The organism is Sporolactobacillus putidus (genome assembly GCF_014647035.1).
Lineage (GTDB): Bacteria > Bacillota > Bacilli > Bacillales > Sporolactobacillaceae > Sporolactobacillus > Sporolactobacillus putidus.
In genome coordinates this window covers 115,343-230,685 of sequence record NZ_BMOK01000004.1, presented here as the reverse complement: position 1 = coordinate 230,685, position 115,343 = coordinate 115,343, and the positions used below count along the sequence as shown (strand labels likewise).

The 115,343-nt window shown below is 49.7% G+C and carries 105 protein-coding genes, 1 pseudogene and 1 riboswitch (2 of these 107 running past the window's edge); of the genes and pseudogenes, 30 read left to right on the top strand and 76 right to left on the bottom strand.

The features are described 5' to 3' along the window. The 9 genes from IEX81_RS06655 to IEX81_RS06615 all read right to left on the bottom strand — a co-directional run. On the bottom strand, positions 1-257 hold the 5' end (the start) of the coding sequence (locus IEX81_RS06655) for a F0F1 ATP synthase subunit delta (RefSeq protein WP_188802294.1). The gene continues 283 nt to the left of window position 1, outside the view; 257 of the gene's 540 nt are visible here — the first part of the coding sequence; it begins with the start codon at positions 255-257; its stop codon lies off the left edge, out of view. Then, positions 254-742: a F0F1 ATP synthase subunit B gene (atpF, locus tag IEX81_RS06650; protein WP_188802293.1), complete on the bottom strand. Its 489-nt coding sequence runs from the start codon at positions 740-742 to the stop codon at positions 254-256. Before atpF ends, IEX81_RS06655 begins: the two co-directional genes overlap by 4 nt. A 101-nt stretch (positions 743-843) precedes the next feature. After that, positions 844-1,071, bottom strand: coding sequence for a F0F1 ATP synthase subunit C (gene atpE / locus IEX81_RS06645; RefSeq protein ID WP_188802292.1), 228 nt, complete (start codon positions 1,069-1,071; stop codon positions 844-846). Between the two features lie 75 nt (positions 1,072-1,146). Beyond that, entirely contained in the window at positions 1,147-1,887 is a 741-nt protein-coding gene (gene atpB, locus IEX81_RS06640) for a F0F1 ATP synthase subunit A (protein WP_188802291.1), read from the bottom strand. Next, entirely contained in the window at positions 1,844-2,290 is a 447-nt protein-coding gene (locus IEX81_RS06635; protein WP_188802290.1) for an ATP synthase subunit I, read from the bottom strand. Before IEX81_RS06635 ends, atpB begins: the two co-directional genes overlap by 44 nt. Before the next feature lie 6 nt (positions 2,291-2,296). After that, complete coding sequence (locus IEX81_RS06630; protein WP_188802289.1) at positions 2,297-2,518, bottom strand: AtpZ/AtpI family protein; 222 nt, start codon at positions 2,516-2,518, stop codon at positions 2,297-2,299. Between the two features lie 494 nt (positions 2,519-3,012). Beyond that, entirely contained in the window at positions 3,013-3,642 is a 630-nt protein-coding gene (upp, locus tag IEX81_RS06625; protein WP_188802288.1) for a uracil phosphoribosyltransferase, read from the bottom strand. Positions 3,643-3,882: 240 nt separating this feature from the next. Further along, positions 3,883-5,139 carry a serine hydroxymethyltransferase gene (glyA, locus tag IEX81_RS06620; protein WP_188802287.1) on the bottom strand — a complete coding sequence of 419 codons (1,257 nt, stop codon included), beginning with the start codon at positions 5,137-5,139 and terminating at the stop codon, positions 3,883-3,885. 150 nt (positions 5,140-5,289) lie between these two features. Then, positions 5,290-5,862 carry a TIGR01440 family protein gene (locus IEX81_RS06615; protein ID WP_188802286.1) on the bottom strand — a complete coding sequence of 191 codons (573 nt, stop codon included), beginning with the start codon at positions 5,860-5,862 and terminating at the stop codon, positions 5,290-5,292. Between the two features lie 192 nt (positions 5,863-6,054). Between IEX81_RS06615 and IEX81_RS06610 the strand changes: the two genes are divergently transcribed. Beyond that, a complete protein-coding gene (locus IEX81_RS06610) occupies positions 6,055-6,693 on the top strand; it encodes a class I SAM-dependent methyltransferase (protein ID WP_188802285.1) in 639 nt (212 codons plus the stop codon). Between the two features lie 554 nt (positions 6,694-7,247). Here IEX81_RS06610 and IEX81_RS06605 read toward each other — a convergent pair. The 13 genes from IEX81_RS06605 to rpoE all read right to left on the bottom strand — a co-directional run bounded on the left by IEX81_RS06605 (position 7,248) and on the right by rpoE (position 21,330). Beyond that, positions 7,248-7,820: a manganese efflux pump MntP gene (locus IEX81_RS06605; protein WP_188802284.1), complete on the bottom strand. Its 573-nt coding sequence runs from the start codon at positions 7,818-7,820 to the stop codon at positions 7,248-7,250. A 257-nt stretch (positions 7,821-8,077) separates the two neighbouring features. Then, entirely contained in the window at positions 8,078-9,121 is a 1,044-nt protein-coding gene (locus tag IEX81_RS06600; RefSeq protein WP_188802283.1) for an L-threonylcarbamoyladenylate synthase, read from the bottom strand. 177 nt (positions 9,122-9,298) lie between these two features. Continuing rightward, positions 9,299-9,955, bottom strand: a complete 657-nt coding sequence (gene spoIIR, locus IEX81_RS06595) for a stage II sporulation protein R (protein WP_188802282.1) — start codon at positions 9,953-9,955, stop codon at positions 9,299-9,301. A 65-nt stretch (positions 9,956-10,020) separates the two neighbouring features. Further along, positions 10,021-10,896 carry a peptide chain release factor N(5)-glutamine methyltransferase gene (prmC, locus tag IEX81_RS06590; protein ID WP_188802281.1) on the bottom strand — a complete coding sequence of 292 codons (876 nt, stop codon included), beginning with the start codon at positions 10,894-10,896 and terminating at the stop codon, positions 10,021-10,023. Further along, on the bottom strand, positions 10,893-11,966 hold the full coding sequence (gene prfA / locus IEX81_RS06585; RefSeq protein ID WP_188802280.1) for a peptide chain release factor 1: 1,074 nt from the start codon (positions 11,964-11,966) through the stop codon (positions 10,893-10,895). The genes prmC and prfA overlap by 4 nt, the downstream gene beginning before the upstream one ends. A 107-nt stretch (positions 11,967-12,073) precedes the next feature. Further along, the gene (locus IEX81_RS06580) at positions 12,074-12,646 is read right to left on the bottom strand and encodes a thymidine kinase (protein WP_188802279.1); all 573 of its coding nucleotides are present in this window, start codon (positions 12,644-12,646) and stop codon (positions 12,074-12,076) included. Between the two features lie 422 nt (positions 12,647-13,068). Further along, the gene (locus IEX81_RS06575; RefSeq protein ID WP_188802355.1) at positions 13,069-13,314 is read right to left on the bottom strand and encodes a type B 50S ribosomal protein L31; all 246 of its coding nucleotides are present in this window, start codon (positions 13,312-13,314) and stop codon (positions 13,069-13,071) included. A gap of 175 nt (positions 13,315-13,489) precedes the next feature. Continuing rightward, entirely contained in the window at positions 13,490-14,764 is a 1,275-nt protein-coding gene (gene rho / locus IEX81_RS06570) for a transcription termination factor Rho (protein WP_188802278.1), read from the bottom strand. Positions 14,765-15,249: 485 nt separating this feature from the next. After that, positions 15,250-16,233, bottom strand: coding sequence for a class II fructose-bisphosphatase (gene glpX / locus IEX81_RS06565; protein WP_188802277.1), 984 nt, complete (start codon positions 16,231-16,233; stop codon positions 15,250-15,252). 252 nt (positions 16,234-16,485) lie between these two features. Beyond that, positions 16,486-17,781, bottom strand: coding sequence for a UDP-N-acetylglucosamine 1-carboxyvinyltransferase (gene murA, locus IEX81_RS06560; protein ID WP_188802276.1), 1,296 nt, complete (start codon positions 17,779-17,781; stop codon positions 16,486-16,488). Between the two features lie 348 nt (positions 17,782-18,129). After that, positions 18,130-18,540: a response regulator gene (locus IEX81_RS06555; RefSeq protein ID WP_188802275.1), complete on the bottom strand. Its 411-nt coding sequence runs from the start codon at positions 18,538-18,540 to the stop codon at positions 18,130-18,132. A 280-nt stretch (positions 18,541-18,820) separates the two neighbouring features. Then, positions 18,821-20,422: a CTP synthase gene (gene pyrG, locus IEX81_RS06550; protein ID WP_188802274.1), complete on the bottom strand. Its 1,602-nt coding sequence runs from the start codon at positions 20,420-20,422 to the stop codon at positions 18,821-18,823. Between the two features lie 407 nt (positions 20,423-20,829). Beyond that, positions 20,830-21,330, bottom strand: a complete 501-nt coding sequence (rpoE, locus tag IEX81_RS06545; RefSeq protein ID WP_188802273.1) for a DNA-directed RNA polymerase subunit delta — start codon at positions 21,328-21,330, stop codon at positions 20,830-20,832. A gap of 421 nt (positions 21,331-21,751) precedes the next feature. On the opposite strand from rpoE, the gene IEX81_RS06540 reads away from it, so the two are divergent. Next, positions 21,752-22,963 carry a phospholipase D-like domain-containing protein gene (locus tag IEX81_RS06540; protein WP_188802272.1) on the top strand — a complete coding sequence of 404 codons (1,212 nt, stop codon included), beginning with the start codon at positions 21,752-21,754 and terminating at the stop codon, positions 22,961-22,963. 185 nt (positions 22,964-23,148) lie between these two features. Here the strand turns inward: IEX81_RS06540 and argS are convergent, their stop codons facing one another. Both argS and IEX81_RS06530 read right to left on the bottom strand, forming a co-directional pair. Further along, a complete protein-coding gene (gene argS / locus IEX81_RS06535) occupies positions 23,149-24,819 on the bottom strand; it encodes an arginine--tRNA ligase (RefSeq protein ID WP_188802271.1) in 1,671 nt (556 codons plus the stop codon). Between the two features lie 269 nt (positions 24,820-25,088). Continuing rightward, positions 25,089-25,532, bottom strand: coding sequence for a YwiB family protein (locus IEX81_RS06530; RefSeq protein ID WP_188802270.1), 444 nt, complete (start codon positions 25,530-25,532; stop codon positions 25,089-25,091). A gap of 363 nt (positions 25,533-25,895) precedes the next feature. On the opposite strand from IEX81_RS06530, the gene IEX81_RS06525 reads away from it, so the two are divergent. Beyond that, positions 25,896-27,935 carry a transglycosylase domain-containing protein gene (locus IEX81_RS06525; protein WP_188802269.1) on the top strand — a complete coding sequence of 680 codons (2,040 nt, stop codon included), beginning with the start codon at positions 25,896-25,898 and terminating at the stop codon, positions 27,933-27,935. Between the two features lie 945 nt (positions 27,936-28,880). Here the strand turns inward: IEX81_RS06525 and IEX81_RS06520 are convergent. Next, complete coding sequence (locus IEX81_RS06520; protein WP_188802268.1) at positions 28,881-29,411, bottom strand: YwhD family protein; 531 nt, start codon at positions 29,409-29,411, stop codon at positions 28,881-28,883. Between the two features lie 369 nt (positions 29,412-29,780). Between IEX81_RS06520 and IEX81_RS06515 the strand changes: the two genes are divergently transcribed. The 3 genes from IEX81_RS06515 to IEX81_RS06505 all read left to right on the top strand — a co-directional run bounded on the left by IEX81_RS06515 (position 29,781) and on the right by IEX81_RS06505 (position 31,942). Further along, entirely contained in the window at positions 29,781-30,011 is a 231-nt protein-coding gene (locus tag IEX81_RS06515; protein ID WP_188802267.1) for a hypothetical protein, read from the top strand. A 56-nt stretch (positions 30,012-30,067) separates the two neighbouring features. After that, positions 30,068-30,298, top strand: a complete 231-nt coding sequence (locus IEX81_RS06510; protein WP_188802266.1) for a YdbC family protein — start codon at positions 30,068-30,070, stop codon at positions 30,296-30,298. Positions 30,299-30,745: 447 nt separating this feature from the next. Continuing rightward, positions 30,746-31,942, top strand: a complete 1,197-nt coding sequence (locus IEX81_RS06505) for a glutathione synthase (RefSeq protein WP_188802265.1) — start codon at positions 30,746-30,748, stop codon at positions 31,940-31,942. Between the two features lie 125 nt (positions 31,943-32,067). Here the strand turns inward: IEX81_RS06505 and IEX81_RS06500 are convergent, their stop codons facing one another. The 4 genes from IEX81_RS06500 to IEX81_RS06485 all read right to left on the bottom strand — a co-directional run bounded on the left by IEX81_RS06500 (position 32,068) and on the right by IEX81_RS06485 (position 34,964). Continuing rightward, complete coding sequence (locus tag IEX81_RS06500; protein WP_229727500.1) at positions 32,068-32,310, bottom strand: MFS transporter; 243 nt, start codon at positions 32,308-32,310, stop codon at positions 32,068-32,070. A gap of 199 nt (positions 32,311-32,509) precedes the next feature. After that, positions 32,510-33,061, bottom strand: coding sequence for a GNAT family N-acetyltransferase (locus tag IEX81_RS06495; protein WP_188802264.1), 552 nt, complete (start codon positions 33,059-33,061; stop codon positions 32,510-32,512). 17 nt (positions 33,062-33,078) lie between these two features. Then, the gene (locus IEX81_RS06490) at positions 33,079-33,588 is read right to left on the bottom strand and encodes a YwgA family protein (RefSeq protein ID WP_188802263.1); all 510 of its coding nucleotides are present in this window, start codon (positions 33,586-33,588) and stop codon (positions 33,079-33,081) included. Positions 33,589-33,668: 80 nt separating this feature from the next. Next, positions 33,669-34,964: an HD domain-containing protein gene (locus tag IEX81_RS06485; protein WP_188802262.1), complete on the bottom strand. Its 1,296-nt coding sequence runs from the start codon at positions 34,962-34,964 to the stop codon at positions 33,669-33,671. A 1,147-nt stretch (positions 34,965-36,111) separates the two neighbouring features. Here IEX81_RS06485 and IEX81_RS06480 point away from each other — a divergent pair. Beyond that, complete coding sequence (locus IEX81_RS06480; protein WP_188802261.1) at positions 36,112-37,023, top strand: DMT family transporter; 912 nt, start codon at positions 36,112-36,114, stop codon at positions 37,021-37,023. Between the two features lie 6 nt (positions 37,024-37,029). On the opposite strand, the gene IEX81_RS06475 is transcribed toward IEX81_RS06480, so the two are convergent. Beyond that, a complete protein-coding gene (locus IEX81_RS06475; RefSeq protein ID WP_188802260.1) occupies positions 37,030-37,326 on the bottom strand; it encodes an alpha/beta fold hydrolase in 297 nt (98 codons plus the stop codon). Between the two features lie 280 nt (positions 37,327-37,606). Here IEX81_RS06475 and murI point away from each other — a divergent pair, with 280 nt between their 5' ends. After that, positions 37,607-38,386 (top strand): glutamate racemase, encoded by a 780-nt coding sequence (gene murI, locus IEX81_RS06470; protein WP_188802259.1) that lies wholly within the window; start codon positions 37,607-37,609, stop codon positions 38,384-38,386. A 198-nt stretch (positions 38,387-38,584) separates the two neighbouring features. Here murI and leuD read toward each other — a convergent pair whose 3' ends face one another. From leuD to ilvB, 9 genes and pseudogenes are all read right to left on the bottom strand, one after another. Continuing rightward, positions 38,585-39,175, bottom strand: a complete 591-nt coding sequence (gene leuD, locus IEX81_RS06465) for a 3-isopropylmalate dehydratase small subunit (RefSeq protein ID WP_188802258.1) — start codon at positions 39,173-39,175, stop codon at positions 38,585-38,587. 18 nt (positions 39,176-39,193) lie between these two features. Beyond that, on the bottom strand, positions 39,194-40,603 hold the full coding sequence (leuC, locus tag IEX81_RS06460; protein WP_188802257.1) for a 3-isopropylmalate dehydratase large subunit: 1,410 nt from the start codon (positions 40,601-40,603) through the stop codon (positions 39,194-39,196). 219 nt (positions 40,604-40,822) lie between these two features. Then, the gene (gene leuB, locus IEX81_RS06455; protein ID WP_188802256.1) at positions 40,823-41,929 is read right to left on the bottom strand and encodes a 3-isopropylmalate dehydrogenase; all 1,107 of its coding nucleotides are present in this window, start codon (positions 41,927-41,929) and stop codon (positions 40,823-40,825) included. A 69-nt stretch (positions 41,930-41,998) separates the two neighbouring features. Continuing rightward, positions 41,999-43,141 (bottom strand): annotated as a pseudogene (locus IEX81_RS06450) (2-isopropylmalate synthase); the annotation flags it as partial. Between the two features lie 484 nt (positions 43,142-43,625). Beyond that, positions 43,626-44,402 (bottom strand): ABC transporter ATP-binding protein, encoded by a 777-nt coding sequence (locus tag IEX81_RS06445; protein WP_188802254.1) that lies wholly within the window; start codon positions 44,400-44,402, stop codon positions 43,626-43,628. A gap of 159 nt (positions 44,403-44,561) precedes the next feature. Continuing rightward, the gene (gene ilvA / locus IEX81_RS06440) at positions 44,562-45,518 is read right to left on the bottom strand and encodes a threonine ammonia-lyase (RefSeq protein WP_188802354.1); all 957 of its coding nucleotides are present in this window, start codon (positions 45,516-45,518) and stop codon (positions 44,562-44,564) included. A 244-nt stretch (positions 45,519-45,762) separates the two neighbouring features. Next, on the bottom strand, positions 45,763-46,797 hold the full coding sequence (gene ilvC, locus IEX81_RS06435; protein ID WP_188802253.1) for a ketol-acid reductoisomerase: 1,035 nt from the start codon (positions 46,795-46,797) through the stop codon (positions 45,763-45,765). Between the two features lie 97 nt (positions 46,798-46,894). Beyond that, entirely contained in the window at positions 46,895-47,194 is a 300-nt protein-coding gene (locus tag IEX81_RS06430; RefSeq protein WP_188802252.1) for an ACT domain-containing protein, read from the bottom strand. 3 nt (positions 47,195-47,197) lie between these two features. Beyond that, positions 47,198-48,916 carry a biosynthetic-type acetolactate synthase large subunit gene (gene ilvB, locus IEX81_RS06425; protein ID WP_229727499.1) on the bottom strand — a complete coding sequence of 573 codons (1,719 nt, stop codon included), beginning with the start codon at positions 48,914-48,916 and terminating at the stop codon, positions 47,198-47,200. 857 nt (positions 48,917-49,773) lie between these two features. On the opposite strand from ilvB, the gene ilvD reads away from it, so the two are divergent. Both ilvD and IEX81_RS06415 read left to right on the top strand, forming a co-directional pair. After that, positions 49,774-51,501 (top strand): dihydroxy-acid dehydratase, encoded by a 1,728-nt coding sequence (ilvD, locus tag IEX81_RS06420; protein ID WP_188802251.1) that lies wholly within the window; start codon positions 49,774-49,776, stop codon positions 51,499-51,501. A 49-nt stretch (positions 51,502-51,550) separates the two neighbouring features. Continuing rightward, positions 51,551-52,525, top strand: a complete 975-nt coding sequence (locus IEX81_RS06415; RefSeq protein ID WP_188802250.1) for a bile acid:sodium symporter family protein — start codon at positions 51,551-51,553, stop codon at positions 52,523-52,525. 437 nt (positions 52,526-52,962) lie between these two features. On the opposite strand, the gene IEX81_RS06410 is transcribed toward IEX81_RS06415, so the two are convergent. The 5 genes from IEX81_RS06410 to IEX81_RS16825 form a co-directional block, all read right to left on the bottom strand. Further along, entirely contained in the window at positions 52,963-54,954 is a 1,992-nt protein-coding gene (locus tag IEX81_RS06410; protein WP_188802249.1) for a beta-glucoside-specific PTS transporter subunit IIABC, read from the bottom strand. A gap of 1,051 nt (positions 54,955-56,005) precedes the next feature. Further along, complete coding sequence (gene queC, locus IEX81_RS06405) at positions 56,006-56,698, bottom strand: 7-cyano-7-deazaguanine synthase QueC (protein WP_188802248.1); 693 nt, start codon at positions 56,696-56,698, stop codon at positions 56,006-56,008. A 356-nt stretch (positions 56,699-57,054) separates the two neighbouring features. Beyond that, the gene (locus tag IEX81_RS06400; RefSeq protein WP_188802247.1) at positions 57,055-57,864 is read right to left on the bottom strand and encodes a GNAT family N-acetyltransferase; all 810 of its coding nucleotides are present in this window, start codon (positions 57,862-57,864) and stop codon (positions 57,055-57,057) included. A gap of 434 nt (positions 57,865-58,298) precedes the next feature. After that, positions 58,299-58,958, bottom strand: a complete 660-nt coding sequence (locus tag IEX81_RS06395; protein WP_188802246.1) for a GyrI-like domain-containing protein — start codon at positions 58,956-58,958, stop codon at positions 58,299-58,301. A 50-nt stretch (positions 58,959-59,008) separates the two neighbouring features. Beyond that, the gene (locus IEX81_RS16825) at positions 59,009-59,122 is read right to left on the bottom strand and encodes a MerR family DNA-binding transcriptional regulator (RefSeq protein WP_188802245.1); all 114 of its coding nucleotides are present in this window, start codon (positions 59,120-59,122) and stop codon (positions 59,009-59,011) included. Between the two features lie 473 nt (positions 59,123-59,595). Here IEX81_RS16825 and IEX81_RS06385 point away from each other — a divergent pair, with 473 nt between their 5' ends. After that, entirely contained in the window at positions 59,596-60,459 is an 864-nt protein-coding gene (locus IEX81_RS06385) for a CHAD domain-containing protein (protein ID WP_188802244.1), read from the top strand. Between the two features lie 299 nt (positions 60,460-60,758). Here IEX81_RS06385 and queF read toward each other — a convergent pair whose 3' ends face one another. Beyond that, complete coding sequence (gene queF, locus IEX81_RS06380; RefSeq protein ID WP_188802243.1) at positions 60,759-61,247, bottom strand: preQ(1) synthase; 489 nt, start codon at positions 61,245-61,247, stop codon at positions 60,759-60,761. 38 nt (positions 61,248-61,285) lie between these two features. After that, entirely contained in the window at positions 61,286-61,954 is a 669-nt protein-coding gene (locus tag IEX81_RS06375; protein WP_188802242.1) for a queuosine precursor transporter, read from the bottom strand. Positions 61,955-62,394: 440 nt separating this feature from the next. Between IEX81_RS06375 and IEX81_RS06370 the strand changes: the two genes are divergently transcribed. Beyond that, entirely contained in the window at positions 62,395-63,897 is a 1,503-nt protein-coding gene (locus IEX81_RS06370; protein ID WP_188802241.1) for an alpha/beta fold hydrolase, read from the top strand. Positions 63,898-64,057: 160 nt separating this feature from the next. Here IEX81_RS06370 and IEX81_RS06365 read toward each other — a convergent pair whose 3' ends face one another. The 3 genes from IEX81_RS06365 to IEX81_RS06355 form a co-directional block, all read right to left on the bottom strand. After that, complete coding sequence (locus tag IEX81_RS06365) at positions 64,058-64,897, bottom strand: aldo/keto reductase (protein WP_188802240.1); 840 nt, start codon at positions 64,895-64,897, stop codon at positions 64,058-64,060. Positions 64,898-65,449: 552 nt separating this feature from the next. Next, positions 65,450-66,388: an NADP-dependent oxidoreductase gene (locus tag IEX81_RS06360; RefSeq protein WP_188802239.1), complete on the bottom strand. Its 939-nt coding sequence runs from the start codon at positions 66,386-66,388 to the stop codon at positions 65,450-65,452. Positions 66,389-66,496: 108 nt separating this feature from the next. Beyond that, positions 66,497-66,727: a hypothetical protein gene (locus tag IEX81_RS06355; RefSeq protein ID WP_188802238.1), complete on the bottom strand. Its 231-nt coding sequence runs from the start codon at positions 66,725-66,727 to the stop codon at positions 66,497-66,499. 280 nt (positions 66,728-67,007) lie between these two features. On the opposite strand from IEX81_RS06355, the gene IEX81_RS06350 reads away from it, so the two are divergent. Both IEX81_RS06350 and IEX81_RS06345 read left to right on the top strand, forming a co-directional pair. Then, on the top strand, positions 67,008-67,859 hold the full coding sequence (locus IEX81_RS06350; protein WP_188802237.1) for a lipoate--protein ligase family protein: 852 nt from the start codon (positions 67,008-67,010) through the stop codon (positions 67,857-67,859). Between the two features lie 86 nt (positions 67,860-67,945). After that, the gene (locus tag IEX81_RS06345; RefSeq protein ID WP_188802236.1) at positions 67,946-68,575 is read left to right on the top strand and encodes a L,D-transpeptidase; all 630 of its coding nucleotides are present in this window, start codon (positions 67,946-67,948) and stop codon (positions 68,573-68,575) included. A gap of 227 nt (positions 68,576-68,802) precedes the next feature. On the opposite strand, the gene IEX81_RS06340 is transcribed toward IEX81_RS06345, so the two are convergent. The 6 genes from IEX81_RS06340 to IEX81_RS06315 form a co-directional block, all read right to left on the bottom strand. Beyond that, positions 68,803-69,084: a hypothetical protein gene (locus IEX81_RS06340; RefSeq protein WP_188802235.1), complete on the bottom strand. Its 282-nt coding sequence runs from the start codon at positions 69,082-69,084 to the stop codon at positions 68,803-68,805. A gap of 448 nt (positions 69,085-69,532) precedes the next feature. Next, positions 69,533-70,489: an ABC transporter permease gene (locus IEX81_RS06335; RefSeq protein WP_188802234.1), complete on the bottom strand. Its 957-nt coding sequence runs from the start codon at positions 70,487-70,489 to the stop codon at positions 69,533-69,535. Then, a complete protein-coding gene (locus IEX81_RS06330; RefSeq protein WP_188802233.1) occupies positions 70,482-71,423 on the bottom strand; it encodes an ABC transporter ATP-binding protein in 942 nt (313 codons plus the stop codon). The genes IEX81_RS06335 and IEX81_RS06330 overlap by 8 nt, the downstream gene beginning before the upstream one ends. Continuing rightward, complete coding sequence (locus tag IEX81_RS06325) at positions 71,413-72,105, bottom strand: ABC transporter ATP-binding protein (RefSeq protein ID WP_188802232.1); 693 nt, start codon at positions 72,103-72,105, stop codon at positions 71,413-71,415. Before IEX81_RS06325 ends, IEX81_RS06330 begins: the two co-directional genes overlap by 11 nt. Continuing rightward, complete coding sequence (locus IEX81_RS06320) at positions 72,102-72,488, bottom strand: GntR family transcriptional regulator (RefSeq protein WP_188802231.1); 387 nt, start codon at positions 72,486-72,488, stop codon at positions 72,102-72,104. Before IEX81_RS06320 ends, IEX81_RS06325 begins: the two co-directional genes overlap by 4 nt. A gap of 40 nt (positions 72,489-72,528) precedes the next feature. Next, complete coding sequence (locus IEX81_RS06315) at positions 72,529-73,296, bottom strand: hypothetical protein (protein ID WP_188802230.1); 768 nt, start codon at positions 73,294-73,296, stop codon at positions 72,529-72,531. 558 nt (positions 73,297-73,854) lie between these two features. On the opposite strand from IEX81_RS06315, the gene IEX81_RS06310 reads away from it, so the two are divergent. From IEX81_RS06310 to IEX81_RS06300, 3 genes are all read left to right on the top strand, one after another. Continuing rightward, positions 73,855-74,418 carry a helix-turn-helix domain-containing protein gene (locus IEX81_RS06310; RefSeq protein WP_188802229.1) on the top strand — a complete coding sequence of 188 codons (564 nt, stop codon included), beginning with the start codon at positions 73,855-73,857 and terminating at the stop codon, positions 74,416-74,418. Positions 74,419-75,321: 903 nt separating this feature from the next. After that, positions 75,322-75,807, top strand: a complete 486-nt coding sequence (locus IEX81_RS06305; protein WP_188802228.1) for a hypothetical protein — start codon at positions 75,322-75,324, stop codon at positions 75,805-75,807. A 337-nt stretch (positions 75,808-76,144) separates the two neighbouring features. Then, a complete protein-coding gene (locus tag IEX81_RS06300; RefSeq protein ID WP_188802227.1) occupies positions 76,145-77,086 on the top strand; it encodes a DMT family transporter in 942 nt (313 codons plus the stop codon). Positions 77,087-77,481: 395 nt separating this feature from the next. Here IEX81_RS06300 and IEX81_RS06295 read toward each other — a convergent pair whose 3' ends face one another. Both IEX81_RS06295 and pta read right to left on the bottom strand, forming a co-directional pair. Then, positions 77,482-78,303, bottom strand: a complete 822-nt coding sequence (locus tag IEX81_RS06295; protein ID WP_188802226.1) for a hypothetical protein — start codon at positions 78,301-78,303, stop codon at positions 77,482-77,484. 64 nt (positions 78,304-78,367) lie between these two features. Then, entirely contained in the window at positions 78,368-79,360 is a 993-nt protein-coding gene (gene pta / locus IEX81_RS06290) for a phosphate acetyltransferase (RefSeq protein WP_188802225.1), read from the bottom strand. Positions 79,361-79,642: 282 nt separating this feature from the next. On the opposite strand from pta, the gene hemQ reads away from it, so the two are divergent. From hemQ to gerQ, 3 genes are all read left to right on the top strand, one after another. Then, positions 79,643-80,389 (top strand): hydrogen peroxide-dependent heme synthase, encoded by a 747-nt coding sequence (hemQ, locus tag IEX81_RS06285; protein ID WP_188802224.1) that lies wholly within the window; start codon positions 79,643-79,645, stop codon positions 80,387-80,389. 218 nt (positions 80,390-80,607) lie between these two features. Then, a complete protein-coding gene (locus IEX81_RS06280; protein WP_188802223.1) occupies positions 80,608-81,030 on the top strand; it encodes a cell wall hydrolase in 423 nt (140 codons plus the stop codon). An 88-nt stretch (positions 81,031-81,118) separates the two neighbouring features. Continuing rightward, positions 81,119-81,658, top strand: coding sequence for a spore coat protein GerQ (gerQ, locus tag IEX81_RS06275; protein ID WP_188802222.1), 540 nt, complete (start codon positions 81,119-81,121; stop codon positions 81,656-81,658). A gap of 103 nt (positions 81,659-81,761) precedes the next feature. On the opposite strand, the gene IEX81_RS06270 is transcribed toward gerQ, so the two are convergent. From IEX81_RS06270 to IEX81_RS06255, 4 genes are all read right to left on the bottom strand, one after another. Continuing rightward, entirely contained in the window at positions 81,762-82,136 is a 375-nt protein-coding gene (locus tag IEX81_RS06270; RefSeq protein ID WP_188802221.1) for a DUF423 domain-containing protein, read from the bottom strand. Further along, positions 82,133-82,573: a DUF1499 domain-containing protein gene (locus tag IEX81_RS06265; RefSeq protein WP_188802220.1), complete on the bottom strand. Its 441-nt coding sequence runs from the start codon at positions 82,571-82,573 to the stop codon at positions 82,133-82,135. The genes IEX81_RS06270 and IEX81_RS06265 overlap by 4 nt, the downstream gene beginning before the upstream one ends. Before the next feature lie 248 nt (positions 82,574-82,821). Next, the gene (locus tag IEX81_RS06260) at positions 82,822-83,742 is read right to left on the bottom strand and encodes an NAD(P)-dependent oxidoreductase (protein WP_268239321.1); all 921 of its coding nucleotides are present in this window, start codon (positions 83,740-83,742) and stop codon (positions 82,822-82,824) included. A gap of 51 nt (positions 83,743-83,793) precedes the next feature. Beyond that, entirely contained in the window at positions 83,794-85,053 is a 1,260-nt protein-coding gene (locus IEX81_RS06255; RefSeq protein ID WP_188802219.1) for a glycosyl hydrolase family 18 protein, read from the bottom strand. Positions 85,054-85,406: 353 nt separating this feature from the next. On the opposite strand from IEX81_RS06255, the gene IEX81_RS06250 reads away from it, so the two are divergent. After that, positions 85,407-86,594, top strand: coding sequence for an aminotransferase class I/II-fold pyridoxal phosphate-dependent enzyme (locus tag IEX81_RS06250; protein WP_188802218.1), 1,188 nt, complete (start codon positions 85,407-85,409; stop codon positions 86,592-86,594). An 85-nt stretch (positions 86,595-86,679) separates the two neighbouring features. On the opposite strand, the gene IEX81_RS06245 is transcribed toward IEX81_RS06250, so the two are convergent. The 3 genes from IEX81_RS06245 to recQ all read right to left on the bottom strand — a co-directional run bounded on the left by IEX81_RS06245 (position 86,680) and on the right by recQ (position 91,306). After that, positions 86,680-87,009 carry a DUF1516 family protein gene (locus tag IEX81_RS06245; RefSeq protein WP_188802217.1) on the bottom strand — a complete coding sequence of 110 codons (330 nt, stop codon included), beginning with the start codon at positions 87,007-87,009 and terminating at the stop codon, positions 86,680-86,682. A 408-nt stretch (positions 87,010-87,417) separates the two neighbouring features. Continuing rightward, positions 87,418-88,893, bottom strand: coding sequence for an amino acid permease (locus IEX81_RS06240; protein WP_188802216.1), 1,476 nt, complete (start codon positions 88,891-88,893; stop codon positions 87,418-87,420). A gap of 327 nt (positions 88,894-89,220) precedes the next feature. Continuing rightward, positions 89,221-89,400, bottom strand: a riboswitch (Lysine riboswitch). An 88-nt stretch (positions 89,401-89,488) separates the two neighbouring features. Next, on the bottom strand, positions 89,489-91,306 hold the full coding sequence (recQ, locus tag IEX81_RS06230) for a DNA helicase RecQ (RefSeq protein WP_188802214.1): 1,818 nt from the start codon (positions 91,304-91,306) through the stop codon (positions 89,489-89,491). An 850-nt stretch (positions 91,307-92,156) separates the two neighbouring features. Here recQ and IEX81_RS06225 point away from each other — a divergent pair. Further along, positions 92,157-92,624 (top strand): Hsp20/alpha crystallin family protein, encoded by a 468-nt coding sequence (locus tag IEX81_RS06225; protein ID WP_188802213.1) that lies wholly within the window; start codon positions 92,157-92,159, stop codon positions 92,622-92,624. Positions 92,625-92,687: 63 nt separating this feature from the next. Here the strand turns inward: IEX81_RS06225 and IEX81_RS06220 are convergent, their stop codons facing one another. The 3 genes from IEX81_RS06220 to IEX81_RS06210 all read right to left on the bottom strand — a co-directional run bounded on the left by IEX81_RS06220 (position 92,688) and on the right by IEX81_RS06210 (position 96,162). Further along, the gene (locus IEX81_RS06220) at positions 92,688-93,848 is read right to left on the bottom strand and encodes an aminotransferase A (protein ID WP_188802212.1); all 1,161 of its coding nucleotides are present in this window, start codon (positions 93,846-93,848) and stop codon (positions 92,688-92,690) included. A gap of 157 nt (positions 93,849-94,005) precedes the next feature. After that, positions 94,006-95,100: a branched-chain amino acid aminotransferase gene (locus IEX81_RS06215; RefSeq protein ID WP_188802211.1), complete on the bottom strand. Its 1,095-nt coding sequence runs from the start codon at positions 95,098-95,100 to the stop codon at positions 94,006-94,008. Positions 95,101-95,388: 288 nt separating this feature from the next. After that, the gene (locus tag IEX81_RS06210) at positions 95,389-96,162 is read right to left on the bottom strand and encodes an N-acetylmuramoyl-L-alanine amidase (RefSeq protein ID WP_188802210.1); all 774 of its coding nucleotides are present in this window, start codon (positions 96,160-96,162) and stop codon (positions 95,389-95,391) included. Positions 96,163-96,518: 356 nt separating this feature from the next. Here IEX81_RS06210 and IEX81_RS06205 point away from each other — a divergent pair, with 356 nt between their 5' ends. From IEX81_RS06205 to IEX81_RS06175, 7 genes are all read left to right on the top strand, one after another. Continuing rightward, positions 96,519-97,766 (top strand): MFS transporter, encoded by a 1,248-nt coding sequence (locus IEX81_RS06205; RefSeq protein WP_188802209.1) that lies wholly within the window; start codon positions 96,519-96,521, stop codon positions 97,764-97,766. Positions 97,767-98,485: 719 nt separating this feature from the next. Next, complete coding sequence (locus tag IEX81_RS06200; protein WP_188802208.1) at positions 98,486-98,884, top strand: GntR family transcriptional regulator; 399 nt, start codon at positions 98,486-98,488, stop codon at positions 98,882-98,884. A 1-nt stretch (position 98,885) separates the two neighbouring features. Further along, positions 98,886-99,596, top strand: coding sequence for an ABC transporter ATP-binding protein (locus IEX81_RS06195; protein WP_188802207.1), 711 nt, complete (start codon positions 98,886-98,888; stop codon positions 99,594-99,596). 1 nt (position 99,597) lies between these two features. After that, a complete protein-coding gene (locus tag IEX81_RS06190; protein WP_188802206.1) occupies positions 99,598-100,335 on the top strand; it encodes an ABC transporter permease in 738 nt (245 codons plus the stop codon). A 12-nt stretch (positions 100,336-100,347) separates the two neighbouring features. Further along, positions 100,348-100,890, top strand: coding sequence for a CcdC protein domain-containing protein (locus tag IEX81_RS06185; RefSeq protein ID WP_188802205.1), 543 nt, complete (start codon positions 100,348-100,350; stop codon positions 100,888-100,890). Between the two features lie 401 nt (positions 100,891-101,291). Continuing rightward, positions 101,292-102,215, top strand: coding sequence for an ABC transporter ATP-binding protein (locus IEX81_RS06180; RefSeq protein ID WP_188802204.1), 924 nt, complete (start codon positions 101,292-101,294; stop codon positions 102,213-102,215). A gap of 15 nt (positions 102,216-102,230) precedes the next feature. Next, positions 102,231-103,373: an ABC transporter permease gene (locus IEX81_RS06175; RefSeq protein WP_188802203.1), complete on the top strand. Its 1,143-nt coding sequence runs from the start codon at positions 102,231-102,233 to the stop codon at positions 103,371-103,373. A gap of 47 nt (positions 103,374-103,420) precedes the next feature. On the opposite strand, the gene IEX81_RS06170 is transcribed toward IEX81_RS06175, so the two are convergent. From IEX81_RS06170 to IEX81_RS06160, 3 genes are all read right to left on the bottom strand, one after another. Continuing rightward, positions 103,421-104,128: a uracil-DNA glycosylase gene (locus tag IEX81_RS06170; protein WP_188802352.1), complete on the bottom strand. Its 708-nt coding sequence runs from the start codon at positions 104,126-104,128 to the stop codon at positions 103,421-103,423. A 301-nt stretch (positions 104,129-104,429) separates the two neighbouring features. Then, entirely contained in the window at positions 104,430-106,004 is a 1,575-nt protein-coding gene (locus IEX81_RS06165; RefSeq protein ID WP_188802202.1) for a bifunctional metallophosphatase/5'-nucleotidase, read from the bottom strand. A gap of 26 nt (positions 106,005-106,030) precedes the next feature. Beyond that, entirely contained in the window at positions 106,031-106,210 is a 180-nt protein-coding gene (locus tag IEX81_RS06160; protein WP_188802201.1) for a hypothetical protein, read from the bottom strand. Positions 106,211-106,289: 79 nt separating this feature from the next. Between IEX81_RS06160 and IEX81_RS06155 the strand changes: the two genes are divergently transcribed. Then, positions 106,290-108,311, top strand: coding sequence for a penicillin-binding transpeptidase domain-containing protein (locus tag IEX81_RS06155; RefSeq protein ID WP_188802200.1), 2,022 nt, complete (start codon positions 106,290-106,292; stop codon positions 108,309-108,311). A 198-nt stretch (positions 108,312-108,509) separates the two neighbouring features. Here IEX81_RS06155 and ptsP read toward each other — a convergent pair whose 3' ends face one another. The 6 genes from ptsP to qoxB all read right to left on the bottom strand — a co-directional run. Then, positions 108,510-110,228, bottom strand: coding sequence for a phosphoenolpyruvate--protein phosphotransferase (gene ptsP / locus IEX81_RS06150; RefSeq protein ID WP_188802199.1), 1,719 nt, complete (start codon positions 110,226-110,228; stop codon positions 108,510-108,512). Between the two features lie 414 nt (positions 110,229-110,642). Then, positions 110,643-112,568, bottom strand: coding sequence for a PTS fructose transporter subunit IIABC (locus tag IEX81_RS06145; RefSeq protein WP_188802198.1), 1,926 nt, complete (start codon positions 112,566-112,568; stop codon positions 110,643-110,645). A gap of 127 nt (positions 112,569-112,695) precedes the next feature. Beyond that, positions 112,696-113,607, bottom strand: a complete 912-nt coding sequence (pfkB, locus tag IEX81_RS06140) for a 1-phosphofructokinase (RefSeq protein WP_188802197.1) — start codon at positions 113,605-113,607, stop codon at positions 112,696-112,698. A 449-nt stretch (positions 113,608-114,056) separates the two neighbouring features. Continuing rightward, the gene (qoxD, locus tag IEX81_RS06135) at positions 114,057-114,374 is read right to left on the bottom strand and encodes a cytochrome aa3 quinol oxidase subunit IV (RefSeq protein WP_188802196.1); all 318 of its coding nucleotides are present in this window, start codon (positions 114,372-114,374) and stop codon (positions 114,057-114,059) included. Between the two features lies 1 nt (position 114,375). Then, positions 114,376-115,005 carry a cytochrome aa3 quinol oxidase subunit III gene (gene qoxC / locus IEX81_RS06130; RefSeq protein ID WP_188802195.1) on the bottom strand — a complete coding sequence of 210 codons (630 nt, stop codon included), beginning with the start codon at positions 115,003-115,005 and terminating at the stop codon, positions 114,376-114,378. Beyond that, positions 115,005-115,343, bottom strand: the final stretch of a protein-coding gene (qoxB, locus tag IEX81_RS06125) for a cytochrome aa3 quinol oxidase subunit I (protein WP_188802194.1). Its footprint extends 1,626 nt past the window's final position; 339 of the gene's 1,965 nt are visible here — the last part of the coding sequence; its start codon lies beyond the right edge, outside the window; it ends in the stop codon at positions 115,005-115,007. The genes qoxC and qoxB overlap by 1 nt, the downstream gene beginning before the upstream one ends.

Sequence of the window (115,343 nt, the reverse complement as noted above, 5' to 3'; positions counted from 1 at the left end):
TCGCGCTTGCGATCAATGAGCAGTCTCAAAAGATTCATGACTTCCAGTCCTACTTCTTTATCAAACAGCTTGTCGACCAGCGCTTTCTTTTCAGCACTGTTTATCTGCGGATGCAGCAGGACCCGGCGAAGCTCTTCATTTTCTGAAATGGCATGCGCGACGGAAATCAGCTGGGTCTCAATCGCATCAACGCTATTGCGTTCTTCAGCGACTTCAAAGAGTGCCTTTGCATAACGGTTCGCTACAATTTCGCTCATCGCTGATTTCCCACCTGCTTCATCAACTGGTCAATTTCTTTCGAATAGTCTTTCGCATTGATCTCTTTTTCAAGCAATTTGGATGTGAGCAGGACAGAGAGATCAGCTACTTCATCACGTATAGAGGCAACGGCTTTTTCTTTCTCCCGATTGATTTCTTCATGCGCATCTTTAATCAGCAGATCCGACCGGTTTTTGGCCGCATCGACAATGCTTTGCGCCTCGGCGGATGCCTGTTTTTTCGCCTGTTCAATCATCGCGCGCGATTCCTCGCGCACTTTATCCAGTTCGTCCTTCTGTCTGGCCAGGTATTCTTCGGCAGACTTGCGGTTTTTTTCGGCTTCATCAATTTCGTTGTTGATGTATTTATTCCGCTTGTCCATGATCGCGAGTACTGGTTTGACGCCAATCCAGGAAACGAAGGCCATGAGCAGAAGCATGATGACCAATTGGAATATGATGTTTCCAATAGAAAAAGATAGCACGGCTCTTGCCACTCCTTTCAATCTAAAGATTTACTTGCTTCCCCTGTTCCCGGAAAACGGGAACGATCAGAACTTCTCCCGCTCTCCGGCAGACTTGCGGCTCAGCCGATAACGCCAAAGAGTACAAGGATACCGAATGCTATTGAAATGACTGGCAGTGCTTCAACAAGACCAAGTGCGATCATCGACTGTCCGAACAGAGTACCCTGGGCTTCAGGCTGACGGGCGATACCTTCCAAGTAACGGCTGAATAAAACACCGTTGCCAATACCTGCTGCAAGAGCACCGAATGCGATCATAATACCACCAGCTAGAACTGTAAGACTCATAAAAAGATTCCTCCTAGTTTGTCTATGTTTTTGACAAAAGTATGCAAAACCGGGAAAAGCCTGATCATTGAGGGATCATTCTTCTCCCACTTTCTGAGAAATGTAGACCATTGCCAGCACGGTGAAAATATAGGCTTGGATACAGCCGACAAAAACTGAAAAACCCATCCAGGCAAAGAGCGGAACCGCGGTGAAATAAAATGCGCCTCCGCGCAGAATCAGGATCAGCACTTCACCGGCGAATATATTCGCCCAAAGTCGCAAAGCATGCGTTGCCGGCTTCGACACTTCATCAATCAGATGAATCGGAAGCATCCACCAGAAAGGCTTGACATAATGGCCAAGATAGCCGGTCGGGCTTTTTTTGATGCCAGCAAAGTGCGAATAGATAAAGATCGCTCCGGCCATAGCAACGGTAACGTTAATATCGGAAGTCGGCGATTTAAACCAGCTGACCGAATCGGTCGTTTTCAGCAGTGCCGACGTGATACCAAGAGATGGTATCGGACCATGAGCCGTTGCCGTTACCATGACAACGACGCCAAGCAAGTTGGCCACGAGGACAAACAGAAAAGTCGTCAGCGCAAAACTTAAATACCTTGCCGACTCCTTTTTTTCCAGCATCATCCCGGTTATACCGCTGATAAAGTCAATAATGTATTCCATAAGATTTTGCCGTCCCGACGGTCTCATGCTCAGGCGACGTGTCAGCAGAAACATAATCAGCATAACAATTAGAGCGGAAGCAACCGTCCCGATCATCAATGTCACATCAAACGTCATCCCGAGAAATGTTACTTTCGGAGTCAGATCCAAGAGTCTCCCCCCCTTCATCCGAAGAAGTTGTTTTTCTTAAATAATAAAAACTCATCACCGTCACAAGCAAAATGTAGCCGAACAATAAGGACAGCACAAAAGATCGGAAGTCAATCAGGGCCGGAAAGCGGTAAACGAGCAGTGTACCGAAAATGACGGTCAGAATTCTGACGGTCATGTGCAGCCCTGCAGGCATACGAGAACCGGACAAAACCCGGAGACCTGCTATCCTCAGTCGAAAAGACAGGTGAAATATATTATATAAACTGATTAATCCGCCGAGGAGAAAACCGCTTGCGAGAGCTCTCATCGGTCTGATAAACCAGATTACCCCAAAAACACCGGCGTATACCGCCGCGGCAACCAGAATCACGCGTGAAGACCATGCCATTATCTGCTTCACAACGGCTCAGTCCTTCATAAAAGATTTCAGAGTATAATAACAGCTGAACAAACCGAACAAAAAACCGGCAACGGCACAAATCGGCAGCCACAGATGGGAAAAACCGAAATGTCCGTCAAGATACTTCCCGACGAATGCACCAATGATAATAAATGCAAAAATCTCAAAGCCCATGGCACTGACCATCGCGGCCATCTGTAATGGTTTGACGGGTTTTTTCCCAGCCAAAGCCAGACCCCCTTCAGGACTTCTCAGCCTCGTTCGGACCGGTTGGCCGGCTTCTTACGGAAGCGGACCGGGCGGTCGGCCTGTCGAAACATCATTATGTGAGTCCAGTCACTTATTACTCTTCGCCGGCAGACCTCGGGATACGAGACATGACACAATTCTGTACAGATCATAAATTTATGGAATAAAACGGCCTGATGCCGTCATTCGGTCGGCACTCATCCAAAAATAACATTACTGTTACAGTTTAGCGAAAGCGCTATCTTCATGTCAACATCATTTCAGTTATTTTGTGATGTTTATCACACCAGTGTGAAGAAATATGCCCCGTTCTGTCGGTTAATCTGCTCAACCTTATAACTAGAATTCTAAACACTTTTGCGAACCTGGAACACTTAATTTGTGACAAATCACCAACAAAGAAAATAACCCTCACAAATGCTGTATCCTTATGAAATATTTTTTCATCGGACCGTTCCGGGCGCTTTACCGGCTTATTTTGTGCCAAAAAGCCTGTCGCCCGCGTCGCCGAGCCCCGGAACAATGTAGCCGTGCTCATTCAGTTTCTCATCAAGCGCCGCGAGATAAATGTCGACATCCGGGTGCGTTTCCTGCACTTCCCGGACGCCCTCAGGTGCTCCGATCAGGCACATCAATTTAATATTAACGCCGCCGTGCTGTTTAAGAAAAGTGATGGCAGCCGCTGCCGATCCGCCGGTCGCCAGCATCGGATCGACGACAATCAGGTCGCGTTCGGAAATATCCTGCGGCAGCTTCACATAGTATTCTACAGGTTTCAGCGTCTCGGGATCACGATATAGGCCGATGTGGCCGACTTTTGCCGCCGGAATCAGCTGAAGCATGCCATTGACCATCCCAAGCCCTGCCCGGAGAATCGGCACGATGCCCAGCTTCTTTCCGGCTATTCTGTAAGCCTTCGCTTTGGCTACCGGGGTCTGGACTTCCACCTCTTCAAGAGTCAGATCCCGGGTGATTTCAAAAGCCATCAGTGTGGCAACTTCATCCACCAGTTCTCGGAACGCTTTCGTGCCTGTCCTGTAGTCCCGGATCATCGTCAGTTTGTGCTGAATCAGCGGATGATTCAAAACAACCAGTTTACCCATTTTATTGCCCCCCATTTTTGAACGGCGCGGTGTTCCGCCTTGCTTCATCCCGTTCATGAAATAAAGGGGGAATCCCCCCTCCAAGTGAATCGGCCGGACAACCCATGATAAGAAGGCCGCAGCGGACAAGCCGGCTGCCCGAAACCTCCTAAAGTCATGCCCGCTTCCGGCCAAACTTTTCTCTATTGTCCGGTCCGTTTGTTATTTTTGCGCGGCCTCTCATGCGTCTCGGGCCGACTGTCAGATCCTTGTACCCGTTCCTTCGGCGTAAAGCGGATGTTTCTCTGTCAGCGTCCTGACGCGTGCCATAGATCCGGCAAGAACGGTTCCGTCGTCCGGATTTTTCAGCGCCTCGGCAATAATAGAAGCGACTTCACGCATATCATCTTCCTTGAATCCACGTGTCGTCACAGCCGGCGTTCCCATGCGGATGCCGCTTGTCACAAAAGGCTTCTCCGGATCGAACGGAATGGCGTTCTTGTTTGTCGTGATGCCGATGCTGTCAAGCACGGCTTCCGCTTTCTTGCCTGTGATCCCGAGATTGCGCAGATCAACAAGCACGAGATGATTGTCCGTACCGCCGGAAACAAGGGTCAGTCCGTGCTCTTGCAGCGCCTCGGCAAAAGCCTTCGCGTTGGAAACAATCTGGCTCGCGTACTCTTTAAACGACGGCTGAAGCGCTTCGCCGAAAGCGACGGCCTTTGCAGCAATAATGTGCATCAGAGGTCCGCCCTGGATGCCCGGAAAAATCGCCTTATCCAATTTCTTGGCAAACTCTTCTTTGCAGAAAATCATACCCCCGCGGGGACCGCGCAAGGTCTTGTGTGTCGTCGTAGTAACAAAATCGCAATAAGGAATTGGACTGGGATGAAGGCCCGTTGCAATGAGTCCGGCGATGTGCGCCATGTCGACCATCAGATAGGCGCCGACCTCATCTGCGATTTCACGGAATTTCTTGAAATCGATGATGCGCGGGTATGCGCTCGCACCGGCGACAATCAGCTTCGGTTTATATTTAAGCGCCTGGTCCCTCACCTCGTCGAAATCAATCAACTGCGTGTCTTTGGTCACTCCGTAATCAACGAAATGATAGAGATGTCCGCTGAAATTCACCGGGCTGCCGTGCGTCAGATGGCCGCCGTGCGCCAGTCTCATGCCCAGCACCGTATCACCCGGCTCAAGTATCGTTTCATAGACAGCCATGTTCGCCTGAGCCCCCGAGTGAGGCTGAACGTTCACGTGGTCAGCGCCGAACAGCTTCAAGGCCCGGTCTCTTGCCAGATTTTCGACAATATCGACAAATTCGCAGCCGCCATAGTAGCGATGACCCGGATAACCTTCCGCATACTTGTTGGTCAGAACGGAACCGGCCGCCTCAAGTACCGCCGGGCTGACAAAATTCTCAGAAGCAATCAGTTCGATCTTGCTTCTTTGTCTACCTAATTCCTTTTCAATTGCCTGGAACACATCGGGATCATGCGCTTCAATTGCCTTCATGAATGGTGTGCAACTCCTCTCAAAACTTTATCATGTAAAGTTTATCATATTTTATCATTAAATAGCTTTATAAAATTCATCCGATTGTCAAATTCAGTTTTTTTCCTGTCGCAAATTTTGGCGGTATGCTTTCCCTTTTTCTATCTGATGCTATATCTCCCATACCTTTGCTTTTTCCGGATAGACGGCACGTTCTCCGCCGATCAGCTTCGGCCGCGTCCGTGCCATGGTGACATGGGCGTGCCCGATTTCCCTGACTTCGCTTCGGACCGGAACCGCGACGTGCCTGAGGTGCATGCCGATCAGTGTGTCACCGATGTCGATGCCGCCGTCCGCCTTGATAAATTCGACGACGACCGGATCCTGCAAATGTTCATAGGCATAGGCCGCCATCGCCCCGCCCGCATGCCGTACAGGCCGAACGGTAACCTGTTCATAGCCGCGCTGTTCCGCAATTTTACGATCAATGACGAGTGCACGGTTCAGATGCTCACAGCACTGAAAAGCAAAATGCACACCCGTCCGGTCATGACAATTTCTCAAAGCCTGGTAGATCGATGCCGCTATGTTCATCGAGCCCGACGTCCCGATGCGTTTTCCGCCTACTTCGCTCGTGCTGCACCCCAAAACAAGCAGATGGTGGGAGTCGAAATCCATCGTTTTTCCAAGATCATCAAGTGCCCGGCTGACTTCTTCTATAATATTTTGATTAAGTTCTTCCATTTTAGTTTCCCTTCTTGTTCGAGAGTGCTTCTCATTTCACTACTTATTATAGCAGGTTACATATGAATTGATGTTTGAATCGACTGGAAACCGGTATTTAAAATGGATCGTAAAAATTGAACGTGCACGGGCGCACTCAGAGGATTTCTGATATAATTCAAGTAATTTTAGATTGGGGAGATGTTTCAGACGATGATCGCTCAGAAAGATTATTGGAACGAAGCGGCCGACAAAAAGGAATTCACAACACCCTTTCAGTTCGACCGATTTTTCAGTCATGTCCGCCATGATGCGAGAATTCTGGACTATGGGTGCGGATATGGCAGAACATTGTTTGAGTTAAAAAAAAGGGCGTGTCCGAACTTATACGGTGTGGATTTTTCTGAAAAAATGATAAAACGTGCCTTGTCCAATGACCCGGATATTCATTTTAGCATTGTTAACAGCGGGGAAATTCCTTTTCCTGACGACTCGTTCGATTCCGTTTTACTGCTCGCCGTCCTGACTTGTGTTTACCGGGGTCAGGAACAGGATTCCATTTTGCAGGAAATAAGGAGAGTGATGAAGCCGGACGGCGTGATTTATATTAACGACTTTCTGCTGAATGATGACGACAGGAACGTGGCACGGTATGAAAAGTATAACGAAAAGTATTCTACATACGGCGTTTTCGAACTGCCCGATGGCGCAGTTCTGCGCCACCACAGCGAAGAACGTGTCGATGAATGGATTCGTCCGTTTGAGACGCTCGCTTATGAAAAGACAAACTATGTAACCATGAACGGGCATCGGTCGAATGGTGTAATGTATCTCGGCAGATTGAAAAAATAAAAATTTGGCCGCATCCTCCGCCATGATTTAATTCCGATTCGACACTCATCCAGGAAACTTAAACGTGATCTCGACAATTCCCCGGGAAATTCTGTGCTGAAAAAGCGTAAATCAGCACAAAAAAAGAGGAGTGAACGGGACAGATGAGGGGAATAGGCACAGTTTGTTTTAGTCTGTTTCCTTTTATCGCAGGAGGATGAGCAGATTAAGGAGGCTAGCCTCGGATTAGAGTCAGTGTCAAAAATTCTGAGGAAAGTGCGTAACAACGTATCAACAGTGAGTGAGGTGGCGATGCGCCGCCCCGGACATTCTCGGCTATGACGAGAACGATTCTTCCCATGTCTCCTCTTTCAGCGCAGTTTATCGGTCGTTATGCTCGGTTTATCGGTCGTTGATACAAGTTTATCAGTCGTTTGGTTCGATTTATCGGTCATAGGCTAAGATTTATCAGTCGTCAACTCAAATTTATCGGTCTTCGCCAATTTATCGCTGTATCTGCTTGGCCGCATTCAGAAGACCGGACAAATCTTGAGCCACATGAGTCTTTAGCGTTCTCAGAGATGGAGGTGAAAGAGCAGTTTTAAACCGAACGCGAACATGATCATACCGCCAAGCGCCTCTCCATAACGTCCAAAAAAACGGTGGGTTCGTCTGCCGACAAAAAAACCCGCCCAGGCCATGACCATGCTCAGCAGACCGAAAAGAAGAATCGTAGCCATCACTCTCGCTCCGAATATGCCCATGCTGAGTCCTACCGAAAAACTGTCGATACTGACGCTGATTGCAAAAAGCATCAGCCCTACGTCTGTCGCATACATTAATTCTTTCTGTCCGCGCTTGTGACTGACTACGGAAAAGATCATCTGGACACCGATCAGTATCAGAAGAATGCCGCCTGCTCTGCCGGCAATGTCACCAAAACGATGGGATAGAATATGTCCGAGAGCCATACCGGCAAGGGGCATGAGCGAATGAAAAAAGCCGATCATTGTTCCTATTTTTGCAGCCTGTCTCATCCGAAAATCGCTCATGCCCATCCCCATGCACACAGAAAAGGCATCCATGCCGAGAGCCAGCGCCATCATACATAATGTCAGACCTTCACCGATCAGATCCGCTGCCGTCATGCCCGCTCCCCCTTCCTGTCCCGTAAAATCACTTTATGCATGTCCATGGGACAATAGAAGGAGAAATCGAAACTTTAAATGCGCTGCCGGCCGCTTTAGGTTCAGGAACATGAATTGCGGATATAAAACGCAAAAAGCCCTGATTCCTCTTCCAGGAAAAATCAGGGCTTACAGAAACTGAATGTATAAAATAAACGTTTGATCAAGTCACGAGTCTTTTCTATTCAGCACTTTCCCGTGAAGAGCGGGCCTGCTGCTTAATCAATGAGCCTGCCGGCCGCCGCTTTGGAAAGCCGGTTCATGATGGCCTTGCCGATCCCTTTTTCCGGGAAAGTCTCGCTATAGATAACGTCGACTTTTTTGCTGTCAAAATCCCGGAGCACGGCAAACAAGCTGTGCGCAACGCTTTCCAGTTCGCCTCGCCTGCCGCAGGTGAGCACAACGTCGGCAAGCGGATAACCGTTTTCGTTTTCTTCCGTGGTCAGAACTCCGACCCGCCTGCCATTGTTTTTCTCATGGGCAACGAGGCCCTGGATACGTTCCCCGCCGCCCGGCACTAGATACATGACGGCCTCTGGAGCATAATGTTTGTACTTCATTCCGGGCGCTTTTGGCGTCTGATCCGGACGTGTCATAGCCGGATCATCGGCGACCGGGCCGATTGCATCAATCAGCTGTTCACGGGAGATGCCTCCGGGACGGAGAATCGTGACGGGCGTTGTCGTGCAGTCAACAACGGTAGATTCGACACCCACGCCTGTCTCGCCGCCGTCAATTATGCCGGCGATGCGGCCGTCCAGGTCATGCAGCACATGTTCTGCTTTTGTCGGGCTCGGATGTCCGGAGCGGTTTGCCGACGGCGCCGCAATCGGCAAATTTGCCGTGCGGATCAGCGCGCGCGCCACCGGATGGCTCGGCATCCTGACTGCTACCGTCGACAGTCCGGCCGTGACCGCGTCGGACACTTCGCCGCGCGACGGCAGAACGAGAGTCAGCGGCCCCGGCCAAAAGGTATCCATCAGCTTCTTAGCGATCGGATTGATTTCGGTGCAGATTTCTCTGACCTGCTCAGGCGTCGCAATATGGACAATCAGCGGATTGTCACTTGGCCTTCCTTTTGCTTCATATATTTTTCTGATCGGGTCTCTCGATTTCGCGTTTCCCCCCAGGCCATACACCGTTTCTGTCGGGAACGCGATGACCTCACCCTCGATCAGGCATTGTGCCGCAGCTTTGATCTGCGGATCATTTTCCAGCCCGGCGGTCAGAGGATCTGCCCGCCACTGCTTTGTCTCAACCATGACGATTTCTCCTTTTACTCTATAATTATCTGCCCGCTTTTTCTCCCATCCATATTTCCTGCACCACATAAAACCGGCTTTTCGGCCGGTCCGTTTGTTTTATATTTGCTCTCAGTATACACCATTTCGCCCTTTCAGGCGCTCTCTTTCAATGAACTTCAGGAATCTGTTATCCTGTTATCCCATGATCGAATCCCAAAGTTTCACAATAAAGTCAAAGACGAACGAGTGAACTTCAACCTGCTTTGCCTGAGTTCCCGCCTGATCAGCCGGTACGGTTTTCACTGAACCATTCTGCGCAGATCTGGAGGCGTTGCCCGTGTAATTGTTTCTGACTGCCTCGCTGTTGGAGAAGTCGAGAAAGCAGAGCGGCGGGAAAAGGACACACCACCAGTTGGCTCCTTTTCCAGCGCCGAGCGAGATGACCAGAGCCTGATATTTTCCCGCAGGATAGACATAATTTCCGTACATTTTCGTTGGAAAGTCCGCCTGTCCGAGCTTCATATCAAATGCTTCGCTTGCATGAACCTTGCGCAGAGTTTGTTTGACAATTTCCCGGAGTTCGGCCATATGAGAACGTATAACCGTTTCGGCCTGTCCCGGCGACTTCAGATTTCGGACCCAGCCGGTGATGTCGCTGTTGACCGCATCACGTACCTGGCGTTTCACGGTCTGATCGGCGGGCGTGTCGCTGTTTGCGAGAATACGAAGCCGGATCGCGTCCTGCGGAATCGGTCCCTGGCCGGTCGCTTGGGACGGGCCGTTTTGCCAGAAGAAAAAAACAGATGCTAGACTGATAGATAATAGAATGAGTACTGATAAAGACTTTTTCATGGTGTCCGCCTCCTTACCCGACATTGTGGTCAGGAAGGCGGAAAACTAAACGTACCCGGAAAAGATTAATTTATTCGAATGACAGCCATCACGTTGCGGTCGCGTCCCGACAGATCTTTTTCAACAGCAAGATCCTCAATCCGGTCGGGAAATACCTGCTTCACCAATGATTCCACAGCCCGGCCCTGCGAGGCACCGATCTCGAACGCAAGCAGAAAATAAGGCTTGTGTCCGAAAACCGACGGCAGCGCCTGCAGAATCCGGCGATAAAAGTCAAGACCATCTTCACCACCGAACAGGGCCAGATGCGGTTCATAATCTTTCACGGTGTCGCTCAGTTCCCTCATTTCCGGGCGGGATACATAGGGGGGGTTGGAAACAAGCACATCGAATGGCCTGCCTTCAAGCGGTTCGAGCAGGCTGCCCAGGCGGAACGTCACGGGCGCGCCGAGCGCCGCCGCGTTCTCTTCGGCGACCGAAAGCGCCTTCGCAGAAACATCGACGGCGGTCATCTGCCACCCGTCATGTTCCAAAGCAAGCGTTACGGCAATTGCTCCGCTGCCGGTCCCGATATCGCAGACGGATAATCGGGATCCGGTTCCGAAAAAACGGCCCGCCCATACCCCGACACGGTAAACGAGTTCTTCCGTTTCGGGGCGCGGAATCAGCACATCCGGAGTCACCTTGAACCTGCGTCCGTAAAATGGCGCCTGTCCGATCATGTACTGCACAGGCGTCCCCTTCAGCGCATGCTCCGTGACGCGCTCTTTCAGCCAGACGGCATCCGCGTCAGGGAGCGGCTCCCGGATATTGGCCAGAAGATCCGTACGTGTCAGGCCAAGCCTGTCGCACAGAAGAATTTCGCCGATATTATCATCGCGCTTATAACTTTTCAAAAAAGAAGACGCCCATTTGAGCGCTTCATATCGTTTCCATATCACCGGGCATCCGCCTGTTCCATTTTTTTCGTCTGATCGTTTAAAATCAGCGCATTGATGATTTCGTCAAGCTTTCCGTTCAGGACCTGGTCGAGCTGGTGGATGGTCAGCCCGATCCGGTGATCGGTCACACGATTCTGCGAAAAATTGTAGGTACGGATCCGTTCGGAGCGGTCTCCGCTGCCGACCGCGGATTTTCTTGTCGAATCATATTTCGCCTGTGCTTCTTTCTGGTACTTGTCGTAAACCCGGGCGCGCAGCACTTTCATTGCCTTTTCTTTATTCTTGATCTGCGATCGTTCTTCCTGGCAGGACACGACAATGCCTGTCGGGATGTGCGTCAGCCGAATCGCCGACATCGTCGTGTTGACGCTCTGCCCACCGGGACCGCTGGATGCGAAACGGTCGACGCGGATATCCTTGTCGTTCAGCTCGACCTCGACTTCCTCTGCTTCCGGAAGAACGGCCACCGTCGCTGTCGACGTGTGGATCCGCCCCCCCGATTCCGTCTCCGGAACACGCTGCACGCGGTGCGCCCCGTTTTCGTACTTCAGTTTGGAATATGCGCCCTTCCCGGTAACCATAAAGACAATTTCTTTGTAGCCCCCGATTTCATTCGGACTGGCATCAACAATCTCCGTCTTCCAGTTCTGCTGTTCAGCATAACGAGAATACATCTTGAACAAGTCGCCGGCAAACAGCGCCGCCTCATCGCCGCCAGCCGCACCGCGGATCTCGACGATAACGTTGCGGTCGTCATTCGGATCCTTTGGGATGAGAAGCCGCTTGAGCTGCTCTTCAAACGAGGCTTTCTGAACCTCAAGACGGCCGATCTCATCGTGGACCATTTCTTTCATGCCGGCGTCCATCCGGTCGTCAAGCATCGTTCTCGCATCATTAAGCTCATCTATCGTTTTTTTGTAATTCCGATAGACGGCGACTGTCTCTTGAAGATCCGATTGCTCTTTTGAATAATCCCGCAGCTTTTTAGGATTGCCGATGACATCGGGATCGGCCAGAAGCTGGTTCAGTTTTTCATAGCGCTCCTCCAGCGTCTGTAATCGTTCAAACATTTTTTCACCTCATCTATTGCAGAAACGCGTCCGTCATCCGTACATGATTCTTCATTCATTATATTATACGTTTCTTTGAAGCGTCAAAAAACGTCCTGCGGGATGCGTCAGATTGGCGGGTGCAGGTAGCAGCGTCTGCAGACCGGATAGTAACTCTCATTGCCGCCGATCTGAATCTGATCACCGGTATAGACTGGTTTTCCGTTGCTGTCGATCCGCAGATTCATCGTCGCTTTTCGCTCGCAGAACCAGCAGATCGTCTTCATTTCTTCGACTTTGTCGGCATAGAGCAGCAGATACTTGCTTCCTTCAAACAGTTCATTGCGAAAATCATTTTTCAGTCCGAAGCCCATCACGGGAATATTGCATTCATCCACAATTTTCGCCAGCTGAAGCACATGCGTCTTTGTCAGGAACTGCGCTTCGTCGACCAGAACGCAATGCGGCCGCGGATGATAATTGCGGACCATGTTAAAAATATCCGTTTCGGCAAAAATTGGAATCGCCGTCCTTTTGAATCCGATACGGCTGGAAATCGATCCGACTTCGTCCCGGTCGTCAAGACCGGATGTAAACAGCAGGACGGGCTTCCCCTGTTCCTCGTAATTATGGGCCACTTTAATAATTTCAATCGACTTGCCGCTGTTCATCGCTCCATACTTAAAAAAGAGCTGTGCCATTTTTTTCTTCCTTCCTGCGTCTTAAAAATATTGTTTCGGTATATATCTGCTGGCCCGGATTCGGTTTAACTTTTCATCGGTTCGGTTCGACTTTCCCGTGTTTCGGCTCAACTTTCCATCGGTTCGGTTCAACTTTCCGAATTCCGGTTCGACCGAACAGATCGCCGCGTCCTGCGGCATGTTCGGCATTAGGCCGTCCTGGCCCCCGCAAATAAGGCTCAGGCTACGCCAGGGCTTGGATTTGCCAAGTTTTCTAATGTACAAAAAACAGACAGGGTGACCTGCCTGCAGCTTTCTGCTTATCCTCGGGTTCATAAAAAGATGAAAACGGCCGATTCCGCATGGCACGCGCAAAAAAGCAAAAACTGGCTGTGCCGGCTGAAAAAGCCGTTTCAATTTCTTGTTGAAATCCGGAATCCGAATTACTTGATGTTATATTTCTTCTTAAACCGATCGACGCGGCCGCCCTTGTCTGCGAATTTCTGGCGGCCCGTATAGAACGGATGCGAATCGGAACTGATTTCGACCGTTACTAATGGGTATTCTTTGCCGTCTTCCCATTTGATCGTTTGATTCGATGTTTTTGTAGAACCGCTCAAAAACTTAAAACCGGTGCTTGCGTCCATAAATACGACGGGATGGTAGTCAGGATGGATGCCTGCTTTCATCTCATTCATCTCCTTTTCGCCCTGGCTATTCTCTCAAACCAGAGTCTGATAGCGTAATGCACAACGTGTATTATAGCAAGCCGGCCGGCGATTTGCAAGCGCACCTCGCCATACCGGCCGGTTTTCCCAATTGCTGAAAAAAATGAATGAGCCGACAAACAGCCTGCCCTTCCAATCAGTTCTGGGCATGAATCAAGCCGCTTTTTTCCTTGTCAAACAGATCGAAAAATTCCTGATTTGATTTGGTTTCCTTAATACGTTTATAAAAATGTTCCACAAACTCCTGTGATTCATCCATCGTCTTGCGCATTGTCCACAGTTTATCGAGATGATCCTGATTGATCAGCAGCTCCTCTTTTCTCGTTCCCGAACGGCGGATATTGATCGCCGGGAAAATACGCCGTTCCGCGAGGCGGCGGTCGAGGTGCAGTTCCATGTTGCCTGTGGCTTTGAATTCCTCGTAAATGACATCATCCATGCGCGACCCGGTGTCGATCAGCGCAGTAGCCAGTATCGTCAGGCTGCCGCCGTCCTCGATGTTCCGCGCCGCGCCGAAGAATTTCTTCGGTTTGTGGAAGGCTGCGGGATCAATCCCGCCGGAAAGCGTGCGTCCGCTTGGCGGAATGACGAGATTGTAGGCGCGGGCCAGCCGGTTCAGACTGTCCATCAGGATCACGACATCCCGCTTATGTTCAACAAGACGCATGGCCCGTTCAAGCACGAGTTCCGATACTTTTACATGGTTCTCCGGCACTTCGTCAAAGGTCGAGCTGACGACATCTCCTTTGACCGAGCGTTCAATATCGGTGACTTCCTCAGGCCGCTCATCGACAAGCAGAACCATCAGTTCCACGTCCGGATAGTTAATGCTGATGCTGTTCGCAATCTCCTTCAGAAGCGTTGTTTTTCCGGCCTTCGGGGGCGCGACGATCAGCCCGCGCTGTCCAAACCCGACCGGTGAAATCATATCAATAATCCGTGTCGAGAAATTTTCACTCGTTGTTTCCAGAACCATCTGCCGGTTTGGATAGATTGGAGTAAGGGCCGGAAAATGGACACGTTCTTTAGCTGTATCCGGGTTTTCTCCGTTAATCGCCTCAACCCGGAGCAGACCGAAATAACGCTCGTTTTCTTTCGGCGGCCTTACCTTGCCCGTCACCTTATCGCCATTGCGCAGGTCGAACCTGCGGATCTGCGAAGCAGAAATATAGATATCCTCCGAACTCGGCGAATAGTTGATCGGACGCAGGAACCCGAAGCCTTCCGTCGGAATAATTTCCAGAATGCCCTCCATCAAAGACAGCCCGTCCTGTTCCGCCTGTTTCTTTAATATCGAAAAGATAAGTTCACGCTTGGTCAGTTTGCTGTAATAGGATACCTTAAATTCCTTGGCATGCTCATATAATTCTTTCAGTTTCATATTTTCCAATTCTGCTAATGTTATCGTCATTATCGCACCACGCTTCTTTAGAGTTGTATTGCCTAGTCTATATTTTGTCAGTTATCTTTTATTATGAAAGGTGTTTAATTAGAAGGTCTCATTCTGATGTTTGCCATCGCATAGTATGGTTCATGTCCGAAATGTAAGAAGTCCGCACATTGCTGTACGCCGGAGAGAAAACTGGAGCTCGTTTGAAAGAGTATCACTTGTGCGAACACAAGCTGATGAGGTGATCGGAAAACGGAATACCCGTCTTCGCGATCAAATCATAGACTGAGTCACAGATCCAATTGCCTAATCCACCCGATTTTAAATTAATTCTACCTCTTTTTTATCACATTATACCCATTTAAGCAACTATTACAACATAAAGAAAATTTTGCAAAGCAGAATCTGTGAACGTTTTCCACTCATTGTTCTGTCCCGATTACGTTCTTCAGGCAAACAAAAAAACACGGAACTGATTTTCGTCCGTGTTTTTCTAATATGTTTCCTCAAATCACTTGTATTTCAGGCAGCACGAGACCCGGTTTTTGACTCAGGATATGCGATCCGTTAATAAAGCGGAGTGTGCCCGACTTTGCGCGCATGACGAGTGAATGGGTCACGCCCCTGTCCGCTTTAGGATAGCGGACGCCCCGCAGCAATTCTCCGTCCGTTACACCCGTCGCAGCAAAAATCGCGTCATCGCCACTGACCAAATCTTCCATGCGCAGCACCCGGTTCGGATCCTCGATCCCCATGCGATGGCAGCGTTCCTCTTCATGGAAAGACTGCGGCAGCAGCCGGCCCTGGAAATCGCCGCCGAGGCATTTCATCGCCACCGCTGAGATAACACCTTCAGGAGCGCCTCCCGACCCCAGCAGCATATCCACGCCTGTCTCGTCAAATGCCGCATTCAAGGCACCGGCAATATCCCCCGCAGGAATCAGTTTGATTCTTGCCCCTGTCTTTCGGATCTCGGCAATCAGCCGCTCATGCCTTTTCCGATCGAGAATCGTAATAACCAGATCGCAGATGTCCTTCCCCTTAGCCTTTGCTACCGCTTTCAAATTGTCGGCGATCGGAGCATCGATGTCGACTTTTCCCGCCGCATCGGGCCCGACGGCCAGTTTGTCCATATACATGTCCGGCGCATGCAACAGCTGCCCGTGATCAGCGACAGCCAGCACGGCCATCGCATTCCACGATCCCGTCGCAACGATATTGGTTCCTTCGAGCGGATCGACTGCGACATCGACTTCGGGTCCGCAGTCCATGCCGAGCGTCTCGCCGATATACAGCATCGGCGCGTTGTCCATCTCTCCCTCGCCGATCACGACGGTCCCGCGCATAGGAATCGTATCGAAAACGTGGCGCATCGCTGAAGTTGCCGCATCGTCTGCCTCATCTTTTTTCCCAAGTCCCATCCATCTTGCGGACCCCAGAGCGGCCGCTTCCGTCACCCGGACAAGTTCCATTGACAAACTTCTTTCCACTTCATTAGCCCCTTTTCAAAGAGATTGGTATCATTTATGAGTTACATTTTATTGATTATGATACACTATTTATTTTCTTTTGGAAAGCGTTTTAATCGAAGTAGTAAAAAGGCGTACATCATCCGGGCAGAAAAGCCCGGCCTGTACGCCACCTGTTTATGTATTTCGGGGCCGTCAATGCATCTCCGGCGAGCCCTCTATCATTCAAATCCTTTCACTTCCAGCAGTTCCAGCGAGTACACAGGCTGAAGTTTACTCCTGCTCCTTCAGGCTTTCGCGAACCTCATCATCCAGCAGCGGTTCACGCCAGATATGAGCGCCGATTCCCCGCAGCTTTTCCATAAGGTGATCGTAACCCCGGTCGATATGTTCTACGCCGACGATTTCCGTGATGCCGCTTGCGATCAGTCCGGCGATCACAAGCGATGCGCCCGCGCGCAGATCCGTCGCTCTGACCCGCGCTCCCTCCAGCCCTGCGGGACCGCTCAGAATCGCCGACCGTCCTTCCACTTTAACGTTTGCACCCATGCGTCGCAGTTCATCAATATGTTTGAAGCGCGCTCCGTAAATTGTATCGGTAATAATGCTCGTTCCGCCGGCTTGCGTCAGCAGACTGGTCAGCGGCTGCTGCAGGTCGGTTGGAAATCCCGGGTAGACAAGCGTCTTCACATCGGCGCTTTTCAGATGTCCCCTGCTTTTCGAAACGAGGATCTGGTCTTCACCGACCTGAATATCCGCGCCCATTTCAAGCAGTTTCGCCGTCAGAGATTCAACATGCTGGGGGATGACATTATCAATCAGAAGTTCCCGGCCTTCCGCTGCGCCGATAATCATGAACGTTCCCGCCTCAATCCTGTCCGGGATAATCATATGGCGGCAGCCGTGAAGCGTATCGACACCTTCGATACGGATAACGTCGGTGCCTGCCCCCTTGATTTTTGCACCCATGCTGGTCAGGAGCGTCGCCACATCAATGATCTCAGGTTCCTTGGCCGCATTTTCAATAATTGTCTGGCCCTTGGCTCTGACCGCGGCAAGCATGATATTGATCGTCGCCCCGACGCTGACTACATCCAGATAGATCCGTGCTCCGTTCAGTTCTTCTGCACGCAGATAAATCGCACCGCGTTCATTCGTCACTCTGGCTCCCAGTGCTTCAAAACCTTTAATGTGCTGATCGATCGGACGCGGTCCCAGGTTGCATCCGCCCGGGAGGCCGATCACGGCTTTGTGGAAGCGGCCCAGCATCGCCCCCATCAAATAATACGAGGCGCGAAGCTTCTTAACCGATCCGTTCGGAAGCGGCATGTCCACCATTTCCCTCGGGTCGACAATCAGCGTATTCTCTTGAAAAGTGATTTTGCCACCGATTTCACGAAGCAGCCGACAAAGCGTGCGTACATCCGAAATATCGGGAAGCTGGTCGATGGTTACAGGTGAGTCGGCAAGAATAGTCGCCGGAATCAGTGCGACCGCACTGTTCTTCGCCCCGCTCACCTGAACGGAGCCGCTCAGACTGTGGCCGCCTTCAATCAGTAATTTTTCCATGGTCAAAATTCTTCCTTTTCATTTCAATCGCTTTGTAAGCCGTTCTCAGTGTCACCGAATCAAAAACCGGCAAGTCTCCGAGTGGAAAATGGGCCGGTCGGCTAAATCATTCTATGTAAGGAAACGAGTATCTTTACCCTCTTCAAAAGAGTTTTTTCAGATCAGAAAACCGGGCTGACCGCATTCCACGTCTTCTTACGAGAATCCACCCGTTATTCCAACCTCAATAGCGGATCACTTGCCTGCGATACAACTCTTCTAATTACCAAAAGTATACCACAAAAAAGAAGATCGTGCTGTTGGCATTTCGGAGTCACCGCATACACGCCCGGTTGAACGCCCGCATTCTTAATTTTTTTTCTTATCTAACTTTATTTCAGGCGGCACTTCCCTTTTTACCAAAGCAGTCAGTTCCTGAAGATCAAACGGTTTTGAAAAATGGGCGATCGCACCGCCGGCGATCACGTTTCGGATAATGTCCTGATCACCATATGCGGTCATAATGATCACCTTAACTTCCGGTTTAGCCTGTTTGATTCTTCTCAAAGTCTCGAGACCGTTCATTCCGGGTATCTTCATATCCAGCAAGACAAGTTTCGGATCCCGCTCATTGACCATCTCCAGCGCTTGCAGGCCACTCGAAGCGAGCAGCGTCCTGTACCCTTCTTTTTGAAAAACCTCATTGAGAAGGATTCTGATGCCATACTGGTCATCCACGATCAATATTTCCACATCATGATCCGCCGCGGTATTTTCCATTCCTGCACCTCTTTTCCTGTCCGATGATACCTGACCTTCCGGGTCAGCTGCAAACATCTGGCATTTAGAAATACTTTCTGAATATTCTAGGTGACAGAATGAATGTCCTTCTTTTTCATGTAATTAAAAAAATGGACGAACCGGTCATCTAACAAGCAGGCTTTTTTTCAAATAAAAACCCGGCAGGCGGAGACTGTTCATCCGCTTGCCGGGGTCAGTTTTCTATCAATAAAAATCAGAATAAAATCAATAAGGACACAAATAAACTAAGATGCCGGCCTTATCGTTCATTTTCAAGCGATGCATGAACAAAATCGCGGAATAAAGGTTCGGGCCGTGTCGGTCTCGACTTGAATTCAGGATGGAACTGACAGGCAACAAACCACGGGTGATCATTAAGCTCGATCATTTCAACGAGTCTGTTGTCCGGGCTCAGCCCTGAGAAAACAATTCCGTTCTCGGCCATCTGTTCACGGTACTGGTTGTTAAATTCATAACGGTGGCGATGACGCTGGTAGATAATTTCTTTACCGTAAGCCGCATAGGCCTTTGTTTCCTTGCGTATCTTGCACGGATAAAGACCGAGGCGCTGCGTTCCGCCCAGATCCTCGACGTCCTTCTGTTCCGGGAGAAGATCGATGATCGGTTCTGCCGTCGAATCGTCGAACTCCGCGGAGTCCGCTCCGGTCAGGCCGAGCACATGACGGGCGAACTCAATTGAAGCAAGCTGCATGCCGAGGCAGACGCCGAAGAACGGCACCTTATGTTCGCGTGCATACTGAATGGCCAGAATTTTTCCTTCGATGCCGCGTTCGCCGAAACCGCCGGGAACGATGATGCCCTGGACGTCTTTCAGAGCATCGGCAATGTTATCCGGATGAAGATCTTCTGAATTGATGTATTCGACATGTACCTCCGCGTCAAAGGTGTATCCGCCGTGTTTCAGCGCTTCGACAACGGAGATGTAAGCATCCTGAAGTTCGACGTATTTTCCGACCAGCCCGATTTTAACCTGCCTTTTCGGATTCAGGACCTTGTCCACAAGATCATGCCACTGGCTCATGTCGGCTTCTCCGGCCGGCAGCTGCAGCTTTTCACAGACAATGTCGTCAAGGTGCTGAGCCTGAAGCTGCAGCGGAACTTGATACAGTGTCTCCGCGTCGCGCGCTTCAATCACCGCTTTTTTATCAATATCGCAGAACAAAGCGATCTTATCTTTCATTTCCTGCGAAATCGGCAGTTCCGTGCGCACGACAATGACATTCGGCTGAATACCCAGGCTGCGCAATTCTTTTACGCTGTGCTGTGTCGGTTTCGTCTTCATTTCGCCGGCTGCCCGCAGATAAGGAATCAGCGTGCAGTGGATGTACAGCACATTATCCAGTCCGACGTTACTCTTGATCTGGCGAATCGCTTCAAGAAACGGCAGGCTCTCGATATCGCCGACCGTTCCGCCGATTTCCGTAATGACAACATCGGCGCCCGTCGTTTTGCCCGCGCGGAAAACACGATCCTTAATTTCATTCGTTATATGGGGGATAACTTGTACTGTTCTTCCCAAATAGTCGCCCCGGCGCTCCTTCTTCAGCACCGTCGAATAAATCTTTCCCGTAGTCACGTTGCTGTTCTTATTAAGATTAATGTCGATAAACCGCTCGTAATGCCCGAGGTCGAGATCGGTTTCCGCTCCGTCGTCGGTCACAAAAACTTCTCCATGCTGATACGGGCTCATCGTCCCGGGATCCACATTAATGTATGGATCGAATTTCTGGATCGTGACTTTCAGTCCGCGGTTTTTCAGCAGCCTTCCAAGGGAAGCGGCGGTGATGCCCTTCCCGAGTGACGACACAACGCCGCCTGTTACAAAAATATACTTCGTCATCCTTTTCGTTTCCCCCTTATCACAATATTACGGTTGCACGCCGCAGCTCCCCAGCTGGACTGCTTTCTTTTTTATTAGAAAACTTGGCGAAGCCAAACCCTGGCGCAGGCTGAGCCTTAGTTGCGGGGGCCAGGACAGCCTAATGCCGAACATGCCGCAGGACGCGGCGATCTGGTCGGTCGCTTACACTATAATCCTTAAAATTTTTATACTTTTCTATAGTGTAAAAAAAAGCAAAAGCGAAACCACTCCCCTTGAGGAGGGCTCGCTTTTGCCTCATTAAACCGGTACTATAATAGCCCTTTGCAATTCTAACAGACTTGCCGCCGTGAATCAAGAGCCCATATTTGGAAAAAACGCAATCAACTCGTCGCCGGGATTGCCCGCAGAAAGACATCCCGTCAGAGTCATTCTTCGTCATCATCGATGCTGACGTTTCTTTTGATGCGCTGAACATCATCATCGTTGTCATGATCATCGTAATCATCGTCATCCGAATCATCTTCGATCAAATCCTGATCGTCATCATCATACTCGTCCGAATCGTCAGTTCCTTCCTCATCATAAGATTCGTCATAATCATCGAACCCGTCTTCGGCAAGTTTGCTTTTCCTTTTATGTGTTTCGGCCTCCCCGAGTGTCTTGGCAACATCGTCTTCGCGCTGATCCAGCGCATACCAGTTGCGCAGTGCCCAAAGATTATTGCCGATGCTCAGAAATCGTCCGTCAAGCGACAGCGTCGTGTAAAGACGTGCGATCGTCTCTCCGTTGTCCGCCTCGATTTCGCCTTTTTCAAAGACCTGATCCGTCATTTCATAAAATGACTTCGGTTCTTTGCTCTCCGCCAATATATCGTACAATTGATCCACTTTTGATTTTTCGACTGCGTGTTCTGCCAATGGAAACATCCTTTCCTTTCGTCGATGTCCCTTTTCAATGGGACAATGCTCCCGCCGAAGTCCTGTGTTCCGGCATTTTCAGTTCCTCACTTCAGCCCGCAAACACTTACGGATCAAGTACCCGAAACTTTATAAACGTCCGAGGTTTCAATGACCGATCAGCAATGAGGATGAGCATGATTCATTGTAAGGTTACACATTCTATACAATAATCCGTTTCCATATTAAAATCAAGTCTGGGTTCCGGAAATCTTTTCGACAGACTCTTTGCGCCTCGTTTAGGCTTCCCATGGTTCGATCCCGTTTCGCCGGAATTCCCTTTATCGATACATGACCGAAATTGGGATATATTAAGATTACAACGTTTTACGCCGCTTCCGTGTTTGGAACGAGAAATCAGCGACTATCAGATTGGGGGAATAATGCATCCATGAACGCCCTGCTCGCTGCCATTTTGATCATTCTTGCGCTGGCCGTTCTTTTCATAGTCGGCGTCCTGCTGGATATCTATGCAGGCATTAAAGTGAAGCACCCGATGCTTCCGGAGGGTCTGTTAAAAACAGGACTGAGCCGTCTCCACTACTTTACAAACGGACGGGATCTATTTAGCGATATGAAGAGGACCATTGAAAACGCCCACAGCCATATCCATTTATCCTTTTTTATTTTTAAAGCCGACGATGTCGGAAACGACTGGCTTGATCTTCTGAAAAAAAAGGCCGGCGAAGGTGTCGACGTCCGTCTGATTGTCGATTATCTGAATGGCGGAAGCGTCAGGAAGAAAAGGGCCGAACTCACCCGGACGGGTGTACAAGTTGCTTTTTCCGGGAAGCCGAAATTTCCATTCACTTTCTATTATCTGAACCGGCGCAACCATAGAAAAATTGCTGTGATCGACGGACAGACCGGTTTTTTCGGCGGATTCAACGTCGGCCGGGAATACATCGGCAATAAACCCGAGACTGGGTCCTGGCAAGATAATCACCTGAGAGTAGAAGGCGAAAGTGTTGCCGATCTTCAGCGTCTGTTTCTGGAGGACTGGCGGCTTGCAACCGGTCAAACGGCGGACGGCCCTGGTTTTTTCCCGCCGCTGAAAAAAGGGCCGTCACCTCTTGCTTTAATTGCAACGAGCGGCAAACAGCTTGAGAACATTTTTGCCGAGAAATTCGCAGCTGCCCGGTCTTCCATCTTCATCGGCTCACCTTATTTCATTCCAAGTCCCAAACTGATGAACGTGCTGCTTGACTGTCTCGACCGCGGCGTTGAGCTGACGATTTTATTGCCGATAAAAAAAGACCATCCGATCGTCAAGCCGGCTTCTTATCTCTATCTCCTCCCGCTCGTTGAAAAAGGCGCACGTGTGTATCATTTTTACCAAGGCTTTTACCATTCCAAAGTATTTGTGGTTGATCGGCGATTCTGTTACACCGGTACTGCAAACTTTGACCGGCGCAGTTTTTTCTGGAATGATGAACTCTTGGGCTTTACCGAGGATCCCGCACTGGTTCGTGCTATTATCGATCAGTCCGAGAAAGAGATTCGTGAAAGATCGGTGGCCGTCACGCTGGAAACAATCCAAAAGCGGTCCCCGCTCGATAAGTTAAAGACGGTTTGTTCCGGATGGCTCAGTCCCTTTTTGTAATCTATTTTGGTTGAAAAAATAGCCGGACAATGAAGTGGTTAAGCAACTTTCCGTGGTTTCGCAGCATCTTTCACAATTTGGGTCTCCGGATGTTCGGCCGAATTGCAAAGCCCTGAACGAGATGCCCCGGCTCTTCTGAAAAAAACACGGCCTCCGGAGCGGGGGCCGTGCGATCGTTCTTGTTTTTACATTTTTTCCGGAGCAGCAACACCAATCAGATCCATACCGTTTTTCAATGTGATGCGAACGGCTTTCATCAGGGCCACACGGGCTGCACTGAGCGGCACGTTGTCTTCGTCCAGAACTTTTTCCGCATTATAGAAACTATGCAGACTGGATGCAAGCTCAAACAGGTAGGACGGGATATGCTGAATGGCAAGTTTTGCGGCACTGTCCGCGACAACGGCCGGAAATTCGCCCAGTTTTTTCAACAGATCAATTTCTTTCTCACCGGAAAGCAGATTCAGATCGAGACCTGCGGAACCTGTTTGTTCAAATTCTTCGGCCTTCTTCAGCATGCTGCTGATCCGGGCGTAGGCATATTGAACATAGTAAACCGGATTCTCATTCGAGTGAGAAATCGCCAGATCAAGGTCAAAATCAAGATGGCTGTCCGAACTGCGCATAGCGAAGAAATAACGCGCTGCGTCGACACCGACGTCTTCCATCAGTTCGCGCAGGGTGACCGCTTTGCCGGTCCGTTTGCTCATTTTGACCTTTTCTCCGTTTTTGAACAGATTGACAAGCTGGATGATCTGAGCGGTCAGGTGATCGGGATCGTAGCCAAGCGCCTGCATCGACGCTTTAATCCGGGGCACATAGCCGTGATGGTCGGCTCCGAGAACGTCGATCAGCCGTTCAAAACCGCGGTCAAACTTATCTTTATGATAGGCAATATCCGGCATGAAATAAGTGTACGAGCCGTCCGATTTGACGAGCACTCTGTCCTTGTCGTCACCGTACTCAGAGGTTTTGAGCCATACGGCACCGTCTTTTTCGTACGTTTCGCCCTTGCTTTTCAGAAGGTCGAGGGCATCCGTCACTTTTTTCGTTTCATAGAGCGACCGCTCCGAATACCAGCAGTCGAACGCGACACGGAAATCGGCCAGATCTTTCTTGATGCCGCGCATCAAATGTTCCACCCCGAAATTACGGAAAAAGCGGATCCGCTCCTCTTCCGGTTTTTCGAACAGCTTGTCGCCGTATTCATCCACAAGCCGCTTGGCAAGCCCAATGATGTCCTTGCCGTGGTAGCCGTTTTCCGGGATCTCCGCGTCTCTGCCGAGTTCCTGAAGATAGCGCGCTTCAAGAGATACAGCCAGATTGGTGATCTGATTGCCGCCGTCATTAATATAATATTCCGCACTCGCCTCGTAACCCGCTTTACTCAGCAGCTTGCAGAGCGTATCGCCGACCGCCGCTCCGCGCGCGTGGCCAAGGTGAAGGCTTCCGGTCGGGTTGGCCGAGACAAATTCGACCAGCACTTTCCTGCCGGCGCCGCTTTCAGTCGCGCCATACGCGCTGCCCGCCTCGATAATCGAGGGGATCAGATCCGTCAAGTACCGGTTATCAAGAAAAAAGTTGATAAACCCCGGACCGGCGATTTCAATCTTGCGGATGTGCCCTTTTTCCTTATCAAAATGGGCGACCAGTTCTTCCGCGATTTTACGCGGCGACATCTTCGCGATCCGCGCCAGCTGCATCGCCATGTTGGCTGCAAAGTCACCGTGCGCCTTATCCTTTGGCGCTTCGAGAATGACATCCGGAATCTGATCCGGCTGCGCAAGTTCCGCTTTAACCACGGCTTGCTTAATTTCTTCCTTTAACTGCTGCTTGACTTGCTCGACAATCGTCATGTTATACCCTCCAAAATTGCGTTCAAACCCGGTAAGGCTTCTCAAAAGTCCGAAAAAACAGCTGTCACTTTCAGTGGGGCATATTCCCGTGTACCATCGAAACCGCCGCATTCTGCAGAAAAACGTTCTTGATGCGTGTCGGCCACCACATTTTTTGAAAGCCCGGTGTCCCGGGCCCATCATCCCATATCGTCCTTTTGAACATCCCTTACGGACTGTTTTCTAAGTTGATCACCGTACCTGGACTCCATCTCAATAACTCGGCGCCTTCACTTCATCCCTGTAAACCGGAAATCAAGCCGGAATCTTCCGACATACTCTCCCTGCAGCATCATCTCGTAAACGAGGCCGGCCGTTCCGGAACGGGTTTCCCGGTCCCAGGATGAATTTATCTTCAGCGCCGTCGCCTCCGTCTCCAGTTTTCCGAAAGGGGCCTCAAATGTTCCCCGCATGGGTTCGCCGACGAACAGCGGTTGCCTGAGCGGAACGGCGCCCTTGCGCCGGATCAGCGCCTCCCTGCCATCGCCGCTTAGTTTAATCGTGTAGTCGACCAGCCCGGCTTCAGGGACCGTGGCACTGAAAATCAGGTACAGACTTCCCGCGCCTTCAGCGATGCGTCCCCGCAGTACAGACTTTGTTATTTGATTGGCGTCAGGCTGCTGCCTGCTCACAATCCGGCTCGTGAAGACAATTTCAGCGTCATGTGTCTCCATCCGCTCACCTCCGCTTCGGCTGCAGTCCGTCTTTCAAACAATCGCGCCTGTATCCATACTTCTATTACTATAAAATAATGATCCTGCTCGAGCAAGACTCAGTCTGTTTTTTTTCGCATGCCGCGACATTTTTCCACCCAATCCGCAGGGACGTCGCCGCGCCCTGCGGATGATGGTTTTATACCGGATCATTCTTCGGCCGCCCGCTCTGTTTTACTCCCAAGCATTGCCTGAAAAATGAAAAATTAAGCCGGACCCAGGCGTTTAGAAACGCTTTTCTTAAACCATAATGTAGAAAAAAGCGAAGAAAAGCAAGATACGAAGCAAAAGCACTAATAAATACCGATTGAAGGAGGTTCTGATATGCGTTTCAGCTGGCGGCCACTAAAAGCAAATAAAGGCTATTTGAAATGGACAGTCCGTCTGGGCGTGCTGCTGGCGGTTATGGCGATCGCATCTTTCAGCATCCTCCTGGCGGCGGCGAAACTGGCCGGTCCGATGGAGATCCCTGCATCAAAGCCTGCCGTTTTTTTTGATAACCGGCAGCAGCAGATGGGCAAGTGGCAGGACAGCAACACCCAATGGGTGTCGATTAAAAATATATCTCCTTTCATAAAAATGGCGACACTGTCCGTCGAAGACCGCCGTTTTTTTCAGCATCACGGCTTTGATCTCAGGCGGATTGCCGGATCGGCGCTCATCGATCTGCGCAGTTTTTCAAAAGCCGAGGGTGCCAGTACCATCACCATGCAGTATGCCAAAAATCTCTTTTTGACCAATGACAGAACGTGGCAGCGCAAAGCGGCCGAGATGTTCTATACCCTCCGTCTGGAAATGAATGAATCAAAGAAAGATATTCTGGAAGGCTACCTGAACACAATCTATTATGGTGAAGGCGCCTACGGTATTGAGGCGGCGGCAAAGACCTATTTTAATAAAAACGCGGGCGATCTGACGCTTGCAGAATCGAGCATGCTGGCCGGTATTCCGAACGCCCCGAGTCTTTATTCGCCCTTCCTTCATAATGATGAGGCAAAGAGGCGGCAGAAGACCGTTCTTGACACGATGGTTGAAAGCGGGTTCCTGACAAAAAAACAGGAAAAGGCGGTTTATTCCGCCCCGGTCCGCCTGGTCCGGGGCCAGGAAAAAACGCCGCAGGAAGCGCCCTATTTTCAGGATGCGGTCCGGCAGGAGCTGACCGAAAAGCTGCATTTCAACCAGAAAGAACTGGCCTCAGGCGGGCTCAAGGTGTACACAACGCTTAATTCAAACGCCCAGCAGGCCGCCGAATACTGGGTACGGAAAACGATTCCGGCAAGCTCTGATCTGCAGACCGCGCTCATCGCCCTCGATCCGAAAACGGGAGGCATCGCGGCGATGGTCGGCGGGCGCGACTATCAGAAAAGCCCGTATAACCGGGCAGTCTCAGCGGAACGCGCGCCGGGTTCGGCGTTCAAACCTTTTCTTTATTACGCGGCGCTCCAGAATGGTTTCACCCCGGCCACCCTGCTCAAAAGCACGCCCACGATGTTCACGTTCGATAACGGAAGGGCGACTTACACGCCAAATAATTTCGGCGGGTATTATGCCAACGGTGCCATTACGATGGCCCAGGCTCTTGCGCTCTCCGACAATATATTTGCGGTGAAAACCCATCTGGCGATCGGCATGGGGAAGCTCGTTGAGGCGGCAAAACTCGCTGGAATCACAAGCCCGCTCGAGGCGGTTCCTTCTCTCGCTCTCGGGTCCGAACCGGTCAGTGTTCTGGAAATGGCCAGAGGATATGCCACTTTTGCAAATGAAGGCGCCAGGATTGATCCCGAGTTCATAACAAAAGTCACCGACAGCAGGGGCCGTGTGCTCTATGAATGGCACCCTGAAAAAAAACAGGTACTAAACAAACAGGCTTCTTTTGTTCTCTCGCAGATGATGACCGGTATTTTCGACAACAGGCTGAATGGCTATACGAAAGTAACCGGCGGAACAGTCGCAAACATGCTGACCCACACAATGGCAGCCAAAACCGGTTCGACACCGACCGACAGCTGGATGGCCGGATTCACGCCTAATCTCGTTTCCGTGGTCTGGGTTGGCTACGATAAAGGTGAAACGATCAACACCTACCCAGACGGCAGCTACGCAAAAGAAATTTGGACCCACTTCATGGAATCCCTACTAGACGGCACCCCGGGAAACAGTTTCACACCGCCAGAAGGTGTGGTCAGTGTCAGCATCGATCCAAAATCGGGACTGCTTGCTTCCGCACGATGCCCCGGCCGGCCAACTTATTTTGTAAAAGGGACTGAACCGACCACCTATTGCAGCGGAACACGGAATAATCCGGATGCAAAACCGACCCCACAGAAAAAAGGCCTCCTTTATCGATTATTCCACTGGTGGTAACGGTTAGGTATACGGCGAATGAATCACCATCAATGAACCGGCTTCCAGGTTATGGTGACGCCAATGTCGGATTCAAGGGAACTGACTACAACTTATCAAATGTGAAACGGAGCATTTTTTGCCTACCCGGGGAAAAGTTTTCCCAGGTTGTACATGAGGATCTATCAAAGCAAATTAGGATGAACTTTCTGCAGTTTCAGTTGAACTTTGCCTTGTTTGGGATAAGCTTTTTACGGTTTAGGATGAACCTTGGTCAGATTACGATGAAGTGCCTGATTTTGGATGAACTTTGCCTCGTTTGGGATGAACGGTTTTCAGTTATGTTGAGCCGGCTCAGTTTAATTTGAATTTTGGTTCGACTTACGCTGGATTCGGTTTAACTTTTCATGATTTCGGTTCGACTTACGCTGGATTCGGTTCGACTTTTGTCCACTTCGGTTCCACTTTTCATTTTCGGTTCGACTTACACTGGGTTCGGTTTAACTTTTCATGATTTCGGTTCGACTTTTGCCGGATTCGGTTCTACTTCTCATTTTCGGTTCGACTTACGCTGGATTCGGTTTAACTTTTCATGATTTCGGTTCGACTTTTGCCGGATTCGGTTCAACTTCTCATTTTCGGTTCGACTTTCACCGATTTCGGTTCTACTCCTGTTTTTCGGTTCGACTTTCACCGATTTCGGTTCTACTCCTGTTTTTCGGTTCGACTTTCACCGATTTCGGTTCTACTCCTGTTTTTCGGTTCGACTTTTCCGCTTTTCTTAAGTTAGTCTTAACAGTGGACACGTCAAAATGGGCCAGTATAATTTAATTATCTGAAAAAAGGACGTGTTCATCATGGTCAAACATTATGATCATGAGTTTCGGGAGTATATCGCAAAACTAATTCAGCAAGCGCCAAAGGCCCCGCAACTAAGGCTTAGCCAGCGCAAAGTTTTCTTTATCGTTACTCCTCCTCCAGCTTTTCTTTCAGTTCAGGATTCGCCCTCTCCCATTGGCCCGGATCGGCTTCGGCAAGAAAATCGCGCAGCACTTTTTTCGACGGCGCGTCCATCTCGTCAATCGCGACTTTGCCTTTCAGCGCTTTATCCATCTTATTGACATGATCGGCGAGAATTTTATAGCCGCGGCGGCTCTCCCGGTTGATGATCATTTCAGCGGCGCCTGCTCCTGAAAAGTACGGGCCCTCTTTTGTGACTTCCGTATTCACCCAGACGAGCCAGTACTTTTTACCGCCGCCCTGGAGATCTGCTTTATCTTTGGAAAAACGGATACGCCGCTCGATATCGCTGCGGGCGTGGAGCGCGCCGATATCCACTTCGGCCGTTCCCGCTTCCACATCAATGATCACAGGCGACATGTTGTCGAGATTGACCAGCCCTGCTCCGAAACCGCCGTGCCCTTTTGTCGCGTCGCCTTTTACAATATTGAAACCTGATTTTTTCCCGTCCTGATGAAAAATATCCAAATCGTTCATCCTCTCATTTAAGTGACCGAACTCACATTTTTAGATAGTGCTATTTTATCACAGGATTAGGCTTTCCGTCTCCGGACAGAAAGGCGGCTTCCTTAATTGATAAAAAGAACCGCCCGTCAGGAAGCGGAAAATCATTTTCGGGAAAAGCCCGTTCTCTGTAAAAAGAATGGCGATCTACCGTACCATTATTGACAAAAAGAAACAAAAGGAACAATAAGCAGCGGCTGCTTTCCTTATCCAAAAACGAAAACCCTTAGACATTATGGAGCATTTTATCTATTCATTCCCTAATCCTTGCAACCATTGCCAAATTTGTGCACAACCCTTATTCTGATAATAGTATTCTTTCGATCTGGGGGATTCGCTGACATGATTCTGGTCCGATGCATTAAGAATGTGTACGGGGAGACGGCCGATATTGCTCTTGACTTGCTCGAGGACCGGCTGCTTTTCAAGTTGAACAATTTTTATATGGCCGAGCAGGACGAAGAGGGCCACCTGGTAACTCAGGATGAGGAGGGGGAACCGCACATCATCGCGGACGGTCGCGAGGTGCTGAACAGCGATTCGTGGTTTCGTGAACATTTTATTCTTATCTGACCCGGGACAATCAGACGCCGGACAGGCATCCATTCTACAATCGGAGGTGTACAATGATGAGCAGCATTCAATATGAGATTGTCAATCGTGTCGGGATCCTTTCCGAATCGCCGAAAGGATGGCAGAAACAGCTGAACATCATCAGCTGGAATGGAAGAGAGCCAAAATACGACCTCAGGGACTGGGCGCCGGACGGTGAAAAAATGGGCAAGGGCATCACGCTGTCCCTCGATGATCTCAAAGCACTTAAAAAAATGCTGAGCCATATGGAGGAGCTGCAGGAGTAAGGGTTCGAAACCTGCAGCCATGAAAATGCGACATTTAATTCAATAAGTATAAAAAAAGAGAGATGAATATTTCTACACGTATTTGGTACACATTCATCCCTCTTTTTCATATTTTCAGGATTTTTCAGAATTCCCGTCTTGTCCGGGAATTCTAGTGTTCTCCCTGAATGGGTGGGCTGATCAGACATACGGTTTCCTTGATACTTGCAAGTTTTACCCGAAAGGGCTTTAATTTACCAAAACCCCTGGTTTATCATACCGCTCAAAAATACACGACTGTGTGTCACCTTGGTGCGTGGTTCCAATTCATTGAAATCCGTTCATGAATCCAGTACACTCAGAAGTAGCTTATTTGTCGGTCACACAGAGCTTTCTGTTCTTGCTCTCTAAAGCCGGGGCTGAGAAATGAACTGCCTTTTTCAAGCGAAGAATGCGAGGGATAAAGGTATGCCGGATAAAGATAAGCTTTTCTTTTTTCATCTGACAACAAAAGGCCGTTTCGGACTGGAACGGGAAAATTTAAGGATTAATCCGGACGGATCGCTGGCACTGACGCCTCATCCCGCCGCATTCGGAGACAAACTGACCAATCCCGAGATCACAACGGATTTTTCCGAGAGCCAGATTGAAATGATCACACCCGTGTCGGATTCCATTCCCGATCTGCTGTTTCACGAAGAGTGCCTGACGAAAAAAGTGTATAAAGGGATCGGTTCTGAACTTCTCTGGCCACTCAGCAGTCCTCCTGACTCCCTGCCTCCGGAAGATCAGATTCCGATTGCGGACTTTGGTCCGGCGGGAAAAGATAAGAACGATTACCGAACTTATCTTTCGAAAAAATATGGGCGGCACAAGCAGCTGTATTGCGGCATTCATTTCAATTTCTCTTTCGCCGGAGAAGATTTTAAAGATGCGGAGGCGCGCAATCAATTTTATCTGAATCTCGCAGCTCAGGCGATGCGCTATCGTTTTTTTCTCGTTCATTTATTGTCGGCAAGCCCGGAAGAACAGGGCGGCATTTATTACCGGTCCGCCCGTCTCAGCGCGTGCGGCTATCAAAATACCCAACCGGTTTATCTCGATTATTCAAGTCCTTCAGACTATCTCGGTTCGCTGTCGTCTGCAGTGAAGGCAGGGCTGATTGAGGGTCCGCGTGAGTTGTATCAGCTTGTCAGGATCAAGGGGAAAGGGTTTGAAGATCTCACCCAGCAGCCGGAAGCCAGCCGGATCGAGCTGCGCATTCCGGATCTGAACCCGCTGTTTACCTGGAGTATCAATCCCGATGATCTTTACTTAATGCATCTTTATTTGATGTGGGCTGCTCAGAAGGAAGATGAGCCGTTTGACCGCGAGAGCCAGAAAAGCGCAAACCAATTGTCCGATGAAGCAGCATTGATGGCCGTATCCGATCCGTTCGCCGATCAAATGAATCGGATTTTTAATCAGTTAGGCGCTTTTACTCAGCAAAAGAGTCTACCTGATGCCTATGTTCAGGCACTGAACCATGCGGAGGAAAGATGGCTGAATGCCGCATCCGGATACGCCGAACGGATTGCAGGGAGGCTGCAGAAGTCGGGAAACGAGGGCTTGAACTGGTCCAGACAAATGAAAGAAACCTATCTTAAGACTGTTCGATGTTGGTAGTTTTCCAAAGCTGGATATCTTTAGAAATAAAAAAGAAACCGTGTTTGGCTAGCGCTCCCCATATGAGAGAGACTTTGAACACGGCTTCACTGTATGGTGCTTTCTTTTAAAAAGGCCTCTGACCCTTACTTAAGAATTTGCTTCTTGGTTTCCGGGCCCCACAGAACAGTAAGAATGGCCACAACGGCAAGAAAAATGCCCATCACGATAAAGATGCTGATGATGCCTTGGTTGCTGAGCAGCCAGGCGACGGCGTAAGGCGTGACGATGGTAAAGAAACGGCCGACTGCCTGCGCCGTTCCGTTTCCGCGCATGCGCAGCCGGGTCGGAAACAGTTCAGGAACATAGATGGCGAGACCGACTTTCAAGCTAACATGTTTTTTGAAATATGGCTAGTTTACAACGCCTAATAAGGGCTGTCAACCCTATTTTAAACAAAATAGGAAACTTTTAAAAAATTCGTGGGAAAATCATTGCACTGCGGTTTAAACAAATGTTTCATTAACTGTTATATCCGCCTCCGTGTTGAAAACATACGGGCGGCACAATCGCGTTTTTCGCCAGCAATTATTGACGCGCTTTTTCCCACTCCGATCGCAGCAGACTGTAAATTTCGTGATCGACAAAGTGATCATAAATCCACTCGGCTTCCCGGATACAGCCTTCATGGGTAAATCCGAGCCGTTCAGGGATTGCACGGCTCTTCATATTTTGTGTGGCCGCCCCGATCTCGATCCGGTTCAGAGACGTTGTCTCAAAGGCTTCCGCAATAATCGCCCGACAGCACCGTGTCATGATACCCTTTCCCTGTTTGTCTTCAGAGAGCCAGTACCCAATGCTCGTTTTCCTGTTCCGCAGGTCATGAAGATGAAAACCAACCATGCCCGAAAGTTCTCCGCGAAAGAGAATTCCTGCCTGAAAGCCCAGCCCCTGCCGGAATTGTTCGGCCCAGCCGGCAATTGATGCATAATAATGGCCCGCGGATATCACACTGTCCACCCAAGGGAGAAATTCGCGCAGATAGCCGCGCTGTCTGTCAATCAGCGCAAACAGAGCGTTTGCATCGCTTTGTTCAAACAATTTCAACTGAATCTCTTCATCCACCTTAAATGTGAACATCGTTTCATTCCCCCTGATCAGAGCGACAGCCCGACCGGTTTATTCGCGTAGAGCGCCGCTATAAAAGTGTATGCCCGCTGCATATCCGTTTGATTATAATCTTTCCCGATCACTTGCGCTTTTTCAATGGCCGACTTGCGGGGCAGCCGATCGAAATAAAGAAGAATAGATACGAGTTCGAGAAATGCGGCCGTTTCGGCATTCAGTTTTTCCGCTATACTTTTTATGTATGGAAGCTGTTTCGTGTGCGCCAGAAAAGTTTCCCCTTCTTCGGTCAGCCGGTAGCAGTAATAGTGTTCACCGCTTGTTTCTGTCTGCTTTTCAAGGATAAAACCAAAATCGCACAGTTCTTCCAGCTGCATCGTGAGTTCTTCCGAGTAAGGTCCATAAAAATGAAAGCGATAGGTTTCATGAAACGGAAAACCTATCTTCTGCAATATATATACCATTTTCTGCAGCTTCTTCCTGCCGGCGATTTCCCCCGCCTGATGGATCAAAGCCGCAATTTTTGCGTGGTCTTCCAGCATTTTTGGCTAATCCCCCCGATTGATAAATAACTATAAGAACGCTAAGTCATCACACCCGGTTGCAGTGCACCGCACTGTCTCTATATGTGCAAGAGCTCGCATATTTCCTTCTTTGCTATCGAATGTTCCGGCAGGGCAAGCACCTTGTCCTTCGGATAATACAGTTTGTGATCGGTCCGTCTTTTTCCTGTAATCGCGCCTACAACATCCGATTCCAGCGAAAGCTCATGCAGCGTCTTGCCGTCCGGCATCAGCAGCTGAATCGGCAGGCGCTCTTCTTCTTCTCCGGGCCGGTAGAAATCATAAGGGCAGTCCGAAGAAGAATCCACTTCAAGGTAATAATCCGGATCGATTCCCGCCTTAATGAACGCCTCTTTTAATTTATCGTCGACATTCAGCTGATCTTTTGAGATCTGTACGTACTTAAAGAGGCGCCGGTTCATGAACCGGCTGCACAAGTCGCTGAGAATCGGATCGTCCTCCTCCTGCCAAACCTGAAAGAAATACATGATGACCGCTTCGTCCAGCCTGAGGTAATCCTGAAGCGTCATCTTCCCTTCAAAAAGTGTCCGCAGCGGAACCGGCTGATGTCTGAACCTGAATCCGGACTGATACAGTACCTTTGCCCGGTGAAGAATCTTTGTCAGGACAACTTCCGCACTCCGCGTCACCGGATGAAAATAGACTTGCCAGTACATCTGGTAACGGCTCATAATATAGTCTTCCACCGCGTGCATCCCCGAGAGTTTGAATACAATCTGATCATTGCAGGGCCTCATCACGCGCCAGATCCGCTCCATGTCGAAATGACCGTAGCTGACGCCTGTGAAATAGGCATCACGCAGCAGGTAATCCATCCGGTCTGCGTCAATCTGGCTGGAAATCAGGCTGACAACCAGCCTGTTCTTATAGGTTTTCCCAATCACATCCGCCACTTTTTGCGGAAAATCGCCGCCCGCTTGTTCCAAAAGGCGGTGAATCTCCGTATCGCCGAGAATGATCGCCTGTGTATACTGTTCGTGATCGGTGCCGAAAACCTTTTCGAAAGAATGCGAGAACGGACCGTGCCCGACATCATGCAACAGCGCCGCGCAGAGTGAGAGCAGCGTTTCCGAGTCGTCCCAATCGTTTCTGTTTTTAAAAATATTAATCACCTGGCGTGCAATCTCGTAGACGCCCAGCGAATGCCCGAAACGGCTGTGTTCCGCCCCATGAAAGGTCAGAAAAGTTGTCCCCAGCTGACGGATGCGCCTCAGCCTTTGAAATTCCGCTGTGCCGATCAAGTCCCAGATCAGCCGGTCGCGGACATGAATATAGCGATGCACCGGATCCTTGAAAACTTTCTCTTCATTCAGCCTTTCAAATCGTTGGGTCACGACGACCACGCCCCTGTTGTTTTCCTCCGTTCAATAGCTGAATCACAGCCTTTCCGGAGGGCTCTGTGACCCATTATAACTTTTTTGCATAGAAAAGGGAACGGCCGGCGGGCTCTGCTTGTCTAAACAGAAGCCCTCCCTATGTTTCTCTTTTTTTGCCATTCATCTCGTCCTGTTTTTGTCTTTCCGTTCGGCCCTCCTCCGAAACCTACACGGAACGCAGCGGTTTCTGCGCCATGACGGAAAGCGTTTGCTTCGGACAGGAGATTCTTTTTTCTATGTTATCGCCCGGCCGGTTGATTTTATGAAGTCCGTATAGTACATTGATAAACGATGTCAACAACTCTCACTCTCTTTATATTAAAAATGAAATGAGTATTCCCTCAACTCATGTATCCAGCAGAGCCACGGCGTGAAGTCGTTTTCTAATTTACCGAAAAGCGATCTGCTCGTACAAGCGGTGGTCTTTCACCGAAACTGAAAAGGGGAATACCCTATGCGGACGGGCGTTAAATGGCGGAAACGCCCGATCTTTTCTTCGGTCGGCCGCGTATTCCTGTAAATCGCGGCAAGAATCGCCGAAAAACGCCGGCTTATCATCAGTAAAGTGCAAAATATCGACAATAACGTGCAAAACCGACAGGAACATCCAAAGAATCGACAGTAAACGAACCGGAATCAATAAGTGCAAATAATCAGAACAGCAAGCTCCGCGGCCGGAGTTTAATCAACCGGTGTACCCGATTTATCGATCATGACCGGGAGTTTGTCGGTCGGCGCGCACAGTTTACCGATCGTTGCCGGGAGTTTGTCGGTCCTGGACGATGGTATCGGTCGTTCCGTGCATTTTATCGGTCGACCTAGGCCCAGTATCGGTCGTCACAAGCGATTTTTCGGTCGTTACGCCCGGTCTATCGGTCGTTGCCGGGAGTTTGTCGGTCCTGGACAATGGGCTAAAAAGATGCCCGTTAAAAATAATATAAAATCAGTTGATTTAGGCAATCCCAAAAGGCTGGATCAAAGGCTGCCGGAAAAGGAATTTCATTTCTCATATCACCGCTGGTAAAAAAAGAACAGGAGAAAACTTATCCTGTCTCTTTTCAAAGCCGGAATTTTTTTATGATAATAGAAAGGGGGGCTACACGGAATGACGAAACCGATGGCAAACGGACTGCTGTTATTAACTTCTGTGCTTTGGGGTTCCGGATTTGTTGCTATAAAAATAGCACTCGATGCCAATGTGTCTTCCGGGTTTATTAATTTTTTCCGGGGCATTCTCTTTGCCGCACTGGCATTCATACTCTTTCACAAAAATATTTTAAAAATGACGCATAAGGAATTCAAAGTGGGGCTGATTGCCGGACTGCTTAATTTTGGCGGATTTATCACACAGACCATTGGCATCCTGTATACGACTCCGTCGAATAACGCCTTTATTTCGTCAACCTATGTAGTGATGATACCCATCATAGCCTGGATTGTCTTTCAAAAAAAGATCCCTATCAAAAGTATTATTTCTATTATTCTCTGTCTGCTGGGTATGACGATATTAACCGGAGTATTAAATAAAGCTTTCACTTTCAATACCGGAGACATCTACTCACTGATCTGCGCCCTGTTTTACGCTGGGTCTATCGTGTATCTTGGCTATGGAGCAAGAATAGCTGATGTCAGTGTTGTCGCTTTTATGCTTGCAGTCATACAAGCAGCAGGCGGGTTCATTTTTTTCCTGTGGGATGGGGCCGGACAGCTTGCAGCCGTCAATTGGTCTGCTGCACTCGTCCCCTTGCTTTATGTGGGCATTATCTGTTCATTTGTCGGTCAGACCATTCAGATTTTGGCACAAAAACATACTTCCGCAACATCTGCCGGACTTATTATGATGCTCGAAGGCGTTTTTGGAAGCATTTTTTCAATCGCTTTTGGTTATGATCGTTTAACGGTCAATTTATTTTTGGGAGGAACGGTTATAACATTCTCCCTTATTCTTATGGAAGTTGATTTACAGCATCTGCTGGACAGATTTCGCCGTCATCTTCATTCCAAGAGCAGTATGTGAATCGTTCTAAGTCCTATATTTGCAGAGAACGAGCGCAGGAAACTGCACGCCGGTTTCAAATGAAATAATGTGGCGGTCCTTTTCTCCATTAAAAATGGAAGAATTCTCTCCGTGACCGTGCAAATCGATGACGACCGTCCTTAATCCCGTCTCGGCAATACGAAAAGCCAGACCCAGCTGCTCCTCGTTTGATCCGCCGTAGCCGTGCATGATCAGCGCCGTTCCCCTCATATCATCCGGTGAAAAGATGACACAGGGCGTTTGAGCGGTCCCCTTTAATAGAGTGTCTCGTTTGATTTGCATAGAAAGCCCCCAAAAATTAGTTTGGCATCAAATTATATAGGTAAAAAAATTTAGAAATTCTCATGTACCTATTGAGGAGACGGCGGAATTGACGGATCTCTTCATCGGTCATGCCCTGGATACTCCATTTTGCATAAATCCTCAGATAGCCATGGGCAAATTTCCAGATTGGAAAAAGGCGGGAAAAACGTAATAAACGATCAGACTTATGATATGTCCGCAAAAAGGTGATATACTGAAACAAACTGAACGACAAAATAAACAAAAGAAAGTGAACTTGATGAAAATAGCCGTTTTTGATTCCGGTATCGGCGGAATGACCGTATTACATCAAATTATTAAATTACTGCCGGATGAAGATTATATTTACTATGCGGATACGGCGCATCTGCCATATGGGGAGAAGCCTAAAGAAGTTATAAAAGAATATGTTTTCCAGGCAGCGGATTTTCTGATGACGCATGATTTAAAGGCACTGGTCATCGCATGCAACACGGCGACCAGTGCAGCGATCGAAGACTTGCGGAAACGTTGTTCCTTTCCGGTTCTCGGCATTGAGCCTGCGGTGAAACCGGCTGTTCTTGAAAGTGAGAAAGAGAAAAAGAAGGTGCTGGTTCTGGCGACAAGGCTAACACTCAGGGAAGACAAATTCCACCGTTTGGTCGAACGTGTTGACAAACACGATATCGTTGACGGCCTCCCGCTTCCGGGCCTTGTCACTTCTGCTGAAGCTTTTCATTTTCAGGAAGATCAGATTGTGCCTTACTTAAAAGAACAGCTGGAACCGTTTGACTTGAATCAGTATGGTACTGTGGTTCTCGGGTGTACTCATTTCCCGTTTTTTAAGGACAGCATTAAGAAATTGTTCCCAAGTAACACGGAAATCATTGACGGAAGCGTGGGAACGGCGAAGAATCTGAAACGGATTCTGGAAGAACGTCATCAGGTCGGCGGCGGGACAGGCGCCATTTCATTTTTCCAGTCAGGCAGGGAAGTGGACAACAGGGAGACACTGGATCGTTATCATAAACTTCTGAGAAGACTGGATCAATTACAATGAATTCGGGTTGTTCGTTCATACCAGCGCCATAGCACCAATCGAATGAAAACCAGTCGTACCGGTCAAACCAATCTGCAGCATGATGCTGGAAATACGAAAACACCTTCCCGGTGTATCCTGCTTGGGGAGGTGTTTTCCTTAATATCTGTTTATCTTTTCAAAGCAGCAGCATGGCATATCCGGAACGGACGGCTTTCTTCAAGCACTTACCGTGTGTTTCTGTTCGTAAGCGGCAATTTCGTCTTCATGCCTCATCGTCACGGCGATTTCGTCGAGGCCTTCGAGCAGCATTTCTTTCTGGTAAGGATCGATGTCGAACGTGTAGCTGAAACCGTCTCCCGTGATCGTTTGATCTTCCAAATTAATGGTTAGATGCAAGGATGTTTTTGTAGCGTAGGCGATCAGCACGTCTGTTTTTTCCTTGTCCAGCCGTATGGCGAGAATGCCGTTTTTTTGGCAGTTGTTATAAAAGATGTCGGCGAAACTCGGGGCGATGATGACCTTGAATCCATAATCCTGCAAAGCCCAGGGCGCATGTTCCCGTGAAGAGCCGCAGCCGAAGTTATCGCCGGCGACAAGGATTGAGGCGCCTGCGTATTTGGGTTGATTGAGCACAAAATCCGGGTTTTTGGCACCTTTTTCGTTGAAGCGCCAGTTGAAGAAGAGGCACTCGCCGAATCCTTTCCGTTCAACCCGTTTCAGAAATTGCTTGGGAATAATCTGATCCGTATCGACATTTGTCCGGTCCATCGGGCAGACAAGCCCTTTAAAAGTTTGAAATGGTTCCATCATTTTTACCTCCTGCAATCAGTGCACTTTCTCAAATTCCCTGACATCGACAAAATGGCCGCTGATCGCGGCGGCCGCGGCCATCGCCGGGCTGACGAGGTGTGTCCGCGAACCGGTTCCCTGGCGTCCTTCAAAATTTCGGTTGGATGTTGACGCACAGCGTTTTCCGGCCGGAACACTATCGTCATTCATCGCAAGACACATGCTGCATCCGGACTGGCGCCATTCGAATCCGGCTTCTGTGAAGATCTTGTCCAGCCCTTCCTCTTCCGCCTGTTTCCGAATCTGCTGCGATCCGGGAACAATGAGCGCGCGGACACCTTCATGGACACGCCGCCCGCGCACGATGCGCGCTGCCTGCTGAAGATCGCTTAACCGGGAATTGGTGCACGATCCGATAAAAACGACATCAACGGGAATATCGCGTATCGGCGTTCCCGGCTTCAGATCCATATAGGCCAGCGCTTTTGAATACGCCTGGCGCTTCTCTTCAGACTCGATGGCTTCCGGATCCGGGACCGTGCCGTTAATGGAAGACCCCATGGACGGATTCGTCCCCCAGGTAACCTGCGGCTCAATCTCGCCGGCATCGATTTCAATCGTCCGGTCATAAACCGCCCCTTCATCGGTTGCCAGCGCCAGCCATTCTTTCGCCGCCGCCTCGAAAGCCTCGCCCTTCGGCGCGAATCGTCTTCCGCGGATGTAGCCAACCGTCGTTTCGTCCGGGCTGATCAGACCGGCCCTGGCCCCTGCCTCGATCGACATGTTGCAGACGGTCATCCGCTCTTCCATCGACAGATTGCGAATGGCTTCACCCGTATATTCGACGATGTAGCCCATGCCGACCGAAATCCCGTATTTTGCGATAATAGCCAGTATCAGGTCTTTCGCTGCCACACCCATGCCGAGTCTGCCGTTCACTTTGATCTGCATCGTTTTCGGCCGTTTCTGCCACAGCGTCTGTGTCGCCAGCACGTGCTCCACTTCGCTCGTGCCAATGCCAAAAGCGATCGCCCCGAACGCGCCGTGCGTCGAGGTATGGCTGTCGCCGCAGACGATCGTCTTGCCGGGCTGAGTCAGGCCGAGTTCGGGACCAATGACATGAACAATTCCCTGGCTTGGACGATAGATGTCCGCCAGTTCAATACCGAAGTCCGCGCAGTTTTTTTCCAGTGTGGAAATCTGGATTTTGGAAACCGGATCTTTCGTCTCGCGGTTTTCCGTCGTCGGCACATTATGATCGACGGTCGCGAACGTCCGGTCCGGCCGCCTGACTTTCCGGTGATTCATGCGCAGCCCCTCAAACGCCTGGGGAGAAGTCACTTCGTGAACGAGATGCAGATCGATATAGAGCAGGTCGGGTTTTCCTACTTCGCAGTGAATCAGGTGATTTTCCCAAATTTTATCGACTATTGTCCGTGGTTTCATTCCATTTCCTTCCTTTCTTGAATAGCTTTAACTGATTATCCCGTTAGATCAAGATAACCGCGGTTCGTATGAATACGCAGCAGATCAAAGAAAAATATCGGGCCTTTCAGAAGAATGTATCGCCCGTCCGCAAATTTTATCGCCCTTCAGAAGAGTTGATGACGTATTCACACCACGGCTCGGCTATATACATGAGTTAAAGGGATACTCATTTTAACTTTAATGCGTGTTTTCCGCCGCGGTAAAAATTTCGTCCAGTATGGCGATAACCCGATCGGTCATTTCCGTTGTGTTCACCAGTTTCGTTTGTTCCCCTGCAACTTTAAGATCCGCCGTATGGTATCCGCGTTCGAGAACTTGAAGGACCGCTTTTTCAATAAACCCGGCTTCATGGTCCATATCCAGCGAATAACGAAGAAGAAACGCCGCGGACAGAATCGCCGCAAGCGGGTTGGCCTTACCCTGTCCGGCAATGTCTGGAGCCGATCCGTGCACCGGTTCATACAAACCGACTTTGTCCTTCCGCAGGCTCGCCGACGGAAGCATCCCAAGCGATCCGGTCATGACGGAGGCCTCGTCGCTTAATATGTCGCCAAACATATTCTCTGTGACAATCACATCAAACTGGCCGGGGTTGACGATCAGCTGCATCGCCGCCGAATCAACCAGCAAGTGGCTGACCGCAACCTCCGGATGGCGGTGGGACACCTCGTTCACCACTTCCCGCCATACACGGCTCGATTCCAGTACATTGGCTTTGTCAACGGAAGTCAGTTTCTTTTTCCTTCGTTCAGCCAGGCGGAAGGCTTTTTCGACCACCCGTTCAATTTCGCCGACGCTGTAGGCCAGCGTATCGACAACTTTCTCGCCGTGATCTCCGCGTCGTTCGCTTGGCTTTCCAAAGTAAAGGCCGCCGGTCAGTTCGCGGACAATCACAAAATCCACATTTTCCACATACTGACTTTTCAGTGGCGATGCACCGATCAGAGGTGCGAAGGCTTTGACCGGACGCAGATTGGCGAAAAGGCCGAGCGCCTTGCGGATGCCGAGCAGCCCTTGTTCAGGGCGGACACGCATCGACTGATTATCCCATTTCGGACCGCCGACCGCCCCGAGCAATACCGCGTCGCTCGCCGCACATTGTTCGACCGTGTCCCGGGGAAGCGGCGTGCCGTCCGTATCGATGGCAGCTCCTCCGATGCGTTTTTCCACAAATTGCACATCGCACGCATTTTTTTCAAAAACTCTTTTCAGCACACGGACAGCGGATCCCGTCACTTCAGGGCCGATCCCGTCACCAGGCAGCACAGTAATCGTCTTTGTCATTCCCATTCCCCCGTTTCTTTCAGCTTTGTCCCTCTACTCACTTTATGACTGACTAGCGGTCGTTTTTCCTTCTTTTGCAAACAGGGATAAAAGATCGTTGTCTGTGATCTCTTTTTTTTCATCCGCCATCTTCTTGAACGCTTTAAAAGACTGATCGACCTGCTCATCCGACAGATGCACGCCTAGGTCCGCCGCCCTCATCCTGAATGCGTGGCGGCCGGAATGTTTTCCAAGCACCAGCCTGCCGGTATCCAGCCCGATAAGCGAAGGCGACATGATCTCGTAGGTTTCCCGATTCTTCAGCACCCCGTCCTGATGAATACCCGCTTCATGGGCGAAGGCGTTGGCTCCGACGATCGCTTTGTTCTTCGGAACCGGACTGTTCATCAACCTGCTGACAAGATCACTCGTCTGCTTGATTTCATCCAGCTTCAGCCTGGTGGTCACCTTGTACGTATCCCTGCGGACGTGCAACGCGACACCTATTTCTTCCAGAGCGACATTGCCCGCCCGTTCTCCGACGCCGTTCATCGTACATTCGACCTGGCGGACTCCGGCCTGAACGGAAGCGAGCGTGTTCGCCGTCGCCATCCCAAGATCGTTGTGGCAATGACAGGAAAGGCGCGCTCGATCAATATTCGGGACATGCTCCCTGATATAGGTGAACATATCCGCGTATTCCCATGGCGTATCGTAGCCGACCGTATCCGGCAGATTAATCACCGTCGCCCCGGCTTTAATCGCCGACGTCACGACCTTTGCCAGAAACGCCGGATCACTGCGCGTGGCGTCTTCCGCCGAAAATTCAACCTGCGGAAAAAACTTTTTCGCATAGCCAACCGATTGGACGGCGCGTTCGAGAACCTCTTCAGGCTTCATGCGCAGCTTATAGGCCATGTGAATCGGAGACGTGGCAATAAACACATGCACGCGCGGATTCTCAGTATTTTTCAGCGCCTGCCAGGCCGTATCGATATCGCCTTTCACGCATCTGGCAAGACCGGTTACCGTACTCCCCTTCACCGCGCGGGCGATCGCAGTCACCGCCTTGAAATCATCCGGCGAAGAAGCGGGAAATCCCGCTTCAATCACATCCACGCAGAGACGTTCCAACTGCAGGGCCACCTTCATTTTTTCATCATCGTTCAGACTGCATCCCGGCGACTGTTCTCCGTCACGAAGTGTCGTGTCGTAAATTTCAACCTTCTCCATTTCCGCATGCTCCTTTCTCATATTTTCATCACATTCGCAAATCCCGGTTATCTCTCTGTTTTATGAAATAAAAAAGCCTTTCCGCGCCCTGCAGCAACTGCAGGGGCGAAAAGACTTCTTTTCACGGTACCACCCGGCTTTTTGATATTCCTTGCGAAATACCAACTCGGCGGCAGGCTCAGATTGTGCTGAGCCGCCTTTGTTCAACAGGTGTCTTGGAACACCCGGCCCGCCCTACTCATTCCTTTTCAGGCGGACACTCAGAGGTGAGTTCACCATCGGGGGCGCTGCCGGATTTTCACCCGCATCCGGCTCTCTGGAAGCTGCCCATCCGTGATTTTTTCCTCGTCATCGATTTATCATGCGGCTGAACGGTAAAAAATTATCAGCCGTTTATTAACTAAAAGGTTGTGAAGTTCATAATACACGTTTTTAAAAATTTGTCAATCATTTAAAAAATTTGATTTCCTATATTTTTCTCTTTTTATGATCGGATGGCCATTGAAAGCCGGCCGCCGTGCCGTTCGACAACAACCCCTCCGCCGTAAAAAGCGGTCATGTTCTCCGGCGTCATGATATCGGCAGTTAATCCGGACTGGTAGACCGCACCCTCTTTGAGCAGCAGAGTATGCGAGAAGCACGGCAGGATTTCGTCAACGTGATGGGTGACGAAAATCAGCGTCGGAGCATTTTCCGATTCGGTAAATCTTTCAATCAGCGCCAGCAGCCGTTCACGGGCAAAGATGTCGAGTCCATTGCACGGTTCGTCCAGAATCAGCAGCTCCGGGGAAGCCATCATGGCGCGCGCGATCAATACACGCTGCTTTTCTCCCTGGGAAAGGGTGCCGTACGGCCTGGAAGCAAACGGCAAACAATGCATCATCTCCAGCAGTTCTTTCGCCCTCTCGACGTCTTCCGGCTGAACAGCCTCATAAAGCCCGATGGATGCGAACTTGCCGCTCAACACGATTTCTTCCGGAAGCTCATGTGCACGCAGCTGGCTCTCAAGAGCGGAACTGACCCAGCCGATTTTCTTGCGCAGCTCCCGCAAATCCCCTTCGCCGAACGGCATTTCAAGGACCGACATCGTGCCGCTCGACGGCCAGATATAGCCGTTAATCATTTTCAGCAGTGTCGTCTTTCCCGAACCGTTGAGCCCGACGAGGGACCAATGTTCCCCGCTTCTCACGCGCCAAGTCACGTCTTTAAGCACCACTTTATTTATTCGCCGCCAGCTGACATGGTCTGCATCAATGATCATCGCGCCACCTCCTTTTTCCCCTTTATGAAAACGGGCCGTGCATTCGACAACCATTTTTACCCTGTTGCCCCGGACAGAACTTTTTGAACGGGCGGCTTGCGGCATCCGGCCGCCGTTTCTGATGTCCTTTTTTAGATGCGGGGCCTGTTGCTCTCCGTATCACTCTGCCAAACCTGCCCGCTCGCATCCCTCAGCCATTTTTTTGATTTCAGGCAAATTCTCCAGATCGGCGTTTCCGCCGCTGACCATCACGCCGACATGCCTTCCGCGAATATCAATACGCCCGGATAACGCCGCAGCGAACGCAGCGGCTCCCGCTCCTTCGACAAACAGTTTCCCCCGCTCGAGCATCAGGACAATGGCGCGTGCGATCTCACTGTCGGATACGGTCACTACTTCATCCAGAAAACGCGCGATCAGCGGGAAGGTCTTTCGTCCGGCTTCTTTCACAAGAATGCCTTCAGCAATCCCGCCGACATGTTCCAGTTTTGCAGGACCTGTATGATAAAAGAGATTGAACATCGAAGGTGCCCGTTCGGACTGCACGCCAATCACCCGAATGTCCGGCCTGATATTTTTCAAGTACGTTGCCGTTCCGGCCGCCAGACCGCCGCCGCCGATAGGCACGAGCACTGTCTCAAGATCCGGACATTGCTGCAGCATTTCCAAGGCGACCGTTCCTTGTCCGGCCATCACTTCAAAATCGTCAAAGGCGTGCACAAATACCGCGCCGCTTGCCAGACGGTCCGCTGCCGCCGCCTCGTACGATTCCTGATAGGAATCGCCGACGAGTACGACGTCCGCGCCATAGGCTTCCGTCGCCTGAACTTTTGCCTTTGGCGTTGCGGCAGGCATAAAAATCTTTGCCTTGATCCCTCTTTTTGAAGCAGACAGAGCCACACCCTGAGCGTGATTGCCCGCCGATGCGGCGACAATCCCTCTGGCTGCCTGTTCCACCGGCAAATGCATCATTTTGTTCAGCGCCCCGCGCAGCTTGAATGAACCGGTTCTCTGAAAATTTTCCAGTTTGAAATGCAGGTGCGCACCAGTTAAACGATCGAACGTCGTCGACTCTATCATCGGTGTCTCATGGATAAACGGGCCGAGACAGCGCATCGCCTCCAAAACGTCGACTAATTGCAAGGAATCCCCAAAATCTTCACACTCCCTATAATTCTGTTTTCAAACCTGCCTGCTCGATTTCAATCGACCGGCATCGGCTTATAAAGCCTTTGATCAAAAAGTCCCTTGATTCATCAAAAAATGCGGCGCGGGAAACCAGAATGGCAGCCTTTCCGCGCCGATTAGTCAATCCGTGCGAAACCGCTCATTGCCTCAGCGGTTTTCACAGGCTCATTGTTTATTGAGCCACATTTTCTGTGATATCTTCACTATCCTGCTTTCCTTCTTTGACGAACGGCATGAGCTTGCGCAGTTTTCTGCCGACCCGCTCCAGCTCCGAGTTGCTCTCTTTTTCCATGAGTGCGTTGAACATCGGTCTGCCGACCTTATTTTCAAGCAGCCAGTTTCGGGCAAATTTACCGGCTTGTATATCCTCCAGTACCTTTTTCATGCGGGCTTTCGTATCTTTATCGATGATATAGGGTCCCACTGTGAAATCGCCGAATTTTGCGGTGTCGGAGCACGAATAGCGCATGCCGGTCAGTCCGTTTTCATAGATCAGATCGGTGAGCATTTTCATTTCGTGACAGGTTTCAAAATAGGCATTTTCCGGCTGATAGCCTGCCTCGACCAGTGTCTCAAAACCGGCCTGGATCAGATGAGTCAGCCCGCCCATCAGGACTGCCTGTTCGCCGAACAGATCGGTCTCCGTCTCTTCTTTGAACGTGGTCTTCAGGACGCCGGCACGAGCCGCTCCTAAACCCTTTGCGTAGGCAAAAACAAGGGCTTCAGCCTGGCCGGTCGCATCCTGCTGAACGCCGACAAAAGCCGGAACGCCGCCGCCATTGAGATATTCGCGGCGGCAGAAGTGCCCCGGTCCTTTAGGTGCAACTAAAAAGACATCGACGAAGTCCGGAGGAACGATCTGACTGAAATGGATGTTAAAACCGTGTGAAAATCCGATAGCATTGCCGGGTTTCAGTCCGGATTCAACATCCTGATAATAAACTTGCGTCTGTCTTTCATCCGGCAGCAGCATCATAACAACATCCGCTTCTTCAGCTGCCTCTCTTACGGACTTGACATCAAATCCATCACGAGCCGCTTTGTCCCATGATTTGCCGGGCCTGACACCGATGATTACCTGGAATCCGCTGTCGCGAAGATTCTGTGCCTGTGAATGGCCCTGTGAGCCGTAGCCGAGAATAGCTATCTTTTTGCCGCGCAGAACGCTTTCGTCGATATCTTTGTCATAGTAAACATTTGCTGCCATTTTGTATATCCCCTTTGCTTTTTCTGATTTTTTTTCATTTTGCGCGTGCCAAAGCCGGGCGTGCCGGCGAATCTTTCCTGCAGTCAGCAGTCATTCTTCAGCAACCGGGATTTATTTCCGGTGCCACACATTCTTTTTCTTTGTCACAGTCCGGCAACTCCGAGATGTCGGCTGCTGAAATCACATCAACCAGCTTGTTCAACTGGCCGATCAGCTGCCGGGCCTGCCGTTCATTCTCAACATCCGTCACGATTTTCATGTCGGACGTTCCGTTTGTGCCGCCGGACCTTTTGAATGTCAGGCTGGCGATATTCAGTTTTTGTCTCGAAAAGACGGCGGTAACACGGAACAGAGCGCTGTCCTCACCGGAAACCAGTGCGTGAACTGTCCTTTTCATGGCTTACACCCCAATCATTTCATTGAGCCCTTTTCCCGGAGCGACCATCGGAAGAACGTTCGCCATTTGTTTGACCCGGCAATCGATCACCCAGGGCTGCGGATCGCGGAGTACCTCGGGAAACACGCGACGCGCTTCCTCTTCCGTTGCCACGCGGACGCCGCGAATGCCGTAACTTTCCGCAAGCCGGATAAAGTCGGGCTGCATGGAGGGAATGGAGTGGGCGTACCTTTTGCTGTAAAAGGCCTCCTGCCATTGTCTGACCATGCCCAGCGCATGATTGTTCATGATGACAATCTTGACCGGCAGGTTCAGTTCAGCGATCACGGCAAGCTCCTGAAGCGTCATCTGAAAACCTCCGTCACCGACAATCGATACAACTGTTTTTTCCGGTTCGGCGATTTGCGCGCCGATCGCAGCCGGGAAGCCGAAGCCCATCGTGCCGAGTCCCCCCGATGTCACCCAACGATTGGGCCGGTTAAAGGGATAATACTGAGCGGTCCACATCTGATGCTGGCCAACGTCCGTGGTCACAATCGCATCTTCACCGGCATGGCGGAAAACGTGCCTGATCACGCTCTGCGGAGCCAGCTCCTCGTTATCCTTCCCAGCGCTGAATGAAAGTGGATGCGTCCTGGCGTACAGACCCAGATGATCCAGCCACTCACGCTTCTCTCCCGATTTGCCCGTTCTCTGCAGCAGTTTTTCAAGTACGGACCGGGCATCGCCGACAACCGGAATCGCCGGTCGGACGTTCTTCCCTATTTCGGATGGATCAATATCCACATGGGCGACGGCCGCATTCGGTGCGAATTTGGCAAGATTTCCGGTCAGCCGGTCGTCGAAGCGCGACCCGATGTTAATGAGCAGGTCGCATTCCGATATCGCCATATTGGCTGCGTACGTTCCGTGCATGCCGCCCATCCCGAGAAAAAGTGGATGGGAAGCAGGGAAACTGCCGAGACCAAGCAATGTGCTGACGACTGGGAGATGATGCTTCTCCGCAAAGACGCGAACCAGATCGGCCGCTTTTGCGTGAAGGATACCCGCTCCCGCCAGAAGAACAGGTTTTTCGGCTGTTTCAATGGCACGCGCCAGTTTTTCGACTTGCTCCGAGCTCGGCTCCTTTGAAAAACGATAGCCCGGGAGCCGTATTTCAGTGTCAGCCTGCTCCTGCTTTACTGCCGCCGCGCAAATATCTTTTGGCAGATCGACCAGTACAGGACCCGGGCGCCCGGTCGTTGCAATATAAAAGGCTTCCCTGACTTTTCTTGGCAGATCCGCTGCATTTTCGACTTGAAAATTGTATTTTGTTACCGGAACGGTAATTCCGATGACATCCGCTTCCTGAAAAGCATCCGTTCCGATGACATGGGTCGCAACCTGACCGGTAAAAACGACGAGCGGCAGAGAATCGATACAGGCATCCATGAGTCCGGTCACCAGATTGGTTGCCCCCGGCCCGCTTGTCGCAATGACCACACCCGGTCTTCCCGAAACACGCGCATAACCTTCCGCCGCGTGAATCGCGCCTTGCTCGTGTCTGGTCAGAACATGCCTGACTTTTTGTCTGTAAAGCGCGTCATAGATCGGCAGGACGGCACCGCCAGGATAGCCGAAAATCACGTCTGTTCCTTCACGAAGGATCGACTGAATCAGTACATCGGCACCGGTTTTTAAGCGTGATTCAGGTTCAGCCGCGGTTTTTGTTTTGACTTCCACGCGCGTTCCCCCTCCCTTCTCAGATTTTTGTTTCAGGATTCTCAGTCCGGCCTCTTTACATCCCGTGCCTGACCTGTTTAAATTTATGCTCGTTGAAGTAACAAAACTTACAATCCGTGTATTTAAGCATTCCGTGTCTCCCCATCTCTTTCTCGATTCTGAACAACCGGCTCCGGAGCAAGTTTCTGAAAACGATTTTTCGAGAGGATTGTCACACATACTAATCCAGATAAAAAAAACAGTCAACCCCCTTTTTGAAACTTTTAAAAAATTTTAACTTCACAAAATCAGGCTAATAGTTGGAAGAAAAATGGACAAAAAATTGGATAAAAATAATTTTTTGTTTCTCGTCCTGCATACGCAATGAGCCGATAATCGATCCCTATTTTGTCAATGTCTGATTTTTTCAAAGAGCGCACTTAATTTGCAAATTCGGGTTGACTTTCTTTTGTGCGAATGCTATATTTGACCATACCAAAACGACAATTTATCCAAGCAAGGAGTTAACCATGATGGTCTTCTCATTCGATAACCGAGTCTTGTTGAGCATTATTCTTATTAGCTAGGACCTTGACATTCGTTGAAAAATTTAACGACTGTCCGGGTCCTATTGGCATCGAATGGGACCCAGGCACGAAGCTCCCATTCCGAACCGCGAATGGGAGCTTTTTTCTTTGTCGTTTATTTAACGGCATAGACATGGATCTTCTGCTAAGAAAAAGGACTTCGTTTAAGAAAGCATCTTCCGCGAGGAGGAACTTCGGTGATGAAGGAACTTCTGCAAAAAAAGGAACTGCTGGTTAAAGTCAAAGCCACCTGTCCTGCGGAAGAACAAAAACAGAGAGGATGAAGAAGAATTGAGAAGCGACGAGATCAAGAAAGGCGTCGACCGTGCACCGGCGCGAAGTTTGCTGAGGGCTACCGGAGTGGTGAAGAACGAGGAGGATATGCACAAACCGTTCATTGCCGTATGCAATTCTTATGTTGATATTGTTCCCGGGCATGTCCATCTCAGGGAACTTGCCGACGTTGCTAAACAGGCGATCCGCGAAGCCGGCGGCGTTCCTTTCGAGTTTAATACGATCGGCGTCGATGACGGCATCGCCATGGGACACATCGGCATGCGCTATTCCCTGCCAAGCCGCGAATTGATCGCCGATGCCGCCGAAACGATGATTAATGCCCACTGGTTTGACGGGGTTTTCTATATCCCGAACTGTGATAAAATCACGCCTGGCATGCTTCTGGCTGCTGTCCGCACCAATGTTCCCGCCATTTTCTGTTCAGGCGGTCCGATGAAGGCTGGCCTCTCCGCCACCGGAAAGGCACTGACCCTGTCTTCGGTTTTTGAAGGTGTCGGCGCGTTTAAAGAAGGACGGATTTCGAAAGAGCAATTCCTTGATATCGAAGCCTCCGCCTGTCCGACCTGCGGGTCCTGTGCGGGCATGTTCACCGCCAACTCGATGAACTGTCTGATGGAAATGCTCGGAGTCGCGCTTCCGGGAAACGGCACCGCTCTTGCTGTTTCCGAAGAAAGACGTGAATTAATCCGAAGGTCGGCATTTAAGCTGATGGACCTTGTGAAAAATCAGGTCAGGCCGCGTGATCTGATCACGCCGGAAGCTGTTGACGATGCCTTCGCTCTTGATATGGCGATGGGCGGATCAACAAATACTGTGCTCCACATGCTGGCCGTTGCTTCGGAAGCCGGCATCGATTACGACCTCGAACGCATCAACCGCGTTGCGGAAAAAGTTCCTTACCTCGCTAAAATCGCTCCGAGTTCTGCCTTTTCCATGCTGGATGTACACGAAGCCGGCGGCATATCGGCCATCATCAAAGTGCTGGCCGATATGGGCGGCGTGATTCATCCCGACCGTATTACCGTTTCCGGAAAGACAATCCGTGACAATGTCGCTGATGCGGAAATCAAAAATCCGAAAGTGATCCATCCGCTGGATCAGGCATACAGCCAGACCGGCGGTTTATCCGTACTCTTTGGAAATATCGCGCCAAAAGGTGCAGTCATCAAAGTCGGCGGTGCCGACCCATCCGTCAAAACATTCACCGGAAAGGCGATCTGCTTTAATTCACACGATGAAGCCGTTGAAGCAATCGATAATCATACAGTTAAAAAAGGACACGTTGTTGTGATCCGTTACGAAGGCCCGAAAGGCGGGCCGGGCATGCCGGAAATGCTGGCGCCGACGTCATCCATAGTAGGACGCGGTCTCGGCAAAGATGTGGCCTTGATCACAGACGGACGGTTCTCCGGTGCAACGCGCGGTATTTCAGTCGGGCACGTTTCCCCGGAAGCGGCGGCGGGCGGGCCGATCGCCCTCGTTGAGGACGGCGACACGATTACCATTGATCTGATTCACCGCACCGTCCATCTGGATGTATCAGACTCGGAACTGGCCGACCGCCGGGCTCGTTTGAGGCCATTTGTGCCTAAAGTCAGAACCGGCTATCTTGCCCGTTACGCCGCATTGGTCACATCCGCTCATACGGGCGGCGTCATGCGGCTACCCGAAGCCTGGTCCGGTGAGACGGAAGAGAAAAAACCGGCCGATCCCGTAAAATAAATTTTTGAAAAAACAGGATGTTTCGAAAACAGAAGGGATGAAGAGAGTTATGAAAGTCGTTGTTTCCGTGGGACAGTTTTTAGGTAAATATTTTGCTTTATTTGTACTTGGCGGTGCAGTCATCAGTTATTTTCAGCCCCATCTGATTCTTTGGGTCTTACCTTATGTTTCCTACTTGCTCGGGGTGATCATGTTCGGCATGGGCGTATCTTTGAAGCGGTCCGATTTTGTGGCTGTATTTAAGCGGCCCAAAGATGTTATTGTCGGCGTTTGCGCACATTATTTGATTATGCCTTTGGTTGCTTACGGGCTTTGTCTTGCTTTTCACCTGCCAAACGCTGTTGCTGTCGGTGTTATATTAGTAGGCTGCTGCCCGAGCGGCACCGCGTCCAACGTTATGTGTTTTCTTGCCAAGGGTGACGTCGCACTCGGTGTTTCAATCGGCGCCGTCTCTACGCTGATCGCTCCGGTCATGCTTCCGCTGATCTTGTGGCTGCTCGCAGGGCGCTGGGTTCACATTCCGGCGGGATCACTTTTTCTCAGCGTTATTGAAATTGTTATCTTACCCATTGTTTTGGGCGTACTGGTGCACACCTTTTTGGGCGACAAAGTCGAAAAGGGCACGGAGGTTCTGCCGCTCGTCTCAACAATCGCCATTATTTTGATCGCCAGTGGTGTCGTTGCCGCTAACCATGCCACACTATTTACCGCAAGCACCTTAGTACTGATTCCGGTTGTTATGTTGCACAACCTGTTAGGCTTTACTCTCGGCTTCTTCTTCAGCCGACTGCTTGGCATGAATCATCCGAAGAGCCGTTCGATTACCTTTGAAGTCGGCATGCAGAATTCTGCACTCGGCGTGTCATTGGCAATGGCTTTCTTCTCACCCATTGCGGCCATTCCAGGCACCTTGTTCAGCGTCTGGCACAACATGTCCGGTTCGGTCCTCGCTTCGTACTGGGCCGCCAAAAATAAGGAAGGAAACACTCCGGTCGCCGATGCGGTTCAAAATGCAGCCAACTGATTCGATGAAGTGCTGTTGTTAACAAGAGCATTATATAGGAAGAAAAAGTACGGTTGCGCCTGCATGTTGGGTAACCGTACTTTTTTTACATTTGTTCTGATTCCTGCTTGGTAACAGATCTGAGAACGTGATTTGGCCGATAGAACGCAGATTCCGGCCGATAGAGGCCCTGATTTGGCCGGTAAAACGCCGGTTCCGGCCGGTAGAGCAACCGTTTCGGCCGATAGACCACGGATTCTGGCCGATAGAGCAACTGTTTTGGCCGGTAGAGGCCCAGATTTGGCCGGTAGAGCAACCGTTTTGGCCAGTAGAGCACAGATTCCGGCCGGTAGAGACCCAGATTCGGCCTATTCGGCCAGAGCTCTAACAGCAAAATGCCCGCGACCTTTTACAGTCAGCGGGCTCCTTCTTTTTTCTATCAATTGATCAAGAAACATTTATTTCTTATATGTCTTAATGAGCACTTCGCCGGATCCTGTTTCTCCTGCCTCCGGTACAACGGCTTCATAGTCGTTCGTATTGGTGACGATCACCATCGTCGTTGTATCATATCCGGCCTCTTTGATTTTATCCACGTCAAAAGTCATCAGCAGATCGCCGGTTTGAACTTTATCGCCTGCTTGAACTTTGGGATCAAAGTACTGCCCTTTTAATTCAACCGTATTGATTCCGACATGAATCAGGATTTCCGAGCCGTTGTCGGATTTAATTCCATAGGCGTGGCCGGTCGGAAAAGCGACCGTGATTTCTCCGTCTACCGGAGAGACGAGACTGCCTGTCGCCGGCTGAACGCCGACACCTTTCCCCATCGCTTCAGAGCTGAAGACGGGATCATCAACCGTTTTCAGCGAAACAGCCTGTCCTTTTAACGGGCTGTAGATTGTGTCGCTTAATGCCAGGTTTGCTGTATCGACAGCCGGTTCAAGAGCAGCGGCAGCAGCGTCGCTGTCTTTCGTCTGATTTTTTTCTTCTAAGGCAGCCGTTTTCTTCGCTGTCAGGCTCTTCTTGCCTGAGGTGACCTTGGCAAATATTTTTTCGGTGTTGCTTTCGTTGAATCCAAGCAGAACAACCAGCAGAAAGGCGCTCAGCCAGGCTACGGCGCCAGCCACTCCTGCCCATACGATACTCGAATTTTTGCCGATAAAAAGCGGCATTTCAAATATGTTCATAATCGGCGTGTATTGAAAACACTTGACACCGGCCGCACCGATAATCGCGCCACCGAGGGCTCCGCCGGCCAGACCGAAAATAAAGCCTTTCTTATACTTTAAGTTGATGCCGTAGATGGCCGGTTCGGTAATCCCGAAGAATCCGCTGATCGCGGCTGATCCGGCGATTTCTTTATTTTTTACTTTTTTCGCCTTGAAAAAAGCTCCGGTAACAGCGCCGAATTGTCCGGCAACCGCGCAGAACATGACGGCCAGAAGGGTGTCGTAGCCGTACGTCTGAATATTGATCAGAGAAATCGGCAGGATACCCCAGTGCAATCCGAAGATAACAAAGATCTGGAATGTTCCGCCCAAAATGGCTCCGGCTACAAGCGGGCTCAATCCGTACAAGAATTTATAGCCGTATGCCAATCCTGTTCCAAAGGCCGAACCGAGCGGCCCGATAATAAAGAAGGTTAAAAGACCGGCAACAATTAGGGTTAAAAAGGGAACAAAAACCAATTGTGTCACAGCCGGCAAACGCTTCTTAAACCATTTTTCGATGTAGCTCTCGATCCATATGGCAAGAATCGTCGGAATAACTGCGCCGCCGTAAGTTTTAAAGTTGACAGCGTAGCTTCCCAGATGGGCCAGTTTCGGAATCGTAGCGTCGGTCAGCGGGTAAATCATCGCAGCCGCCAGCGCCACGGCGATGAATCGGTTGGTGTTGAATTTATCGGCCGCCGTGATGGCGATAAAAATCGGCAGGAGGGTAAACACACCGCTCGCCAGCGCATTCAGCGTAATATAAATCGGTGACGAAAGCGGGAGCAGCTGGGTGGTTGAGATCAAAATGGCCAGCCCTTTTAACACACCCGCTCCGGCCAGAACAGAAATAAACGGCGTAAAAATACCGGAGATCACAGCAACAAATCTCTCAAACCAGCTCTCTTTTCCCCGTGTTTCTGCGTCCGGATCATTGTCATTTGTATTTAAACCGGAACTCGTATCACTGTCCGCCGCGCTGAAATGGTAACGGTCCATGATGGCTTCGTAGACCGGTACGACTTCATCGCCGATCACAACCTGATACTGTCCGCCGGCGCTGACCGCGGTCAGAACTTTCGGCAGGTCCTCCAGTGCTTCTTTATTTGCTTTGCCTTGGTCTTTCAGTCTAAAGCGCAGCCGGGTTGCGCAATGAATCAATGAATTCACATTTTCCTTACCCCCAACGTTGGCGACGATGTCATCCGCCAGCTGGGTGTAATCCCTTTTACCCATTTTTCTTCCTCCTATAAAACGTTTACAAAAAATATTTTACAACACGCTTTCAATTAAATCAAAAAAAATTCTTTTCAACTGCGCGGTAATCAATGAAAATCACTTAACTGACACATATTCAGAACATTCATTCTTCCTCAATTTCCGGATTCCAGAACGAATATCCGGCAAACGTTCTCAATTATTTCCTATCACAGAGCTATTTTTCGGGGATTTTTTAAGTCTCCTGATTTTCATTTTTTTTCGGTGAATGAATCAAGTGTAAGATAAACGGAACTTCTCTGTCAATTTTATTTTTTATATGGGCAGCTGATAAGGAATATATTTTCATGACACGTTTGAAAAATTTTTTGTGATGGTTCGATGGAGTACTTCCTGTCAGAAAGAAGTATGCTGCCTTGAACAATCAATCATCATGATTTCACGGTATGGTCAGGCTTTCATGGTGTGCCGGATAACTTTCTTATTTCAAGTATTACTTTTTTCAAAGATGATGATTCATCTTGCTTACTTAAGTTGGCAAAATGTGTCCTGAATTTTTGATGGCGAATCAACAACTAAAGATCATCATCCCGCTCCGCCTAAATTGAGCGGTCAGTGCCGGCTAAACAGCGCTCACCATGTTCTGATTTTTCACACTTATTGATTCCAGGTTGTTTACCGTTGATTCTTTGAGCGTTACTGGTGATTTTCTGCAATTTACTGTTGATTCTCACCCATTTACTGTCGATTTTCTGCTCATTACTGACGATTGTCCGGCTGTGCGCTTTTATGAACACATGGAAGTAAGCTGTTTCAGTCTGTTTTTTCACAAAACAGCTTCGGGCTGCTAAGCTGATTGTTCAATAGGCTCAATTGTCGTCGAATGAAGAAAAATCCGTCATATTTTTCATCGGTTTGTTTTATTCTTTGAAGTCTAACATGAGCTGGCGGGTAAAATCCGTTTTTCAAATAAAAATGGGGCCTTCCTAAAAAAGAAGGCCTCCCTCACAATGCCCTTCATTGTGAAATTGTGGTATTCCATTCCTCTGCCATACTTTTTCCAAGATTGTCAGAGGTTCCAGTCGATATCAATCTGATAAGGAATCGGATCAACCAGTCCCGCTTCCTGGAACCCCTTAATCCTCAGCCTGCAGCTGTCGCACGTTCCACAGGCTTTGTCACCGCCATTATAGCATGAAGTCGTCAGTTGATAAGGGACACCAAGCCGGGTTCCGAGTTCGATCGTCTCTTTTTTTGTCAGGTGCATCAGCGGCGCCTGAATGGACAGGCGGTGATTCGTAACGCCAGTTTTTGTCGCCAGATTGATTGTTTGATTCATACTGTCGATAAATTCGGGGCGGCAATCGGGATAGCCGCTGTAATCGACGGACGACACACCGATAAAAATCGCCTCCGCACCCAGTACTTCCGCATAAGCACTGGCGAGGGAGAGAAAAATCATGTTTCGCGCGGGAACATAGGTTATCGGTATGTCATTTCCTACACCATCCTGCGGCACGTTAATGGACATATCGGTCAGGGCACTCCCGCCCATTTGCTTAAAGAAGCTGATGTCGACGACACGATGTTTCTTCGCATGGAAGTACGCCGCCACCTTCTTCGCCTGAGCGACCTCCCGATCATGCCGCTGACCGTAACTGAAGGTTAAAGGATAAAGCTCATAGCCCTCATGATTCGCTATACCCATACACGTTGTGCTGTCAAGCCCTCCGCTGAGCACAACCACTGCTTTCTTCGCCATTTTAAACACCTCTCTATTTTGTATCTCAAAAGAGCGCATGAAAAAACTCTCCATAACAAAGATGGAGAGCGTAAAAACGGGCAAAGTTCTGAAGGATGGACAAATGGAATCGTGAATGCCCCTCAATGAGGTTCACTCACCCTTTGAACAACCTTCTCTTAAGAAAGATGCCCGAATTTTTCAGTTGCGACGCTCCCTAGTTTTGTTTAATGAGGGGCGGGAATTTCGAACCCTCAGCGTTACTATTATAGCAAATTCCATGATAGCTGACTAAGAAACATGAAAACTCATGATAAATAGTGGCGCATCTGCCGGTTATTCTATCAGATCAGACAAAGATTGCCGACTCCTGTTTTTCATGAAATTTTCCGGTAACTCGCCATGACCCATTGATCAATGTCTTCAAAACCAAGTTTCTTGTAAATTTTGCCTGCTTCCGGGTTATCATAAAAAAGGCAGGGTTCCTTGTGTTCTGCTTTCAGGGCAACAATCGTCTTGATGAGACAGCTTGTCGCATAGCCTCGCCGTTCATAACCGGGCTTTGTACAGACGCCGATAATCATTGCCGCATGGCGCGTTTCGGCCGTTGTCGAGACCGCGCTGACCGGTTCTTCATTTCTTTCAATATAATAAGTTCTTGAAATGCCCTTTTCCATGTTCTCCTGAAATTCGGCGAGGCTTACTTTCAGGTCGGAAAACTCTGGAATCGATGACCGTAACTGTACAATTTTATCCGCTTCCTCGGGAAAAAGCATTTTCACGTCTTTGCGCATCGTTTCTTTATTCAGTGGCTGACGATCTTCGCGTTTCGCATAGTAACAAAGCTTCCTATCCTGAACCGGCAGCTCAATAAACGGCAAAATCTGCTCAACTATTACTTTCAGACCCGAAAGCATCCTGAGTTTTCCGTTGCTCCTGATCACTTCCGCCCAGGCTTGTCCATTCAAATGTCCGGCACTCTTCGCGTAAGGAATGAAATTATCGCGGTATCGGAGCAGAATACTGATCAATGCTCCGGCCTCATTAAAATCTCCCCATACTGTTACTGTTTCACTTTCAAAGCCAAACGTTTCAATGTCGCCGAGAATGAAAAGATTTTCCGCAGGACGATCACCCGCAAAGTCCACGACGAGCGTTCTGTCCCTTTCCGTTAATTTCCTGATCATATGTATGCTCTCCTCTCCTGAGACACTTCAGTTCCTTAAATGCTGAGAGACCGCATTTTGCAGGTTTAATAATCTTTACGTTTTCTTCATATTATAAATGAAATTTTCATGAAATGGTATGAAGAAATCTTGTCATTAATCATGACATCGATGAAATTAATTTTGCTTTAATGAATCTGAATGAGTTCCCTATCCCAATTTGTTTAAGAGTAAGGGTTTTAAGAACTAAGGTAAGCATGGAACAGGGGAAATTAACGGACACTTATGGACAAAATATTAAAAGAACAATTGTGTGCTACTCAGGAAGAATTTAACAAAAAAGCAGAAAAGAATGGTTGAATTCAATAAACCATTCTTTCTCATTTTGACTTTCAAACATGTATTTTTGAGTGCAGACTTAAAGTAGACCGCTTCGGCATGCCAATCAATAAATACTAATATTGCTCAACAGGATGTCGGATCACAGTTTTTCGCTTTTCAGGTTGTGATTTTCGTGGATCGGACAGGTAAATCTCGTGATGCCTTCTTACAGTTCCGTCCGGCTGAACCGTCGAAATCGCGTTCTTCAACTGATGACCCTCAATATAGTTTTCCATTTGTGCAATGATTTTCGGTTCGTTTTCAAAGGGGCCGATGTGCATCATTTGCACGCACAAGCCTTCACGAATTGTCTGAAGCCGCGCCTTCGATACATCGAGCTGCGGCTTCTTTTTCAATGCCTCGGCACGAGCCCACTCGAACACCTCGTCCGTCACAAATTCCGGCTGCCGGATCATAGAAGTCCAACAGTAGTTATCCTTGTCCGAAAGATCGAGCTGCCTGTCGTCCATCCACCACAGCCCCTCAAGCGGCGGCACGACATAGTCGAAGTACCCTTCCGGCAGGTACTGTCCATTTTTGCTCATCTTAATGGTATAGGAGAGGCCGTATAGTAATTCAACTGCCGACTGATAATCTCCCCCTTCTTCATTCGGATTCCCCCTTCCGTCGACCATGATGAAATTCATTGCTGGCACATCAATGATCACTGGCTTTTTCGGGGGAAGATACAGATCTTTAAACGCTTTTTTATAATCTAATTTATCAGTAGCCATGTTCCTGCCTCCTGCCGATCGGTATCATAATTTCCGCTATATAGCCGTTTTTATCCATTTTCTTCATTACGAAAAGACAGAGTCAGTATGTTCTGCTCGTTATAATAGCGCAGCGTTTTAACAGTGAAGTCTGTGATTTTCGAAAACTCCCCAATTTTGTACACTACACATGCCCACCTCCTTATTTTTAGTATAAACGATCCTCCACACGGGAGAGTCAACGGTTATTTTTTTCTTTGCACGAGTCCATTCGCTGCTTATCCAAAGCGAGTTTCGATTCAATGCTGAAGCCGCCATAAGTTCCAGCTGAGGATGCAAAGGGAATATCGGCCAAGTCGTTCGTCTAATCCCATACTGCACTCGTTCGGACCGCCCTTTTAACCGGAATTCATAGCCACTATAATAGAGATAGAACATCTGTATATTAGATGATGAACCTCATCCGGCCGGTGCTGAAAGCGGGCGATCCAATGCTTTTTCCGGCGGTGCTTTCCATATCCTGAAAAACAGGCGAGAACAAATCCAAAAAATGAAAGCGCTTCAATATTTGTTTTTCAAGTTATAACACTCTTTCACCGCTTATCAGATGAGGTAATCGGCTATTCCGAACGAAGAACATTAAAGGAGGCATCTTAAGATGAATAAAAAGGAGAGCACATCATTTGAAATCGATACTGATCTGAAGAAAACGGTCCTAAAAATTCTTGTTTCCGCTTCAAACCGTTTGGACTCAGAAACGGCAAGTTTTATTTCAGATCCTTCTGATGCCGAAACAGTACACAAAATGCGCCTCGAAATCAGAAAAATGCGTTCTCTTTCATCCTTTATAAAAAAAATAGCCAAAAGCGGCTGTTACAACTCAATCAACGGAAGACTCAAGCTTTTAAACAAGTCTCTGGCAGCGATAAGAGATTTGGATATTTTAGTTTTGAACTGCAGACAATACAATAAATCCGGCCGTCTGACCAGCATAATGAGTACAGAACGGACAGTCTTATCGAACCGTCTCCGCAAGGAAATGTCAAACCCAGACAGGGGACAAAAAATGCTGCCCATTGACTGGCCGGCAGCGATTGAATGGGATAATCAGGCCATTCATGAAACTACCACTTCTGATTACGTAAAGAAAGAACTGATTGTGATGTTGAAAAGATATTTAAAGTTAGGCAAAAACACTGATTTTTCCGTACCCAATCAATTGCACAAGTTCCGTATCGCGGGCAAAAAAATTAAAAATATCATGGAATTATTTCTCCCCATCTTAGATATTAAGGAGCAAAAATTATATAGAAGACTTAAAAAACTTCTTCAGTTGATCGGAGATATCCATGACTTTACTGCTTCCCGCTGTATTTTGACGGAACTGTCAAAAAAAGATTCCGGCCTGTCAGATGAAGCCAATGAATTAGCCAGGTACTTTAAAAAAATCGAAAAAAAGAAGGCAAAATGTCTCCATGCCGATTGGCACAGGGCTGAAAATACGATTAAGTCTGTACTTTAACAATGTAGGTGCCAAACAATTCCTGGCTTGCCTGCCGCCCTTTTAATGAGTCACTGTCAGGCATTTTCCCCGGTCCGAGCAGCAGCACTTGTGCTCGGTGGATTAATCAAACGATTGTTTAGCGTTTTATAATTGCCCTGAAGGATGAGGTTTAACGGCAAAGCAGGCACATCTTATTTTAAGAGGCTTCCAGCCAGTCGCTCTTTCAGTCTGGACTGAAGGAGCCTTTCAACTCTTTAAATGCAAAAAGGATGAATGCAAAAAATGCTGCCTGAACGGCAGCATTGACTGTTTTTCGATCAGCGATTATCTATTTTTTCCGGATACATGTCGTGCGTTGAGAGCCTGTCAAAGGCGACCTTTTCCCATACGGTGCCTTCCTTGCCGTAATTCACATAAGGGTCGATGCTGATCCCGCCCCGCGGCATAAATTTGCCCCACACTTCCAAATATTTTGGATCCATCAGGGTGATCAGATCATCGGCAATCTTGTTGATGCAGTCCTCATGAAAATCGCCATGGTTGCGGAAACTGAACAGATAAAGTTTCAGCGATTTGCTTTCAACCATGCGTTCAGACGGAACATAGCTGATGTGCAGGGTCGCAAAGTCCGGCTGATGGGTGATCGGGCAGAGACTCGTGAATTCCGGAAAGTTGAATTTCACGAAGTAATCCCGGTCAGGATGCGCATTTTTAAATGTTTCCAGCACACTCGGGTCATAGTCAAAACTATATTTTGTTCCTTTATTACCAAGCTGGGTAAGTCCTTCCTGTTTTCTGTCCGTCATGATCGACTCCTCCTCATCGCTTTAGTCATTCCATTCGTTCAGTGACCATCCGGAGCTATTGCGGCCGGCCGCCTGTTTCCCCGCGCCCAGCGAACAGCAAGATAGATGAGCGGTACACCGATGACCGCGTAAGAAAATTTGAGAATATACTCGGTACCGATTGTTGAGAAGATTGCGGCGAGAGGCAGAATTCCGGAAAAACCAATAAACATGAATACCGTCGAATCGGCCAGCTGGCTGACGGCCGTGCTCATCAGGCTGCGCAGCCACAGTTTTCTGCCATTTGTGCGCTGTTTCAGTCTGATGAAAATGGTAATATCAAGCGTTTGCGAAACGGTGTAACCGCAGAGCGAAGCTAAAACCACTCTCGGAACTGCGCCAAGCACGGTTGCGTACGCCTGCTGACCGCTCCAGAATGGCGCCGGCGGCAAATGGATCGCAGCCTGAAGCAGCAGGGTAAAAAGAATATTCGCGGCAAGCCCGATCCAGACGACTTTCTGGGCGACTTGCTTTCCCCAGATTTCCGCCATACTGTCCAGAACGAGAAATGTTAAAGGGTAAATAATAATGCCGGATGTCATGGATAATTCGCCAAGAGAGAAAATTTTTGATGCGGCGAGGTTGGCGGCGATCAGGCAGGTGACAAAGGCCATCGCCAGGATGAGCAGTCTGAAGGGGACTTCAGCATTTTGTTTTGTGTGATCCAAGGCTATCACTCCCGTAGTTTTTTTGGTAAGGCAGAGGAGGGTTTCGAACTCTGCCAATCCAAGTCACGTTATCGATTATAATGATAAAGCAGCCATCGGGCAAGAACCCAGTCTTTTTTCTTTCGGTTTTCTGGGATTCGTTTATAATGTTTCTATAGTACATTTTACCTGTCCGGGCAAAGTATTGAATACGATCTTTCTGATTCTGAAAAAGATCGTATCAATAAGGGTGGGTTGGGCGGCATAAGTAGGTGAAGGCATTTTCCCATTTAAAATGGATAGAGGGATACGTGCCGGTCAGAGGTTTTGATCGATGATTTCCCACCCGTTTATAGGTCTTAATCATCAAGTCTAAACGCCCTTTAAAGTTAACAAACTAGTGGCCGGACCGTTGGGCCAGACCTTCCCCAAATCTATGTATCCGAAAGAAGGAACTTATATTGCCGATCCTTCATATCGACGATTACAGTCTTCATTACGATTATCGCTATATCGATAAGGAGAATCCGACGCTTTTGCTTCTTCATGATCTGAGCGTCGATTCAACCGTCTGGCGTGTTCTTGTTCCTTGCCTGGATCCAGCTTTTAACATTTTAACCTACGATTATTTTGGCCATGGCAAAACAACGGATAGCGCTGAGCCGATTTCATTTGAAAAGCTTTTCCGTGAGCTGTTGTCGCTGTTTCAAGCGCTCCGCCTCAACGCCGTACATATGGCCGGCACCGGATTCGGCGGGGTTCTGGCTTTTCTATTTACTGAAAGCTATCCTCATCTCGTGCGAACGCTGAGTTTCCTGTCCATGCCTTTCTACATTCCAAAAGAGATCTACAAAAATGAATTGCAAAATATCATTCAGCTGCTTACAGTCGACCGCCATTTATTGGTCAAAAAAATCGTTGCGGAAAATGTTTATCCCATTACCCCTGAGAAAACAGCGCTGATCACCAACGCGCTCAGGCGCGTTTCCGCCCGGAATTTCAAACAAATCATTTCCATAATGATTGACAAAACGTTTCCCGATCGCTTCAGCCTGGTTCAGGAAATGAGCCGGTTAAAACAGCCGGTTCTGATTATGAACGGCGAATTCGACCCTCTTTTTCCGGCAAATCTGTCTGTCATTCTCGCCGCGCAAATTCCAAATGGCAGAGGATTGATTATTCCCGAGGCTTCGCATCTCATTGAACTGGACAAGCCCCAAATGGTTGCGACTCGCTTAAATCTTTTTATCCGCGGTCAAAAGTCGCCCTTTCCTTTCTCTGAAGCTCATCAGAAAGCGGCAGGCGAATTGAAAAGGATCCTTGACAAGGGTTTCAGCGAGCTGCTCACCCGGCGTCCTTTTCTAAGAATGACGGTGATGAGGGGAACCGCAGAAGTCCTCTGGAACGGTCGCCCCATAGACGGTAAATGGAACCAGCGCCACGCCAAGGAACTGCTTTTTTATATCATCATGAATCGCGGTTCTGCAACACGCACGGCCTTAATCGATACATTTATGCCTGAACTTCCTGTCCCGCAGGCCAAAACGCGTTTGCGCGTGCAGTTAAACCACTTGAACAAAATTTTTCAGAATTCTCTTGATCATGCGCTCATCATCAGCCGTGAAGCGATCGCTCTTAATGTAAAATTCGAATGCGATCTTCTCGATTTTATGGAGGATCTTGAACGACTGGTTCTGAAAGAGGTTTCGGTTACTGAACGCGCCGAACAGTTTATTCAGAAACTCGGTATCTACAGCCCCTCTTGTCTCGCCGCCTTCCAGGATGAATGGACCGGTTCACTCATTGAAAAACTGGAGCTCCGGCTTTCACAAATCATGATCCGTTTATTGGATGAACTGGAGTCCGAAGGCAAGACTTTGCTGGAAAAAGAAATACTCAAAGCCGGGACTGCCGTTGAACCTTATGACGGGTTCTGCAAGGAAAAACTGGATCACCTTAGTTAAAGGACAAGCATTGAATCATTGATGTCCCGCAAGTCTCATCCCGCATAATGGATGAAGGGTACAAGACATTCCACATTCTGTGTCCGGCGCTCGCAGTACTTTTATTAAACGTAATAAAGGACATCCGTTTTGCCGAATGCCCTTTTTTGATGCGTCAGGATCAGATTTCTTCGTAAACTTTGTCCGGGACAGGGCCCGTCCGGCCGTCGGAACGGTCGCGTGCATCGATCGTCTTTATCTCATCATCTGTCAATGAGAAGTCGTAGACATTCGCGTTTTGCGCGATACGTGATGGTGTCTGCGATTTTGGAATGACAATCGTGCCGCTCTGCAGATGCCAGCGGATGATCACTTGCGCCGCTGATTTCCCATACTTCCCGGCAATTTTTCCGATCGTTTCATCACCCAGCACGGCACCGCGGCCGAGCGGGCTCCAGGCCTCCGCCGCAATCCCGTTTTTCTTCAGATAATCGCGTAGCGCTGCCTGTGTAAAGTAAGGATGAATTTCCATCTGGTCAACGGCAGGCTTGATGTTCGCTTTGATCGCCAGCTTTTCCAGATGATGAATTTCAAAGTTGCTGACGCCGATCGTGCGTACCAGTTTTTCATCATAAAGTTTCTCGAATGCTTTCCACGTTTCGAAAAAATGCTTTTTGCTCGGCCAGTGAATGAGCAGAAGATCGATTTGTTCAATCTGAAGATCCTTAAGCGATTGTTCAACCGACTTCAGCGTGGAGTCATAACCTTGTTTCGGATTAGTCACTTTTGTCGTGATAAATAAGTCTTTTCTCGGAACTCCCGATTCCTTGAGCAATTGGCCGACAAGCGCTTCATTCTCATAAAACTGTGCCGTGTCAAATGCCCGGTAACCGGACTCGAGCGCTCTGTCAATCGCCGCTCTGCCCCTGTCTTCATCAGTAATCAGATAGACACCGAATCCGTGCTGCGGCATGTCCAGACCGCTATTCAGCCGTACCGTATCTTTAATAGATGTTACCATGATCAAAAGCCACCTCTTCCTCAGTCAACTAACGTATCGCCTCACGCAAACAATGATTTCATTGTTCTGCTCTCACTGTCAGTATACATTTCCGAAAATTGTGCTTCAAACGATGTGCCCTGCCGTCAAAGAATGGTCACATGTCCTGGCTTTCGCTAATAAGGGATGGGGATTGGATCTGCATTTCGGATTGACTTTTGTGGATTTCGGTTCAACTTTCATCCGTTTCGGTTCAACTTTCACTCGTTTCGGTTCAATCTCTGATTTTCGGTCCGACTTTCTTAGATTTCGGTTCGACTTTCATCCGTTTCGGTTCAACTTTCGCTCGTTTCGGTTCAACCTCTGATTTTCGGTCCGACTTTCTTAGATTTCGGTTCAACTTTCATCCGTTTCGGTTCAACTTTCGCTCGTTTCGGTTCAATCTCTGATTTTCGGTCCGACTTTCTTAGATTTCGGTTCGACTTTCATCCGTTTCGGTTCAACTTTCATCCGTTTCGGTTCAACCTCATTGTGCCTGCGAATAACAGCGCTCCTTAACTTGAGCATAATCATTTAATCGAATGTGATCACGATTTTCCCGCGCGCGTGATGCGTTTCGCTCAGGGCGTGAGCTTCTTTTAATCCCTGTTCTGAAAATGGAAATTCAGTGCCGACGATCGCTTTAACTTTTCCGGATGCCAGCAGATCGGCGATTTCCTTGAGCTGTTCGCCGTTTTCCTTGAGCCAGATCGATTCCGCAGCCACCCCGTAACGTTCAGCGAGCGTTTGATCGGGCGCACTGACAATGGAAACGAGCCTGCCCGTGCCTTTTTTCAGCACTTTAAAACTCGCCTTCTGAATTTCTCCACCCATCGTATCGAACACGACATCAATATCGGAAAGCACATCTTCAAAATGAGTGGTGTGGTAGTCGATCACTTCATCAACGCCCAACGATTTCAGGAAATCGCTGTTTTCAGCGCCGGCCGTGGCGATCACGTACGCCCCCCGGGCCTTCGCAAACTGGACGGCCAAACTCCCGACGCCGCCTGCTCCGGCATGAACCAGAACTTTTTCACCCGGCTTCAGATCGGCGTGATCAAAGAGGGCCTGCCAGGCCGTCAATCCGGCCAGCGGTACGGACGCTGCCTCGGCAAACGAAATATTTTCCGGAATGCGGGCAAGCAGATCGGCGTCCACAGCCGCATATTCGGCATAGGTTCCAAATCGCGTGGTGGCCGGCCGCGCAAAAACACGATCGCCTTTTTTCCATTCGGTCACCTGTTCGCCGACTTCAATAATGACTCCGGCAGCGTCCCAACCGAGAATAATCGGAAACGGCCAGTCAAACAGTTGTTTCAGGTAGCCCTCCCGCAGCTTCCAGTCAATCGGATTGATCGACGTCGCGGACAATTTCACGATAACCTGACGCGGGCCCGGAACCGGATCTTCGACTAGGATTTCATGTAATTCTTCTTTACTTCCATAATGGTTGATGACAACGGCTTTCATAAAAGGTAACCTCCTGAGTCTGTTATAAAGTCATCATATACCCAATCCATGAGGAAAAGGAAAGAATCTGCCTCCGATAAAGCGGCTTCCGGATTTCAGGAGTACCTCTCATCTATGCGGAATTATTCCGCCCGGATTCGGAGCGATTCGCCGCCTGAATAGGGCGATTCCGGAACCTTTTGGGGCGATCGTTCGATGTTTTCGGGCGACTGCCTCACCTTCCGGGCGATTATTACCGGACGGAGCGATTCGCCGCCTGTAGGGCGATTCCGGAACCTTTTGAGGCGATTGTTCGATGTTTTCGGGCGATTGTTCAATGTTTTCGGGCGATTGCCTCACCTCTCCGGGCGATTCACACCGGACGGAGCGATTCGCCCCCCGAATAGGGCGATTCCGGACCTTTTTGGGGCGAATGTTCGATGTTTTCGGACGATAGCCTCACCTTTCCGGGCGATTAACTTCAGGCGGAACGACAACTAGGATTCAGCCGGTTCCCGAATGCGGGTACCGCGCGGTGAATTTATAAATCGACCGGTTTTCAGCAAGTCTCCGATCGGTGCAGCAAACGATGATCATGCGTTATAATAAGACAAGATACGATGGAAAGGTGTGATGCGGAATGTCTCCCCTCCTTGATCAGCCTGTCTGGCGCGTGATCGATCAGTCCTCACTTGGCGATGGTTTTGACGGTAGACAGTCTTTTGCCGTCGATGATGCGCTGTGCCAGTCGGTCGGCGCGGGGGAGTCGCCGTGCACGGCCAGGCTTTGGGTACATCGGCGGACGGTGATGCTCGGCATTCAGGATACGCGGCTGCCGCATCTGAGCGATGCGCTGCAGGTTCTGCGGCATGCCGGCTATCGCTATGCTGTCAGAAACTCGGGTGGGCTGGCCGTTGTGCTTGATGACGAAGTTCTGAATCTCACGCTGATTTTTTCCGAAAAAGAACGGCCGCTGTCGATTGACGAAACGTTTCAGGCGATGGTCGATTTTATTGAAAAAATGCTGGCGCCATTTGGCATTTCGTTCGAAACCGGTGAAATCACCCGCTCTTATTGTCCGGGACGCTACGATCTCAGCACCGGCGGCCGAAAATTTGCCGGCATTTCTCAGCGCCGGGTCAGAAACGGTGTCGCCGTGCAGATTTATTTATGCGTGGGCGGCAGCGGGCCGGCACGTGCACAGCTGATCCGCGACTTTTACAGGCAAGGGCTCCAGGAAGTAACGACACGTTTCGCCTATCCGGATATCAATCCTCTCGTTATGGCCTCGCTCGAAGAAATCAGCGGTAAAAAACTGACCGTATCCATGATGACTGCCGCTTTTCTTCAGACACTGCAATCTTTCGGAAAAATCGTGACTTCTTCACTGTCCGATCGGGAGAGCCGTCAATTCGGCATGTATTACGAACGGATGATCCGCCGCAATGAAAAGGCCTTCCACAATGAGGCAATCCATCCAAATGGGCAGTGAACAAACGGCCCACCTTTTTTACAGACCAGCGCCGAAATCTTTAATATGAGATCAGCTTAATTATGGAGAGGACGCTAAATTTATCTATGAATTTTTTTAAAAAAAGCTGCAGTGTCCTGCTGGTATCTTTACTCGGACTGAATCTGGCCGCGTGCGCCCAAAATTCGGCCGTCCCTTCGGATCAGCAGGCAGCCAAGAATCAAGTTTCAGTCGCTCAGAAAAGCCGACCTGAAAAATCCCCGGCACAGGCAAATTCGGTGCATCCTGCTTCCATTAACTGGAACGCTCCGTCCGATGGTGCTTATCCCGTCTTGAAAAAAGGCGAAAACATCTGGCTGGATGTCTCGATCAAGCAACAAAAAGTGTATGTAAAAAACGGCAGCAAAACGCTTTACACAATGATCGCCTCAACCGGACTGGATACCAATCCGGACAATTCGACACCGACCGGCACTTATTACATTCAGGCCGAGCGGGGCCAGTGGTTCTATACCCCTCAATATAATGAAGGGGCCATGTATTGGGTATCCTGGAAAAACCATGGCGAATTTCTTTTTCACAGTGTGCCTATGGACAAGAATCAGCACGTGCTCCCAGCGGATGCTGAAAAACTGGGTCAGAGAGATTCGCACGGCTGCATCCATCTGACCGTTCCGGACGCAAAATGGGTGTATGAACATATTCCCTTTAACACAAAAGTGGTTATCCAAGGCTGATAGAGAAGACCAAGAGTTGATCATTTGTATTGTCAAATTTAAAAGCCGCTGAAATCCCGTCATCATTGGCGATTTCAGCGGCTTCATTTTTTTAGTTAATCCGTATTTTCATTAACACCAGGCAGCAAACGATGCTTTCCGGCTAAAGCAGCCGATACGCAGCCCTTCATTTGGACGACCGGACAAGAATGACTTTCTTGCGGCCGGCACCGATGCTGGCGAATGATTCAGGCGTAACTTTCCAACATTCCGGCACCGCCAGCCCTCAGCAGCGCTCTTTTCAGCTGTTTCACATGATCACCTTCCACGACGACCAGGCAGTCGTTTTCCCGTGACAGATTGGCAAACAGAAAAGAAAGCAATTCCGGCAGCTGATGAACTTCCTCCACTTTGTTTTTTCCATAGACATAGACGGTCTGCCCCATTTTTTCACAGTAACGGTAGAAGCGGATCATCGGCTTTACCCGAAACGCCGCCGCACAGACTTTAAATGAAAAAATGTTTTTCATGATCTTTCCTCCTTACTGACTTGACCGCGGATTGCGCATCCTCATCGGACAGGAACATCATACAGCGCAATTTTGAACGTTTCCTGAAAGATCTGTTCCTTCATCATCTTAAACTGCAATCCTTTTCAAACGGAGAATTTGGGAAAAAATAGACTTTTGAAGACATTTTTGCTTTTCTATAGTCTAAGCTGGAAACTGTGCATGCGTGAACCTTTACACAGTCCATTAAAATTAGAAAACTTGGCGAAGCCAAGCCCTGGCGCAGGCTGAGCCTTAGTTGCGGGGGCCAGGACGGCCTAATGCCGAACATGCCGCAGGACGCGACGCGGCGATCTGTTCGGTCGCTTATACTATCATCCTTAAAATTTTTATACTTTCCTATAGTACAAAAAATCCGCACCAAACCTTTCGGGTGCGGACTCATCATGGCTTTTAAGAATGTGCACGTTCAGGCTTTGATATCCCGTTTCGTATAAAACAGCCAGCCGATAATCACGAAGATCACGTAATAGACGGCGAGCACGGTCAATGAAAAACTGAGCGTCATGTCGCTGCGCAGCGGTGTCCCCGTCGTATACTGGGTCAGATCCGTGTTGGCGAACAGCACGTATTTCACCCAGCTGTAACCCCCGAGAAGCTGGATAATAATCGAAGAGGCCATCATTAAAAAGATCGAGAGGCCGATGGCAAGGCCGCTGTTGCGGAATGCCGACGCGATCAGGCCGGCAAACGTGACCATCATGAACAGCGAGACACAGCTCAGCAGATAGTTCTTCCAGATCGCAAGTACCCAGCTTGTTTCGTAAACCTTGCCGTTAATATAGCTCAGATGGGCTTCGGCGGCTCCGCCAAATCCGAACATGATGCCTCCGATCAGCCAGGAGAAGACAAAGAGGACGATCAGGCAGAAAACAGCAAACATTAGTGTCGAGAGATATTTGGACAACAGCACTTCCGTTCGACGGATCGGCCGGATCAGCAGTAGCTTGATCGTCCCGGTATCGAACTCACTCGCTATCGAGGTCGAAACGACGATGATGGCAAAAATACTGATCAACAAGGCGGCATTGGGCGCGGCACTTTCGACAAAGCTCCACAGCGTCATGCCCTGAGCCGGTTTAAGATTGTGATCAATCCGGTATTGGTTTGTTGCAATGGTCTGCTTATAATAATTGACTGCCTGCTTACTCCCTTTGACCTGAGCCATCTGCTGCTGGTACATTTTATTTTGCTGTACCAGGCTCTGCTTCCACTGCGTATTCTCTTTTGGCGCGGGCTGGTTCAGCTTAATGATCAGCCCGGCTGCCAGAATCATGCCGAGCAGGATGATCAGCATGACTTTGGTCGCGTTTTTACGGTAAATTTTCATATTTTCGTTTTGAATGAGTGCGAAAAAGTTAGACAAGGCCCTTCCCTCCAGTCACTTCCAAGAATCTGTCTTCGAGTGATTTGGTTACCGAAACCGCGCCGTAGATCTTCACTTGGGACATCACGAGCGTATCAATAACGACCGGAATCTTTTCATGATCGATGGCCAGCTCAATCGCCTGAGGTTCAATCGATTCCGTTTCAATCGCCAGTTTTTCTTTGACAACCCGGGCAGCCATTGCTCCGTCGTCAACGGTCAGGCGGACCTTTTCCCCGCCTTCCTGAACAAATTCGTTCACCGTCTCCACGCCGAGCAGTTTCCCTTTCTGGATAATGCCGATCCGGTCGCACATCAGCTGCATCTCCGAAAGCAGGTGGCTGGAGACGATCACCGCCACGCCTTCTTTGCGTGTCAGGTCATGCAGATAGTTGCGCAGGTCACGGATGCCCTGCGGATCGAGCCCGTTCGTCGGTTCGTCGAGAATCAGAACGGACGGCCGGTGAAGCAGAGCCTGCGCCAGTCCGAGCCTCTGACGCATTCCAAGCGAGTAGCGTTTGACTTTCTCGTTGATCCGCTCTTTCAGGTCGACCAGTTCGACCACTTCGTCAATCCGCTTCTTATCGATCCCCGGGATCATCCGGGCATAATGGATGAGGTTCTGGTAGCCGGTCAGAAATTTGTACATTTCCGGATTCTCAACGATCGCCCCTACCTGGCGCAGGGCCTGTTTAAATTCGCTTTTCACGCTGTGCCCCTGAATAAAAATATTGCCCTTGGTCATCCGCATCAGGCCGACGACCATCCGGATCGTCGTCGTTTTCCCGGCACCGTTCGGGCCAAGGAAACCAAAGACTTCTCCGCCGTAGATTTCAAAACTCAGATCATCAATCACCGTCTTACTGCCAAACTTTTTTGTGACGTGTTCCAGCTTCACCGCCGGCTTCTTCTCGGCTTCTACCTTACTGTTCATACTCTTTCACCATCCAATCGACTAAACTGAGATTTTCCTTGCTGCGAATCTCCTCGACACTTTTCGTATCCAGAATTTCGCCGTTCTTAATCAGAATGACGGTGTCCAGCAGGGGTTCAATCTCCTGCAGTTCATGCGTTGTCAGCACAACCGTCTGTTTCTCAAGATCAATGAATGAAATCAGTCCTTTAATAATCGACTGGCGCACCATCGGATCAAGCCCCGACAACGGCTCATCCATGAGGATGAACGGCGCGTCTCTGGACAGCGTGACGACAATTTTGAGCCGCCCGCGGTTGCCTTTTGACAGATGCTTCACTTTCTGATTCCGGTCCAGCTTCATGAAATCAATCATTTCTTCTGCCTTTGCCCTGTTGAAATCACCGAACGTCTGCGCATAGAAATCAAGCGTCTGCTTCACCGTGAAAAAAGAATAGTAAGCGTCCAGTTCCGACAAAAAAGCGACCTTGGTGCAGATCTTTCGGCTCGCCATCACACCGTCGACAAGCACCGTTCCTTTCGTCGGACGGATGAGACCGGAAATCAGTTTGAGCGTCGTCGACTTTCCGCTTCCGTTCGAGCCAATCAGACCGACAATGTGCCCCGGTTCAATCTGCAAGCTGACATCCTTCAGCGCTTTTTTTGTCAGATACCGTTTCGATACATGATCCAGCTGAATCACTGGTTCCCCTCCTTTGTGCATTCTTCGTCAAAGTAATGCTTTAATCCTTCAAGCATTTCGGCCTCTGAGTAGCCCATTTCGTTCATCTCGCGAACGAAGGCGGAAATGTGCCGTTCCTTCAGTTCATTGCGCATCCGGCCAAGTGTCTCCTGATTTTCCGTCACATAGGTTCCCTGCCCCCTCCGCTTCTCCACAATACCCTCCTCCTCCAGCTCGCGATAGGTTCTCTGTACCGTATTCGGATTCACACCCGAATCAATCGCCAGATCCCGCACGGACGGCAGCCGCTCGCCGACACCGATTTCCCCGCGGATGATTCTGTTCTTGATGCGCTCGCAAAGCTGGAGATAGATCGGTACAGAAGGGTTAAACGTTTCTGCCATCTTCATAACCTCCTTCGTACGATTTCCGGCACAGGTTTTTTTAAGACATTTCCAGCTTGTGATCCATCAGCCAGGCCGATAAAGAGAAGAAAATCGCCATGACCAAAAAATCAAACACGAAGCTGCCGAAATATACCGGAACCACTGTATGGATCGCTGGTGTTGAGAGCCAAAAACCAATCACAGATTCAGGCAGCTCTCCCCACTCGGTAACGGCCGTATATAGACCAAGCTGTACGAATTTAACCAGTAAAAATGTAACAACGCCCAGTCCTGCAATCATGAAGATCCACGCCCACTTGCCAATCCTCGACCGCATACAGAGAAGAACGATCCAGAGAAAAGTAAAAATAATGCCCGTGTAAATCGCAATCCAGTAAATATAAGCAACAGCCAGAGTGGCAATTCGATAGATATGCACTTCAGGAGACGGAGACACCGCTGTTGGGCCTGACATCAGATACCCTATCCATGTATAGATCCCGACCACAAGAAGCGAAAGCGTCATGTAGATGATGCCGCTGACGAGTTTGGCGGCAAGCATCGACCAGCCGGGCAACGGATTGTGCAGCCACAGATGAAAAGTCTTTTTTTCCATAGAAACATTGACAACCATATAGCCAAATAGATAAAGAAAATGAAAGCCGATTAAAACCAGGCCGGTAACAGTTATCGCTGCACGGCTGCCGCTTCGAAATGCCAGATAAATACCAAGCGCCATCACGGCAAGCTGACATATGAGGAAAATAAAAAAACCAAGGCCTCCAAGCCGCATCTCCTTTTTTAATAAAGTAGTCCAGACTGCCATAGCCAAACCCCCAGTTGCTGATTGATCTTCTGTATTAGTTACATAGTACACTAGATGTAAAATCATGTCAATTTGAAAACAGAAAATTTAAGACATAAAACAAAAATTTTACATAGTGTTAAAAAAGCTATAAAACAAGCATAGCCATCGGAATGCGATCCTGAACCCCGCGCTGCTGACTCTGACCTGTTTAAGTATGTATTGCTGATAACTTCATCTCAAGTTGTGAAAAGTTCGGCACAACGGCCCTATGTTCAGCCGCTTTTAAATTGATCAGCCGTTCTCATTTTTCAGGAAAAAATCTATAATCGTTGTATCTGCTTTCATGTAATCCGTGTTGCCACCAACAACAGCTTCATTATTAAGACTGAAAATTCGAAGAGGATAAACCTCTCATATTGCTCGGTTAAAGCCAACACTTTTTTAGTTTTAGTGAACTTTATAAGCCAATGAGCAGATGCGAATTGTTTATAAATGAAATGGCAACCGCAAGTTGACAGATAGTTGGTAGTCTGCAACCGAAAAATTTGCTAGTTTTTTATTGAGGAGGTGATACCAATGACGTTAGGTGAAAAGATACAAGAGCTAAGAAAAGCAAACAAAATGTCGCAAGAAAGAATGGCAGAACGATTAGGTGTCAGCCGGCAGGCGGTATCGAAATGGGAAACCGGAGTTTCCAATCCCAATACTGAAAATTTAATCTGTCTGGCGGAAATCTTTCATGTATCTGTTGAAGAACTTACTCATCCAAACACGAGAGTTGAGTTAGTGCTTGACTTAAGAAAGGAGATTGATCTTGTGAAAGAAAAGACTAAGAAAATGAAGTTCATTGTTGCGGGATTTTTATTCCTATTCATTGGGACGTTTATAGCCGCTTTGGTTACTAGATTTAACGGATATGACAGCATGACTGTCTTATTTCTGATTATTTTATCTTGTATTTTTATGCTGCTTGCTTTCCTGCCAATCATGATTACCATTTTGAGACTTGTGTACCGTGATTGTAAACAAAGGGGAATCAAACCCGTCTTTTGGGTATTCATCTCAATAAGCATGGTCGGGCTTATGTACTATATCCTGAAAAGAGATTATTTGCTGAACAATGCGTTGGGGGAAAAATAGCAGAAAGAAAGGACCAGAAATATGGCCTGTTGTGTTTTGACAATAAAGGTGTTTAATCATGAAGCCACCTTTCTACGCAGTAAAATTGTTCCCATTCAAAATAAAATTGTTTAAAATTATCAGTAATGAGCGACTTATATTGGAAAAGCAGACGTGAACTGCGCAACAGTCAGATCGAATTTAGAAAGTCAAACCAAAATAACGAAAAGTCAAACCGAATCCGGAGAAAGTCGAACCGAAATTGAGAGGTTGAACCGAATCAAGCCAAAGTTGAACCGATACGCCAATAAGTCGGACCAAAATAACGAAAAGTCAAACCGAATTCGGAGAAAGTCGAACCGAAATTGAGAGGTTGAACCGAATCAAGCCGAAGTTGAACCGATACGCCAATAAGTCGGACCAAAATAACGAAAAGTCGAACCGAATCCGGAGAAAGTCGAACCAAAAATGAGAAGTCGAACCGAATCAAGCCAAAGTCGAACCGAGCTGAGTCAACATGATAAAAAAAGTTCATCCATTTGCTCTTTACTTCATTTTTATCGATTTTATGCCCCGTACATGCTTACTCGCAACAAAATGACGATTTGGTGTGTGATCCGCAACGCCCGGCTTTGTCAACAGAAAATAGCAAAATTAAGCTTTTGCCCTGCTGTTTTCTAAAAGGCTGATTTCATCTGCGCTCTCCATATTCTGAGATGGAAAATCGCCGTACTTATTCTTAGAATCAAGAATTGCCAGTACCAAGTGAGGCTGCTCCCTATTTTTTATCCATGTCCGCTTTATTTCGTATCATCCTTGATTTTCCTGATGGGGCCGCCCCACATCCGCCGTTTCACTGTCCCGTCCGTTGTATGCTATAATAAACCGAAGAAAAATCCGACTAAATGGAGTGAAGCAGCATCTATGCTTGATTATCAGCAAAAGCTGGCGATTATTGAATCATTTCCCGAGCTTGAGAAGAAAGAGGTCTCCCTCGGAAGGGTCAACTTCCAATATTCGGGAAGTGTTGCGGATAAAAAGAACGTGGTTTATCATCTGCACCCGAACGGCAACGGCTATGTCTACGCCAAAGGCATCGGCGGATACGAGGCCGACGCGAAGGGCATGGTCAACATCCGTGATTTTTCGGAGGAAGACCTGCAAGCGATCATTAAAAAGGCGATTCACGCGCTTTCCGCAGAGGGCGCCTATGAAACCGCAACCGCAGACGGGAATGATCACGAGATTTGGCTGAGCCGCAACGGACAGAAACTTGAAGTGATCTATGAAAACGAGCTGTGGAATGTCTACGCCGGAGAGCTCCTGGACGGCACTTTCCGGACGTACCGCGAGGCCCGGGAATACCTGATTGAGGAAGGCTTCCGACCGGAAACAACAAGAAACCGCTGATCCCCTGCCGGGCAGCGGTTTTTTGTTGCCTTATTCAAACAGAGCACTTCAACTTTCTGATCTTTCATTTTAACTTTCAAACCGTCTTATTTTTCTCCCTTTCTACCATGGTGCGCTTGTCCATATTGTTTATAATTGTTAATAAAAGAGGATTGCTCAGAATATGTGTCAGGAGGTGCCCGATGTGAGACTTTATTTCGATCTTTTCGAAAATGATCAGCCGGTTCCTTCCCTTGCCTGAGAAAAGGGACGGTCAATACAGGATTGTTTTTAGTTTTTTAAAGTCCCTTTCCTCGGGAGTATGAATGGATTCCCAACTAAGAAAGGGTGGAAAAATATGAAACCATCGATTATCGGCGCTCTTTGCTTGTCGCTCGCGGCAGGCATATGGGGCGGTATGTACGTGGTCAGTAAATATATTCTTAATTATGTTTCCCCGCTCGCTTTGGTGTGGTTCCGTTATGCACTGGCTGTGTCTGTACTGTTCTTTATTATCCTGATCATGCGCATCAGAAAACACGAGCGGACGCACCTTAAAAAAAATGACTGGATCATGCTGGTGTGGATCGGTTTTATCGGTTATTTCGTATCAATCGTCTGCCAGTTCACCGGCACAAAGCTGTCGGACGCCCACACCGGGTCGATCATTACTTCCGCAACGCCGGCATTTGTGGTTGTCTTTGCCAGAATCATTTTAAAAGAAGCTCTGACGGTAAAAAAAGTCCTGTCGCTTGTCATCGCGACGACGGGTGTCGTTATTACGATCGGTCTGCCGGATCACCCTGGAGATTATTTCTGGGGCTGTCTGATTCTTGTTCTGGCTGCCGTAACCTGGGCACTGTTGTCCGTCTATGTCAAGAAGGCTTCTGCAACCTTGTCATCACTGACAATTACAGCTTACGCCATGCTCTTTGCCCTGTTTTTCACGACGCCGTTCATGGCTCATGACTGGGCTGCGGGATCCGTTCATCTTGAAAGCAGCACGATCGTTCTCGGCGTACTCTACCTTGGCATCATTTCCACAGCCGGCGCCTTTTTTCTGTGGAACAAAGGTCTGGCAATGATGGATGCCGGAATCGGTTCGCTGTTTCTCTTCTTTCAGCCGATGATCGGGACACTGCTCGGGTGGCTGCTCCTTGGTGAAAAATTAACTATGGGCTTCGGTATTGGGAGTGTGATGATCCTGCTTGGCGTTGCCGTCGCCGCCATGGAAAAGAAGCATGAACCGGCTTCCGGCAATGCAGACGCGAGTTGCAGCGGAAATACACCAGCTAAATAGAAATTGCCAAAAAGTCCGATTCGCATTTTAGCGAATCGGACTTTTTTATACAAATAAGAAAGTATAAAAATAAAAAATTAGAGGTGTCTAGTATAAGAAAAACTAAGGCTCAGGCCGTCGTCAAAGACTTGGCTTCACCAAGTTTTTCTTATCAGCGAGCAGCCCTCTGTTCGGAGCTGCTTTCCATGATTTCGGTGCAACTTTTTCCCAGTTCGGAGCTGCTTCCGCCTAGTTCATCCGAAAGTGGTAAAAGTTCTTCCCAATCGTCAGGAAGCTCATCCGAAGCAGCAAAAAATTCGAAACAGCTCAACAAAATAATGGGCTGCTTTCCGTAACCTCGAGGTCAATCAGCCCTGAAACCTCAATCTTGCTTCTCATGTCTTTTTGAATCATCGCTACTTTACCGAAACGGCAATCTGCACCAGACTCATCGGGTCGGTCACATCTGTGAGCTGGTACACGGTCCGGCCGTCCTGCCACATGACCTGACTTTTCCGGTTGTCCGTATACACCTGAATCAACCCGTATTGATGCGGAACGGGCAGCAGATACGTATCCAGATAGGCGACGATATTTTTCGCCAAACTGATCCCTTTCTCCTGATCGGATGTCGGGGAAAGGGCCATCAATGTCCAGCGGCCCTCATTCCACGAGACTCCTGCCGTACCGGCTCCTGCAGCTTCATATCCAGTTATTCGGTGGCCGAGATCGACCGGCTGGCCGTCGGAAGCGCCATACTGGTGAAAAGTGATCTGTCCTCCTGCCTCCGCATCATTCGAATAAGTGACGGCCTTCAGTGTGACAAGAGTCTCGGCCTGTGAAAGCGAGGGGTCATTGACTTTTACCGGACGGGCCGTTTGTTTATAAGTGACCGTATAACCTGAAGAAGTGCCCTGTGCCTGCGCCGAAATGTCATAACCGCCTGAAACGGGTACCAATTGCGGAAGTTTAACGTTTGCCGCTGTTTTCAGCGCCGCCCTGATTTCCTGCTGGGTCTGTTCGAATGATCCTTGATTAACGGAGGCCGTGCCACTACCTGCTTGAGTTTTCTGATCGGCTGTGCTGCTGCTCGTTTTCGAGCTTTGTTCATTGTTCCGGCTGGCAGAACTTTTGCCGGCTCCGCTTGAACTTCCGTAAGAGCCGGTGGTGTAATGCGCGCAGCCGGCAATCAGAAAAACAGCCAACACCACGGTGATTAAGACGCTCAGTTTCTTCATGACGCAATCCCTCCTTGACGTAACTTCTTGGATGATTTTGAATGGACGGCGGGAAAAACGGCAGTCAAGCTTTCTGATGCCGGCGAAGCGACAGCGTCTGTTTCGCCGTGATGATCGCCAGTTTATAGACATCATCCGCCGAACAGCCGCGCGACAGATCGTTGACCGGTTTATTCAGGCCCTGGAGAATCGGGCCGATAGCCACATATCCGCCGAGCCGCTGAACCATTTTATAACCGATGTTGCCGGCATCGATATTCGGAAAAATAAAGACGTTTGCCTGCCCTCTGATTGGAGAGTCCGGAGCTTTTCTTTCAGCTACGGAAGGCACATAGGCGGCGTCAAATTGCAGCTCTCCATCGATGAGGAGTTCAGGAGCCATTTGTCTGGCCAGTTTTACAGCTTCGGTCACTTTATCGATCGACGGATCTTTGGCCGATCCCTTGGTTGAGAAACTGAGCATGGCGATTCTCGGATCGATCCCGAACAGCCTTGCTGTCCCAGCGGACTCGACCGCAATTTCCGCCAGCGTCTCACTGTCCGGCGCAATATTGATTCCGCAGTCGGCAAAGACGAATTCTTCCTCGCCCTTGACCATGATGAACGCTCCGGAAATTCGTTTCTTCCCAGGCTGAGCTTTAATAATTTGAAGCGCCGGCCGGACCGTATCCGCCGTTGAATGTGCGGCCCCGCTCACCAGCCCGTCCGCTTCCCCCATATACACGAGCATCGTTCCGTAATATCCGGGATCGCTGAGCCATTTTTGTGCCTGTCCGCTATCGGTCTTCCCTTTCCTGCGCGCGACAAGTGCTTCAACTAGGCTGTCCATTCGCGTTTCCGTTTCAGGATGCCTGAACAGAATTTTCTGCTGATCCGCAAGCAGGCGGATCTCCGGGGCCGCCTGCTCCCGCTTTCCGATCAGAATCGGCTGAATAATACCTTCAGCCGCCAGCTTCCGAACCGCCGCCAGGATTCGTTCGTCCCCGCTCTCAGGAAAGACAATCACCGGTCTGCTCTCTTTTACCTCGGCCTTAAGCCTGTCAAACAAATCCGCCATGTTGCCGCCTCCAATTGAAATTTCCCTATCACTGTTATCTATCCCAAGTATAAACTAAATGAAACGATCCGACATCCTGAAAATTAATTTGATCGTGCCGAAGATTCGCGAATCATCTTGTCGCAGACGGCCGCTATACTGTGATATAGTTAATAAATAAAGAAAAATTTGGCGAAGCCAAGTCTCAGACGCCGGCTGAGTCTTAGTTTTTCTGATACTAAACTCCGCTAATCTTTTTATATTTTCTATTTGCAGAACAAACAGATAAAGAGGTGTATTGCAGTGGCCGAAGCAGCAGAAACACTTGACGGATGGTACTGCCTGCATGATTTCCGGACCGTTGACTGGTCTTTGTGGAAAGCCCTTTCGGATCATGAAAAAGAAGAAGCCATTCAGGAATTCAACAGTTTTCTTACTCAGTGGGAGCTGATCGAACAAAACCGCGAAGGAAGCTACGCCTTCTATTCTATTCTCGGTCAGAAGGCCGATTTCGTCATCATGTCGCTCAGGCCGACCATGGACGAGCTTAACGAACTTGAGACGGCATTCAATAAATCGAAACTTGCCGAGGTGACGGTGCCGGCTTATTCTTATGTTTCCGTCGTCGAACTGAGCAATTATCTGGGCAGCGGCGAGGGAGATCCGTACGCTCACCCGCGTGTCCGGGCGCGCCTGTATCCAGTTCTGCCCAAAACCGGCTATTTTTGTTTCTATCCCATGGACAAAAAACGGGACCAGAGCGACAACTGGTATATGCTCCCGATGGAAAATCGGCGTGAACTAATGAAAAGCCACGGCTTGATCGGACGCCGTTACGCCGGGAAGATCACTCAGATCATCACCGGTTCGGTCGGTTTCGACGACTGGGAATGGGGGGTCACTCTCTTCGCGGACGATGCACTTCAGTTCAAGAAAATCGTCTATGAAATGCGATTTGACGAGGCGAGCGCCCGTTTCGGCGAATTCGGACCGTTTTATGTCGGATCGCTGCTCGATGAGGAAAAATTTATGAAGATGCTCGCCGTCTAATTCAACAAAGGGTACCGAACGGCCCGCCCGAACCAGGGGTGGGCCGTTTTTGATCATTCATGATATTCGGACCCGTCCTTTCTCGGGCTTTTGTCATCATTTTCTCCAAGCCGCATAGTCTTTAAAAGTATGCGGCAAACAGCCCTGACCTGCTTGACTGTACATCAATGAAATCTGTTCACAAACTGAATTTTTCAGATAAAAGGGGGTGTCCGGCCATGGCTGTCATCCAATATACATCGAGCGATGTATCGCTGCTCGCCCGGCTGATGCGTGCGGAAGCCGAAGGGGACGGCCAGCTCGGCATGCTGCTGGTCGGCAATGTCGGTGTCAACCGAGTTCTTGGCAATTGTCTCGATTTTAACGGCATCACAAGTATTCAACAGATGGTCTTTCAAAGTCCCGGCGGATTTGAGGCAACGCAGCACGGGTATTTCTATCAGGCTGCGCGTTCGCAGGACAAAAGGCTGGCAAAGCGCGTCATCAACGGCGAGCGCTTCAATCCGGCAACGAATTCGCTCTGGTTTTTCAAGCCTCCGGCCACGTGCCCAGCTCAGTGGTTCAACCAATGGAACACCGGCCGCTTTAAGGCGCATTGTTTCTTTGCCCCCACTCCGCAAGAATGTCCGCGGGTCTACTGATCCCGCTGAAAACCGTTTTAGAAAACCTGATTTCCCGATTTTCAGCGCAATACGCCGATTAACTTATTTTTAAGGAGTGATTCGAATCATGAGTGATCAATTTCCGCCGGAAAAATGGCCGTATGGTGCTTCATTCAATCCAGAGTACGGAGAGGTTCAGAACTGGGAAACTTTGAGACAGCAGACACCGCAGCAGGCGGGAAGTGCCTCGTTCCCTTTTCCCGGGCAGTTCGCTACGCCGTCAGGTGCCGCCGTCCCGCCACAGACCCTGCCTTATCCTTACCCGTCCTATACCATACCTGCGGGGGCACCCGCTCCGGCTCCGGCAGCTCCGGCAGTGCCTTCAGCGGCCGCACCGACTTTCGTCGAACAATCCTATATCGAAAATATTTTGAGGCTCAATCTTGGTAAAACCGCTACCGTTTACGCAACATTTGAGGGGAACACAGAATGGAACGCGAAAAAATTCACCGGCACCATCGAAGCAGCTGGCCGCGACCATGTCATCGTCGTCGACAGGCAAACATCGGTGCGCTACTTGATTCCAATGGTATTCGTCAATTATTTTGAGTTTACAGAGCCGCTGGAATACGCCTATCCTTTTGCACCGCCTTCCACCGGAAGATAGAAGGCCAGCAGTACAGGAATAAAAAATAAAACGAGCCGGAGTGAGCTGTTTCATACACTTTACTTCGACCCGTTTTTCACTATTTATGTGTTCTAGAAAGGTGTTATCCCTTGACTGCGGCCAGAATCACCAGTACCCAGCTGATCAGAAATGCCACGCCGCCGAACGGTGTAATCGCCCCAAGCGCATCGATGCGGGTGATGCTGAGCGCATAAAGGCTCCCGGAAAACAGAACCACGCCAAGCACCATCAGCCATCCGGCCCACTGCAGCGTGCCCGCCGACCCGCGGAACACGCTCAATGCAAGAATGCCGATCAGAATCAGTCCGAGACTGTGAAACATCTGATACTGGACACCCGTCTGAAAGATGGAAAGATAATGATCACCCAGGCGTGCTTTCAGGACATGAGCCCCGAAAGCACCGAAAGAGACCGAAAGAAACGCGAGCAGAGATCCAAGGACAATTAAAATTTTCATCTGTGCACCCCTCCTGTATCTGAAGCGGCGGCACCCGTCTTTTTGTATGCCTCGCTCCGTTTGATAAAACGCGCATAGACAGCCTGCAGCCAGCGCTTGTTGACGCCGAAATCAGCGAACCCTTTCTGTGACTGGATACGGCAGACAATCTGTTTTTTCTCTTCATCAAAATAAAATACACCGGCATGCGGCATATGAAAAAGCGCCGTACGAAAGCACGCGAAAATAAACCGTTGATCTTCTTCCTCGATTTCCGAACCGTAAATGGATACGATCGCTTCGATCAGCATCTTTTTTGCGGAGCCGAGCGGCACACCTTCATAAGAAAGCGGCGCCATACGCCGGTTCGGGTTCGGGTGGTTCGTCGCCACGGCAATCGGCTTTCTCGGACAATCTTCCCATTTTTCCCCGGTCAGCCCGGAGTCATCTTTTGGCACCACGTTCATCATCCTCAGTTATACTTAACTCAAGATCAGTAAAAAGCTGGCTGTGAAAAGACACACCCTAGCAAGACGCTAAGCAAAGTATAACTTTTTAAACGCGCGGACACAATCATGTCAGTTCAAACGAAAAGCCGGGCGCAAAACGTCCGGCCATTTTTTCTCCTTCATGAACGCGAAGCCCGGTTCTGCTGAAAAGAACCGGCAGTTTTTCACTTGATGCACCGCACTATTGGAAACTCCGCTCATTCTTTCCAATACTTTTTATAGATCGCCTGTGTACCGCTGTTTTCTTCGCCCGCCTTAGCAAGTTCATCGTAAATTTTCTTCGACAGAGCAAGGCCGGGGGTATCGAGTCCCATACTTTTCGCCGACTCAAGCGCGATCCGTTCATCCTTGATCAGGTGCTTGATATAAAAACCCGGTTCAAAATCGCCCTTCAGCATCCGTCGCCCGAGATTGGAAAGCGACCAGCTGCCGGCTGCGCCGGTTTCGATACTTTCCATCACTTTATCCGTGTTCAGCCCCGCATGTTTTGCGTAGGAAAGTGCCTCGGCAACGCCGATCATATTCGAAGCGATGGCAATCTGGTTGGCCATTTTGGTGTGCTGACCCGATCCCGCTTTGCCCTGGTAGACGATCTTCTTCCCCATCGCCTGAAAAACCGGTGCCATCGCTTCGGCATCTTCTTTTTCCCCGCCGATCATGATGGACAGCGTGCCGTTCTCCGCGCCGACATCGCCGCCGGAAACCGGTGCGTCTAATGAGCGGAGCCCCTTCTCTTTTGCCGCGTCGCTGATTTTTTCAGCCAGCTGAGGCGATGAAGTCGTCATGTCGATCAAATAGGTACCTGGTTTGGCATGATCGAGTATGCCATTATCGAAATAAACCGACTCGACATCCTTAGGATAGCCGACCATTGTGATTACGACATCCGCGGCTTCGGCAATCGCGGCCGGACTTTCCTTCCAGACCGCCCCTTCGGCCAAAAGTTCATCCGTCTTGCCCTTTGTCCGGTTATAAACATAAAGCTTAAAACCGGCCTTCATCAGGTTACGGATCATTCCTCTGCCCATAACGCCCGTTCCGATAAATCCGACAACTTTTTCTCCCATGAATCCCACTCGCTTCCATGCTTTTTCGACTTTTCTGCCATTCCTAACGATAGCATGAAAAACGGCCGAATTCACGCAAAAAGGAAAGCCGCGCCTTTCGCCTCAGACTTTTCTGATTTGAAAAAAGTGAGTAAAAACCCATGGATACTGCGGCATAGCGAAATTCAGCTGCCAGCTGCCGATGCCGCCCAGTCTCGCATTGTAAACAATTTGCGCTTTATTGAACAGGCTGCGTGTGTCTTCGAACCAGACGACGTGATTCTGCCCGTTATCATCCGTATAGTAAAAATAGGCGGCCTGATCGGCTTCGGAGTAATTGATCGGGACCTGCTCGCTCATCGCGAGATTGACTGCCGCCTGATTTGTGATCGCCTGCCCTGGCGTCTGACCGGAATAGGGAATCACCCAATCATAACCATAGAACGGCGTGCCCATAATAATCTTGCTGCGGTCAATAAGGGAAGCCGCGTAACGAACCGTTCTGCGAACAAGTTCAATCGGTGCCGTCGCTCCGGGTTCGCTTCCTGCATGATGCCAGTCATAGGCCATGATGAAGACAAGATCGACAACCGCACCGATCGCTTCGTAGTCATAACCTTTCACCCAAGGAACCGTATCGTCCGTCTTCGCAGGAACGGCAATACTCAGATTGAGTCCGGCCGCCTGGGTCCTCGCTTTCAGCGCCTGCAGGAATGTGACAAAGGCTTCCCGGTCGGCAGCGAGCACTCCTTCAAAATCAATGTTGATTCCGCCATACCCGTGCGAAGTCGCCAGATTCATCATATTGTCGATCAGGTGCGCCTGTACGTCGGGCGTATTCACTACACGATGCACGAGTGCGGAATTAAATCCTGATTCGGATAGATTGGTCACCGTCAGTATCGGCGTCACACGTCCGCGCCAGGCCGACAGTACCGCCGCGCTGTCATTCAGCGGACTTAAATCGCCGTTCCAGTTGAAATGGGTCTCAAATAAAGCAATATAAGTCAGATAGGGCGCGTGGCCTTCGATCAGCGCCTGATCGGCGGCAGGCGTCCGAAGCTGCGTATAGCTGAAAGATGTCACCAGACGCCTATCAATCTTTGGAAGATTCAGCTTCATCCCGGGGCTCAGATTCTCCGGGCGAATGCCCGGATTCGCCTGCATCAATGCGTTCAGCGGCACAAAGGCCATACGCGATATCGTCCAGAAACTGTCCCCCGGCTGCACGACATAAACATCACTGGTCACGAGCAACGCCTGACCGGTGACAATATTTGTTGCCGTTAATCCGTTCACCGCTCTTAATGTATCAACAGATATAGCAAACTTCTGTCCGATGCCATACAGAGAGTCTCCCGTTTTCACTGTATAGACAAACATAGTCTCATCCTTTCCGCCCGCCCTTGCCCCGGGCGTACGCTTTTCGCCTGATGATTATTAGGCGTTTCCCTCTATCCTATTCTCCGCGTTTGCAGGTGTGCCTCTCAAGGATCCGCGGGCACCCCTTATTGACAGAGCACGGATTAATGCGTAAGATTTTTCTCGTCTATTGTTCTTTCCCGCCCCCGGAAGTCATTCAGCGGTTCGGGAAATGTACGTGGCAACCGATAAAGTCCTGCCCGCGGCCGAAAACTGCCCGCAGCGGCTGATCAATCAGCGGGATTCTGTTGCGATTCTCCCGTCCGGGAATAGTGTAATAGAAATGACCCTTGAAATTGGAGGCTTATTCATTCATGGTTGATTTCATTCCTTCAGAACTTGTCCGGACCATACCTGAAAATTATTTTGCCCGGATTGACCGGATGATCGACGTTTTTGAGAATAAAGGAATTGATCTGATTCATTTGGAAAAAGGAAGCCCGGATCAGCCGACCCCGGATCATATTGTCCGCGCGCTCGACCGTGCTTCGCGGCTTCCGGAGAATCAAGGCTATCCTCCGTACGGAGGCAAACGGAGTGCCAAGGAAGCCATCGCCTCATTCTATTTGCGGGAATACGGAGTGACCCTTGATCCTGAGACGGAAATCACGGTTTTTGACGGGGCAACGATTGCCATCGCCGCACTTCCCCATGTTTTGCTTAACCCGGGCGATATCATGATCACGACGGATCCCGGCTACCCGATGTATTTTTCCTGCCCGTCACTGGCCCGCGCCGATGTATACGGCATTCCGGTACGCGCCGAAGACAGCTTCCTGCCGGATTACCGGACGATTCCGGATCAGATTCTGGAGAAGGCCCGTCTGCTGATGCTGAACTATCCGAACAATCCGACCGGCGCCATCGCGACGGAAAAATTTTTCGCCGACACGCTTACCTTCGCACGGGTGCACAACTTGCCTGTCGTGCATGACTTCGCTTACGCCGCCTTCGGATTCGACGGCACGCGTCCGCGCAGTTTCCTGCAAACGCCGGGAGCCAAAGAACAGGGCATTGAAGTTTACACGATGTCCAAGACGTATAATATGGCCGGCTGGCGTTTCGGATTTGCTGCCGGCAACGCCTCGATCATCCGTGCGCTCAACCGTTTTCACGAAATGGCCCACAGCGACGTGTTCGGCGCGGTTCAGGATGCCGCATCCGCCGCGCTGCTCGGCCCCCAGGACTCCGTCCGCGATCTGTGCGCTCTTTACGAACGGCGCCGAAACGTCCTTGTCGAAAGCCTGCGCGCGATCGGCTGGAACGTTCAGGCACCGAAGGGCTCGTTTTTCTGCTGGTTCAGGGTGCCTGACGGGTATACATCGGAAACGTTTGTCCGTGCGCTGCTCGAACGCGCGCACGTTGCCATGGCGCCGGGAGTCGGATTCGGAAGCCACGGCGATCTGTTTGTGCGCGCGGGATTGCTGGAGCCCGAAGACCGCCTTCGCGAAGCCGCAAGAAGAATTCAGGCATCCGGCGTACTGCAGACGATGAGCGTATGACCAGCCATCTGCTTCGGGCATCTTTTGATTCTATGAACAAGGGCCGGGGAAACTTTCCCCGGCCCTTGTTCACTGCAATCCTTTTTTAAAGAACCTCATAGCCAATCAGCAGAATAACAGCCAAAATGACGATAATCAGGATCCACATAAAGAAAGTGGGTTCTTTTCTCCTGCGTCTGCCAAGCGTCATCTCCATCATGCCGATCAAGATCAGTGCGAGAATCCCTTTTAGAATAAACAGCCATGGAAAACCCTTCAGCGCAAGCATCCATACACCGGTCACGAGCATCACAAGATAGGCGAGCCGCAGGCCCATGTTCCATCCGCGCTGCCGATAGAAGGCGAAACTGAGAATAAACAGCAGCACCATGATTCCCCACATGCCGCTATGTGTATGTAGCAAGATGTTAAACATTCACATTTCCTCCTATTGTTTTCTCCTACTAAAAAAGCAGAGCACTCTTCTCTGTTCCTCTGTCCAGTTTATCATGGAAAGCGCTCAAACGTCACAGGTTGCGCCCTGTGGAATCCCGCAGGCTGCACTGCGTCAGGGCTGAAATGGGCTTCGCAGTTATGATGAAGGCAATGATTCAACGGGATGATGCGCTGCTGGTACAAATTCCGCTTCCTGAAACCTATGCAACAGTCCCCAAACATTTCATCATTTGAAAAATGATCTGGAATCGGCACCCCACTCATTCTCCTTAATGGCACTGGAAACGAGCAGCGCCCTGATTGAATCTCTCAAAAAGTAAATCGGGATGGTGTGTCCATCCCGATTTTATCGTCATTTGTTTTATTGGATTTTATCACGCTTGCCTGTTTACTCAGCATAGTGCCGTCGTGAAATATCGCACTTTTCAAGCGGAATCAGTTTCGCCTTCATCTTCCATTTGGCAATCAACCAGACGGCAAGAAAGACAGGAATGCCGATGTAAGCCGCGATCAGGCTGCCCCAATCGATCTTTCCGCTGGAAAAGGCGCTGAAGCTCTGCCCAATGACAACGACCATGCAGACCGCGAAGGCAAACAGCGGCCCGAACGGAAACCATTTGGCGCGATAGGGCAGATTTTCAAGTTTTCCCCCCTGAGCGATATAAGCCCGGCGAAAGCGCCAGTGGCTGACGGCGATGCCGAGCCAGGCAATGAAGCCGCACATGCCCGAAGCGCTGAGCAGCCAGTTGTAAACGACGCCGTCGCCAAAACCAGACGCGAGAAAAGCAAGAAACCCGAATGCCGCAGTAATCAACAGCGACCAGATGGGAATGCCGTTTTTCGTTACAAAACCGAGGAATCTCGGTGCTTTGCCCTTTTTCGCGAGCGCATAAAGGATCCGCGTCGAGGCGTACAGCCCGGAGTTCCCGGCCGAAAGCACCGCGGTCAGAATTACGGCGTTCATGACGGAAGCCGCGACCGCAAGCCCGGCCTTCTGAAACACAAGTGTAAACGGACTGACCATCACCGTGTCGGTAATCGACAAGTTATGATTTGTATAAGGAATGATCATGCTGATGACAAAGATCGCGAAAATATAGAACAGCAAGATCCGCCAGAATATCGTTTTCATCGCTTTCGGTACATTTTTCTCCGGGTGCGTGCTTTCACCTGCACTGACACCAAGCAGCTCCGTACCCTGAAATGAATAGCCGGCCGCCAGAAAAACACCGAAAGCGGCCAGGAAGCCACCGTGGAAAGGCGCGTCGCCGATCGTAAAATTGTGGAACCCTGGCACGCCGCCGCCAATGATCCCGATGATCATCAGGACGCCGATGATGATAAAAACAATGACTGTCGCGACTTTGATAAAAGCGAACCAATATTCCGACTCACCATACCCTTTGACAGACAATGCATTCAGTAAAAATATAACGAGCAGAAACAGGCCGCTCCAGAGCATGGACGGGCTGTCCGGAAACCAGAACTTCATGATCACTGTTGCAGCGGACAGTTCGCTTGCAATCGTGACCGCCCAGTTGTACCAGTAGTTCCAGCCGAGCGCAAAGCCGAACGACGGGTCGACGAACCTCGCCGCATAGGTGCTGAACGAGCCGCTTGTTGGCATGAACGCGGCGAGCTCGCCGAGGCTGGTCATCAGGAAATAGACCATGATGCCGATGACGCCGTAAGCAAGCAGTGCTCCGCCCGGTCCCGCCGAATAGATCGAGTTGCCGCTTGCCAGAAACAGCCCTGTTCCAATCGCGCCGCCGAGCGCAATCATCGTCAGATGGCGCGATTGGAGTCCGCGTTTTAACGTGCGCTCTTCCTGTACTTTTCTCTCTTGCTGTAATTCCTGCTGCATCTTTCTCTCTCCCTTTTCTCGTTTTCGGGAGACCGGTGAAGAAAATAAAAAACCGCCGGAAGCATATCATGCCTGGGGCGGACGAGACTTATCATACATAGGAGACTGTTAAAAAAGCGGCCTGATCCACACCGAACCTGTCCGGCGCGGGTTTTTAAGGCCCGCAAATCCATTGCGGAAACGTCGGCGCGGTTCCTGAAAAGAATCTTTCACAACCTTGCCGCTGCCCGTCCGGCACCTTTTTCAACATACACTCAAACCGTGTGACTGTTCGAGAGACCGACATGTTTCCATACGGTCCATCTCTTACTTTCTCCACCCATGTCTTCCATCGATAGCACATCACATGGATTTCCATGTGACAGTCCCGTCCCTGTTCGGAAGCGGTCCCAGCACGCCCGGCAAGGAACCGGGCGCACTTCGGCGATGTTTCCTTTCACGCATGTTCGACGGCCTCCTTTTGCCTCCAATGCGCTAATCTTAAACACCGCAACCTCTACCTCCTCTTGACGATACGAGGAGATCGGTCTTGAATGCCAACAGGCTTCATTTTACCTGCTATAAACTCTTTTTGCAATCGTTGTATCCCGGGTATTCACTTGTCCCGGGGACTGAGCGCCTCCTTCCCGCCCTTCTCTGCCATCTGTTCCGCCTCGTATTCCGCTATCGTTTCCATGAACGCCCGCCCGTATTTTTCCAGCTTTTGCTGCCCCACTCCTTTTATCATCAAAAACTCGCGGTCCTCTGAAGGGAGCACTGCGCTCATCTCGCGAAGCGACTGATCGGAAAAGATGATATAAGGCGGTACGTACTCTTTCTGGGCGAGTTCCTTCCGCACTTTTTTCAGACGTTCGAACAATTCATTATGGACTTCAAGCTGCGCCGCACGCACTGCGCCTTTTTTAAGTACGCGCGCCTCGCCTTTAAGTACCGGAACTGACCGGGCAGTCAGCATCAGCGTCGGGTAGGCGCCGCCCTGCTGGGCGAGATACTGCTCGGCGGTCAGGAAATCGATAAATTCGCCGATCCGCCGCTGCGTTTGATCTTTCATAATGCCGTAAGTCGGCAGGCTGTCTAGTTTAAATTGAATGATCTTCTGATCGGCCGCCCCGGCAAGCACCTTGGCTACCATCGTTTTGCCGTAACGCTCGCGCAGCCGTCTGACACAGGAGAGCACTTTCTGCGCCGCCTCCGTGACGTCCGCTTTCTCGCGGGTATCGAGGCAGTTGCCGCAGTGCCGGCACGGCTCAGGATTCTGTTCCCCAAAGTAACGCAGAATATAGGCCTGCAGGCAGGACTCCGTATGGCAGTAGCCGATCATCTGTTCCAGCTTATGGTATTCCTCATTTTTCAGCGTATCGTCCATTTCCGATTGTTCGATAAAAAATTTCTGAAGCCGGATATCCTGAGGAGAAAACAGCAGGATGCAGTCGCTCTTTTCACCGTCGCGTCCCGCCCTGCCCGCTTCCTGGTAATAGGCTTCAATATTGCGGGGCATATTGTAATGGATGACGTACCGGACGTTCGACTTATTGATGCCCATGCCAAAAGCGTTCGTCGCCACAAGTACCGATAAATCGTCATAGAGAAAGCGCTCTTGACTGTCCGCACGTTCCGACTCGGAAAGGCCAGCATGATACTTTCCCGCCGCAAATCCGTCTTTCCTCAGCCTGTCGCAGAGCCGGTCCACCTCTTTGCGTGTCGCGGCATAAATAATGCCCGGCTGATCACGATTCTTTTTCAGATAATCATTCAAATAAGTGTCTGAATTCTGGCCGCGGATCACCTGAAATTTGAGGTTGTCACGTGCAAATCCGGTCACAACGACGCTTGTCTGCGGAATATGGAGCAGCCGGCAGATATCGTCCGTGACACGCGGCGTCGCCGTCGCCGTCAGAGCAGCGACGGCAGGTTTCCGCGGAAAACGGGCGATCATATCCGCGATGAGCCGATAGCTCGGCCGAAAATCATGACCCCATTGTGAAATACAATGGGCTTCATCCACGGCGACAAGCGAGACGTCCATCCTTTCCAGCGCCTGCAGGAAATCCGGAACTTCAAGGCGCTCCGGAGCCACATACACCAGTTTGTACCGTCCGCCGGCTGCCTGAATCAGCCGCTTTTTTCCGTCACTAAAGGAAAGCGAGCTGTTAATAAACGTCGCCGGAATCCCCGCGTTTGCCAGAGCATCAACCTGATCCTTCATCAGCGAGATCAGCGGCGAAATCACCAGCGTCGTTCCTGGAAGAAGCAGCGACGGTATCTGGTAGCAGAGCGATTTCCCGCCTCCCGTCGGCATGATCCCGACCGTGTCTTTGCCGGATAACAGACACGAGATGATCTCTCCCTGACCCTTGCGAAATTCGTCATAACCGAAATATTGTTTCAGCACCCTGTGAGCAGCATCCTGCATCAACGAAACCACCTTTTGCGGCCTTCTCCGGCCGGGAAAAATACTAGTTTCATTTTATCACAGGATCCGCATGATCTGGACAAGTTCCGTTCCTTGAACGGACACACGTTTTCCCGTCACCTGGATTCACTCTCATTATTTCAGCTGCTTTGTTTCGTTTTTGAAGGAGCACTGCTTTGCGTGTCCATGACTTATGTGTGCAGTGGGACAACGGACAGGAACGGCGCCGGAGAAAAACTGAATCAGGCGGACATCTGAATAAAAAACAAAATATGATGATCCCCGTGCTCATTTCAGTCAGCAAAATACGTCCTGAATGATTAACAGCGAATCGACAACTTAAGATTCTCGTCCTGCTCCCCCCCCCCTGAATTTCGGCCATTCGCAGCGCAAAAAGCCCGAGCCGAGTTCTGACTTTTCACACTTATTGATTTCAGGCCGTTTACTGTTGATTTTTTGAGCGTTACTGAAGATTCTTCGCTCTTTACTGTCGATTCTCAACCCATTACTGTAGATTCTCTGCTCTTTACTGTTGATGGCCCAGCTGTGTGCACCTGTGAACAGACGGATAACGGCTTCCGACTGTTAAGATGATGATTAAATGGTTTCATTGGTCACCGAATAAAGAAAATCCGCCTCATTTTTTCATTGGTTTGTTAATTCAGCTGAAATCTAACATAAGGAGACGGTACATTCAGTAAACAAAAAAGCAGAATAGAGTTCAGCGAAACAGAAAAAATTCAGCCTAATTCCTCAGAAATTCAATCAAAACGTCCGCCTATCCGTCCGAACCATTTGCATGTTTTCTCATATGCTGAAGTAGATTGGCTTTACGAAAGGAGAATCGATTATGGATGAAAAAAATCATCAGGATCCCAGACCGCCGATGAGACGAAACCTGATGAATGAAATCGACACTTTTTTTCAGCAGGATCCTTTTCGCGGCATTTTAAAATCGATTGACGACTTCTTCGAGAACCATTCGCTTTTTTCCGGCGGATTTCCCGTCCGCCTGTACGAATCCAAGGACGAATGGATTGTCGAGGCCGAACTGCCGGGTGTGAGACAGGAAAGTATTCATATTGAACTGCTCAGTGACCGGCTCAGAATTGCGGTGGAAAACGATGTTTCGATGGAAACGAAAAATGAGGAAAAAGATATTCATACACATGAAAGACGGTTCGAACGGGCCGAACGTCTTGTCGTTCTGCCCTATACCATAGACCGGTCGCGCACCCACGCCTCATTTTTAAACGGGATACTGAAAATTCACGGCCCTAAATATCCGAAAGTCATTGACACACTGACGATTGACTAAAAAGAGGAGCGGTTCGCTCCTCTTTTTTACGGAATAATTATTCTTTTTCTCGGTAGCCGCTCATTATGCGTTCAGTCCGCTGACAAACCGCTCAAGCCGGTCGAGACCTTCCCTGAGCACGTCCATCGAATAGGCGTAGGACAGGCGAAGATACCCTTCGCCGTATGAAGAAAAGGCGCTACCCGGCACCGCCGCAAGCCGCTCCTTGTCAAGCAGGCACAGCGCGAAGTCTTCGGACGTCATACCGAACTTTTTGATTGACGGGAAGACGTAAAACGCGCCTGACGGACGGACAACCTCGATGCCCATGTCCTCGAGCCGGCCAATCACGTAGTTCAGGCGCTCTTTATAGGCCCTTCTCATCGGCTCCGCGTCGTTTTTGCCGGCGGTCAGCGCTTCGATTGCCGCGTACTGTGTGATGCTGGTGATACAGGAAATCCCGTATTGATGAACCTTAATCAGCTGGTCGGCGATCGGCTGGTCAGCGAGCACGTACCCCATTCGCCAGCCTGTCATCGCGTGCGATTTCGACAGCCCGTTGATAACAAGAGTGACAGCCTTCATCCCCGGGAAAGAAGCGATTGAAACGTGCTCCTGCCCATACGTCAGTTCACTGTAAATTTCATCGGAGACAACAAAAATGTTCCGACCCCTCAGCAGATCTGCAATGGCGGCCAGTTCACCGGCGGACAGCACACATCCTGTCGGATTAGACGGATACGGCAAAATAACCGCCTTCGTCCGTTCGTTCAGCTGCCCGGCAATCTGATCTGCGGTCATTTTGAAGCCGGTTTCGGTCGTATCAATATAGATGGGAACGCCGCCGGCGAGCCTGATCGGCGCTGCATAACCCGGATAGGCCGGCCCGGGCAGAATGACTTCGTCACCTTCCTCGAGGATTGTCCGGAAGGAAAGATCGATCGCCTCGCTCGCACCGACTGTAGTGATGATTTCCGTTTCCGGGTCATAGTGAAGCCCGTATTTTTCAGCGACGTATCCGGAAACGGCCTGGCGCAACTCGGGAAGCCCGGCATTCGCCGTGTAGGCCGTATGATTATGATCAATCGCTGCCTTCCCGGCCTCCTTGACATGCTCCGGCGTCGGAAAATCAGGTTGACCGATCGTCAGTGAAACCGCCCCCGGATAGTCTTTTACTTTATTAAAAAAACGACGGATTCCGCTGATCTGAATCGAGCGGACACGTCTGTTTACCCTTTTTTCCACATCTCTCATCCCTTCGGGGGCGTGTCATACTGCCCTGCCGTTCATCGGTCGCCGCTTCTTATACCGAATAAAGAAAATTTGGCGAAACCTGCTCTCGGGGGCAGGCTCACCTTTTCTTTATATGCAAAAAGAGCAAGGCTCTTCTCCGGCTTATCGGTCAGTCTGCCACAGCCGTTTCTTCGCTGCTTACTTCCTGCATCCAGCCCAGCTCGTCTTCCAGACGGCCGGTCTGGATTCCGGTCAGCGTCTCGTAAAGCTTCTTGGAAAGCGGCCCGATTTCGCCGTTTCCGACTCTGATGAGGCGATCCTCCCACTTTAGAAAGCCAACCGGCGAGATCACGGCCGCCGTTCCGGTTCCGAAGACTTCTTCCAGTTTTTGTTTTTCCGCTTTTTTGAACAGTTTTTTAACTGAAATTTTTTTCTCTTTTACAGGAACACCCCAATGCTGCAGCAGCCTGATGACCGAGTCGCGCGTCACACCCGGGAGGATGCTGCCGTTCAGAGCAGGAGTCCAGACTTCGCCATCAACTTTAAAGAATATGTTCATGCTGCCGACTTCCTCAACATATTTGTGCTCCACACCATCAAGCCACAGCACTTGATCGAAGCCAAGTTCCTCGGCTTTCGACTGCGCCTTCAGGCTTGCCGCATAGTTCCCGCCCGTCTTGGCAAATCCGATTCCGCCTCTCACTGCACGCACATATTCGTCTTCCACATAAATCTTGACAGGGTTAACCGTATCGCCGAAATAGGCACCGACAGGCGACAAAATAACGATTAATTTATACGATTCGGCAGGATGGACGCCGAGAAACGACTCGGTGCCGATGATAAACGGACGAATGTAAAGGGACTGCCCGGGTTTCGAAGGAATCCAGTCTTTTTCGATATCGACAAGTTTCATAATCGCTTCAGTCACGAACGCCTCATCGATCGCAGGAATATTCAGGCGGGCACACGATTGGTTCATTCGCCTCATGTTCATTTCCGGCCGAAAAAGCAGGATGCGTCCGTCTTCGGCACGATAGGCCTTCATCCCTTCGAAAACTTCCTGGCCGTAGTGAAAGACCGTCGCAGCAGGCTGAAGCGTAATCGGCCCGTAGGGAACAATACGCGCGTCGTGCCAGCCGTCATCCACCGAATAGTCCATCTCAAGCATGTAATCCGTAAAATGCCTTCCGAAACCGAGATGCTCCGGATCCGGCTTGACTTTCAACTGATCCGCCTTATGAAACGCGATCTGCTGCCCCATGATTTTGTTTCCTCCCAAATAGATCTTGTTTTAGCTTGATTATATCAATACGGGACGAAAATCGCTATATCTCTTTATGCATGCGGGTCAGAAGCACTGAGCAGAAGATTTTTATGTACAAATAAAAATGCCCGGTTACTCTACCGGGGCTTCAATCCGAAACAGATTCTCTGCCTGTAATTGACAGGCGGGTTTCGGGCGGCCGCAACCACGTGTCTCTATTTTCTACCTCACCTGAATGCCGATCTTTTTCCCCGTTTTGTTGACCAAATCGCGGAAACGTTGCCTTTATAAAATTTTTTCTACGTAATTTTCATTTGCCGTCAAGAAGTTTCCGTTTTTCAGCGCGTACATTTTCGATCTGTTGACCGTCAGCGTCCGGACAACAGCAAACACTTGTCCTTTATGCACAAGACCATCCTTAGCCGACCAGTCGGGCCGATCATAATAATAGAGATCCTTGGCTCTGACTCTGATCAAGAAGCGCCCCGTCTGATCAGAACGAGACTGAACAGTCGGTTTCTTTTTCAGTCCGAACGCCGCGGCAATGCCGTTCACGTGACCGCGCGCAATCTTCTCAATGAACATCTCGGAGCGGAGTTTCTCATTATCCGCCCGGGTTTCAATGAAGCCGTTTTTTGTCATCATGGCCGGCATCCTGCTCTCCCTTAATTCATAAAAATCCGACTTCTTTTTTCCCCTGTCTGTCAGGCCCGTCGCTTTGATGATCTCCGGATGAATCGCTGACCGATACTCTTCCGTTCTGTTTTCCGCTTTCGTATAAATACAGTCTTCAAAGCCTGTTCCATCTCCTGCATTGACGTGGATGCCGAGAAAGAAATCGGCGTTCCACAAATTGGCCATGCGCGTCCGCTCCTCCCGCGGAACCGCGGTGTCCTTTGCCCTGCTCATCCTTACATCGACATCTGCATACTCCTGCTCCATGATTTCCCGAATTCGGTCGGCGATCAAAAGCGTCACCTGTTTTTCCGTTAATCCGTAAGCGGAAGTCCCACGATCCTTGCCGCCGTGTCCTGGATCCAGATAGAGTTTGAATGTCATCAGACCAAGTCCTCTCAAACCTTAATAGGATTTTTCTTTCATTTTATTAAAAAGGGCCGTTTTTGCTTGTACATCTATATCACTCTGTACCCCGATTTTTAAAAAAAAGGGCGTTTTCACTGTACATGCGTTTCCGCATAAAATCCGAACATAGAACCTCCTCTTTTCTGCCCATGCATGACTTCGGAAACAATTTGGAAAAATGTCCGGCAAATCTCTTTAATCGGGCGGGCAATCCTGCTACAATGTACTGAGTTGCGATTGAAGGGGCGTGTGAACAAGGCGGATGTTCTTCGTGTCTTCTTTATTTTTCTTCATTTTTATGAATCTTTGATCCGCCTGGGAGGAAGAGTCTTATGCGTCAATTTACATTTGCGTCATGCGCCTTGTATTTTCTTACCGGACTGACCGCTATTTCCATAGGCTCTGTGCTGCCTCAGCTGCTGACATACTACAAAGTCTCATACACGATCGGCGGGCAGCTGATTTTTATCGGTGCCATGGGCTTTCTGGCCGGGGTGCTGGTCTCATCCTATCTGAATAACAGATTCCAGCCGAAACCCTTGCTGACATTCTCGACCCTGATTATCGCGGGGGCACAGTTCGGCATTCTGCTTCTCCCTCCCTTCCCGCTGTTCATGGCGCTCTATTTCGTGAACAGCATGGGCTCCGCTGCAATCGGAGTCGTTGTCGCAACAATGATTATTGAAGTCTTTATCGGCAGGCAGGCCGTCGCTATGAGCTATCTCGAAGTATCATTCGGTCTCGGCGCGTTCACTATGCCTATTATGGCCAGCCTGTTCATAGCCCTGAACGTATGGCGCTACCTGTTCGTCACTACAGCCGTGCTTGCGCTTATTCTGGCTTTCGTATGGACACGGATCACCTTTTCGAAAAAAGATGTCGCGCCGTCGGAAGCGCTGGACGCCTCAGGTCAGGCAGAATCCGGGCCGCTTCAACCGGGCCAGAAATGGAAAATGCTTGGGCTGTTTGCCCTGATCGTCTTTTTGTACGGAGGGCTTGAAGGCAGCCTGAACAACTTTATGTCATCGATTTTTATGAACTATTTAGATATGGTAGCTTATTATGCGTCCATCAGCATCGGCGTTTTTTGGGCGGCGATGGTCATCGGCCGGGCAGCAACCGGGCTGATCATACGCAGAATCACCTACAGTACTTATCTGCTGATCAATATTTCCGGAGCACTTCTTTCACTGGTCCTTTTTATCATCCTGAAGAACCCGCTGATGGGGTACTTTTTTGTCGCAACACTCGGGCTGATGATGTCCGGCATCTATTCGATTACGCTCGTCTATGCGAACTATTCGATACCGCACAGCGCGCACCTGGTCACGCCGGTCATATCTGGTCTCTCCGGCCTCGGGGCAGCGATTTTCCCCGCATTTACCGGCTACTCCATCGACCATGCCGGCATGACCGCAACATTATGGTCAATCGTCGGTATCGCCGCCGCTTATCTGTTCTTTCTACTTGTGATCGATCAGGCTCGCGGAGGCGGCCCCCGTATTTTACATAAACTTTTGAAAAAGACGCGTGCGAAATTAGCTTTTTCTCCCCGGAGGTCAAGGTTTAATAAATCGTAAAAGCAGTGAAAGAGATGCCAAATGAGGCATCTTTTTTTGTACTATTAGGAAGCAGTGGGCTATCAAGGGCTGCTGCCGGGTGCACTGTAAGAAAGAAAGTACAAAATTTTTTTATGATTATCCCAATTACTCATTTCAGTCAGCAATATACGTCCTAAATGATTAATAGCGAATCGAAAACTAAAGATTATCGTCCTGCTCCCCTGAATTTCGGCGGTTCGCAGCGTAAAAAGCCCGATCCGAGTTCTGACTATTCGCACTTATTGATTTCAGGCCGTTTACTGTTGATTCTTTGAGCGTTACTGTAGATTCTCCGCTCTTTACTGTAGATTCTCAACCCATTACTGTAGATTCTCTGCTCTTTACTGTTGATTGTTCAGCTGTGTGCGCCTGTGAACAGCTGGACAACGGCTTCCGACTGTTAAGCTGACGATTAAATAGTTTCATTGGTCTCCGAATGAAGAAAATCTACCTCACTTTTTCATTAGTTTGTTAATCAACTGAGATCTAACATGAGGAGACGGTACAATCAGTAAATTTTTTAGGATTATGGTATAAAAATCACGTCCCGGCCCCCGCAACTCAGGCTCAGCCAGCGCGAAGGCTTAGCTGAGCCAAGTTTTTTTATATATGGTGAAGTACCCCTTGCTCCAAGTGTATCATATGGTATAATACACTTGAAACATATAAAACACACTAATCCGAATGGAGGTTGTTCCATGGATGAGCGGAAGGTTGGCTCGCTCCGGCTTACGCTTGATTTCAGCCAGCCTCTCTACGAACAGATACTCGCGCAAATGCGAAGTTTAATTGCCAGAGGAGCGATTGACGTGGGAGAGAAAATTCCTTCTGTTAGAGAAATGGCGCATGAGCTGAAAATCAACCCGAACACCGTCATGCATGCGTATCAGGAGCTTGAGCGGGATGGACTTACGGAGAAAAGGCGCGGCCAGGGCACATTTGTCACGGAGTCGGTGACACAGATCAGGCACTTTAAAGAACGGCTCGCTTTTGACTACAGCGATCAGTTTTTAGATAAAATGCATAGTCTCGGTTTCAGGTGGACGGAAATCCAGTCCTTTCTGACTACGACCCGGGAGAAGAAAGGGGAACGGTAAAATGTCCGAGCAGATTATTTCCGCAAAGGGACTCACAAAACGCTACGGCGGCAAGACGGCTGTCGAAAATCTGACGCTAAATGTTGAAAAGGGCCGGGTTCTGGGTATGCTCGGTGCGAACGGCGCCGGGAAATCGACTTTTTTCCGGATGATCGTCGGCCTTGTCCAGCCCGACGACGGACATCTCGAGGTGCTCGGAAAAGAGCCGGGATGGCGCACCAATGCCGAAATTGCTTATCTGCCTGATCGCGCGCGCTGGTATGGCGATTACACGACGAAACAAAGCATCGAATGGGGCGCCCGTTTTCTTCCCGGCTTCGACTCGGAGGAAGCCGCCCGACTCAGAGACATCATGCGTCTTCCCATGGATTTAAAAGCCGGCGAGATGTCGAAGGGTCAGGAAGCACGGCTGATGCTGATTTTATGCATGGCTCGCCGCGTGCCGCTGGTCATTCTGGACGAACCGTTTTCCGGAATTGACGGCAGTTCGCGTGAACACATCATGGACGTTCTGATTGATGCGCTCAGTGAAAAACAACAGACACTGCTGATCAGCACGCATGAAATCTACGAAGCTGAAGGCCTGTTCGACCGTGTTGTCTTTTTGGATCAGGGCCGCGTGGCGCTGTCCGGCGACGCGGAATCGCTGCGCGGCCAATACGGCTCGATCGACGCCCTGTCAAGAAAACTCTATCGCGAGGGGGAAAAATAAAATGCAGCCGGGTCTTAAATCTGTTTTCGTTCCGCTGGTCAGGCATGAATTCTACCGCAAACGCGGCAGAAGGCGGCAATGGATGAACAGGCAGTGGCGCCTCACTTATCTTCTGTTCTTCCTGATGATTACCCTGGTTTTAACGACTTATTTCTCTTTATCCTACAAAATACAGCTGAACTATATTTGGTACGTGTTTTTTGGCCTGCCCTGGGCAATATTCGGACTCACTATTTCGAGAATCGTACGGGAGTGGAGGGGAGAAACCGTCGGATGGTGGCTGACCCTGCCCTGTTCCCGGCAGACACTGATTTCGGCAAAGTTTGCCGCCAGTTTCATGATGAGCATCCTGATCGCGCTTGCCGTCTATGTTCTGATTCTCCTGTTCGGAGGCTATGCGGCATTGATCAGTGCGAGTCTGTCATTAAAAGATTTTGGAAGTTTTGCCGAGTCAGGCCTTTGGTTTTTCTTTCTTGATATATGCTCTTTTCCTCTGGCGATCGCTTTTGGTCTCCTTTATGGCACACTCGCCCAGACGAAGTGGCGCCCGGCCATCCCGCTGTTCTGGATCATCTGGAGCCTAGGCTGGAGTATAGGCGGTTCACTGGGATGGATACGGCCTGACCCATCCATTCAATTATCATTTACCATGATCCTGACCGTCCTTATCAGCTGGACGATAAGCTGGCTGCTACTTGTGCTTACTGCGTGGCTGCTCGAGAAAAAACTGGATTTGTAAAGGAGAAAATGTATGCATCAATATGGCTGGATTGTTCTTATAGCCCTTATTCTTTTCACAATCTTCAGGCGTGTCCGCCGAAATATTGGCTGGCAGGTTTTACTGCGAAAAAGGCTGATCACACGCACGGTTATTTTCATTATTATCGGATTGATTTTTCTTGCTTCAGGCGCCGTTCACCCGATCAGTCTAATTTCGGACGTCATCGGACTCTGTATCGGAGTCGGCCTTGCTTATTACAGCTCAGCCATCACGCGTTTTGAGCGGCGCGATCATCACTGGTACTACCTTCCGAATATCTGGATCGGCAGCATCGTGAGCGTCATTTTCCTTGGCCGCCTTCTCTACCGTTTTATCGGACTCTACTCAGGCGGCCCGTTAAACAGCCCTCAGGCTCAACAATCGGGCAGCCTGCAAAACATGAATGCTGCGATCGGCAATTCCTGGACGGCTGGACTTCTCCTGATCATGTTCGCCTATTATGTTGTGTACTATTTAATCCTGCTCCGCAAGCAGAAACAACTGCTGCAGTCGCCTGAAAAAACCGATTTTTGATCAACATGGCACCCAGCTATTTAAAATAGTTGAGGCTGTCTCTGACTGAAAATGGCGATTACTGACATTTTTGAGACAATGATTCGATGACTTAGAACAATTAACTCCGGACGGGGCGATTCGCCACCTAAATAGGGTGATTCACCTATTAAATAGGACGATTCCTGACATTTTTGAGACGATTGTTCGCCTGCTTTGGGCGATTAACTCTTCTCTCGGGACGATTTGCTTCAGAGGAACGCTGCTTTTCCCCGATTCAGAGCAACTCTGCCATGATTCAGAGCTGCTTCCAAATAAACGAAATTTCATCGGCCGATCAGACAACATCCGAACATTGCATCACCAACGATTAATTAAGTATTAATTAATTATTCAACACCTTTAATCCAGGAGGTCAAAAAATGGAAACTGTAGTCGATATTCATCAGCTAAAAAAACAGTTCGGTTCAAAAGCCGCGCTGGACGACGTCACTTTCTCCATTCGAAAAGGATCTTGTTTCGGACTTCTCGGACCAAACGGGGCCGGCAAATCAACAGCCATGAAAATTCTGACCGGGATTCTTCCCGCGGACGGCGGCAGTGTCCGCGTTTTCGGGCTTGATGCAGTCAGGCAGCGGCAGGCTGTCCAGAGACAGGTCGGTTATGTCCCCCAAGAGATCACGCTGTATGATAAATTAAGTGCGACAGACAATCTCAAATTCTTCGGCGGCCTTTACGGAATAAAAGGCGGTCTGCTGAAAACGCGCATGGATGAAGTGCTGCGCGAAACGGGGCTGCTTGACCGGGCGAATGACCCCGTCAAAACTTTTTCAGGAGGGATGAAGCGGCGGATCAATATCGCCTGTGCTTTATTGCACCAGCCGAAACTGCTGATTCTTGACGAACCGACTGTCGGCATCGACCCTCAGTCGCGCAACCATATTTTCGACATGATCCGTCATCTAAGGGACAGCGGCGTGACGATTATCTACTCCACCCACTATATGGAAGAAGTGGAGGCGCTATGCGACGACATCGCCATTATCGATCGGGGGAAAGTGATCGCGCAAGGCCATTTGCAGGATCTGTTCGACCATTTTGCCCAAAAGGCTGTGTATCTGGAGACCGATAGGCCTTTTCACCCGGAATCTTTCGCGTCAATCAAGAAAAGTTACACCCGTGACCGTGGATGGGTTCTGGAAACAGACCAGCCGCTCAGCGTGATGCGATCCATTCTCGACCGGAATGAAGCCGATCAAAGCTTGAAAATAAATGCCATTGAAATGGTGAAACCGTCTCTTGAAGATGTCTTCCTGTCACTGACAGGAACCAGCCTCAGAGATTAGAGGGGAGAGGACATGATGAAAAATATCGTGATCAAAGAATTCAAATTGATGATTAAGGAAAAAGGCAACTTTTTCTTTCTGATCCTCATGCCGCTTCTGTTTATCGTTGTCTTCGGTTCCATCTTCAGCCAGACCGCGTCATCTACACTGATCGTAAACATACAGGATCTGGACCACTCCGCCGCGTCACAAGCCTTTATCAAGCAGATTGGTCAGCTTAAAGGATTTCAGGTCAAGGAAGATTCTCGGTCCTCCGTTTCATCCGAGATACAAAAAATCAAAAAAGGAAACCTTTCTTCACTGGTCGTGATCGACAAAGGATTTGAAAAGGGGCTGCGGAACGGTCAAGGGATGATCCATTTTTATAAAGATGCCGCTCAGCCTGCTTCGACCGCTCCGATCCAGGCCATCCTGCAAAACATGTCCGCTCAGTATCGCGAGCAGAAACTGGCGCAGTCGCTTCAGGCAGGGGGAATGAGCCCGCAGCAGATCGGCCGAACACTGGCTGCGCCGCTGCGCATTCAGCCGGTCGAGGAAAATGGCAGCCGCTTCGACTTCATGTCGCAGATTGTTCCCGGCTATACCGTGATGTTTGTCTTCTTTATTATGAACTCGATGGTGCGCCGTTTCTTCCAGGAAAAAGAATCCGGCATGATCGCCAGGATCCAGGGAACACCGCTCAACCCGCTCAGTTACTTGGCCGGCATGTGGATTCCCTCTTTCATTTCCGTGCTGATTCAATGCACCGTGCTGCTCGCCTGCGGTTACTTCTTCTACCACCTTCACTTAGGCAATCCGTTTGCCGTTTCACTGATCGTCATTTGTCTGGCGCTTTGCGGCACAGGCCTCGGCCTGGCGCTGGCGCTCATCGTGCGCAGCGAGAATCAGGGGCTCGGGGTCACACAGCTGCTGACTCTTGGCGGCGCAATTGTCGCCGGACTTTGGTTTCCTAGCGACATGCTGCCTTCGTTCGCCCAGAAAATCGGTTATTTTACACCTCAATATTGGGCGATGAGCGGGTTTCAGGACGTGATGATACGTGGAGCCGGACTCGGGTCCATCTGGAAAAATCTCATCATCCTGATTTTGATCGGGCTTGCCGGACTCGCGCTCGCGCTGATCCGATTCAAACCATTCGTCCGATCGGCGGCACACTGATTCTCTCATTGAAAAATCCACCAGAAAAAATCTTCCGGTGGATTTTTTTATTCGGTCTCTAAAGGAATGCCAGGTTCTTCCACGGAAATCTGCCAGTCTATCGGTTCCTCCCCGGCTGATTCGAGGTCGCGATTCGCCCGTGAAAAGGGCCGGCTCCCGAAGAACCCGTAGCGCGCGGAAAAGGGGCTCGGATGGGAAGATTTGATAATAAAATGGCGATCATTGGTGATCAGTTCCTCTTTCGCCTGGGCATTGCGTCCCCAGAGAATGAACACGATCGGTTTCTCACGTTCATTCAGATCACGGATCACCGCATCGGTAAACTGCTCCCAGCCCATGCCTTTATGAGAGTTGGCGGCTCCGCGGCGGACGGAAAGCACGGTGTTGAGCATTAGTACACCTTGGCGCGCCCATTCGATCAGGCAGCCGTGATGCGGAACCGGGCAGCCGAGATCGTCGTGGAGCTCCTTGAAAATATTTTGCAGCGATGGAGGCTGCGGTACACCCGGTTTAACGGAAAAGCTGAGTCCGTGCGCCTGTCCCGGTTCATGGTAGGGATCCTGTCCGAGAATCACCACTTTCACCTTTTCATACGGTGTGTACTTCAGCGCATTAAACAGATCGTACATATCCGGATAAACCGTCTTTGTCGTATATTCCTGCTTCAGGAACGCTCTCAGCTTCAAATAATAGTCTTTATGAAATTCAGATTCGAGAATCGGCTCCCAGTCATTGGTTAATATATGTTTCGTCAACAATACCGCACCTCTTCCTTATGTCCGGCCGTGATTTGTACAGGATTCTTTTTAATCAGGGCCTTTATTTTTTCATTTGGCCCGCTTTGCCGGGCCGGAACCAGCTTCCGTTTCGCTAGAATCCGGTCTACCGGCTGCCGGAATCAGCATAGCCCGGGTCATAGGAAAAACTCGGCGAAGCTAAGTCTTTGACGACGGCCTGTACCTTAGTTTTTCTTACACTAGACACTTCTAATCTTTTATTTTGTACTTTCTCATTTGTAGAATATAAACCGTCAATGCCGTTCTACTCTGATCCGATTCAGTAAATAAGCTTCCAATTATTGTTAACCTCGGCCCGGATCACCTTTTTTTCGAGTATTTCATTGGCTATGATTTCAGACACGTCGACCGGGATATCCTTGATAATCGGTTTATTGCGGAACATCAGATAATCACCGCCGCCCCCTGAACGGTAATTGTTCATGACGACATCATAGCTCCGATTCATCTTGATGGGTTCGCCATGATACTCCAGCTTGACGATACGGCTTCCCTCGGGTTTTGAAATGTCAATGATATAGTCGATGCCTTCCCACATATCGTAATTATAATGCTGAAGTTTCGGCGTCGTAAAGCAGCCGCTGTCCTTGACAGGGCCCCCGCCGTACTGTTTGAAATAGGAGGCCGACCGCTCAAGCGCATCAAGTATATCGCGTCCGCTGATCCGGATCACTCTCAGCGTGTTCGGATAGATGTAATTGGCAACGATATCGCGCATCGACACATCCGGCGGGAATCCAGGCGACTCGTTGTTAAACAGGGCCGTTGACGAAATATCCGCTCCTGAAACCTTCATCTGCAGGTTGTTGATAAATTCGATCAGCGGATGATCATGCGTCCGGACTTCCATCGGATCGCTGACGGTCATATCGCCTTCAATTCTGCCGAGAGGTTTATCCAGCCAGGTCTGGGTATCTTTTTCATAGCCGTCCGTCAGCCTGAGCAGCTCTTTGTCCTCGGGAACGGCCCTGACCGGGAGAAGATCCGACGTTTTCCCGGTAATGTTCCAGCGTCCGTCAGTCCTGGCCAGGTCAAGCGTCACTTTTCCGAGAAAAGTTCCGTTGCAGCCCGGCTGGACGACGGTTACTCCCCTGACCTTGCAGCCGCTGATCTGACGGTGCTGATGCCCGGTCAGCAGGACATCGACGTCCGGAACCTCCATGCACAGCTGATACCCCTGATTTTCTCCGGTCAGTGTTTCTGCCGTTTCACCGCTCCCAAGATCCCGTTCAAAACCGCCGTGATAGGACACGACAATGATATCCGCCCGCTCCCGCTCTTTCAGAATCGGTACCCATTTTTTTGCCGCTTCAACTGGATCTTCAAACCGCATCCCTGGAATATTCTCGGGCTTTTCCCAGTTCGGTGTGTATTTTGTTGTCAGTCCCAGTACGGCAACCCGCAGCCTGTTTTCAAATGTTTTTAAGATATAAGGTCTCCCAAAAAAAGGTGCCCCGGTTATACGATCAATTATGTTGGCCGCAAGCCATGGAAATTCCGAATCCCGTACGGCTCCGTCAAGCACCCTGATGCCAAAGTCGAATTCATGATTGCCGAACACGGCGCAGTCGTACCCCAGTTGGTTGGCAAGCACCGCCATAGGATTCGGCCGCCGCTCATCAAAACGAGCATAGTAATAAAGAAGCGGAGTCCCCTGAATCATGTCGCCGTCATCAATGAGGAGTACATTCGGGCAGGCCTTTCTTTCACTCTGTACCAGAGTGGCGATCTTACCCATGCCGACATCCCGCGGCTCATTGTTCGCATAGCTGATCGGATAGATGCTCCCGTGAACATCACTCGTTTCCAAAATCACCAGTCTCGTGGTTTCCATTGACAGGCCTCCGTCCTCTTTTCATACTACCATGTCGTGCCGTTTCTGTCGGCAATAATGGACAAATGATCATTAAAAAATCTCGTTTTTTTTCCTTCTTCGGAAACCAAGAGGAAGAACGTTTGACAGCTACGCCGGACATTGCAAAATGTATATTCATGCTGTTCCATTCCCAATCGTTTATAATAGATTAAGATGTTTTTCATCATCGAACCCCTTTTTTTGATACGATGCACCCGGATTACAAAATCGTATATCTTTTTCAGATACGAGGGAGGTGTCCTCATGCGGTTTCGACATTATTCAGCACTTGCCGTTCTGTTTGTCTCCGTGCTGATTATGCTCGCGGGATGCGGAAGCAATCAGCCGACAGCGGAAAGCAGATTTCAGGCTTATATCAAAGCGTGGCAGAACAAAAATTTTACAGCAATGTACGGGTTTCTTTCGAAAAGTTCTCAGAAAACCATCAGCAAGTCAGCGTTTGTTACGCGCTACCAGAGAATCTATAATGGTATTTCGGCCGGAACAATGACGGCGACCGTTCAGAAAGTGGATCAGCAAAAAAAGAATGCCATACCTTTTAAAGCAACAATCTCCACCATCGCAGGGCCTGTCAGATTCTCGCAGTCTGTTCAGATGGCACAGGAAACACGAAATAACCAGCAAAACTGGTATGTGGACTGGCAGCCTTCGTTGATTCTTCCCGGATTAAAGACAGGAGATACCGTCAATGTCGAGACAGTGCCAAGCAAGCGCGGTGAAATTCTTGACCGCAACGGACAACCGCTCGCTATAGACGGAACCGCGGCGAGCGTCGGCGTTGTTCCCAGCCAGTTGGGAACAGGAAGCGGGCGGGCCCAGACAATCAGCAAGCTCAGCCAGATTCTCGGTGTGCCCGCTCAGCAGATCAGCGACGCGATGGCCGCTTCATGGGTCAAGGCCGACAGCTTTGTTCCGGTCAGAACCGTCGATGCCGGAAATGTGAGCCTGATCAGACAGGCGACTTCGCTGCCCGGTGTCGTCAGGACGAGCGTACAGAGCCGGGTTTATCCGGACGGCCAGGCCAGCGGGCATCTGACAGGCTACGTTGGTCCGATTACGGCTGATCAGCTCAAAAAAAATCCAAATGCAGGATACAGCGACACATCCGTTATCGGGCTTACCGGGCTGGAACAGCTTTTTGAGAATCAGCTCCGTCAGCACGATGGCGCCACGATCGCTCTGCTTAATAAATCCGGCAAGCAAACAGGTGTCATCGCCAAAACAGCGCCGAAGAATGGGCAGAACATCCAGTTGACCATTGACCGGAACGTACAGGACGCGCTTTACCAGGAAATGAAAAACAGCGCCGGCTCAGCCGCAGCGATTAATCCGAAAACAGGTGATATCCTCGGACTGGTCAGCACGCCGTCTTATGATCCCAACAGTTTTGCCTTTGGCATCTCTGCCGGGGATTATACGAAACTGAGCCATGATCCAATGAAACCTTTGGAAAACCGCTTCTCCGCCGCCTCTGCTCCGGGTTCGGTCTTCAAACCGGTCACGGCCGCCATGGCGCTTGATCACAAGGCCATTAACCCGGCGCAATCGGTCGCGATCAGTGGACTCAAATGGCAGAACGACAAGTCATGGGGAAATTTCTATGTCACCCGTCTCGACAGCTCGCCAAGTGTCAATCTGGAGCAGGCGCTGTACCTGTCGGATAATATCTATTTCGCCCAAACTGCTCTGAAGATCGGCGGCCCGACCTTCGCGGCTGATGCGAAAAAGTTCGGATTCGGTGAGACACTGCCCATTCCTTATCCGATGCAGTCGTCAACACTCTCAAATAGCGGAAATCTGAATGATCCGCTGCTGCTTGCCAATTCCGGATACGGCCAGGGACAGGTCAGCGTCAATCCCTTGCATCTGTCCCTGATCTACTCCGCATTCGTCAATAACGGAAGCATAATCAAACCCCGCCTGATCAAGACTGATGTGCCTCCGGAAATGTGGAAAAAGAATGTGATGTTGCCTGCAACAGCTCAGCTTCTGAACCAGGATCTTATTCAGGTCGTCAATAATCCTGCCGGTACCGCGCATGACGCTCAAATTAACGGTCTCACGCTTGCCGGAAAAACCGGAACGCCCGAGTTCAAGATGAAACAGGGCCAGGCCGGACGGGAAAACGGCTGGTTTGTCGCCTACAATACGGATAATCCGCGGCTGCTTGTCACGATGGTTGTCGAAAATACCCAGAACCAGGGCGGCAGCCACGCGGTTACACCGAAAGTCAGAAACGTGTTTCAGCGGCTGCTTAAGCCGTAATCCTGAAGCCGGTTTGGAAAGGGACTGACCTTACTCCGGGACTGCTGGTTTCAGAGATCTGAGAAACTCTGCCTCTTTCTGCGTCAATCGGCACGCAGTCCTTGCACCCAAAAACCGCTTTCTCAGTTCATGAACCGAAAAAACAGGCCTGGAATCGCAGATACGATTCCAGGCCTGTTCTTATATGACCGGCTAAGATCAGCTCATTTTGGTTTTTACGTAATCCAGCACTTCTTCAGCTGTATCCAGATTCAGGATGGCTTCTTTATGTTTCGCGAGCTCTTCCTTGGACAGTTTCAGCAGCTGGGTTCTTGCGGGAAGAATCGATGTCGCGCTCATGCTGAACTCATCAAGGCCGAGGGCGAGGAGAACCGGAATTGCCGTGGCATCGCCGGCCATTTCACCGCACATGCCGGCCCAGTGTCCCTCTTTGTGCGCCGCGTCAATCACACGGCTGACGAGACGGAGAATCGCCGGGTTCAGAGGCTGATAGAGATACGAAACATGTTCGTTCATCCGGTCGGCGGCCATCGTGTATTGAATCAGATCATTCGTGCCGATGCTGAAGAAGTCGGCTTCTTTAGCGAAACGGTCCGCAAGCACGGCGGATGCCGGGATCTCCATCATCATACCAACCTCAATGTCATCGGAAACTTGGGTTCCTGCGGCAACGAGCTTGTCTTTTTCTTCGAACAGAATTTTCTTGGCTTCACGAAGCTCATTGATTGTCGCGATCATCGGGAACATAATCTGCAGTTTGCCGAACACGCTTGCTCTCAGCAGGGCGCGAAGCTGGGTGCGGAAAATATCCTGACGTTCCAGGCAGAGACGGATGGCACGGAAGCCAAGGAACGGGTTCATCTCCGCAGGAAGCGGCAGATACTTCAGCTTCTTGTCGCCGCCGATATCGAGCGTCCGGATGACGACTGGTTTTCCTTCCATCTTTTCGAGAACTTCTTTATACGCTTCAAATTGTTCATCTTCAGTCGGCAGCTTGTCGCGGCCCATATAAAGGAACTCCGTCCGGTACAGACCGACCGCTTCGCCGCCGTTATTGACAACACCGGTCACATCGCCCGGATTGCCTATGTTGGCGCCAAGCACGACGTGAACATTGTCCTTCGTCTTCGTCGGTTCATTAACGAGTTTTTTCCATTCATCCTGCTGTTCTTTGAAGGCGGCTTGCTTCGCGCGATATTCCTTAATTTCCTCCTCGCTCGGGTCAAGGATGACTTCACCATTCAAGCCGTCGACGATGGCAAACTGCCCGTCCGTGGCCTTTTCAAGCACAGTTTTTGTTCCGACAACGGCCGGAATTTCCATCGAACGCGACATGATCGCCGAGTGAGAGGTGCGACCGCCGATGTCCGTGGCGAATCCTTTGACGTATTTGCGATTGAGCTGAGCCGTATCTGAAGGAGTCAGGTCTTCGGCGATAATAACGGTTTCTTCCGTGATACTCGCCGGAGAAGTGAAGGAGACGCCAAGCAGATGGGCCAGCAGTCTTTTGGACACGTCGCGCACGTCTGCCGCCCTTTCTTTCATGTAGTCATTATCCTTCATACTCTCGAAAGTCTGGATAAAGAAACTCGATACATCGTCCAGCGCAGCTTCCGCACTGAGGCTTTCATCATTGATTTTATTGCTGATCGCGCCGACAAATTCCGGATCGCTGAGAAACATCAGATGGGCAGCGAAGACTTCAGCTTTATCTTTTCCCAGTTCTTTTTCAGCGGTTTCCTTAATCGCCGTCAGTTCCTTTTTAGAGACTTCAAGAGCAGCATCAAGCTTCTTCTTCTCAGCCTCTTTGTCGTCGACCGTTTTTCTTTCGAAAGTCAGATCAGGATTTTTCAAAATAAACGTCTTAGCGATGGCAATACCCGCAGACGCAGCAATACCTTTAATCTTTTCTGTCATGGTTAAGATCCACCCAGCCTTTCAAGTTTTAGAAATTCATCGATTCCGAAACGGCTTCTTCATTAGATTCGTTTGCAACTCATGCGATCCTAGCGCAATACTGAATGTCCTTACATTACAAAAACAACCGTGTTGATCCCCCGCAGGCTGTAAAATGTGCCGGCCCGCTTTTTGCCTGTGCGCAGCCTTTTGCGTGAATGCCGGTTTCACTGGCCATCATGAAATTTTTTTTCATTATTCATAGATCATTTTTGGTTTTTTTGCGCCGGAAAATATAACACAAATTATTATAGCAAGTCGGTGTTTATATTGAAAGCGAGTACAATGCTTTTTGTATGATTTGTCACAATTTGCTGCGATTCCGGCAGTTTTGTCGATCGTTGTAAAAACTGATCCGGGATTCCTCCCCAGTAATCAGGCAGCCATTTCCTTTTCGTCGCCGGGTTCTTTTCCGGAGACCGGTTTTTTCCAAATGCCGTAAATCAGCGCCGTTACAAATGAACCGATAATAATGGCCAGCGCATAGAGCAGCGGATTCCCGTTCACTAGCGGAATGACGAAAATCCCGCCGTGAGGAGGACGAAGGCCGATATGAAAGAGCAGTGCCAGACCGCCGGCAATGGCAGAACCAATCGTCGTTGAGACAATGACGCGAATCGGATCGGCCGCACCGAACGGAATCGCTCCTTCAGAAATGAAGGAGGCTCCGAGAACGTATGCGACCTTCCCGGCATCGCGCTGGGCGCGATTAAATTTTCTGGCAAAAAGTGTTGTCGCCAGTGCCATGCCAAGCGGAGGAACCATGCCCCCAGCCATAATGGCGGCCTGCGGATAAAAATTGCCCGCGCTGATCATTGCAATGCCGAATGTGAAGGCAATCTTATTGAATGGTCCTCCGAGATCAATCCCCATCATGCCGCCAAGAATCAGACCGAGAAGTACAAGGTTGCCGGTACCAAGGCCGCCAAGCCAGTGTACCATTGCTGTCATAAACAGGCTGATCGGCTGATTGATCAGAAACATCAGAGTACCGGTAACAAAAATACCGAGCAGAGGGTAGATCAGAACGGGCTTTAATCCCTCCAAAGACTGCGGCCATTTTCTGAACAGCCATTTGATCAGCTGAACGACGTAGCCTGCAAGGAACCCGGCGATCAGGCCGCCAAGGAAACCGGCGTTGCTGGTCAGAGCCATCAGACCACCGACCATACCCGGTGCAAGTCCCGGCCGGTCCGCGATGCTCATCGCGATAAAGCCCGCCAGAATCGGGATCATCAGGTACATCGCGTTGGCACTGCCGATAAAGCTGAGCAATCCGGCAATATTGTGCACACCGCTTACCTGGGTGACCGGCTTCAGTCCAATGTGCATGAATGAAGCGATCATATACGAGATGGCGATCAGGATGCCGCCGCCGACCACAAATGGCAGCATGTACGTCACGCCGTTCATCAGATTTTTATAAATGTCCAGTTTCTTGCCTTCCGCTTTTTCCGTATCATGCGTTTCGCTGCCGTCGCCCTGATAAACCTGAGCCTTGCCCTCCAGAACCTGATTGATCAATTCTTCAGGTTTGCGGATGCCGTCAGTAACCGGTGCCTGAACCAGCGGCTTGCCTCGGAACGGCTCGACATCGATTTTGATGCTTGCCGCAACGATGATGCCTTTGGCCTTCGCAATCTCGTCAGGCTGCAGCTTGTTCTTGATCCCGGTTGACCCGTTCGTCTGTACCTTGATCGAGACGCCCATTTCCTTTGCCTTCTGTTTCAGAGCATCCGCTGCCATATATGTGTGGGCAATTCCGGTCGGACAGCCGGTTACGGCCAGAATCTGGTAGCCCTCGTCTTTATTTGCCGGTGTTTCTTCGGCAGCCACGTTTTTGCTTACCGCTTCCTGTTCATCAAAAAGCCCGACAATCTCTTCCGCGGTTTCCGCCTGCATCAGTTTCTCACGGAAATCAGGCCTGATCAGAAACGTCGACAGGGTGGACAGCGCCTCAAGGTGTGTCGCGTTGGCCCCGTCTTCGGCCGCTATCATAAAGAAAAGGTGCGCCGGCTGTCCGTCAAGCGATTGGAAGTCGACGCCCTCTTTTGAGCGCCCGAAAGCGATCGCCGCTTCTTTGACTGCCGGTGTTTTTGAATGGGGAATGGCAACACCATCACCGATACCCGTTGTGCTTTCACCTTCACGCTTATCAATAGCCGTGCGGTAGGCCGCCAGATCGTTCAGCTTGCCTGCCTTATTCAGAGTCGCCGCCAGTTCGTCCAGTACGTCTTTTTTAGTCGTACTCTTTAAGTCCAGATTAACGGTCGCCGCCGTTAACAGGTCCGTCACTTTCATTTTGCTTTGTTCCTCCCCGTTTTCACATTCAAGTGGGTGTTTAAAAAGTTAAAGCCGATAAGCGGCGAATCGAGGTTTCCGGTCGGTGATCCGTCCTGCTGCAAGCCTTCTTTTTAAACTTGCTCTTTTAAATATTGCTAACTTTAATCTGAGGCAAGAGTTCTTCAACTTTTTCTTTGCTGCACAAATCAACCGAGAAGGCTGTTGCGCTTCCGGAAGCCGCACCCTTCTGAAAAGCTTTTCTGAAATCGCCGCTGACAACATATTCGGACAGAAAACCGCCGACCAGTGAATCCCCTGCGCCGACAGAGTTCTTCAGCTCACCCTTAGCGGGAGGAGCAAAAAGATACTCATCCTTGTCTATGTAAATCGCACCTTTTCCGCCCATGGATACAATGACGTGCTCAATGCCTTCATCGACGAGTTTTTTTCCGTATTTCTTCACGTCGTCAAAGGATTCGACCGTCACGCCAAAATACTCGCCAAGCTCATGATGATTGGGCTTTACCAAGAATGGTTTGGCCGTGACAACTCTTTTAAAAGCCACGCCGCTTGTATCCGCAACTACTTTAGCCCGGCTGCCGGCGACCTTCTCAATCATATCCTTGTAAATCGTTACCGGAAGGGTGCCGGGTACACTGCCCGACAGTACCAGAATATCTTCGGACGTCAGTTTTTCAAGTTTCGCGAACAGTGCATCAAGCTGGTCGTCTGTAATTTGCGGGGCAACACCGTTGATTTCCGTTTCCGTATTGCTCTTCAGCTTCACATTGATTCGCGTGTCTCCATTAACAGCGACAAAATCTGTTTCAATGCCTTCCTCGACTAGTTTTTCCTTGATAAAATCGCCTGTAAAGCCGCCGATAAAGCCGAGACATTTTGACGCCTGTCCGAGATGCTTCAGCACTCTGGACACATTAATTCCTTTTCCGCCGGGCATTTTCCGGTCCGCTTTGACATGATTCAACTCCCCGGCCCTGAAATTGTCGACTTGCAGAAAATAGTCGATTGCCGGATTCAGTGTGCATGTATAGATCACGAGTGATCAGCTCCTGTTCATGTGTTATTGTTTTCGTACCATGTCAAGTCTGTGGGTCATCATTAAATTTATAAAGAGAGCGGATTCATTTAAAAGCGCGATCTGGCCTGATCTTTTATTATTTCCTTTTTTCTTGCAAATTTCAAACTTCCATTGTTTTCGTAGAAATTTCCGCTCGTATTCAGCCCGCTGCATTCACTTCCGGTTGGTTCCTGCCGCCCGTGCAAGAGGCAGAGAACGATTTTGCAACCCTCTCAAGATATTTATTATAAATGGATAAGCAGTCAATATCAATCAAATAAAATCATAAAACAATCAAAATACGCCATTAATTGACCGATTTATGAACAAAACCGTTTTGCGTTCGATTTCCTTTTAAAAAAAAACAGACGGAGTTATCCTTTCTGGACAGCTCCGCCCTTATTCATTATTAAATTCTTCAGTACGGGTTAAAATACATGAGCGAGAATCCAAATCGAGCCGGCAACTACGGCGAAAGCCACATAGATACCGAACAGGATGCCGATAATCTGATGAACCGGCTCGGTGCCTTCGGTGACATGCATAAACATGAACAATTGAATAAACGCCTGGAAAATCGCCAGAGCAACGATGATGGTCAGCGTGACGTTAACCGGCAAGGAGAGGCCGATTGCCACCCACAATGCGAGAAAAGTCAGCCCAAGTGAGAGGATCAATCCAACAACCTGTTTCCATGGAAAACCTGTATGTTCCTGCTTGATTGCCTGGTTTTCATTTTCATGCATTTTAGATCACCAGCCCCGTCAAATAAACTGCCGTGAAGATGAAGATCCAGACGACGTCAAGAAAATGCCAGTAAAGACCGACCATGAACGCTTTCCTCGCCGTAACAGCCGTGATACCGCGCTGCGCGAGCTGGATGATAATGGAGGTCACCCAGACAATGCCCAGCGATACGTGTGCGCCGTGCGTGCCTAGCAAGATGAAAAAGCCTGAGAGAAAAGCGCTTCTCGATATAGGCGCGCCTTCGTGCACAGCGTATGAATAAAACTCGTTTGCTTCCAGGCCGATAAAGGCGAAACCGAGAATTACCGTGACCACCAGCCAGGCAATTAATCCCTTCGTGTTATGCCTGCGCAGTTCAAGAGTGCCAAGGCCGCATGTAAAACTGCTGACCAGAAGGATGATTGTTTCAGCCATGACCGGATTGATTTTAAACAAGTCTCTCGCGGTCGGCCCTCCTGCGGTATGGCTCTGCATCACAAGATAACTAGCAAACAGTGTGCCAAACAGGACAAGTTCAGCGGCAAGGAAAATCCAGAATCCGACAATGCGGAGGTCGCCTTCTTCTGTCGTATACTCCAGAGGCATGTTCTTTTTGTCTTTTGAGTCCAGACTCAGGATGGATTCAGCCATTATGATAACCTCCCCGCAGCGCGCTCAATGCGTTCAATTTCGTCAGCCGGAATGTGATGGTGATCATTGTAAACAAAGGACCGTGCGATCATGCAGGCAACGACGCCGAGAAGTCCCGGAATGCCCATCCAGAACCACTCGAACACGAAACCGAATCCGGCCACAAACATAAACCCGCCCATAATAAACGGTATGCCTGAATTATTCGGCATGTGGATCGGTTTAAACGGCAATTGCGGTTTTGTCCTGCCTTCCCTTTTCTCTTCCTTCATCGCTTCAAAGGCATCGCGCGTCGACACCGTTGGAATATGGGCAAAATTGTATTCCGGCGCAGGAGA

Coding starts and splice junctions, on each gene's coding strand:
- atpE (WP_188802292.1), bottom strand. CDS start 1,071: ATGAGTCTTACAGTTCTAGCTGGTGGTATTATGATCGCATTCGGTGCT.
- upp (WP_188802288.1), bottom strand. CDS start 3,642: ATGGGTAAACTGGTTGTTTTGAATCATCCGCTGATTCAGCACAAACTG.
- glyA (WP_188802287.1), bottom strand. CDS start 5,139: ATGAAGGCAATTGAAGCGCATGATCCCGATGTGTTCCAGGCAATTGAA.
- IEX81_RS06615 (WP_188802286.1), bottom strand. CDS start 5,862: ATGGAAGAACTTAATCAAAATATTATAGAAGAAGTCAGCCGGGCACTT.
- IEX81_RS06610 (WP_188802285.1), top strand. CDS start 6,055: ATGATCGCTCAGAAAGATTATTGGAACGAAGCGGCCGACAAAAAGGAA.
- IEX81_RS06605 (WP_188802284.1), bottom strand. CDS start 7,820: ATGACGGCAGCGGATCTGATCGGTGAAGGTCTGACATTATGTATGATG.
- IEX81_RS06600 (WP_188802283.1), bottom strand. CDS start 9,121: ATGGTTGAGACAAAGCAGTGGCGGGCAGATCCTCTGACCGCCGGGCTG.
- spoIIR (WP_188802282.1), bottom strand. CDS start 9,955: ATGAAAAAGTCTTTATCAGTACTCATTCTATTATCTATCAGTCTAGCA.
- prfA (WP_188802280.1), bottom strand. CDS start 11,966: ATGTTTGAACGATTACAGACGCTGGAGGAGCGCTATGAAAAACTGAAC.
- IEX81_RS06580 (WP_188802279.1), bottom strand. CDS start 12,646: ATGGCACAGCTCTTTTTTAAGTATGGAGCGATGAACAGCGGCAAGTCG.
- IEX81_RS06575 (WP_188802355.1), bottom strand. CDS start 13,314: ATGAAAGCAGGCATCCATCCTGACTACCATCCCGTCGTATTTATGGAC.
- rho (WP_188802278.1), bottom strand. CDS start 14,764: ATGACGATAACATTAGCAGAATTGGAAAATATGAAACTGAAAGAATTA.
- murA (WP_188802276.1), bottom strand. CDS start 17,781: ATGGAAAAATTACTGATTGAAGGCGGCCACAGTCTGAGCGGCTCCGTT.
- IEX81_RS06555 (WP_188802275.1), bottom strand. CDS start 18,540: ATGGAAAATACCGCGGCGGATCATGATGTGGAAATATTGATCGTGGAT.
- pyrG (WP_188802274.1), bottom strand. CDS start 20,422: ATGACGAAGTATATTTTTGTAACAGGCGGCGTTGTGTCGTCACTCGGG.
- rpoE (WP_188802273.1), bottom strand. CDS start 21,330: ATGTTTCCATTGGCAGAACACGCAGTCGAAAAATCAAAAGTGGATCAA.
- IEX81_RS06540 (WP_188802272.1), top strand. CDS start 21,752: ATGAACGCCCTGCTCGCTGCCATTTTGATCATTCTTGCGCTGGCCGTT.
- argS (WP_188802271.1), bottom strand. CDS start 24,819: ATGACGATTGTCGAGCAAGTCAAGCAGCAGTTAAAGGAAGAAATTAAG.
- IEX81_RS06530 (WP_188802270.1), bottom strand. CDS start 25,532: ATGGAGACACATGACGCTGAAATTGTCTTCACGAGCCGGATTGTGAGC.
- IEX81_RS06525 (WP_188802269.1), top strand. CDS start 25,896: ATGCGTTTCAGCTGGCGGCCACTAAAAGCAAATAAAGGCTATTTGAAA.
- IEX81_RS06520 (WP_188802268.1), bottom strand. CDS start 29,411: ATGAACGATTTGGATATTTTTCATCAGGACGGGAAAAAATCAGGTTTC.
- IEX81_RS06515 (WP_188802267.1), top strand. CDS start 29,781: ATGATTCTGGTCCGATGCATTAAGAATGTGTACGGGGAGACGGCCGAT.
- IEX81_RS06510 (WP_188802266.1), top strand. CDS start 30,068: ATGAGCAGCATTCAATATGAGATTGTCAATCGTGTCGGGATCCTTTCC.
- IEX81_RS06505 (WP_188802265.1), top strand. CDS start 30,746: ATGCCGGATAAAGATAAGCTTTTCTTTTTTCATCTGACAACAAAAGGC.
- IEX81_RS06495 (WP_188802264.1), bottom strand. CDS start 33,061: ATGTTCACATTTAAGGTGGATGAAGAGATTCAGTTGAAATTGTTTGAA.
- IEX81_RS06490 (WP_188802263.1), bottom strand. CDS start 33,588: ATGCTGGAAGACCACGCAAAAATTGCGGCTTTGATCCATCAGGCGGGG.
- IEX81_RS06480 (WP_188802261.1), top strand. CDS start 36,112: ATGACGAAACCGATGGCAAACGGACTGCTGTTATTAACTTCTGTGCTT.
- IEX81_RS06475 (WP_188802260.1), bottom strand. CDS start 37,326: ATGCAAATCAAACGAGACACTCTATTAAAGGGGACCGCTCAAACGCCC.
- murI (WP_188802259.1), top strand. CDS start 37,607: ATGAAAATAGCCGTTTTTGATTCCGGTATCGGCGGAATGACCGTATTA.
- leuD (WP_188802258.1), bottom strand. CDS start 39,175: ATGGAACCATTTCAAACTTTTAAAGGGCTTGTCTGCCCGATGGACCGG.
- leuC (WP_188802257.1), bottom strand. CDS start 40,603: ATGAAACCACGGACAATAGTCGATAAAATTTGGGAAAATCACCTGATT.
- leuB (WP_188802256.1), bottom strand. CDS start 41,929: ATGACAAAGACGATTACTGTGCTGCCTGGTGACGGGATCGGCCCTGAA.
- IEX81_RS06445 (WP_188802254.1), bottom strand. CDS start 44,402: ATGATCATTGATGCAGACCATGTCAGCTGGCGGCGAATAAATAAAGTG.
- ilvA (WP_188802354.1), bottom strand. CDS start 45,518: ATGCGCTGTCTCGGCCCGTTTATCCATGAGACACCGATGATAGAGTCG.
- ilvC (WP_188802253.1), bottom strand. CDS start 46,797: ATGGCAGCAAATGTTTACTATGACAAAGATATCGACGAAAGCGTTCTG.
- IEX81_RS06430 (WP_188802252.1), bottom strand. CDS start 47,194: ATGAAAAGGACAGTTCACGCACTGGTTTCCGGTGAGGACAGCGCTCTG.
- IEX81_RS06415 (WP_188802250.1), top strand. CDS start 51,551: ATGAAAGTCGTTGTTTCCGTGGGACAGTTTTTAGGTAAATATTTTGCT.
- IEX81_RS06410 (WP_188802249.1), bottom strand. CDS start 54,954: ATGGGTAAAAGGGATTACACCCAGCTGGCGGATGACATCGTCGCCAAC.
- queC (WP_188802248.1), bottom strand. CDS start 56,698: ATGGCGAAGAAAGCAGTGGTTGTGCTCAGCGGAGGGCTTGACAGCACA.
- IEX81_RS06400 (WP_188802247.1), bottom strand. CDS start 57,864: ATGATCAGGAAATTAACGGAAAGGGACAGAACGCTCGTCGTGGACTTT.
- IEX81_RS06395 (WP_188802246.1), bottom strand. CDS start 58,958: ATGGCTACTGATAAATTAGATTATAAAAAAGCGTTTAAAGATCTGTAT.
- IEX81_RS06385 (WP_188802244.1), top strand. CDS start 59,596: ATGAATAAAAAGGAGAGCACATCATTTGAAATCGATACTGATCTGAAG.
- queF (WP_188802243.1), bottom strand. CDS start 61,247: ATGACGGACAGAAAACAGGAAGGACTTACCCAGCTTGGTAATAAAGGA.
- IEX81_RS06365 (WP_188802240.1), bottom strand. CDS start 64,897: ATGGTAACATCTATTAAAGATACGGTACGGCTGAATAGCGGTCTGGAC.
- IEX81_RS06360 (WP_188802239.1), bottom strand. CDS start 66,388: ATGAAAGCCGTTGTCATCAACCATTATGGAAGTAAAGAAGAATTACAT.
- IEX81_RS06350 (WP_188802237.1), top strand. CDS start 67,008: ATGTCTCCCCTCCTTGATCAGCCTGTCTGGCGCGTGATCGATCAGTCC.
- IEX81_RS06345 (WP_188802236.1), top strand. CDS start 67,946: ATGAATTTTTTTAAAAAAAGCTGCAGTGTCCTGCTGGTATCTTTACTC.
- IEX81_RS06340 (WP_188802235.1), bottom strand. CDS start 69,084: ATGAAAAACATTTTTTCATTTAAAGTCTGTGCGGCGGCGTTTCGGGTA.
- IEX81_RS06330 (WP_188802233.1), bottom strand. CDS start 71,423: ATGAACAGTAAGGTAGAAGCCGAGAAGAAGCCGGCGGTGAAGCTGGAA.
- IEX81_RS06320 (WP_188802231.1), bottom strand. CDS start 72,488: ATGGCAGAAACGTTTAACCCTTCTGTACCGATCTATCTCCAGCTTTGC.
- IEX81_RS06315 (WP_188802230.1), bottom strand. CDS start 73,296: ATGGCAGTCTGGACTACTTTATTAAAAAAGGAGATGCGGCTTGGAGGC.
- IEX81_RS06310 (WP_188802229.1), top strand. CDS start 73,855: ATGACGTTAGGTGAAAAGATACAAGAGCTAAGAAAAGCAAACAAAATG.
- IEX81_RS06305 (WP_188802228.1), top strand. CDS start 75,322: ATGCTTGATTATCAGCAAAAGCTGGCGATTATTGAATCATTTCCCGAG.
- IEX81_RS06300 (WP_188802227.1), top strand. CDS start 76,145: ATGAAACCATCGATTATCGGCGCTCTTTGCTTGTCGCTCGCGGCAGGC.
- IEX81_RS06295 (WP_188802226.1), bottom strand. CDS start 78,303: ATGAAGAAACTGAGCGTCTTAATCACCGTGGTGTTGGCTGTTTTTCTG.
- pta (WP_188802225.1), bottom strand. CDS start 79,360: ATGGCGGATTTGTTTGACAGGCTTAAGGCCGAGGTAAAAGAGAGCAGA.
- IEX81_RS06280 (WP_188802223.1), top strand. CDS start 80,608: ATGGCTGTCATCCAATATACATCGAGCGATGTATCGCTGCTCGCCCGG.
- gerQ (WP_188802222.1), top strand. CDS start 81,119: ATGAGTGATCAATTTCCGCCGGAAAAATGGCCGTATGGTGCTTCATTC.
- IEX81_RS06270 (WP_188802221.1), bottom strand. CDS start 82,136: ATGAAAATTTTAATTGTCCTTGGATCTCTGCTCGCGTTTCTTTCGGTC.
- IEX81_RS06255 (WP_188802219.1), bottom strand. CDS start 85,053: ATGTTTGTCTATACAGTGAAAACGGGAGACTCTCTGTATGGCATCGGA.
- IEX81_RS06250 (WP_188802218.1), top strand. CDS start 85,407: ATGGTTGATTTCATTCCTTCAGAACTTGTCCGGACCATACCTGAAAAT.
- IEX81_RS06245 (WP_188802217.1), bottom strand. CDS start 87,009: ATGTTTAACATCTTGCTACATACACATAGCGGCATGTGGGGAATCATG.
- IEX81_RS06240 (WP_188802216.1), bottom strand. CDS start 88,893: ATGCAGCAGGAATTACAGCAAGAGAGAAAAGTACAGGAAGAGCGCACG.
- recQ (WP_188802214.1), bottom strand. CDS start 91,306: ATGCAGGATGCTGCTCACAGGGTGCTGAAACAATATTTCGGTTATGAC.
- IEX81_RS06225 (WP_188802213.1), top strand. CDS start 92,157: ATGGATGAAAAAAATCATCAGGATCCCAGACCGCCGATGAGACGAAAC.
- IEX81_RS06215 (WP_188802211.1), bottom strand. CDS start 95,100: ATGGGGCAGCAGATCGCGTTTCATAAGGCGGATCAGTTGAAAGTCAAG.
- IEX81_RS06210 (WP_188802210.1), bottom strand. CDS start 96,162: ATGACATTCAAACTCTATCTGGATCCAGGACACGGCGGCAAGGATCGT.
- IEX81_RS06205 (WP_188802209.1), top strand. CDS start 96,519: ATGCGTCAATTTACATTTGCGTCATGCGCCTTGTATTTTCTTACCGGA.
- IEX81_RS06200 (WP_188802208.1), top strand. CDS start 98,486: ATGGATGAGCGGAAGGTTGGCTCGCTCCGGCTTACGCTTGATTTCAGC.
- IEX81_RS06195 (WP_188802207.1), top strand. CDS start 98,886: ATGTCCGAGCAGATTATTTCCGCAAAGGGACTCACAAAACGCTACGGC.
- IEX81_RS06190 (WP_188802206.1), top strand. CDS start 99,598: ATGCAGCCGGGTCTTAAATCTGTTTTCGTTCCGCTGGTCAGGCATGAA.
- IEX81_RS06185 (WP_188802205.1), top strand. CDS start 100,348: ATGCATCAATATGGCTGGATTGTTCTTATAGCCCTTATTCTTTTCACA.
- IEX81_RS06180 (WP_188802204.1), top strand. CDS start 101,292: ATGGAAACTGTAGTCGATATTCATCAGCTAAAAAAACAGTTCGGTTCA.
- IEX81_RS06175 (WP_188802203.1), top strand. CDS start 102,231: ATGAAAAATATCGTGATCAAAGAATTCAAATTGATGATTAAGGAAAAA.
- IEX81_RS06165 (WP_188802202.1), bottom strand. CDS start 106,004: ATGGAAACCACGAGACTGGTGATTTTGGAAACGAGTGATGTTCACGGG.
- IEX81_RS06160 (WP_188802201.1), bottom strand. CDS start 106,210: ATGAAAAACATCTTAATCTATTATAAACGATTGGGAATGGAACAGCAT.
- IEX81_RS06155 (WP_188802200.1), top strand. CDS start 106,290: ATGCGGTTTCGACATTATTCAGCACTTGCCGTTCTGTTTGTCTCCGTG.
- ptsP (WP_188802199.1), bottom strand. CDS start 110,228: ATGACAGAAAAGATTAAAGGTATTGCTGCGTCTGCGGGTATTGCCATC.
- IEX81_RS06145 (WP_188802198.1), bottom strand. CDS start 112,568: ATGAAAGTGACGGACCTGTTAACGGCGGCGACCGTTAATCTGGACTTA.
- qoxD (WP_188802196.1), bottom strand. CDS start 114,374: ATGCATGAAAATGAAAACCAGGCAATCAAGCAGGAACATACAGGTTTT.
- qoxC (WP_188802195.1), bottom strand. CDS start 115,005: ATGGCTGAATCCATCCTGAGTCTGGACTCAAAAGACAAAAAGAACATG.